This window comes from Anaerosalibacter bizertensis, from assembly GCF_009696605.1.
GTDB classification, from domain to species: Bacteria; Bacillota; Clostridia; order Tissierellales; family Sporanaerobacteraceae; genus Anaerosalibacter; species Anaerosalibacter bizertensis.
The window spans coordinates 57,672-173,014 of the sequence record NZ_VULR01000001.1; the positions used below are offsets into that span (position 1 = coordinate 57,672).

Annotated in this window: 108 protein-coding genes, 2 tRNA genes and 3 riboswitches; of the genes, 10 read left to right on the forward strand and 100 right to left on the reverse strand. The window is 29.9% G+C overall.

What is annotated here, in order from left to right; genetic code table 11:
- Positions 1 to 349 precede the first annotated feature (349 nt).
- The 34 genes from FYJ27_RS00255 to queG all read right to left on the reverse strand — a co-directional run bounded on the left by FYJ27_RS00255 (position 350) and on the right by queG (position 37,657).
- Positions 350 to 1,117: an alpha/beta fold hydrolase gene (locus FYJ27_RS00255; RefSeq protein WP_154481350.1), complete on the reverse strand. Its 768-nt coding sequence runs from the start codon at positions 1,115 to 1,117 to the stop codon at positions 350 to 352.
- Between the two features lie 183 nt (positions 1,118 to 1,300).
- A complete protein-coding gene (locus FYJ27_RS00260) occupies positions 1,301 to 3,301 on the reverse strand; it encodes a sodium-translocating pyrophosphatase (protein WP_154481353.1) in 2,001 nt (666 codons plus the stop codon).
- 19 nt (positions 3,302 to 3,320) lie between these two features.
- Positions 3,321 to 3,548 (reverse strand): preprotein translocase subunit SecG, encoded by a 228-nt coding sequence (gene secG, locus FYJ27_RS00265; RefSeq protein ID WP_216385497.1) that lies wholly within the window; start codon positions 3,546 to 3,548, stop codon positions 3,321 to 3,323.
- Between the two features lie 168 nt (positions 3,549 to 3,716).
- Entirely contained in the window at positions 3,717 to 5,009 is a 1,293-nt protein-coding gene (eno, locus tag FYJ27_RS00270) for a phosphopyruvate hydratase (protein WP_154481359.1), read from the reverse strand.
- Between the two features lie 4 nt (positions 5,010 to 5,013).
- Entirely contained in the window at positions 5,014 to 6,555 is a 1,542-nt protein-coding gene (gene gpmI, locus FYJ27_RS00275) for a 2,3-bisphosphoglycerate-independent phosphoglycerate mutase (RefSeq protein WP_154481362.1), read from the reverse strand.
- Positions 6,556 to 6,569: 14 nt separating this feature from the next.
- Complete coding sequence (tpiA, locus tag FYJ27_RS00280) at positions 6,570 to 7,316, reverse strand: triose-phosphate isomerase (protein ID WP_154481365.1); 747 nt, start codon at positions 7,314 to 7,316, stop codon at positions 6,570 to 6,572.
- Positions 7,317 to 7,330: 14 nt separating this feature from the next.
- The gene (locus tag FYJ27_RS00285) at positions 7,331 to 8,524 is read right to left on the reverse strand and encodes a phosphoglycerate kinase (protein WP_154481368.1); all 1,194 of its coding nucleotides are present in this window, start codon (positions 8,522 to 8,524) and stop codon (positions 7,331 to 7,333) included.
- A 67-nt stretch (positions 8,525 to 8,591) separates the two neighbouring features.
- Positions 8,592 to 9,596, reverse strand: coding sequence for a type I glyceraldehyde-3-phosphate dehydrogenase (gap, locus tag FYJ27_RS00290; protein ID WP_154481371.1), 1,005 nt, complete (start codon positions 9,594 to 9,596; stop codon positions 8,592 to 8,594).
- Between the two features lie 48 nt (positions 9,597 to 9,644).
- Positions 9,645 to 10,670 (reverse strand): sugar-binding transcriptional regulator, encoded by a 1,026-nt coding sequence (locus FYJ27_RS00295; protein WP_154481374.1) that lies wholly within the window; start codon positions 10,668 to 10,670, stop codon positions 9,645 to 9,647.
- 243 nt (positions 10,671 to 10,913) lie between these two features.
- On the reverse strand, positions 10,914 to 12,299 hold the full coding sequence (gene rpoN / locus FYJ27_RS00300) for an RNA polymerase factor sigma-54 (RefSeq protein WP_154481377.1): 1,386 nt from the start codon (positions 12,297 to 12,299) through the stop codon (positions 10,914 to 10,916).
- A gap of 158 nt (positions 12,300 to 12,457) precedes the next feature.
- The gene (locus FYJ27_RS00305; RefSeq protein WP_154482111.1) at positions 12,458 to 13,351 is read right to left on the reverse strand and encodes an ABC transporter permease; all 894 of its coding nucleotides are present in this window, start codon (positions 13,349 to 13,351) and stop codon (positions 12,458 to 12,460) included.
- A 28-nt stretch (positions 13,352 to 13,379) separates the two neighbouring features.
- Positions 13,380 to 14,456 (reverse strand): ABC transporter permease, encoded by a 1,077-nt coding sequence (locus FYJ27_RS00310; protein ID WP_229775430.1) that lies wholly within the window; start codon positions 14,454 to 14,456, stop codon positions 13,380 to 13,382.
- Positions 14,440 to 15,963: an ABC transporter ATP-binding protein gene (locus FYJ27_RS00315; RefSeq protein ID WP_154482114.1), complete on the reverse strand. Its 1,524-nt coding sequence runs from the start codon at positions 15,961 to 15,963 to the stop codon at positions 14,440 to 14,442. The genes FYJ27_RS00310 and FYJ27_RS00315 overlap by 17 nt, the downstream gene beginning before the upstream one ends.
- 96 nt (positions 15,964 to 16,059) lie before the next feature.
- Positions 16,060 to 17,145 carry a BMP family ABC transporter substrate-binding protein gene (locus FYJ27_RS00320; RefSeq protein ID WP_154482120.1) on the reverse strand — a complete coding sequence of 362 codons (1,086 nt, stop codon included), beginning with the start codon at positions 17,143 to 17,145 and terminating at the stop codon, positions 16,060 to 16,062.
- 172 nt (positions 17,146 to 17,317) lie between these two features.
- The gene (gene grdD, locus FYJ27_RS00325; protein WP_154481380.1) at positions 17,318 to 18,499 is read right to left on the reverse strand and encodes a glycine/sarcosine/betaine reductase complex component C subunit alpha; all 1,182 of its coding nucleotides are present in this window, start codon (positions 18,497 to 18,499) and stop codon (positions 17,318 to 17,320) included.
- Positions 18,500 to 18,509: 10 nt separating this feature from the next.
- The gene (grdC, locus tag FYJ27_RS00330; RefSeq protein ID WP_154481383.1) at positions 18,510 to 20,048 is read right to left on the reverse strand and encodes a glycine/sarcosine/betaine reductase complex component C subunit beta; all 1,539 of its coding nucleotides are present in this window, start codon (positions 20,046 to 20,048) and stop codon (positions 18,510 to 18,512) included.
- 94 nt (positions 20,049 to 20,142) lie between these two features.
- The gene (grdB, locus tag FYJ27_RS00335; RefSeq protein ID WP_154481386.1) at positions 20,143 to 21,453 is read right to left on the reverse strand and encodes a glycine reductase complex selenoprotein B; all 1,311 of its coding nucleotides are present in this window, start codon (positions 21,451 to 21,453) and stop codon (positions 20,143 to 20,145) included.
- Between the two features lie 33 nt (positions 21,454 to 21,486).
- Positions 21,487 to 21,963, reverse strand: a complete 477-nt coding sequence (gene grdA / locus FYJ27_RS00340; RefSeq protein ID WP_154481389.1) for a glycine/sarcosine/betaine reductase complex selenoprotein A — start codon at positions 21,961 to 21,963, stop codon at positions 21,487 to 21,489.
- 33 nt (positions 21,964 to 21,996) lie between these two features.
- Complete coding sequence (locus FYJ27_RS00345; protein WP_154481392.1) at positions 21,997 to 23,283, reverse strand: glycine/sarcosine/betaine reductase component B subunit; 1,287 nt, start codon at positions 23,281 to 23,283, stop codon at positions 21,997 to 21,999.
- Positions 23,284 to 23,349: 66 nt separating this feature from the next.
- Entirely contained in the window at positions 23,350 to 23,667 is a 318-nt protein-coding gene (trxA, locus tag FYJ27_RS00350) for a thioredoxin TrxA (protein ID WP_154481395.1), read from the reverse strand.
- 23 nt (positions 23,668 to 23,690) lie between these two features.
- Entirely contained in the window at positions 23,691 to 24,626 is a 936-nt protein-coding gene (gene trxB, locus FYJ27_RS00355) for a thioredoxin-disulfide reductase (RefSeq protein ID WP_216385557.1), read from the reverse strand.
- Positions 24,627 to 24,713: 87 nt separating this feature from the next.
- Positions 24,714 to 25,088, reverse strand: coding sequence for a GrdX family protein (locus FYJ27_RS00360; protein ID WP_154481401.1), 375 nt, complete (start codon positions 25,086 to 25,088; stop codon positions 24,714 to 24,716).
- A gap of 142 nt (positions 25,089 to 25,230) precedes the next feature.
- A riboswitch (glycine riboswitch) is annotated at positions 25,231 to 25,312 on the reverse strand.
- Position 25,313: 1 nt separating this feature from the next.
- Positions 25,314 to 25,415: riboswitch (glycine riboswitch) on the reverse strand.
- 139 nt (positions 25,416 to 25,554) lie between these two features.
- Positions 25,555 to 27,162 (reverse strand): Na/Pi cotransporter family protein, encoded by a 1,608-nt coding sequence (locus FYJ27_RS00365; protein WP_154481404.1) that lies wholly within the window; start codon positions 27,160 to 27,162, stop codon positions 25,555 to 25,557.
- A 108-nt stretch (positions 27,163 to 27,270) separates the two neighbouring features.
- Complete coding sequence (trmL, locus tag FYJ27_RS00370; RefSeq protein ID WP_154481407.1) at positions 27,271 to 27,738, reverse strand: tRNA (uridine(34)/cytosine(34)/5-carboxymethylaminomethyluridine(34)-2'-O)-methyltransferase TrmL; 468 nt, start codon at positions 27,736 to 27,738, stop codon at positions 27,271 to 27,273.
- A 75-nt stretch (positions 27,739 to 27,813) separates the two neighbouring features.
- Positions 27,814 to 28,635, reverse strand: coding sequence for a Cof-type HAD-IIB family hydrolase (locus FYJ27_RS00375; RefSeq protein ID WP_154481410.1), 822 nt, complete (start codon positions 28,633 to 28,635; stop codon positions 27,814 to 27,816).
- 100 nt (positions 28,636 to 28,735) lie between these two features.
- A complete protein-coding gene (locus FYJ27_RS00380) occupies positions 28,736 to 29,992 on the reverse strand; it encodes a heme ABC transporter ATP-binding protein (protein ID WP_154481413.1) in 1,257 nt (418 codons plus the stop codon).
- A 15-nt stretch (positions 29,993 to 30,007) separates the two neighbouring features.
- Positions 30,008 to 31,057 carry a FecCD family ABC transporter permease gene (locus FYJ27_RS00385; RefSeq protein ID WP_154481416.1) on the reverse strand — a complete coding sequence of 350 codons (1,050 nt, stop codon included), beginning with the start codon at positions 31,055 to 31,057 and terminating at the stop codon, positions 30,008 to 30,010.
- 14 nt (positions 31,058 to 31,071) lie between these two features.
- Complete coding sequence (locus tag FYJ27_RS00390; RefSeq protein WP_154481419.1) at positions 31,072 to 32,031, reverse strand: ABC transporter substrate-binding protein; 960 nt, start codon at positions 32,029 to 32,031, stop codon at positions 31,072 to 31,074.
- Positions 32,032 to 32,239: 208 nt separating this feature from the next.
- Positions 32,240 to 32,911 (reverse strand): DUF2225 domain-containing protein, encoded by a 672-nt coding sequence (locus FYJ27_RS00395; protein WP_154481422.1) that lies wholly within the window; start codon positions 32,909 to 32,911, stop codon positions 32,240 to 32,242.
- A gap of 80 nt (positions 32,912 to 32,991) precedes the next feature.
- Positions 32,992 to 34,110, reverse strand: a complete 1,119-nt coding sequence (locus FYJ27_RS00400) for a VanW family protein (RefSeq protein WP_195839046.1) — start codon at positions 34,108 to 34,110, stop codon at positions 32,992 to 32,994.
- Positions 34,111 to 34,237: 127 nt separating this feature from the next.
- The gene (gene nth, locus FYJ27_RS00405) at positions 34,238 to 34,885 is read right to left on the reverse strand and encodes an endonuclease III (RefSeq protein WP_154481428.1); all 648 of its coding nucleotides are present in this window, start codon (positions 34,883 to 34,885) and stop codon (positions 34,238 to 34,240) included.
- Between the two features lie 9 nt (positions 34,886 to 34,894).
- Positions 34,895 to 35,176: a DUF503 domain-containing protein gene (locus tag FYJ27_RS00410; protein ID WP_154481431.1), complete on the reverse strand. Its 282-nt coding sequence runs from the start codon at positions 35,174 to 35,176 to the stop codon at positions 34,895 to 34,897.
- Between the two features lie 92 nt (positions 35,177 to 35,268).
- Positions 35,269 to 36,459, reverse strand: a complete 1,191-nt coding sequence (locus tag FYJ27_RS00415) for a glycine C-acetyltransferase (RefSeq protein WP_154481434.1) — start codon at positions 36,457 to 36,459, stop codon at positions 35,269 to 35,271.
- A gap of 79 nt (positions 36,460 to 36,538) precedes the next feature.
- The gene (gene queG / locus FYJ27_RS00420; protein ID WP_154481437.1) at positions 36,539 to 37,657 is read right to left on the reverse strand and encodes a tRNA epoxyqueuosine(34) reductase QueG; all 1,119 of its coding nucleotides are present in this window, start codon (positions 37,655 to 37,657) and stop codon (positions 36,539 to 36,541) included.
- Between the two features lie 275 nt (positions 37,658 to 37,932).
- On the opposite strand from queG, the gene ald reads away from it, so the two are divergent.
- Entirely contained in the window at positions 37,933 to 39,048 is a 1,116-nt protein-coding gene (ald, locus tag FYJ27_RS00425) for an alanine dehydrogenase (RefSeq protein WP_154481440.1), read from the forward strand.
- A gap of 96 nt (positions 39,049 to 39,144) precedes the next feature.
- On the opposite strand, the gene FYJ27_RS00430 is transcribed toward ald, so the two are convergent.
- From FYJ27_RS00430 to FYJ27_RS00440, 3 genes are all read right to left on the reverse strand, one after another.
- A complete protein-coding gene (locus FYJ27_RS00430; RefSeq protein ID WP_154481443.1) occupies positions 39,145 to 41,814 on the reverse strand; it encodes an ABC transporter permease in 2,670 nt (889 codons plus the stop codon).
- Complete coding sequence (locus FYJ27_RS00435; RefSeq protein WP_154481446.1) at positions 41,808 to 42,494, reverse strand: ABC transporter ATP-binding protein; 687 nt, start codon at positions 42,492 to 42,494, stop codon at positions 41,808 to 41,810. Before FYJ27_RS00435 ends, FYJ27_RS00430 begins: the two co-directional genes overlap by 7 nt.
- A gap of 245 nt (positions 42,495 to 42,739) precedes the next feature.
- A complete protein-coding gene (locus tag FYJ27_RS00440; protein WP_154481449.1) occupies positions 42,740 to 43,213 on the reverse strand; it encodes a VanZ family protein in 474 nt (157 codons plus the stop codon).
- A 129-nt stretch (positions 43,214 to 43,342) separates the two neighbouring features.
- Here FYJ27_RS00440 and FYJ27_RS00445 point away from each other — a divergent pair, with 129 nt between their 5' ends.
- Positions 43,343 to 43,855 carry a hypothetical protein gene (locus FYJ27_RS00445; RefSeq protein ID WP_154481452.1) on the forward strand — a complete coding sequence of 171 codons (513 nt, stop codon included), beginning with the start codon at positions 43,343 to 43,345 and terminating at the stop codon, positions 43,853 to 43,855.
- Positions 43,856 to 44,340: 485 nt separating this feature from the next.
- Here FYJ27_RS00445 and FYJ27_RS00455 read toward each other — a convergent pair whose 3' ends face one another.
- Both FYJ27_RS00455 and FYJ27_RS00460 read right to left on the reverse strand, forming a co-directional pair.
- Positions 44,341 to 45,426 carry a sensor histidine kinase gene (locus FYJ27_RS00455; protein WP_154481458.1) on the reverse strand — a complete coding sequence of 362 codons (1,086 nt, stop codon included), beginning with the start codon at positions 45,424 to 45,426 and terminating at the stop codon, positions 44,341 to 44,343.
- 39 nt (positions 45,427 to 45,465) lie between these two features.
- Complete coding sequence (locus tag FYJ27_RS00460) at positions 45,466 to 46,125, reverse strand: response regulator transcription factor (RefSeq protein WP_229775431.1); 660 nt, start codon at positions 46,123 to 46,125, stop codon at positions 45,466 to 45,468.
- A gap of 133 nt (positions 46,126 to 46,258) precedes the next feature.
- On the opposite strand from FYJ27_RS00460, the gene FYJ27_RS00465 reads away from it, so the two are divergent.
- Complete coding sequence (locus FYJ27_RS00465; protein WP_154481461.1) at positions 46,259 to 46,972, forward strand: tRNA lysidine(34) synthetase; 714 nt, start codon at positions 46,259 to 46,261, stop codon at positions 46,970 to 46,972.
- A gap of 31 nt (positions 46,973 to 47,003) precedes the next feature.
- Here FYJ27_RS00465 and FYJ27_RS00470 read toward each other — a convergent pair whose 3' ends face one another.
- Positions 47,004 to 47,831 carry a deoxyribonuclease IV gene (locus FYJ27_RS00470; protein WP_154481464.1) on the reverse strand — a complete coding sequence of 276 codons (828 nt, stop codon included), beginning with the start codon at positions 47,829 to 47,831 and terminating at the stop codon, positions 47,004 to 47,006.
- A gap of 135 nt (positions 47,832 to 47,966) precedes the next feature.
- Here FYJ27_RS00470 and rodA point away from each other — a divergent pair, with 135 nt between their 5' ends.
- A complete protein-coding gene (gene rodA, locus FYJ27_RS00475; RefSeq protein WP_154481467.1) occupies positions 47,967 to 49,073 on the forward strand; it encodes a rod shape-determining protein RodA in 1,107 nt (368 codons plus the stop codon).
- Between the two features lie 65 nt (positions 49,074 to 49,138).
- Here rodA and nudC read toward each other — a convergent pair whose 3' ends face one another.
- From nudC to FYJ27_RS00490, 3 genes are all read right to left on the reverse strand, one after another.
- On the reverse strand, positions 49,139 to 49,969 hold the full coding sequence (gene nudC / locus FYJ27_RS00480) for an NAD(+) diphosphatase (RefSeq protein ID WP_216385537.1): 831 nt from the start codon (positions 49,967 to 49,969) through the stop codon (positions 49,139 to 49,141).
- 26 nt (positions 49,970 to 49,995) lie between these two features.
- Entirely contained in the window at positions 49,996 to 50,574 is a 579-nt protein-coding gene (locus tag FYJ27_RS00485; RefSeq protein ID WP_154481470.1) for a thymidine kinase, read from the reverse strand.
- Positions 50,575 to 50,638: 64 nt separating this feature from the next.
- Entirely contained in the window at positions 50,639 to 51,223 is a 585-nt protein-coding gene (locus tag FYJ27_RS00490) for a metal-dependent hydrolase (RefSeq protein WP_154481473.1), read from the reverse strand.
- A 313-nt stretch (positions 51,224 to 51,536) separates the two neighbouring features.
- On the opposite strand from FYJ27_RS00490, the gene FYJ27_RS00495 reads away from it, so the two are divergent.
- On the forward strand, positions 51,537 to 52,316 hold the full coding sequence (locus FYJ27_RS00495; protein ID WP_154481476.1) for an ABC transporter ATP-binding protein: 780 nt from the start codon (positions 51,537 to 51,539) through the stop codon (positions 52,314 to 52,316).
- Positions 52,309 to 53,112 carry an ABC transporter permease gene (locus FYJ27_RS00500; RefSeq protein ID WP_154481479.1) on the forward strand — a complete coding sequence of 268 codons (804 nt, stop codon included), beginning with the start codon at positions 52,309 to 52,311 and terminating at the stop codon, positions 53,110 to 53,112. The genes FYJ27_RS00495 and FYJ27_RS00500 overlap by 8 nt, the downstream gene beginning before the upstream one ends.
- A 30-nt stretch (positions 53,113 to 53,142) precedes the next feature.
- On the opposite strand, the gene map is transcribed toward FYJ27_RS00500, so the two are convergent.
- The 10 genes from map to FYJ27_RS00550 form a co-directional block, all read right to left on the reverse strand.
- Positions 53,143 to 53,889: a type I methionyl aminopeptidase gene (map, locus tag FYJ27_RS00505; protein ID WP_154481482.1), complete on the reverse strand. Its 747-nt coding sequence runs from the start codon at positions 53,887 to 53,889 to the stop codon at positions 53,143 to 53,145.
- 47 nt (positions 53,890 to 53,936) lie between these two features.
- The gene (locus FYJ27_RS00510) at positions 53,937 to 54,896 is read right to left on the reverse strand and encodes a tetratricopeptide repeat protein (RefSeq protein WP_154481485.1); all 960 of its coding nucleotides are present in this window, start codon (positions 54,894 to 54,896) and stop codon (positions 53,937 to 53,939) included.
- 211 nt (positions 54,897 to 55,107) lie between these two features.
- On the reverse strand, positions 55,108 to 55,581 hold the full coding sequence (ribH, locus tag FYJ27_RS00515) for a 6,7-dimethyl-8-ribityllumazine synthase (protein ID WP_154481488.1): 474 nt from the start codon (positions 55,579 to 55,581) through the stop codon (positions 55,108 to 55,110).
- A 13-nt stretch (positions 55,582 to 55,594) separates the two neighbouring features.
- A complete protein-coding gene (locus FYJ27_RS00520) occupies positions 55,595 to 56,797 on the reverse strand; it encodes a bifunctional 3,4-dihydroxy-2-butanone-4-phosphate synthase/GTP cyclohydrolase II (RefSeq protein WP_154481491.1) in 1,203 nt (400 codons plus the stop codon).
- 12 nt (positions 56,798 to 56,809) lie between these two features.
- Entirely contained in the window at positions 56,810 to 57,460 is a 651-nt protein-coding gene (locus FYJ27_RS00525; RefSeq protein WP_154481494.1) for a riboflavin synthase, read from the reverse strand.
- A 14-nt stretch (positions 57,461 to 57,474) separates the two neighbouring features.
- Positions 57,475 to 58,572: a bifunctional diaminohydroxyphosphoribosylaminopyrimidine deaminase/5-amino-6-(5-phosphoribosylamino)uracil reductase RibD gene (gene ribD, locus FYJ27_RS00530; RefSeq protein WP_226808138.1), complete on the reverse strand. Its 1,098-nt coding sequence runs from the start codon at positions 58,570 to 58,572 to the stop codon at positions 57,475 to 57,477.
- Positions 58,573 to 58,659: 87 nt separating this feature from the next.
- Positions 58,660 to 58,773: riboswitch (FMN riboswitch) on the reverse strand.
- 140 nt (positions 58,774 to 58,913) lie between these two features.
- On the reverse strand, positions 58,914 to 61,025 hold the full coding sequence (locus tag FYJ27_RS00535) for a heavy metal translocating P-type ATPase (RefSeq protein ID WP_326831015.1): 2,112 nt from the start codon (positions 61,023 to 61,025) through the stop codon (positions 58,914 to 58,916).
- Positions 61,026 to 61,169: 144 nt separating this feature from the next.
- Positions 61,170 to 61,982, reverse strand: a complete 813-nt coding sequence (locus tag FYJ27_RS00540) for a nitroreductase family protein (RefSeq protein WP_154481500.1) — start codon at positions 61,980 to 61,982, stop codon at positions 61,170 to 61,172.
- A 65-nt stretch (positions 61,983 to 62,047) separates the two neighbouring features.
- Positions 62,048 to 62,611 carry a phosphatase PAP2 family protein gene (locus FYJ27_RS00545; protein ID WP_154481503.1) on the reverse strand — a complete coding sequence of 188 codons (564 nt, stop codon included), beginning with the start codon at positions 62,609 to 62,611 and terminating at the stop codon, positions 62,048 to 62,050.
- A gap of 166 nt (positions 62,612 to 62,777) precedes the next feature.
- Positions 62,778 to 63,251: a DUF134 domain-containing protein gene (locus FYJ27_RS00550; RefSeq protein WP_154481506.1), complete on the reverse strand. Its 474-nt coding sequence runs from the start codon at positions 63,249 to 63,251 to the stop codon at positions 62,778 to 62,780.
- Between the two features lie 152 nt (positions 63,252 to 63,403).
- Between FYJ27_RS00550 and FYJ27_RS00555 the strand changes: the two genes are divergently transcribed.
- A complete protein-coding gene (locus tag FYJ27_RS00555) occupies positions 63,404 to 65,305 on the forward strand; it encodes an ATP-dependent helicase (protein ID WP_154481509.1) in 1,902 nt (633 codons plus the stop codon).
- 38 nt (positions 65,306 to 65,343) lie between these two features.
- Here FYJ27_RS00555 and FYJ27_RS00560 read toward each other — a convergent pair whose 3' ends face one another.
- The 16 genes from FYJ27_RS00560 to FYJ27_RS00635 form a co-directional block, all read right to left on the reverse strand.
- Positions 65,344 to 66,357 carry a proline racemase family protein gene (locus FYJ27_RS00560; protein WP_154481512.1) on the reverse strand — a complete coding sequence of 338 codons (1,014 nt, stop codon included), beginning with the start codon at positions 66,355 to 66,357 and terminating at the stop codon, positions 65,344 to 65,346.
- A gap of 16 nt (positions 66,358 to 66,373) precedes the next feature.
- Positions 66,374 to 67,105, reverse strand: a complete 732-nt coding sequence (gene prdB / locus FYJ27_RS12850) for a D-proline reductase (dithiol) protein PrdB (protein ID WP_369880989.1) — start codon at positions 67,103 to 67,105, stop codon at positions 66,374 to 66,376.
- A 7-nt stretch (positions 67,106 to 67,112) separates the two neighbouring features.
- Entirely contained in the window at positions 67,113 to 67,385 is a 273-nt protein-coding gene (locus FYJ27_RS00570; protein WP_154481518.1) for a CBO2463/CBO2479 domain-containing protein, read from the reverse strand.
- Positions 67,385 to 69,241 (reverse strand): D-proline reductase (dithiol) proprotein PrdA, encoded by a 1,857-nt coding sequence (gene prdA, locus FYJ27_RS00575; RefSeq protein WP_154481521.1) that lies wholly within the window; start codon positions 69,239 to 69,241, stop codon positions 67,385 to 67,387. Before prdA ends, FYJ27_RS00570 begins: the two co-directional genes overlap by 1 nt.
- Before the next feature lie 11 nt (positions 69,242 to 69,252).
- On the reverse strand, positions 69,253 to 70,533 hold the full coding sequence (prdC, locus tag FYJ27_RS00580) for a proline reductase-associated electron transfer protein PrdC (RefSeq protein WP_195839047.1): 1,281 nt from the start codon (positions 70,531 to 70,533) through the stop codon (positions 69,253 to 69,255).
- A 236-nt stretch (positions 70,534 to 70,769) separates the two neighbouring features.
- Positions 70,770 to 71,720, reverse strand: a complete 951-nt coding sequence (locus tag FYJ27_RS00585; protein WP_154481527.1) for an alpha/beta hydrolase — start codon at positions 71,718 to 71,720, stop codon at positions 70,770 to 70,772.
- 20 nt (positions 71,721 to 71,740) lie between these two features.
- Positions 71,741 to 73,483 carry a sigma-54 dependent transcriptional regulator PrdR gene (gene prdR / locus FYJ27_RS00590; protein ID WP_154481530.1) on the reverse strand — a complete coding sequence of 581 codons (1,743 nt, stop codon included), beginning with the start codon at positions 73,481 to 73,483 and terminating at the stop codon, positions 71,741 to 71,743.
- A 345-nt stretch (positions 73,484 to 73,828) separates the two neighbouring features.
- Positions 73,829 to 73,904 (reverse strand) — tRNA-Lys (locus FYJ27_RS00595).
- Between the two features lie 84 nt (positions 73,905 to 73,988).
- Positions 73,989 to 74,864, reverse strand: a complete 876-nt coding sequence (locus FYJ27_RS00600; protein ID WP_154481533.1) for a DegV family protein — start codon at positions 74,862 to 74,864, stop codon at positions 73,989 to 73,991.
- A gap of 320 nt (positions 74,865 to 75,184) precedes the next feature.
- Positions 75,185 to 75,370 carry an aspartyl-phosphate phosphatase Spo0E family protein gene (locus FYJ27_RS00605; protein ID WP_216384708.1) on the reverse strand — a complete coding sequence of 62 codons (186 nt, stop codon included), beginning with the start codon at positions 75,368 to 75,370 and terminating at the stop codon, positions 75,185 to 75,187.
- A gap of 384 nt (positions 75,371 to 75,754) precedes the next feature.
- Positions 75,755 to 76,777, reverse strand: a complete 1,023-nt coding sequence (locus FYJ27_RS00610) for a lysylphosphatidylglycerol synthase transmembrane domain-containing protein (RefSeq protein ID WP_154481536.1) — start codon at positions 76,775 to 76,777, stop codon at positions 75,755 to 75,757.
- A 120-nt stretch (positions 76,778 to 76,897) separates the two neighbouring features.
- Positions 76,898 to 77,740: an aminotransferase class IV gene (locus FYJ27_RS00615; RefSeq protein WP_154481538.1), complete on the reverse strand. Its 843-nt coding sequence runs from the start codon at positions 77,738 to 77,740 to the stop codon at positions 76,898 to 76,900.
- Positions 77,741 to 77,769: 29 nt separating this feature from the next.
- On the reverse strand, positions 77,770 to 78,564 hold the full coding sequence (locus FYJ27_RS00620; protein WP_154481541.1) for a hypothetical protein: 795 nt from the start codon (positions 78,562 to 78,564) through the stop codon (positions 77,770 to 77,772).
- Between the two features lie 46 nt (positions 78,565 to 78,610).
- The gene (cls, locus tag FYJ27_RS00625) at positions 78,611 to 80,068 is read right to left on the reverse strand and encodes a cardiolipin synthase (protein WP_154481543.1); all 1,458 of its coding nucleotides are present in this window, start codon (positions 80,066 to 80,068) and stop codon (positions 78,611 to 78,613) included.
- An 84-nt stretch (positions 80,069 to 80,152) separates the two neighbouring features.
- On the reverse strand, positions 80,153 to 81,979 hold the full coding sequence (gene typA, locus FYJ27_RS00630) for a translational GTPase TypA (RefSeq protein WP_154481545.1): 1,827 nt from the start codon (positions 81,977 to 81,979) through the stop codon (positions 80,153 to 80,155).
- 347 nt (positions 81,980 to 82,326) lie between these two features.
- Positions 82,327 to 82,713 carry an ATP-binding protein gene (locus FYJ27_RS00635; RefSeq protein WP_154481548.1) on the reverse strand — a complete coding sequence of 129 codons (387 nt, stop codon included), beginning with the start codon at positions 82,711 to 82,713 and terminating at the stop codon, positions 82,327 to 82,329.
- A gap of 199 nt (positions 82,714 to 82,912) precedes the next feature.
- On the opposite strand from FYJ27_RS00635, the gene rd (FYJ27_RS00640) reads away from it, so the two are divergent.
- Both rd (FYJ27_RS00640) and rd (FYJ27_RS00645) read left to right on the forward strand, forming a co-directional pair.
- Positions 82,913 to 83,074: a rubredoxin gene (rd, locus tag FYJ27_RS00640; RefSeq protein ID WP_154481551.1), complete on the forward strand. Its 162-nt coding sequence runs from the start codon at positions 82,913 to 82,915 to the stop codon at positions 83,072 to 83,074.
- 129 nt (positions 83,075 to 83,203) lie between these two features.
- Positions 83,204 to 83,365: a rubredoxin gene (gene rd, locus FYJ27_RS00645; RefSeq protein WP_075052110.1), complete on the forward strand. Its 162-nt coding sequence runs from the start codon at positions 83,204 to 83,206 to the stop codon at positions 83,363 to 83,365.
- 25 nt (positions 83,366 to 83,390) lie between these two features.
- Here rd (FYJ27_RS00645) and yihA read toward each other — a convergent pair whose 3' ends face one another.
- The 24 genes from yihA to FYJ27_RS00760 all read right to left on the reverse strand — a co-directional run bounded on the left by yihA (position 83,391) and on the right by FYJ27_RS00760 (position 107,370).
- The gene (gene yihA, locus FYJ27_RS00650) at positions 83,391 to 83,996 is read right to left on the reverse strand and encodes a ribosome biogenesis GTP-binding protein YihA/YsxC (protein ID WP_154481554.1); all 606 of its coding nucleotides are present in this window, start codon (positions 83,994 to 83,996) and stop codon (positions 83,391 to 83,393) included.
- Positions 83,983 to 86,343, reverse strand: coding sequence for an endopeptidase La (gene lon / locus FYJ27_RS00655; RefSeq protein ID WP_154481557.1), 2,361 nt, complete (start codon positions 86,341 to 86,343; stop codon positions 83,983 to 83,985). The genes yihA and lon overlap by 14 nt, the downstream gene beginning before the upstream one ends.
- Positions 86,344 to 86,485: 142 nt before the next feature.
- Entirely contained in the window at positions 86,486 to 87,766 is a 1,281-nt protein-coding gene (clpX, locus tag FYJ27_RS00660) for an ATP-dependent Clp protease ATP-binding subunit ClpX (RefSeq protein WP_154481560.1), read from the reverse strand.
- A gap of 19 nt (positions 87,767 to 87,785) precedes the next feature.
- Entirely contained in the window at positions 87,786 to 88,370 is a 585-nt protein-coding gene (gene clpP, locus FYJ27_RS00665) for an ATP-dependent Clp endopeptidase proteolytic subunit ClpP (RefSeq protein ID WP_154481563.1), read from the reverse strand.
- 24 nt (positions 88,371 to 88,394) lie between these two features.
- Positions 88,395 to 89,684 carry a trigger factor gene (gene tig, locus FYJ27_RS00670; RefSeq protein ID WP_154481566.1) on the reverse strand — a complete coding sequence of 430 codons (1,290 nt, stop codon included), beginning with the start codon at positions 89,682 to 89,684 and terminating at the stop codon, positions 88,395 to 88,397.
- A gap of 172 nt (positions 89,685 to 89,856) precedes the next feature.
- A tRNA-Leu gene (locus FYJ27_RS00675) sits at positions 89,857 to 89,940 on the reverse strand.
- A 74-nt stretch (positions 89,941 to 90,014) separates the two neighbouring features.
- Entirely contained in the window at positions 90,015 to 91,361 is a 1,347-nt protein-coding gene (locus FYJ27_RS00680) for an MATE family efflux transporter (protein WP_154481569.1), read from the reverse strand.
- Positions 91,362 to 91,458: 97 nt separating this feature from the next.
- Positions 91,459 to 91,683: a hypothetical protein gene (locus FYJ27_RS00685; RefSeq protein ID WP_154481572.1), complete on the reverse strand. Its 225-nt coding sequence runs from the start codon at positions 91,681 to 91,683 to the stop codon at positions 91,459 to 91,461.
- Positions 91,658 to 92,629: an ABC transporter ATP-binding protein gene (locus FYJ27_RS00690; RefSeq protein ID WP_154481575.1), complete on the reverse strand. Its 972-nt coding sequence runs from the start codon at positions 92,627 to 92,629 to the stop codon at positions 91,658 to 91,660. Before FYJ27_RS00690 ends, FYJ27_RS00685 begins: the two co-directional genes overlap by 26 nt.
- Positions 92,629 to 93,606, reverse strand: a complete 978-nt coding sequence (locus tag FYJ27_RS00695) for an ABC transporter ATP-binding protein (protein ID WP_154481578.1) — start codon at positions 93,604 to 93,606, stop codon at positions 92,629 to 92,631. Before FYJ27_RS00695 ends, FYJ27_RS00690 begins: the two co-directional genes overlap by 1 nt.
- Positions 93,607 to 93,621: 15 nt before the next feature.
- Positions 93,622 to 94,554, reverse strand: a complete 933-nt coding sequence (gene opp4C / locus FYJ27_RS00700) for an oligopeptide ABC transporter permease (RefSeq protein WP_326831016.1) — start codon at positions 94,552 to 94,554, stop codon at positions 93,622 to 93,624.
- A gap of 17 nt (positions 94,555 to 94,571) precedes the next feature.
- Positions 94,572 to 95,534 carry an ABC transporter permease gene (locus FYJ27_RS00705; RefSeq protein WP_154481581.1) on the reverse strand — a complete coding sequence of 321 codons (963 nt, stop codon included), beginning with the start codon at positions 95,532 to 95,534 and terminating at the stop codon, positions 94,572 to 94,574.
- Between the two features lie 113 nt (positions 95,535 to 95,647).
- Positions 95,648 to 97,351 carry a peptide-binding protein gene (locus FYJ27_RS00710; RefSeq protein WP_154481584.1) on the reverse strand — a complete coding sequence of 568 codons (1,704 nt, stop codon included), beginning with the start codon at positions 97,349 to 97,351 and terminating at the stop codon, positions 95,648 to 95,650.
- A 902-nt stretch (positions 97,352 to 98,253) separates the two neighbouring features.
- A complete protein-coding gene (gene mnmA / locus FYJ27_RS00715; RefSeq protein WP_154481587.1) occupies positions 98,254 to 99,333 on the reverse strand; it encodes a tRNA 2-thiouridine(34) synthase MnmA in 1,080 nt (359 codons plus the stop codon).
- Positions 99,334 to 99,449: 116 nt separating this feature from the next.
- Entirely contained in the window at positions 99,450 to 99,791 is a 342-nt protein-coding gene (locus FYJ27_RS00720; RefSeq protein WP_154481590.1) for a cupin domain-containing protein, read from the reverse strand.
- Between the two features lie 144 nt (positions 99,792 to 99,935).
- A complete protein-coding gene (locus tag FYJ27_RS12610; protein ID WP_195839048.1) occupies positions 99,936 to 100,073 on the reverse strand; it encodes a hypothetical protein in 138 nt (45 codons plus the stop codon).
- Between the two features lie 69 nt (positions 100,074 to 100,142).
- The gene (gene asrC, locus FYJ27_RS00725; RefSeq protein WP_216384673.1) at positions 100,143 to 101,093 is read right to left on the reverse strand and encodes a sulfite reductase subunit C; all 951 of its coding nucleotides are present in this window, start codon (positions 101,091 to 101,093) and stop codon (positions 100,143 to 100,145) included.
- A gap of 11 nt (positions 101,094 to 101,104) precedes the next feature.
- The gene (asrB, locus tag FYJ27_RS00730; protein ID WP_154481593.1) at positions 101,105 to 101,899 is read right to left on the reverse strand and encodes an anaerobic sulfite reductase subunit AsrB; all 795 of its coding nucleotides are present in this window, start codon (positions 101,897 to 101,899) and stop codon (positions 101,105 to 101,107) included.
- Positions 101,900 to 102,901 carry an anaerobic sulfite reductase subunit AsrA gene (asrA, locus tag FYJ27_RS00735; RefSeq protein WP_154481596.1) on the reverse strand — a complete coding sequence of 334 codons (1,002 nt, stop codon included), beginning with the start codon at positions 102,899 to 102,901 and terminating at the stop codon, positions 101,900 to 101,902.
- On the reverse strand, positions 102,882 to 103,691 hold the full coding sequence (locus FYJ27_RS00740; protein ID WP_154481599.1) for a formate/nitrite transporter family protein: 810 nt from the start codon (positions 103,689 to 103,691) through the stop codon (positions 102,882 to 102,884). The genes asrA and FYJ27_RS00740 overlap by 20 nt, the downstream gene beginning before the upstream one ends.
- 69 nt (positions 103,692 to 103,760) lie before the next feature.
- Entirely contained in the window at positions 103,761 to 104,450 is a 690-nt protein-coding gene (locus FYJ27_RS00745; protein ID WP_154481602.1) for a Crp/Fnr family transcriptional regulator, read from the reverse strand.
- A 73-nt stretch (positions 104,451 to 104,523) separates the two neighbouring features.
- On the reverse strand, positions 104,524 to 105,375 hold the full coding sequence (locus FYJ27_RS00750) for an HDOD domain-containing protein (RefSeq protein ID WP_154481605.1): 852 nt from the start codon (positions 105,373 to 105,375) through the stop codon (positions 104,524 to 104,526).
- Positions 105,376 to 105,525: 150 nt separating this feature from the next.
- Positions 105,526 to 106,452: a DMT family transporter gene (locus FYJ27_RS00755; RefSeq protein ID WP_154481608.1), complete on the reverse strand. Its 927-nt coding sequence runs from the start codon at positions 106,450 to 106,452 to the stop codon at positions 105,526 to 105,528.
- Between the two features lie 111 nt (positions 106,453 to 106,563).
- A complete protein-coding gene (locus FYJ27_RS00760) occupies positions 106,564 to 107,370 on the reverse strand; it encodes an EFR1 family ferrodoxin (protein ID WP_195839049.1) in 807 nt (268 codons plus the stop codon).
- Positions 107,371 to 107,909: 539 nt separating this feature from the next.
- Here FYJ27_RS00760 and FYJ27_RS00765 point away from each other — a divergent pair.
- Complete coding sequence (locus FYJ27_RS00765; protein ID WP_154481614.1) at positions 107,910 to 108,593, forward strand: RluA family pseudouridine synthase; 684 nt, start codon at positions 107,910 to 107,912, stop codon at positions 108,591 to 108,593.
- Positions 108,594 to 108,645: 52 nt separating this feature from the next.
- Here the strand turns inward: FYJ27_RS00765 and FYJ27_RS00770 are convergent, their stop codons facing one another.
- The 7 genes from FYJ27_RS00770 to FYJ27_RS00800 form a co-directional block, all read right to left on the reverse strand.
- Entirely contained in the window at positions 108,646 to 109,002 is a 357-nt protein-coding gene (locus FYJ27_RS00770) for a NifB/NifX family molybdenum-iron cluster-binding protein (protein ID WP_154481617.1), read from the reverse strand.
- 11 nt (positions 109,003 to 109,013) lie between these two features.
- Entirely contained in the window at positions 109,014 to 109,862 is an 849-nt protein-coding gene (locus tag FYJ27_RS00775) for an ATP-binding protein (RefSeq protein ID WP_154481620.1), read from the reverse strand.
- Positions 109,853 to 110,683 (reverse strand): P-loop NTPase, encoded by an 831-nt coding sequence (locus FYJ27_RS00780; RefSeq protein ID WP_154481623.1) that lies wholly within the window; start codon positions 110,681 to 110,683, stop codon positions 109,853 to 109,855. Before FYJ27_RS00780 ends, FYJ27_RS00775 begins: the two co-directional genes overlap by 10 nt.
- Before the next feature lie 18 nt (positions 110,684 to 110,701).
- Entirely contained in the window at positions 110,702 to 111,061 is a 360-nt protein-coding gene (locus FYJ27_RS00785) for a NifB/NifX family molybdenum-iron cluster-binding protein (protein WP_154481626.1), read from the reverse strand.
- A gap of 149 nt (positions 111,062 to 111,210) precedes the next feature.
- Positions 111,211 to 112,338, reverse strand: coding sequence for a YibE/F family protein (locus tag FYJ27_RS00790; RefSeq protein ID WP_154481629.1), 1,128 nt, complete (start codon positions 112,336 to 112,338; stop codon positions 111,211 to 111,213).
- A gap of 190 nt (positions 112,339 to 112,528) precedes the next feature.
- The gene (glmM, locus tag FYJ27_RS00795; RefSeq protein ID WP_154481632.1) at positions 112,529 to 113,893 is read right to left on the reverse strand and encodes a phosphoglucosamine mutase; all 1,365 of its coding nucleotides are present in this window, start codon (positions 113,891 to 113,893) and stop codon (positions 112,529 to 112,531) included.
- 82 nt (positions 113,894 to 113,975) lie between these two features.
- Complete coding sequence (locus FYJ27_RS00800; RefSeq protein WP_195839050.1) at positions 113,976 to 115,319, reverse strand: CCA tRNA nucleotidyltransferase; 1,344 nt, start codon at positions 115,317 to 115,319, stop codon at positions 113,976 to 113,978.
- Positions 115,320 to 115,343: the final 24 nt, after the last annotated feature.

Here is a 115,343-nt window from a genome sequence, read left to right on the forward strand (position 1 = left end):
TGAAATATATAGCCTTTTCGCCCTAGGTGTAAATTCTAATTTCTTTTTAGGTTCCTCTTTTTTAAAATCTAATGTACCTAGAGTTAAAAGCACCCATAATCCAATATATATATATAATAGAATATTACTTTTAATAAATATAATGTATAATAATAAAACGGCAGTTAATATTATGAAGGAAATTTTTATTTTTTTTGGATAAGCTTTTGTCGAGGTTTTGATCCATCTTTTATATTCCTCATTTTTATACCCTTCTAATTGAATCATGTGTAAAAAAAACTTCGACCTAAATATAATTATTAGCATCCAGAGCAAGACAAAAATATAAAGCATTTTATCCAATACCATTTCATTTACCTCCTAATAAAAAGGTTTTTAATATAACGGAAAACCTTCTAAAATCATCTAAATACGAATAATGACCTGCTCCCTGAAGAACTACAAGACCACTATCCTTTATTTTCTTTTCCATTATTTCACCCATATATACAGGGGTTGCTGTATCATTCCCCCCCCAAATAAGTAATGTAGAAGCTTTGATATCTTTTAAATGTGGTTCCAAATCTTCGTTTACCACCTTCACTAAAATTCTCCTCATAATACCTGAGGCTTCTTGATAATCTGTGGAACCAAATTTTTTATAAAATTTTTCCATTCTTTCTTTATTATCCTTCCAGAAAAAAAGAATATTGTATAGGAATTTTAAAGTTTTAAAACTATAGACCTTGATATAATATTTTAAACTTCTTTTTGGAATAAGCCCTGCACTATCGATTAAAACCATTTTCTTTACTAGATTATTATATTGACTACTAAGTACTATAGAAACTCTTCCACCAAAAGAATGTCCTATTAGTATAACTTCCTCCATTCCCATTTTATCTATAAACTTTTTGGTAATCCTTGCATAATCATATACTCCATAAATTTCTTTCGGTTCTTGACTTTCCCCAAATCCTGGGAAATCCAATGCATAGACTTTGAAATCCTTCTTTAATAAATTAAATATGGGCATCATAGTATCAATATTTGCTCCCCAACCATGTAAAAGCAAAACATTTGAACCTTTACCTTCCACACTATAATGTATATCTAATCCTTCTATTTGGACTCTCATATTTATCTTCCTCACTAATCTTTTTAATTCATATTATTATCCTACTATATATGATTATAACAAATACCAATTTTTTATTTCAATAAAATCAAATTAATTAGAAAATCATGCCAATTAATATATATATTATACCATATAATACATATTAAAAGGTCCCTCAAATTGAGGGACCTTTTATCTATCTTATTTAAATAATATTCCACCATATTTAACAAATAACTGTGCAAAAACTAATGATACTACAGTCATAAGTTTAATTAATATATTTATTGATGGACCAGAAGTATCTTTAAATGGATCCCCTACTGTGTCACCAACTACAGCTGCTTTATGAGCTTCACTTCCCTTTCCACCATTATTTCCATCTTCTATATGTTTCTTAGCATTATCCCATGCTCCACCAGCATTTGCCATAAATATGGCCATTAACACACCAGTTACTAAAGCTCCTGCTAGTAATCCGCCTAGAGCTTCTGTTCCTAATACAATTCCTACAACTACAGGAACAACTACTGCTAGTAATCCTGGAATAATCATTTCCCTTAGTGCTGCTTGAGTACTTATATCTACACAAGTACTATACTCTGGTGTTGCCTTTCCTTCCATAATTCCTGGAATTTCTTTAAATTGTCTTCTAACTTCTTCTATCATACTAAATGCTGCTTTTCCAACAGCCTCCATAGTAATAGCTGAGAATAAGAATGGAAGCATTCCTCCAATAAATAATCCTGCTATAACAGCTGGACTAGTTAAATCTATTCCTTCTAAGTTAACTGCTTGAGTATAAGAAGCGAATAATGCTAAAGCTGTTAGTGCAGCTGAACCTATTGCAAATCCTTTACCTACAGCTGCAGTAGTGTTTCCTACTGAATCCAATGTATCTGTAATTTCACGTACATCTTCAGGTAGATCACACATTTCTGCAATTCCACCAGCATTATCTGCTATAGGTCCATAAGCATCAACTGCTATTGTCATACCTGCTGTTGAAAGCATACCTACAGCTGCTAATGCTATACCATATAATCCTTCTGCAGCATCAGCCGCACCATTTGAAGCATAAAAAGCTACTAATATTCCTATAGCTATAACAATTATTGGTCCTGCTGTTGAAGCCATACCTACAGAAAGACCGCCAATAATATTTGTTGAAGCACCTGTTTCAGATTCATCTGCTATTCTTTTTACTGGAGCATGATCGGCAGATGTATAATATTCAGTAATTCTTGCAATTATAAGACCTACAATAAGACCTGCAACTATAGAAATAAAAGGTCTATTAGAACCTAATATTGGCTTACTAAATACAAATGCAAATATTATAGTTATTACTGAACTTACTACTGTTCCTGTATTTAAAGCTTTTTGTGGATCTTTATCTCCTTTTACAAAGAATACTCCTATTATTGAAGCAATAACACCTACAGCCGCAAGTGCTAATGCATAACTAACACCACTTTCTCCATAGGATGCTAATCCAAGGGTTATAGCTGATATAATAGCTCCTACATAGGATTCAAATAAATCAGCACCCATTCCTGCTACGTCTCCTACATTATCTCCTACGTTGTCTGCAATTACAGCTGGGTTTCTTGGATCATCTTCAGGAATTCCTGCTTCTACTTTTCCAACCAAGTCTGCTCCAACGTCAGCTGCTTTTGTATATATTCCTCCACCAACACGAGCGAAAAGTGCTATTGAAGAAGCTCCTAGTGCAAATCCTGTGATTATATCTGGATCACCAAATAGTATGTATAATAGTCCTACACCAAATATTCCAAGTCCTACTACACACATTCCCATAACAGCTCCACCAGAAAATGCTACTTCTAGTGCACTGTTCATTCCACCTTCTTTAGCTGCATTTGCAGTTCTTACATTAGCTTTTGTAGCCACTCTCATACCAAAGTAACCTGCAAGTATTGAAAAAATTGCTCCTAATAAGAAAGAAATTGCAGTTTTAATATTTATTATTGCTAAAATAACAAATAATACAATTACGAATATTGTTAGAGAACGATATTCTCTTTTTAAAAATGCCATCGCACCTTCTTGAATATATGATGCAATTTCTTGCATCCTATCATTTCCTGGGTTTACTTTATTAACTGCACTTGCCTTATATATAGCAAATAAAAGAGCTAGTACCCCTACAATAGGTGCAATTATAATAGCCTTATCCATATTTACTTTTACCTCCTTTTTATTGTATAGACGCCAGTACTAATGCAGATATTATAAATAAAGCAGCTGATATAGTAGTCAGCCTACTTAACGTATCTTCAAAGCTTTGGCCTTTATTCTTACCCCATATACTCTCAGCACCGCCACCTATTGTTCCAAGACCTTGAGACTTTCCAGGTTGTAACAATATAGTAGCTATTAAAAACAAACTAGAAATAATAATAATAATAGAAAACAAAGTTTTCACTATTCCACCTCCTGTTTCCCATATGAAAAACAACTTAGAGCCTTTGCAAACAACAATATTTTACCATAGGGATTATATAAAATCAATAGTAAATGAAGACAGATCAATTTCCAAAAATAAATAGTAAGGTTAACCTTACTATTTATTTTTGGAATATTTTATGCAATATTATTTTTTTAAATTATAGAATGCATTGATTCCTCTGTATTCGCTAATATCGCCTAGCATATCTTCAATTCTTAATAGTTGATTATATTTAGCTACCCTATCTGTTCTAGATGGAGCCCCAGTCTTTATTTGTCCTGCATTAGTACCAACAACTAAATCTGCTATAGTTGTATCTTCTGTTTCTCCAGATCTATGAGATACTACTGCAGTATACCCATGAACTTTCGCCATTTCTATAGTATTTAACGTTTCAGTTAAAGTACCTATTTGATTTAGTTTTACAAGTACAGAGTTTGACACGCCTAGTTCAATACCTTTTTCTAATCTTTCAGTATTAGTTACAAATAAATCATCACCAACTATTTGAATCTTATCTCCTAATCTTTCAGTCATTAGCTTCCAGCCTTCCCAATCTTCTTCAGCTAGACCATCTTCTATGGATATGATTGGATACTTATTTACCATTTCTTCATAATAGTTTACTAATTCTTCTACTGTATATTCTTTTCCTTCTCCTGCTAAAATATACATCTTTTTCTCTTCATCGTATATTTCTGTTGCAGCTACGTCTAGTGCTAAGCGAACATCTTCTCCTGGCTTATATCCTGCTTTTTCTATAGCTTCTACTATTGTTTTAAGTGCTTCTTCATTACTAGTCAAGTTTGGAGCAAATCCACCTTCATCACCAACTGCCGTATTTAATCCTTTATCTTTAAGTACAGCTTTTAGACTATGGAATACTTCAGCACCCATTTGAAGTGCCTCTCTAAAACTATTGGCTCCTACTGGCATTATCATAAATTCTTGAATATCTACATTATTATCTGCATGTTCTCCCCCATTTAAAATATTCATCATTGGTACAGGAAGAACTTTTCCATTTACTCCACCAATATATTGATAAAGAGGAAGTCCTAATTCATTAGCTGCTGCTCTAGCCACTGCTAATGATGCTCCAAGTATAGCGTTGGCTCCTAATTTTCCTTTGTTATCTGTTCCATCTAATTCAATAAGTACTTGATCTATTCCTACTTGATCCAATACATTCATTCCAATAATTTCTGGAGCTATTATACTGTTTACATTGTCTACAGCCTTCATTACTCCTTTTCCTAAATATCTGTCTTTATCTCCGTCTCTGAGTTCAACAGCCTCAAAAGCTCCTGTAGAAGCTCCTGAAGGTACTAGTGCTCTTCCAAAGGCATCTGTTTCTGTCCAAACTTCTACTTCTACTGTTGGATTACCTCTTGAATCTAATACTTCTCTTGCGTATACATCGGTTATCATTGTCATAAAACTAATCCTCCTTTAAAATAAGTGATTTACCTGTCATTTCTTTTGGAGCTTCAAGCCCCATCATATCAAGTAATGTAGGGGAAATATCTGCAAGTATTCCTTCTCTTAATTTTATGTTTTTTTCTCCCACTATTATACAAGGTACTTTGTTAGTTGTATGAGAAGTTATAACGCTATTGTCCCTTTCATCTATCATTTCTTCTGCATTCCCATGATCTGCAGTAATCAATAGTTTTCCATCTCTTTTTTCTATTTCTTCTACTATTTCTCCTAAACAACTATCAACAGTCTCTATAGCTTTTATAGCCGCCTGTAAGTCTCCTGTATGTCCTACCATATCTGGATTTGCAAAGTTTAAAACTATAAGATCATACTCATCCACCTTAATCCTCTTTATTACTTCATCTTTTAATTTAACAGCACTCATTTCTGGTTGCATATCATAAGTAGCAACTTTAGGTGAAGGTATCAATACTCTATCTTCTCTAATATTGGGTTTTTCTACACCACCATTAAAAAAGAAGGTTACATGAGCATACTTTTCAGTTTCAGCTGTCCTTAGTTGCTTCAATCCTAATTTACTTATATATTCTCCTAAAGTATTTTTGTGTTTTTCAGGCTTATAAACTACATGAACATTTTCAATGGTCTTATCATATTGGGTCATTGTTACAAAAAATGTATCTACTTTCTTTTCTCTATTGAAGCCATCAAAATCCTCATCTACTATAGCTCTAGTTATTTGTCTAGCTCTATCTGGTCTAAAGTTAAAAAATACAATAGAATCTCCATCATTTATTAAACCAACTGGTTCATTATTTTCATTTATAACTGTAGGAACAACAAATTCATCTAGTATTTCTTCTTTATAAGATTTTTCTACAGCTTCTACAGCTGAAGTTGATTGTTTCCCTTTTCCTAAAACCATAGCATCATATGCTAGTTTAGTCCTTTCCCATCTCTTATCCCTATCCATAGCATAGTATCTTCCTGAAACTGTAGCGATTTTTCCTATACCAATTTCCTTGATCTTTTCTTCTAATTCCTCTACATAGCCTTTTCCACTAGTAGGTGGTACATCTCTACCATCTAAAAAAGCATGTATATATACATTATCTATATCATGTTTTTTCATTAATTTTAAAAGAGCATAGAGATGAGTATTGTGGCTATGCACTCCTCCATCAGATACTAAACCCATTATATGAATACTACTTTTATTCTTTTTTGCATTATTTATTGCTTGCAAAAATTCTTCTTTTTCAAAAAAATCTCCATCTTCAATAGATTTTGTAATCCTAGTTAATTCTTGATATACTATTCTTCCAGCTCCAATATTCAAATGGCCAACTTCTGAGTTGCCCATTTGGCCATCTGGAAGGCCTACTGATAATCCACTTGCACCTAGTTTAGTACTAGGCCACTCTTTTTTAAGTCTATTGAAATTAGGGGTATTAGCAAGCTCTACTGCATTTCCTTCATATTTTTTACCTATACCCCAACCATCTAATATTGTAAGCATTACTGGTTTTTTCTTATACATAATTAAAGCCTCCATTAAAAGTTAATAAGTTTTAAAAAGTCTTTAGCCTTTAAACTAGCACCGCCAACCAATGCTCCATCTATATCAGATTCATTCATTATCTCATTTATATTAGCTGGCTTGACACTTCCTCCATACTGTATTCTTATCTTTTCAGAAATGTCTTTACCATATTTATTCCCAATAATCTCTCTAATAAAACTTATTATATCATTTGCATCTTTACTTGAGGCTGTTTTACCAGTTCCTATTGCCCAAATGGGCTCATAGGCAATTACAATGTTTTTTAATAATTTTTCTTCTATTCCTTCTATAGCTTTTAAAACTTGTCTTTCAACTATTTCTTTTTCTTTACCGCTTTCCCTTTCTTCCAGGGTTTCTCCTACACATATTATTGGATTTATGCCATATTTTAATGCAGCTTTTGCTTTTTTATTTACAGTTTCATCAGTTTCATTGAAATACTGCCTTCTTTCAGAATGACCTATTATTACATAGTCAATATCTATTTCTTTAAGCATTAATGGAGATATTTCGCCTGTATAAGCTCCGCTATCTTCCCAATGCATATTTTGTGCTCCAAGTTTTATATCTGTTCCATCTATTTCTTTCTTAACTTCCATTAAATCTGTAAAAGGAACACATAGAACTGCTTCTACATTGGAATTTCTTTCTTGATTTTTTATGTCCTTTACTAGTTCTAATGCTTCTTTTACAGTTTTATTCATCTTCCAATTTCCTGCAATAATTGGTGTACGCATGAAAATACCTCCTCTTATTTTTCACTTATAGCAGCAATACCTGGTAATTCTTTTCCTTCCAAGAATTCTAAAGAAGCTCCTCCACCTGTTGAAATATGGGTCATCTTATCTTTAAATCCAGCCTTTTCAACTGCTGAAGCACTATCTCCTCCACCGATTATAGTTATAGCTTTAGTTTCTGCCATAGCTTTTGCAACAGCTTCTGTTCCAATTTTGAAGTTTTCCATTTCAAATACGCCCATTGGTCCATTCCATACAACTGTTTTAGCATCTTTTATTGCTTCGCTAAATAGCTTTACTGTTCCTGTTCCTATATCTAAACCCATCATATCTTCTGGAATACTGTCTATCTTTACAGTCTTAAATTCAGTATCATTTTTAAATTCTTTTGCTACTACTACATCTACTGGAAGTAAAATTTTTACATCTTTTTCATCCGCTTTTTTAAGTAAATCACCAGCTAAGTCTAGTTTATCTTCTTCAAGTAAAGAAGTCCCTATACCATATCCTTTTGCTTTTAAGAATGTATAAGCCATTCCTCCACCTATAAGTATAGTATCAACTTTTTCAAGTAAATTTTCAATAACTCCTATTTTATCTGAAACCTTTGCTCCTCCAAGTATAGCAACAAAAGGTCTTTCTGGATTTTCTAAAGCCTTACCCATTACTTCTATTTCTTTTTTAACTAAAAAACCTACAGCTGAAGGTAAAAAGCTTGAAACTCCAACATTTGAAGCATGAGATCTATGAGAAGTCCCAAAAGCATCGTTTACAAACAAATCACCAAGGGAGGCTAATTCTTTAGCAAATGCTTCATCATTTTTCTTCTCTTCATTTCTAAATCTAGTATTTTCTAATAAAACTACATCCCCATTATTCATATTATTTACTATTTCTTTTACATCTTCACTAATAACTTTATCATCTTTAGCAAATGTCACTTCTTTATTTAAAAGCTCTGACAATCTATTGGCTACTGGTTCTAAACTATATTTAGGATCTGCCTCTCCTTTTGGTCTACCTAAATGGGACATAAGCACTACCTTTCCACCATTTTCAATTAAATAATTTATAGTAGGAAGAGCACTTACAATTCTTGTATCATCAGTTATTTTGCCATTATCATCCATAGGAACATTAAAGTCACATCTAACTAATACCCTTTTGCCTTCTACTTTTAAATCTTCTACAGTCTTCTTATTTAACATATTTTATCACCTCTTAATAATATAGTTGGTAAAAGCCGGTCTTGAAATTCAAGACCGGTTTAATATGTTACTTATTTGCAATATAGCTTACTAAGTCTACTACTCTATAAGAATATCCCCATTCATTATCGTACCAAGAAACTACTTTTACCATATTATCAATAACCATTGTAGACAATCCATCTACTATTGAAGAACGTGGGTCTCCTTTGTAGTCAATTGAAACTAATGGCTCTTCTGAGAATCCAAGAACCCCTTTCATATCTCCTTCACTAGCTTCTTTCAATGCTTTATTCACTTCTTCTGCAGTTGTTGGTTTTTCAACTTCAAATACAACATCTACGATGGATACTGTTGGAGTTGGAACTCTCATTGCAAAGCCATTTAACTTTCCTTTAAGTTCTGGTATTACTAATGCAACTGCTTTAGCAGCTCCTGTTGTTGTAGGTACAATTGATTCTGCTGCTGCCCTAGCTCTTCTTAAATCTTTGTGTCTCTTATCCAATAATCTTTGATCTCCTGTATATGAGTGAACTGTAGTCATAAGACCTTTCTTCACTCCAAATTTATCTACTATTACCTTTGCAACTGGTGCAAGACAGTTTGTTGTACAAGAAGCATTTGAAATTATGTGATGTTTTTCTGGATCATAATCTTTTTCATTAACTCCCATAACTATGGTAACATCTTCATTTTTAGCTGGTGCAGTAATTACTACTTTCTTTGCTCCTGCTTTAATATGTTTGGAAGCTCCTTCTCTGTCCTTAAATACTCCTGTTGAATCAATTACTAAATCTACTCCCAATTCTTTCCAAGGTATTTCTTCTGGGTTTCTGTGATCTGTTCTTTTAACTTCTTTGCCGTTTATAATAAATGAATCTTCTGTTGTTTCAATAGTCCCATTAAATTTACCATATAGTGAATCATATTTAAATAAATGTGCTAAAGTATCAATATCACCTGATGCATTAACTGCTACTACATCAAAATCTTTTATGCCTTCCTCCATATAAATTCTTAAAACATCTCTTCCTATTCTACCAAATCCATTTATACCTACTTTTAAACTCATATATACTCCTCCTTAAAATTAATATTTATTTTTAGCTACAAATGTAGCTTAATTAACTAATTTTAAAATCTTTCTAGCTGCTCCTTCATCCGTTACTAATATCATATCTTCCCTAATGCTAGATATAGAAATTATTGCTTCTGCTTTTTTTTCTCCTCCTGCAACTCCAATTACATTATTTACTTTTTTAAAGTCTACAAGAGATAATCCTACTGTTATAGATTCCCATACCCTATTGCCATTTGTATCAAAATAATGTCCAAAAGCTTCAGCTACTGCACCTCTATCTATTAATTCTTCAATAGTTTCTTCAGATACCTTTCTTCTTTCTGCCATTACATCTGCCCTTCCTATTCCAAAGACAAGTATGTCTAGTTTTTTTATTATATCTACAAACTCTTTGACTTCAGAAACCTTTAAAAGAGCATTTATAGCTTCTTGTTCAATATTATCTGGCACATGCAAAAGTCTGTAATTTCCATCTAATTTTTTAGCTAAATTAGCAGCTATACTATTAGCTTGAGTTTCTACATCTTTACCTAGTCCTCCTCTAGCAGGAAGTACTAAAATATCATTAGCTACTTTTCCTTTTGGCATCTCTTCAGCTACTTGAGCCATTGTAGTTCCTCCAGTTATTCCTATAATACTATTTTTTTTAATCATCTTCTTTAAAAATCTTGCAGCAGTTCTACCCATATCTTTCAAAACTAATTTACTTTCATCAGAATTTCCAGGAACAACTAGAACTTTTCTAATATTCAATTTGTTTTCTAATGCACTTTCTAATTCAGTCAATCCTTTTATTATATGAATTAAGTCTTTTATATCTTCTAAAAGAACTTTCCCTTCATTAGTTACATACATACCCATAGATTCAATATTTAATAAACCTTGATTTTTTAAAATATTCACTTCTGTCCTAATAGTTCTTTCTCCCATGCCTAACTGATTAGCTAAAGATCTTCTTCCAATAGGTTGATTATAATATATATTTCTTAAAATATCATACCTATTTTCTAAGATATCAATTAATTCTGGTGCTATTTTTTTTTCTAATTCAATAATTTTTTTCAATAAAAACACCTCTTAAAATTAGAAAGCCAAATATTTCTATCATATGATATTATGTACATAAATACTTTATATAATTCTACATGGGCAGATAATGTCCCCCTATGTCTTTTTTGTCCCACTAGATTCAAAAAAATATTTTCTTTAAAATCATATATTTTCCTAATACAATTCTATTATAGAATAAAATTTGTTTTTTTTCAAGTCAAACATAAAAAGCTTCTATTCATTTTTTGAATAGAAGCTTCAATATCTTCTCCTTATTGAAGATGAAGGTATATCCATTTCATCTCTATATTTAGCTACAGTTCTTCTTGAAATTGATATACTTTTTCCTTTTAAAATATTTGATATCTTTTGATCACTTAAAGGTTTTTTAGGATCTTCTTTCTCTATTAAATCTCTAATCATAGCTTTAATACTAGTAGCCGATACATCACCTTTTCCACTAGTTACTCCGCTTGTAAAAAAGTACTTAAGCTCAAAAAGTCCCCTAGGAGTCTGTATATACTTTCCATTAGTTGCTCTACTTACAGTAGATTCATGAACCCCTATATCATCTGCTACATCTTTTAACGTTAATGGTTTTAAAGCTTTCTCTCCTCTTTCAAAAAAATCTTTTTGAAATTTTAATATGGACTCAACTACATTATATATAGTCATTCTTCGCTGTTCTATACTTTTTATAACCCACATAGCTGAATTTAATTTATCAGTTAGAAATTCAATTATATTTGGATCATCTGATTTAGACATAAGTTCCCTATAAAATCTATTAATATTTAGCCTTGGAGCTGTAATATCATTTAGTATAATAATATATTCCCCATCTAAATATCTTAATGTAATATCTGGAGTAATATACTTTACCTCTTCAACATCACCTGAAAAACATCTTCCAGGTTTGGGTTCTAACGTTTTAATATAGTCACAAATATCTTGAACCTTTTTTAGTTCTATACCTAATTCTTTAGACATTTTAAGAAGTCTATTGTGTGCCACATCTTCTAAATAATCTTCAACAATCCTATATACATTTTCATCATCAATATTTCTATCTTTAAGTTGAATTATTAAACATTCTTTTAAATCTCTTGCGCCTACGCCAACGGGATCGAAAGTTTGTATCTGTAGTAAAACCTTTTCCACTCTTTCTAAAGAGACATGTAAATCTTCAGCTAAACTATCAATAGGTGTAACTAAATAACCATTTTCATCAATACTCTCAATAATGATTTTTCCAATTAACCTATCGATTTTATCACAAATATTTAAATTTAATTGAAGTAATAAATGTTCTTTTAAAGATGATGAATGGGTGACAAAGTTATCATAAGTAACTTCTTTTTCATTTTTATCTCTTGGTGATGAAATGGTATAGCTTATATCATCATAGTTTCCTAAAAACTCCTCCCAATCAATCTCTTCATTTTTAGATTCTATTTCATCTATGTTTTCATGTTCTTTAGAATTATTTTTTACTTCTAGCAATGGATTTATTTCCATTTCGTTTTCTAAATATTGATTTAGTTCTTGACTAGTAAATTGAAGTAACTGAATCGCTTGTCTCAATTCAGGTGTCATTACCAACTTTTGAGCTTGCTCAAGGGTTAAGTCATAACCTAATCTCATAAAAGCTCACTCCATCCTTACTTCTAAATTATTTAGCTACAGTTCATATTATACCAGATACTTATATAAAGTACAAAACTATTTATTTTTCGACAAATTAATTTTATACTTTTATATAAATAAAAATCTCTTAATCTAGATTAAGAGATTTTTATTTATTATGCTTCATTTTTTTCATAAGGAACCCCATTTGCCGCTGGTCCTGTTGCTTTACCAACAAAGCTCATAAGGATTATTAGTGTAAGAATATATGGAATCATTTCTAATATCTGAGATGAAACTTTTATATCTGTTCCACCTAAATAAACTACTATCCCTTGGGCCGCTCCAAACAATAAACATGCCCACATAGAACCCTGAGGAGTCCATTTACCAAATATCATAGCCGCTAAAGCTATAAATCCTTGACCAGATATGAGGGTTGCTCTAAAATTAGATACTACAGCTATACTCATTGAAGCTCCGCCAAGTCCTGCAAATATTCCTGAAAGTATTACTGCCAAATATTTAACTTTGAACACATTAATCCCCAATGTATCTGCAGCTTTTGGATGTTCTCCTACAGCCCTTATTCTAAGTCCAATTTTAGTTTTATATAATAAGAACCATACTATAAATACTAATAAAAATGCAATATAAACTGTTGCATATTGATTAAAAGCTAAGTCTAAAAAAGAACCTTTTGTAAATAAATTGTTCATTGGTCTAGGTATTTTGTTTTGTAGTGGAATTGGAGCAGTCATAGTTGCTCCATTAAAAAATACTCTGCTTAAAAACAATGCTAGCCCTGGTCCTAAAAAATTTATTGCAATACCTGAAACTACTTGATCTGCTGCAAAAGAAACACAAGCTATGGCATGTAAAAGGGCCAATACTCCACCAGCTAGTCCTCCCATTAGGAATCCTAGCCAAGGACTGCCTGAAAAATAAGCTACAGTAGTTCCTACAAAAGCACCTATGGTCATCATACCTTCAAGACCTATATTTACTACCCCAGAGTTTTCAGACATTACTCCTCCCAAGGCCGTATACATAAGAGGTGCAGCATACATCAAACTTATTCCTATGATTAGTCCTAAATCACTTAGACTCAATCTCTCCACCTCTCTTTCTTCTAACTCTTAAAGTTGTTAACATCTCTATAAGTTTAGGCATAGATATAAAGAACACAATTATACCTATTACTATATTTATAATTTCAGATGGTGCTCCCATAGCAGGCTGTATTTTATAACCTCCATATTTTAAACCTCCAAATAAAAGACCTGCAAAAATACAACCTATTGAGCTATTTGCAGCTATTAAAGAAACTGCTATACCATCAAAACCATTGCCTTCCATAGCCGCTAAAACAGATACTTCCTCAGTAACACCTAGTACGTGAACAGCACCTGCAAGACCAGACAATGCACCTGCAATAGCCATAGATATAACTATATTCTTTTTAACATCTATTCCTCCGTATTCCGCTGCATCACTATTAAAGCCTACCGCTCTTAGTTGATATCCTAGGGTAGTATTTTTCAATATATGTCTAATCAATATAGCTGCAATAATTGCAATTATAAATCCCCAATTAACTGGTGCACGGAAAAAGTCTCCTAGGAAATTTATTCCCTTTGGAAATCTTATACTGGCAGTTTCCAATATCTTTTGAGAAGCTTCGCTATTAGGTCTTTTGAACTTATCCCAAAATACAATAGCATTGCTTAAATACAAAGCTATCCAATTAAGCATTATAGTTGTAATAACTTCATTTACACCAAATCTAGCTTTCAAAAATCCAGCTAAGCCTGCCCATATAGCTGCTGCCAAACAAGCCATTAATATTGCTACAATTGCATGAATAACAGGTGGTAGATTCCAAAAATAACCTACTAAAGTTGCTACTAATGCACCTATTATAAATTGCCCTTCTGCTCCAATGTTAAATAGTCCAGTCCTAAAGGCAAATGCTACAGATATACCCGTTAATATTAAAGGTGTAGATTTTATTATTGTCCAGGAAATATATTTAGGTTTTCCAAAAATTCCTCTAATCATTATTGCATAGGCTTCTAGTGGATTAAACCCTACTGCCAATAATATAAAAGCTCCTACTAAAAGACCTACAAATATAGATATAATAGTAATTTTAAGCCTATTTCTTTTCATCATCTACACCTCCTCCAGCCATTAAATATCCTAATTTTTTCTCATCTGCATCTTTTCTATCTAAAACATCTACAATTTTACCGTTATATATTACAGCTATTCTATCTGAAAGATTCAATATTTCATCTAATTCAAAAGAAACTAGCAAAACTGCTTTTTCATTATCTCTTTGTTCAACTAAATATTTATGAACGAATTCAATTGCTCCAACGTCTAATCCTCTTGTTGGTTGAGCAGCTATAAGCACATCTGGATCATTAGTTATCTCTCTTGCTATTATAACTTTTTGTTGGTTACCTCCAGATAGAGAACCTGCAGTTTGTTTTTCGTTTTGAGGTCTTATATCGAATTTTTCAATTAATTTTTTAGCATGTTCATCTATATTTTTATGGTTTAGCCTTCTATTTTTGGAAAAAGGCTCCTTATCATAGTTTTCCAATATCATGTTTTCAGCTACACTAAAATCTAATATTAGTCCTCTTTTCTGTCTGTCTTCAGGTATGTTGCACATACCCTTTTCCATAATATTTCTAGGAGTAGTATTAGCTATATCTTCTCCATTTAAGATTACTTTTCCTGATTCAATAGGTCTAAGGCCGGTTATCCCTTCTAAAAATTCGCTTTGTCCATTTCCATCTACTCCTGCTATTCCTAATATCTCTCCTTTATGAAGTTGAAGAGATAAATCATTGACTGCATTTAATTTTCTATTATCTTTAATTACAATATTATTAATATCAAGAACTACTTCTCCTCTGGCCATTTCTTTTTTATCTACTGCAAAACTAACTTGTCTACCTACCATCATTTCAGCCAAATCTTCTTCTGTTACATCACTTACTTTAACTGTATCTATTTTTTTACCTCTTCTTATAATAGTACAGTAATCTGCCGCTTGTCTTATTTCCTTTAGTTTATGAGTAATAATTATAATCGTTTTCCCTTGTTCAGTTAGGCTTTCCATTATCTGTATTAGCTCTTCTACTTCTTGAGGTGTTAAAACAGCCGTTGGCTCGTCCAATATTAAAATATCCGCTCCTCTATAAAGAGCCTTTAGTATTTCTACCCTTTGTTGCATACCTACTGATATATCATGTATCTTAGCATTTGGATCTACATGAAGACCATACTTTTTAGATAATTCTTCAACTTCTTTAGTAGCACTTTCAATATCAATACATTTTGTATCAAATGAACCTTTTTTAATAGTAGTTTCCATGCCAAGTATTATATTTTCAACTACTGTAAATTTATCGATCAACATAAAGTGTTGATGCACCATTCCAATGCCTTTTTCTATAGCTATATTAGGATTTTTAATTTCTACTCTTTCTCCATTAATAAAGACATCTCCTTCAGTAGGCAAATATAATCCATATAGTACATTCATTAAAGTGGTCTTTCCTGCTCCATTTTCTCCCAGTAGGGCATGAATTTCCCCCTTATGAACTGTTAAATCAATACTATCATTTGCTACAAAATCTCCAAATTTCTTAGTTATCCCCTTCATTTCAATTGCTTTAGTTTGAAAATCTACATTTTTCAACGGGGTACCTCCTATCTAATATCTAAGCAGCCCAGACAAAAGCCTGAGCTGCTTTTTTAACTATTCTAATGTCTTTAAATATTCCTCATAAGAATCTTCATCAACAGGTACTTTTATTTCACCATCAATTATAAGCTTTTTAATTTCTTCTACTTTATCAAGAATTTCTTTTGGAACATGCTTATCTGATGTTGGAGCTATGTCTACAGCACCTTCTTCAAGACCGTAAACAACTGTAGTTCCTCCTGGGAATTTTCCTTCTTTTAAATCTTTAACTACATTGTAAACTCCAACGTCTACACGTTTCATAGCTGATGTGATAACATTGTCAGGAGCCAAGTCATTTTGATCTCTATCAACACCTATAGCATACTTGTCTTGCTCTTTAGCTGCTTCTATAACCCCATCTCCTGTACCTCCAGCAGCATGGAATACTATATCTGCACCTTGTTGATACATGCTATTTGCTATAGCTTTTCCCTTTGCAGGGTCATCAAATGCTTCTGCATATTGTCTAAGAACTTTTACATCTTTATCTGCAACTTTGTTTGCATATGCAACACCTGCATGATATCCATAATCAAAAGCAGTTATAACTTCACTTTCCATACCGCCTACAAAACCAACTTTGCCAGTTTCACTCATCATAGCAGCTATATATCCTACTAAAAATGATGGTTGTTCTTGTTTAAATACAACGCCTACTACATTATCTGGTGTCTTATCGCCATATGAAAAGTCAACTATTGCATATTTTGCGTCTGGATTTTCTTCTGCAGCAGCTTTTACTGCATCTGCTAATTTAAATCCAATTCCCCATATAAGATCATTTTCTGCATCAAGTGCTGTTTCTAAGTTAGGAACAAAGTCTGCATCTTGATGAGATTCTTGATAATCTGATTTTGTACCTAAATCCTTGTCAGCCTTTTGAAGTCCTTCCCAAGCTGATTGGTTAAAAGACTGGTCATTTACCCCACCAACATCTGTAACCATAGTAATTTTAAGTTGTTCATCTGTTGCTTCATTGTCTTCTCCTTCTGTTTGCTCAGCTGGTTTCTCAGCATCATCTGCTTTATCTCCACCTGAACATCCAACTACAGTAAATGCTAATACTGCAATCATAAGTAGGGCTAATATTTTTTTCATTTTAGACAATTTTAAACTCTCCTTTCAAATTTTATTTTGAAAATATTTTATTGCTATTAATATAATTTTAACACATTTTATATTATTCTACAAAATTTAATAAAATCCTTCTAACTTTTTTTATAATATCTCACAAAAACACTCCAAGTTTACCTTGGAGACTTGGAGTGTTTTAACAAATATTAGATTCATTTGAAATATAGCCTTCTTTGGCTAATATGCTTATAGCATTTTCAACTTTACCTTCATTAACCATTAAAACTGGTCCTGTGCATCCCATTCCACTTTCTGCATATATTCCATTTTTCCAGAGAACCTTCACTGCATCTTCTAATTCCATAATATCTATACCAGAAATAGTTCCTGTTACCGTTTCCTTTTCTGGAGGAATAATTTCTTCATCAACAGTCCCTTTCTTACTATCCTTTGTTATCCCTTCAAGCATTTCTTTAAAACCTGCACTATTTACCTTTTTAAATTCTTCTTTAGCCACTTCATTTATATTTCCTTTAGATAGACTAGCACCATAACTAATAGCATTAGCTACAACTGGTACTCCTGAAGCTCTTGAAAGAATAAGTATTGTTCTTTCATAACCTTCTCCAATTCCTGGACCATATCCATAACCTAATGATTCATAGTTTCCACCTGTAGTGTAAGATGAAAACATCTTTATTAATATATTTCCCGTTAAAGTATCTGTTATCATTACATCAGGTACTCCACTAAGTAAATCATTTCCTCTCATTACACATCCACCATCTGCTCTTAAAGATTCAGTAAAGTTGATTTTATATCCATTTTTATCAAGCTCTTTCAATGCTCTTTCCACTTGTATAGCACCATCTACATTTAATATTCCAACAGTAGGGTTATCAATACCCATAGATTTAGCAGTAATGATTCCGTATATCCCATTCATGACCATTGCTTCTACTCTATGTGGTGAAGAAGTACCTGTAGTTGTAGCTATGAACATCTCCTTGCCTTTCCCTGGTGTTATAACTCTTCCCACAGTAGAAACTCCAATTGGAAAACTATAATGCATAGTTACAGCAGAATCTATTTCATTATTATCTAACAATTCCTCCATTTTCTTATAACCTTCATCTTCAGTTTTCACTACTACTTGAGTCAGTGAACTATCTACTTTTGGGCCTATTAAAACAACCTCAATATTTGAATCTCTTTCTTGAGCTATTTCCGCACCTTTAACTACATTTTCTACACCATGTTCACTTCCGAGAGTAGTTATACCTACTCTTATTTTCCTTCCAAACTGTCCTGTTTCTAAAGCATCTGCTATATCATTAAAAACTTTACCTACCATACTTTTCACATTATTATCTGTCATTTTATCACCTCTACTCCTTTAGTAGATGAGAGGCAAAATCTCTCATAGCTTCTGCTACAAGGCTTCTTATTTCTTCTTCCGATACTCCTTTTTCTTCATCTACTTTTCCAGGATTCTTTTCCATAACTATGGATACCCCATCAAATAAATTAGTCATTCTACCTAAAAATAAACTACCTTTTCCTATAATCATTGCATTTTTTATTTTGTTATTTAATATATCTTCTCTAGCAAACCCTACATAAGGTACTCCTGATGGAATATGTCCTTGAGTTGGTGCCCAACCTTCCATACCATGTGTTTCTATAAAATCATTTAACTGGGTCCTTTCCAATTCCTTTCTCATTACACCTAATGCACCAATCATTTTATAATTAGCCTTTGGTACATCCCCTGCTCCTGCAGGTTTTGTTATATCTGGATTTTGCATTTCTACTGAGTATTTATCTATATCTGTTATTTTTAAGTCACCTTTATCAAGAGGTTCAGTTACAAGAGAACTTATAACTGCTTGAGGTGAAGAACCTGTTCCTACTGTATGTCTTCCCACTAGATCGGTTCTAAGTATTGGATTAACTCCATCATTTTCTCCTATAATAATTGCAAATCCTCCAACTACATCCTCTAATACTGGTAATCCTTTTTTAACATGATCTTTACCATTCATACCTAACTTAGCTGTTGAACCACCTGCTACTACTACTACATTCTTAAATATTTTAGCGTCAACTAATGCAGCAGCTTCTATCATGGCATGTGTAGGAGCGGCACAGAATCCTCTTGTATCTGAACCTGTAGCATTTGTAAAACCTGCCATTTCGCCAACTGCTTTTGCAAAATTCCCTCCACCTCTTTGATTCATATCTCCACAAGCTTCTTCTGAACATTCAATTATATATTCAACTTCCTCTGGATTAATATTATTTTTCTCTATAAGATTTAAAGCTGCTAATACTCCTGAAGCTTTTGCTACTAAATTTTCAAATAGCACATGGGCGCTAAGGTTAACATCAATGTCATGAGCTCTCTTAACGCAACCTACAAGCTCTCCATTATTATATAATCCTTCAGCACCTTGTTCTTCTACAGATTTTTTTATGCTTTCTATTTCTTCTCCTTCTTTAAGTCTTAATATTAAATCTTCTTTCATAAAATGGTGTGTTCCCAGTTTTTGTTTAACATCTTCTGTAAATTTTTTTTCTAACTTAACTAAATCAAAAGTATCTACAATTTTCATAAGACCTATAAATTCATCTTGAGGCATTATTTCCCCAAATTTGCCTACTTTATCTGCCCCTTCAACTTTCTTATCATGCCAAGGCATTTTATATTCTTTTAATTCTTCTGGTGTTATATTCCCAATATATGTTTGATTCGGCGGATAACTAACTACTTCTTCAAAACTTCTAATATGTTCGGGCAAGTTTTTTAAATAATCTGAATTTGGATTGATTGTTTTTTCTGTAGTTTGTGTAGTTCCATTATGCAAGATCATATCTGGCGTATGTATCAAAACATATCCTGAGCCTTTAACTACAGCATGAGCCATAAATTACACCTCCAATAATATAAGCTTATAAATAATTCTTATATCTTTTAGATAAGGGTCTGACCCTTATCTAAAAGATATTATGATTTTATTACTACTCTTCAAATATTGTTTGCTCTTCTACTTCAGTGATTAAAGCTTTTAAAGCTCTTTCCACTAATTTTCTTCTAAGACTTTTTTCTTCTTCAAAATCTAAATTAGGGTTACCTAATGGGTGAGGAATTGCTATTGTTGGTACTATCCTATTAGCTCCTACAGTCATAGAAATAGGAGTTACAGTACACATATGAACTACAGGAATTCCTGCCCTTTCAATTTCTTTAACCATCGTTGCTCCGCAACGTGTACAGGTACCTCAAGTGGAAGTTAAGATAACTGCATTAACTCCATCAGATAATAGCTCTTTTGCAATTTTTTCCGCAAAAGCCTTTGCACTAGCAACAGCTGTTCCGTTTCCCACTGTTGTATAAAAGTACCTATGAAGGCTTCCTATTTTGCCTTCTTTCTCCAAATCCCTTAAAACATCTACTGGTAACACTCTATCTGGATCTTCATTTGCATATACCGGATCATATCCCCCATGAGCTGTTTCATGAGTTTCCTTAGTTAGATTATCGATGCCTTCAATATCGTACTTTCCATATTTAGAAGCACTAGAAGATTCTATATGGTCTGGATTTCCTTTAGGAACAATTCCACCAGATGTAACCAACGCAATTTTTGCCTTTGACAAATCTTTAATAGCTGCTTCTGGCTTTACCCTGTCAAAGTCGGGCATTGGAAACTCTGTTACAAACTCTTCTCCTTTTAATTTCTTAAGGAGCATATCCACAGCTCTTTCAGAACCTCTTTTTTCTTCAAAATAATTCTTTCTTACACCTCTTGCAATATATCCCTCTTCTTCTGGAGATCCTATATCTTCTCCCTTAGCAAGTTTTAATGCTAATGGTACCATTTGCTTCACTGCACTTCTCATACCTGCTGCACTATTCTTAGTTGAAACTATATGAACACTTTTCTTAAACATATCTGCACCAGGATTTTCTACATACATACCTGTTAAAACAGGTATGCCCAATTCTTTATGAACTGCATCTGTTATAGTTCCACAAGCTACACCATATCTTCCTGCATTAAAAGCTGGACCTGCTATGAAAATATCAGGATCATATTTTTTTACCATTTCAACTATTTCGCTTTTAGCTTCTTCAATATTTTCATTAAAATAACTGTCACCGCATATAATTGTTGCAACTATTTCAGCTTCTCCTTTAAATCCAGCATTTATAGCCATTCCCGGTCCAACAATTCCTTCTCGAACCTCTGGTTTATAATCTGCTTTTTCTTCTCCACCTATTCCTGCAAAAAACTGATTTATATAGTGAACAGCTTTGATTTTTGCCATTTACTCCCCCCCTCTCTCGTATTTAAGTGGGTATTAATCATTAAATTTACAAAACTCGTCCCTTATGCCTTTAACTTCTTCAATTATTTCATCAACATCTAAAACCATTTCCATCATACCAATTTGTTCGTCATAAACATCTGGATCTACTGCTTCTTTAAATTCTGGCTCTACAACATGATATACTCTAAGTCCTAACTGGACTCCTGCTAATGGACCTGCAAAAGTTGGGTCTCCTGCTGTTACAGTTTCAGCTGCTAAACCTGCAGCTTCCGCTTCAGCTCCACCTATTAATACGATTACATTTTCTTCACCGTATTTTTCAGCAGCTTCTTTAACCCTCTTTTGATTCTCTAAGTCCATAGCTCCTGCAGCAGTTCAGACAAAACATTCAGTTGATGAGAAAACTACTTCGCCACCAGTTGTCTTTATACACTCTTCAATAGCTGGTCCTGGTATACCATCCCTGTCACCTATAATTATTATCTTTTTACCATCAAATAGTGACATATTCTCACATCCTTTCTTATTTTTTAATATCTCTTAATAACCTTTAGCAGTTAATTTGTTAAAACCAAGTTCATTAGTTGCTCCAGTTATAGCTTGTAATTCTACAACTATACTACCATCTTCTTTCAAACTTCCATCAAATCCTCCTGCAATTGTATCTACATAACTTGTATCTCCAATAATTTTATCCATTGGAGGAAGAGTTATTACTTCATTTGCATTTCCACCTGTTACTACAGCATTAGCTAGTGGATCAGCGTCTGCAAGAGATTGACTTGCTCCATCCCTTCCTGCATATTCATCTGTAATTATTACTGTTTTTATACCTTTTTGCTCTATTTTCTTGCAGTTCATAATAAGATCTGTATCTGGATTACCAAAGCCTTCTTGAGAGATTAGCACTCCATCTAATCCTAAGAACTCAGCTAGTTTTGCTGTCCAATTTGATGATCTTTCCTTGTCTGCCAAATAAACATTTTCATTAGTGATTATTACTCCAATAAAATTCAATTCCTTACCATGTTTTGCAAACAAATCTTTGACTACCGGATTGTTTAAGTGATGATAAGTTGTATTCTTATCACATGCTGAAACACAGTTTCCACTAACAATTGCACCATCCATTATTTCTGTTGGATAAATAATAGTTGGTAAAGACTCTTTTGCGTCTACGCCATAAACATAGGTATCATGAAGTAAACCTTGACTTTGAAGCATTTGAACATAAGCTACTTTTGGAAGTTCTGGATACTTATTGATACTTTCAAGCATAGGCTCTGTTTCAAAAATTTCTACTTCATCAGGAGTCAAATCTTTTGCTACTTCTCCTAAATAAGTAGCAGCCTTAAATCCAGCCATTCTTAATGCTCTTTCATGTTCATGTTGCTTAAGTCCCTCTTTAGGTTCACAAACTAAAACTATATTGTTCAATTTAGAAAATGGAGTATAATCAGCTCCTGGACCAGTCATATCAATGATACCCTCTTGAAACCCTACTATCTTTCCTGCAGTAACTACTGCACAGCCTTTTAACACATTGGTTTTACCACTTCCAACAGTATCTACCTTGGAAATCATTCCGGGGAATATTCCTCCTGGCCCCTCTACTTTAACCCTTGGTTCAATAACGTCTTTTACAGGTGTTATTCTAATGCTTTCACCTGGCCTTGCCAATTCTAAATCTACTTTTTCAAAATGTTCATCTTCTTTAATAAGATTTACTAGCTCATTTTTGTTTACATATAATGTCTTGTTTTCTAGTTTTGTCTCTTCGGCAAATTGAACATCTTCAATAAATAAATAGCCTAATTCCAGACGCATACAGTCACCTCCTCTTGTTTTAAAAAATATCTATTTTAATTCTAGGCATATGCCTAGAATTAAAATCTAAACATACTTTTTAATCATTTCTTCTACACTTTTTTCTGTTGCTTCTTCTTTAACTCTTTCATCAATTTTTTCTCCATCTTTATATATAGCAATAACAGGTAAACCCAATACCTTTTGTGAAATAGCAAGTCTTCTTGCCTTCATTGTATCAAGTTTGCAAAATTTCATTTTATCTCCATATTGTTTTTCTAATTCTTCAATATGTGGCATAAGTGCTTTACATGGCTCACAACCTTGACTCCAAAAGTCTACCAATACATAGCCATCAGCCTTTAACACTTCTTCTTCAAAAGTTTTTTTGTCAACCTCTAACATAATTATCCCTCCTAATTATATTTTTAATCATCAAAAACTTCACTAATATATTTTTCTGCTTGAATAGCAGCAATAGCCCCATCACCAGTAGCTGTAACTACCTGTCTTACCGTTTTAACTCTACAATCACCAGCAGCAAATACACCATCAACATTTGTTCTCATCTCAGCATCAGTTGGAATATAGCCATTTTCCATATTAACCTTACCTTCAAATATTTCAGTTGCAGGTAAATATCCTATGAACACAAATATACCAAACATGCCATCATCTTCGTCAGCTACTACTTCCGTTTGTTCCCCAGTTTTTGTGTTTTCTACTACCATAGAACTTACTAAGCCATCACCTTTTATTTCTTTAACAACAGAATCCCACATGAAATCTATTTTTTCATTTTTGAAAGCTTTCTCTTGAATAGATTTAACTGCTCTTAGTTCATCTCTTCTATGAATTATAGTTACTTTCCTTGCAAATTTAGTTAAGAATATAGCTTCTTCTACAGCTGCATCTCCTCCACCAACTACATAAACTTCTAAATCAGTAAAGAATGCCCCATCACAAGTAGCACAATAAGAAACTCCTTTACCAGTTAATTCTTTTTCTCCTGGAATACCTATTGGTCTAGGTACTGCTCCTGTAGCTATTATAACCGCCTTTGCCTTATATTCGTTTTTTTCACCTTTTATTGTTTTAATCTTATCGTCTAAATTAACTTCAAGAACAGTATCAATGATTCTTTCAGCGCCAAATTCATCAGCCTGTTGAACCATTCTTGCTGTTAAAGATGGTCCACTAGAGTTCTCAATAGAACCTGGATAGTTTTCAACCTCATTTGTAGTTACTATTTGTCCTCCAGATTTTTCTTTTTCAATTATTAGAGTCTTAAGTCTTGATCTTGATGCATATAATCCTGCTGAAAGCCCTGCAGGACCTGCTCCTATTATTATAACGTCATAAATTTCTGTCAAATTCATCTCCTCCTTAATTATAGTATGGATATAATTTACTGCTCGGTATTAAACTTACCGAAAATATTTTTATTTATACTACAATCTATATAATACCCCTTCAATCAAAGATAAATCTATTACCTGAAAATCCTCTAGTATCTCTTTATTCCAAGGAGGTGTATTATTGATATCTAACATTTTTTTTGTAGTCGCTATACTGTTTTCAATAATCATAAGGGATTCTGTATCAAGATTACTATTTTCTGATACAATAACTGTTTTATATGGGGTTTCGTTAGGCTTAACACTGCCTGATAATGGATGAGTCAATAATTTATATCCTAAGTGAACTTTATCTCTCACTATTTCTAACAATTTTAAATAGTCAACATCATAATATTCTAAGAAAACTTTTTCTTTCAATCTATTTTTAACTAAAGGATTATTTGTTACTATAATAGACTCAGTCATAGACTTCTCTCCTTAATTTTTATAAAGACTCATGTTTTTTTAAAATTAATGTGTCTATTGACAGTTTTAATAAAGATTGTTAATTTTTTCTCTATCTAGTTTAGGTATAAAAAAAGAATAGAAAAGACACATTATGCCTATCTACTCTGTTTTATAACCTGAGAGTTTCTCCTCCTCTATACGAGGAGGATTGCTCCTTCGGTGTGCTTTCGCTTTCCAGAGAACTGTCCAAATGCGATTCTTTTGCCTGAGAGTTTCATTATAGAGTGGCAAAACCTATAACTTACTCCTTCGGCGCCAAATTTTGGTCTCTCCCGCATTTTTCATACAGTTGGTGAAAAGATATTATTATTATGTATGTACTAGATTATTGAATTTTATTGTTTCCACTTTTATTATAATATATAATTCCATAAAATACAATATAATTATCAATCAATACAAAAATTTAACATTTAATATATTATTAGCTATTTTGTTTATCTAATACATATTGAGCAATATTTGATGAATGGTCAGAAATTCTCTCTAAATTACTTATTAAATCTAAAAATATTACTCCTGCACTTGGTTGACAAGCTAAATTATTTAGTCTGTCAATATGATTAGCTCTGTATTGTTTTTCCATAAAATCTACTTCTTCTTCCATCTTAAGAACTTCTTCTGCTTTTTTAAAATCAGTATTTTTAAATGCTTCTACTGCTGATATATATACATTTTCTACTTTATCAAACATTACTTTTAACTCATCCATTGCATCATCTGTAAACCATAGTCTATGATCCATTCTATATTGAGCTAATTCTGCTAAGTTATCTGCATGATCCCCTACTCTCTCAATATCATTTACTGCATTGAAAAGAGTGTTCACTGCATTATGCTGTTCCTTAGTTAGAGGTGCATTTGAAAGCTCTACTAAATATTCAGTAATATCTGTTTCAAGTCTATTAATTACTTTTTCTTGTTGAAAAACCTCTTGAATTAATTTTGAATCTTTGCTAAAAAATGCTTTTGCTGAAGTTTCTAAGTTTTTTTCTACAACTTTTCCCATTCTGCTTACTTCTTTTGAAACTTGACCTACAGCAATGGAAGGTGTTTCAATTATTCTTGAATCTAAAAATTTAAGTCCTACCCCTTCTTCTTCTATATCACCAGGCACCAATTTATTAGCTGCTTTAACTAATAATCCTGCAAAAGGAAATTGAATAATTACATTTAAAATATTAAAAATAGTATGAGCATTTGCAATTTGTTTTTGTATATTACCTGGTGTTAACGCTAAAACTACTTTTTGTATAGGTGTTCTTAATAAGGTCATGAAAATAATTGTTCCTATAAGATTGAATAAAAAGTGGATTATTGCAGCCCTTTTTGCAGTTTTATTAGTTCCTATACTTGATAAAAGTGCTGTAGTAGTTGTCCCTATATTGTCACCAAATAATATAGGAAATGCAATGTTAAGACTTATTAATCCTTCCCTTGCTAAAGCTTGTAAAAGTCCAATAGAGGCACTACTACTTTGGAGAATAGTTGTAAGACCAAGGCCCACCAAAACTCCTAAAAACGGATCATTTAAACTTATCATTATGCTTTTAAAAGCAGGATTTTCACTTAATGGTGCCAAGCTATTGCTCATTAAATCCATACCCATAAAAAGAAGACCAAATCCTATTAATATTTCAGCAAAATCTTTGGCACTTTTTCTTGAAGTAAACAACCATATACCTACACCTACGCCTAATGCTATTGGAGCAAAGTCCGTCAAATTAAAAGCTATAAGCTGGGCTGTTATAGTTGTACCTACGTTGGCTCCCATTATTACACCAACAGCTTGATTAAGAGTCATAAGTCCAGCATTTACAAATCCAATTACCATTACAGTAGTTGCACTACTACTTTGAATAATCATTGTAACAAGTGCACCTACTAAAACTCCCATAAGCCTATTATTGGTTAAAACTTCAATAAGTTTTTTTAATCTTTCTCCAGCAGCTTTTTGAAGTCCCATGCCCATTAGGTTCATGCCATATAAAAAAAGGCCTAATCCACCAAAGACACCAAAAGCAATTTCCATTTAATAATCCCCCTAACTTTTTCATATAAAGTATTTTAATAAGCCTTATATATAGTACATTATTTTTTTAAAAGATTTGTTAAATCTATGTTAATTTTATTAATTTTCTTACTCTAAGTTTGGAAAATCAAGTTGTCTTAAACATTCAAATAAAATTATATTTACAGAATTAGCAAGATTTAAGGATCTTGGAATATCTTTTTTCATGGGGATTCTAATAGTTCTATCCCAATTTTCAGAAATTAAATTCATTGGTAAACCTTTTGTTTCTTTACCAAAAACCAAAAAGCATTCATCAAAATATTCCATTTCAGTATACTTTTTCTTTCCTTTTGTTGTTGCATAAAAAAAATTTTCTTTTTTATGCTTTTCTATCAATTCCTCAAAGCTATCATAATAAAATATATCTACTAAGTTCCAATAATCAAGTCCTGCTCTTTTTAAATATTTGTCTTCTACAGAAAAACCTAAAGGTTTTACTAAATGTAGTTTAGTTTCTGTAAGGGCACAAGTTCTAGCTATATTTCCCGTATTTTGCGGTATTTCTGGTTCTACTAATACGATATTTAATGACATTTAAATCTCCTCTTTTCTTAGTTTTTGCTTATCTAAAAAAAGTATACCATAATTACTGTAGTAATGTAATATTCTTTATAATACAAACTTTTCTATTGCTTCTCCTACTCCGCTTTCATCATTTGTCTTTGTAACTACATTAGCAATTTTTTTTACTTCTTCTTCTCCATTTCCCATAGCTATAGAAAGACCTGCTATTTTAAGCATAGGTATGTCATTTTCATTATCTCCAATAGCTACTACTTCACTTCTATCTATATTTAATACATTGCATAACTCTATCAATGCTCTTCCTTTAGATACTCCCTTATTCATAATTTCTACATTATTCCACCAGGAACTTGCCACTTCAATTCCATCTATTTTAGCAGCTTCTTTCCTAAACTCTAAAAGTTTTTCTCTATCGTCTTCTACAAATACGAATTTATAAACTAAAGGTTTCTCATCATCTAGTATTTCAATAGGATTATCTATTATTCTAATATCTATTCTTTCCTTTTCATCTATTTTTTCATTTAATTTATAATAATTATTAACTGTTTCTGAAAATCTCCTTGCAAAAAAGGTAGTATCATCATAAAAGTGATAATAAATCCCTTTTTTTTCAGCTAAGTTTATAACTTCTTTAGAAGCTTCAACCGAAATAGGCTTTTCATATATTATATTTAATTTACCATGTTCCGCTACATAGGCACCATTACAGCTTATTATAGGAGTTTCTATTTCCAAAGATTTAGCATAATGTAATGCAGAAGGAAAGATTCTGCCAGTAGAAAGTACTACTTTAACCCCTTTATCTGTAACTTTTTTTATAGCTTCTTTGTTTTTTTTACTTATTTCATTTTTACTATTCAATAGGGTTCCATCCATATCTATTGCAATTAATTTATACTTCATTTACATCCTCCTATCTTTTTTATAAACCACATAAAAGTATACCATAAATATATGAAAATATTAATACAAATAAAAAGCAATTTACAAAAGAAGGCTAGTTCTAGCCTTCTTTTGTAAATTGATCTATAGAGTTAATAATTATAAGTCCATCTTTTTTCATCGACTCCAATATCTTTAATCCTTCCCCTTCTGTATAATCAAATTTATCATATTTAGTATATTTATTTACTAGATACACTTTTTTTCCCATTTTCAATCCATTATAAGCTGCTTCTAAGTTTTTTAAATTTCCTTCTCCATAAGGTATGCTACTTAATATTACTACATCTGATTTTCCTATTGCCTCCATATTTTCTTTGAAAGATTTTTCACTTATTGCTGAAAATGGCCTTTCATCTACTACATCCAAAGATAATTTTTTTGCTAATTGCCAATCACTGTCTCCTACATTTACTACTCCTACAGATACATCATAGCCCTTTTCTTCTAACTTACTTAATATTTCTCCTGATGTACCCCCACCTGCTATTACATGAATTTTTTTATTACTTTTTTTATTTTGATCTATGCTATTATTTAAAGATAATGGCACTATATAAAGACTATCGGTATAAGGATTTTCTTCAACTATAACATTTAGTCCATAAGCCTTCTCAATATTTTTTCTTGTTATAACTTCTATTGGAGTTCCTTTGCTCACAATTTTTCCTCTATCCATGAGTATTATTTTATCACTATATCTACAAGCTAAATTAATATCATGTATTACTAATATAATGGTAGTACCTTTTTCTTCATTTAATTGTTTTAGTAAATTTAATAAATCAATTTGATGGTTTATATCTAGATGGCTAGTAGGTTCATCTAAAAAAATTATTTCAGACTCTTGAGCCAAAGCTCTAGCAATTATAACTCTTTGCCTTTCTCCTCCACTTATTTCATTTATATTTCTATTCCTTAAATGAAATGTATTTGTTTTTTTAAGGGCTTCAGCCACAATTTTGAAATCTTTTTCATTTTCTTTTTTAAATCTATCTAAATAGGGAAACCTTCCCATCATTACTATATCGAATACAGTAAAATCATAAGATATGGTTGTATCCTGAGGAACAAGAGAAATATTTTTTGCCAATTCCTTTGTCCTGTACTTTTTTATGTCCTTACCATATACCTTTATAAAACCACTTTCCGGATCATATAAATTGCTTAAATTTTTCAATAATGTGGATTTGCCTGAGCCGTTTGGTCCAATAATACTTATAAACTGTCCCTTCTCTATAAAAAAAGATATATCTTTTAAAACTAATTGTTTCCTATAAGCAAAATTTAAATTTTCAACTTCTAGTGCATAATTCATAATGTTCACCCCTAGTTAAATCTCTCTTTTTTTCTTTCGCAATAAATATATGAAGAAGGGTCCTCCAAATAAGGCTGTTATAATTCCTACAGGTATTTCTGTGGGAGATATAATAGTTCTTGCAATTGTATCAGTAAAGATCATAAATATACCTCCAACTAATGCAGAAGCTGGCATAAGTATTCTATGGTCTGGTCCTACCATAAGTCTAACTATATGAGGAATTATTAAACCTACAAATCCAATTATTCCACTTACAGATACCACCATAGATGTCATAAATGATGATAATATAAGTATATATATTTTAACCTTTTCTACTTCTACTCCTAAACTTCTAGCCGATTCTTCACCTGTAAGAATTATATTTAAATCCCTAGCAAAAAAATTCAGGAATATAATAGATATTATAGTAGGTATTGTAATACGTATTAAAGGTTCCCATCCTTTTCCAGAAAAACTACCTAATGTCCAAAAAATTATTTTTTCCATATCTTTAGTATACAATACCATCAAAAAAGACATTATGGCAGTAAAAAATTGGCCTAAAGCTATACCTGACAATAAAAGGGTGGTAGCAGGCACTTTACCTTTTACTTTAGATATAAAGTAGACTGTGAAAACTGTAATAATAGAACCTAAAAATGCAAAAAGGGATGTAGAAGAAATTCCCAGGAAATTTATTTCTATTCCTGATATTATGGCAATAGAAGCCCCTAGGGCTGCCCCTGATGATATACCTATTACATAGGGGTCAGCCATAGGGTTTTTAAACATTCCTTGAAAGGCAGTTCCTGCACTAGCAAGACTAGCTCCAACCAACACACCAAGCAATACCCTTGGCAATCTAATATTTAAGATTATAGTCTTATAGGAATCAGATATTCCACTTACATCTATCATATCCCTAATATAAGGAAGTCTTGAAAATATTATCTTAAATGTATCGCCTACTTTGATATTAGCCGTTCCAATCGTAGCAAATAAGCCAATAAAAAATATTAATAAGATAGATAATATTATAATTATAGTGGCATATTTATTCTTTAACTTTTTAAATATCATATAAATCCCTGCTTTTATTCAAATAAATCTGGATGCAATGTTTTAGCTACTAGTTCTAAAGCTTCTACAATTCTTGGTCCAGGTCTTGAAACTATATTAGGTTCTAATAGATATACCTTGTCATTTTTAACAGCATTTATAGTTTCATATCCAGGTCTAGATTTTATTGATTCTACCGTTTTATCTTCTGTATCTTCAGCTGCTAAATATATATCAGGATTTCTTTCAATCAATTGTTCCTGGTCAAATTCTGTATATTCCTCTTTTGCATCTTTAGCTATATTTTCTCCACCAGCTAAATTTATTAATTCATCCATAAAAGATCCAGGACCAGCAGCCATAAGTGGGTCATGCCATATTTCATAAAACACTTTTGCCCTCTCTTCATCCTTTACTTTATCTACAATTTCATCTTTTTTGGCTTTCATATCCTCTGTTATTTTTTTAGCTTCTTCTTCTTTACCAGTGATTTTGCCTATTTCATTTATAGTATTTATTACTTCATCTATAGACTCTGGTTCATAAGATACTATAGGTATACCTGCTTCTTTTATTTTACTATTTATTCCTTCATCACCTTTTCCATATTGAACTACTAAATCTGGTTCTAACTCAATAACCTTTTCAATATTTATTCCTTCATAATCTCCTATTTTATCTTTTTCTTTTGCTTCTTCCGGATAATCACAGAAACTTGTTACTCCTACAATCTTATCTTCTAATCCTAAACTAAAAAGTATTTCTGTATGGCTTGGTGCTAACGAAACTATCCTTTCAGGTTCCTTTTCTATAGTGACTTTATTCTTAAACTGGTCTTCTACCTCTAGAGGGTATGCTGAATTTTCGCCTTCAGTTTCAACCTTCTCATTATTATCTTCTGCTTTATTAGAATTTCCGCAACCTGTAAAAGCAACCAATGTTAATGCTAGTACTAATACTAACATTAGTATTTTTTTGTTTTTAAATCTTTTCATATGTATTCCTCCATCCTTTAGTTAATTAAATACTATGTTTCAAGGAAATGATATCAAATAATCTTAACAGATTCAAGACTAGAATATTAGCTAAATATTTCTCTAAAATCTTATACCAGCTTCTTCATTCTCATTATGCAATAATAACTTTAATATTCTTCACCTTGTAGATGCTGTATTTATTTTCCTATTGTGCTTTCATTTATCACTAACTTTCTTTAGCTAATTGCCATTGCTCTCTTGTCATTCTTTCAATAACCCTATTATCTTTTATTTCAGGATTTCTTAAAACATTGTTAAACCAATTTAAAGCTTCTTCCTTCTTTCCTAATCTTCTCGAAAATTCCCCTATTAAATACGTTAAGGTCAATTCGTCCATAGTGCTATCAGCTAAATATTCATTATAATAGGCTTCCCTGTAAAGATCTAAAGTAAAATGTAAAAATCTTTTTTCTTCATTGCTGTCTTTTTTTATTCTATACAACCAAGCTGTTCTTAAACAAATATTAGCTAAATTATATTTTTCAAAGTTTAATAGTTGTCCACAATATAGTGATAATTTATATGCTTCGATGGATTTTTCAATACTTCTTCGGCCTGAAAAGCTTCTTTTATTCCATTTTGAAGATACTTTATCTAATATAATTTTCTTTTCCTTAGAATTTATATTATGAAACTTGTCCTCCATAGATGCGTAACCACAATGTTGGCATACAAATACATTATATTTTATAGGATTCTCCCCTTCATAATAAGTTAAAAAATCCGAATCCCTTTTAATTAATCTAAGTTTAGAGGTTCTAACCTTATTTGTTATGAATTCTTGATTACATACGGGACATTGAACTTTTTTATCATACAATTCTTCTACTTTTTCCAATTTAATTCCTCCATTTTTTATTTATTATTCTGTATTTAAGCTATATCTTCAACTTCTTTGTTAGAGGAAATAATAGTTTATTATCTTTTTCTGTTTTTATCTCCATATATATATATTTTTACATTATTATCTGTTGACTTGGTATGAATATATACAGGAAAATCAAAATTATTTTTGAATTTTAAATCTAATGCGCCATAAGCTACTGCTGCATCTTTACCATGGGGTACATACTTTACTGGTAAAGAATGTGGGTGTCTTTCTATAACCTCTAAATTTGATAATAAAATAGCATTATAAAGAGTAGTAGATACTTGGCATACCCCTCCTCCTAATCCTGGCGTAAACTCCCCATTTACAATAACAGTTGCTTCTTTATATCCATTTTGTTTACTTCTTGGACCTGTTGTTTCATTAAATGAAAAAGTTGCTCCTGGCATTAATAATTTTCCATCTAAAGCTTTTGCAGCAATACGAATATTTTCTTTTCTCTCCTTACTACTGGTTTTAAAAGAAGTTGAATATTGGCCTATTATTCCATTAATTTTGCTCAATTCTGCTTTGGTAACTTTAGGATTTACCTTTTCTACTGGAATTTCTAGATCCTCTAACTTATATATATTATTTTTAATTTTCTCTTTTAAAAGTTCTTCATTTACTTTTCTACCTATTTGCTCTTCTGTTATAGATATATTTCCTTGATTAAAGTAAAATACTGCATCTTTACTTTCTATCTTAATATCTTCAGATATTTTATCGACTACTTTATCTATGGACTTTAAATCATAACCACTTTTTAACTTCACTTCTTTTCCATGTTTTTTAGTATTTGAAATAATTTTAAGTCTACTAAAAATATTGCCTTCCCTTCCTACTTTATAAGATTCATCTACTGCTTTTTCATAATCATAGTAAAAACCTAGTTCTTTAAGCTCTATTCTATAATTTTCATCTTTAAATTTTAATATCATCTTTTTATCATTTAAATCTTTATCCATTTCTTTTTTTATATGCTTTAAAGCTTCTTCTTTAGTCTTATTACTTATGTCAATTTTTTCTACTCTTACTCCAGTATATATTGTATCTTTATTTAATACTGAGAAAAAACCATAAAATCCAATTAGAAATAGCATTATTGCTAAAGATATATATATTATTATCCATCTATTTTTCTCATTCTCTTTTCTTGTTTTCTCCATAATTCTCCTCCACATTTAAAATATAATTCTCTTAACTTATATGAGATTGCTCTTCCTCAGTTTTTTGTTTATAATATTCCATCTTATGGTTTTTTATACATGATTATGCCCTTTTTATCTATATTATTTACCTAAAATTCTCCTTATAATAATTGCAATAGTCAGTTAGAGGACATTTAGTACATAAAGGCTTTCTAGCTTTACAAATCCTCCTTCCATGGAAAATTAGAAGATGATGAGCCTTTGACCATCTCTCTTTTTTTATATTATTCATTAAGTCCTTTTCTGTGTCTAATACATTTTTACTATTTGCTAAACCGATCCTATTTGATACTCTAAAAACATGAGTATCAACAGCAATTGCATCTACTGAAAAAGCATTACTTAATACTACATTTGCAGTTTTTCTACCTACGCCTGGAAGTTTCATAAGATCCTCTCTAGTATCTGGAACCTTTCCATCAAACTCTTCAATGATCATTTTACAAGTTCCTAAAATATTCTTACTCTTATTTTTATAAAAACCACAAGTTCTAATTTTTTCTCCTAACTCCTCTTTAGTAAGCTTTAAATAATCCTCAGGTGTTTTACATTCTTTGAAAAGCTCTTCAGTAACTATATTCACTCTCTTATCTGTACACTGTGCTGATAATATGGTTGCTATTAAAAGCTCAAAACTATTTGAATGATTCAATTCAGCCCTTGCATCTGGATAAAGCTGTTCTAGTATATCCAGAATTTTATCCACTTCTTTTTTATCAATATCTTTCTTCATACTAATCACCTACAATATTTCTATATTATAATCAATTATTTCTACCCTACTATCCCTATCTACAAATTTCAACACATTTGAAACAATTTTATTGGCATGAGATGTGTTGTTAGTTACACAAGCAAATCCTATTAAAGAAGTTTGCCAGCTATCGTTTAAGTCTAACTCTGCAATAGATACATTAAATCGTGATTGTATTTTTCCTATTATACTTTTTACCACATGTCTTTTATCTTTTAAAGAATTTGATTCGTATATAATAATTTTAAGTGTACAGGAACCAATTATCATGAAAATCACCTCAGTATAGTTTAAGTTTAAGTAGGGTATTTTAGAATAATTAAAAGATAAATAAAAGGAGGTAAACACCCCCTTTTATTTATCTACCCCAATATATTCATTTCCTTACCCACTTTTTCAAATACTTCTACAGCTCTATCAAGTTGTTCTTTTGTATGACCTGCTGTTACCATACATCTTACTCTTCCTGTTCCCTTTGGAACTGTTGGGAATACTATGCCTGATACAAATACTCCATTTTCGAGTAACTTTCTACTAAACTCCATAGTCTTTGCTTCGTCACCTATTATTACTGGAGTTATAGGTGTTTCACTATGGCCTGTATCAAATCCTAATGTGCCAAGTTTTGATTTGAAATATTTAGCATTGTCCCAAAGCCTATCTGTATACTCTGTTGATTCCATAAGCATTCTTAGTGCTTCCATTATTGCTCCTACTGCTGCTGGTGGAAGAGATGTACTAAATAATACTGGTCTAGCTCTATGGTTTAACCACTCATACATAGTTTCACTACCTGCTACATATCCTCCTACTACCCCTATAGCTTTTGACAATGTACCTATTGAAAAGTCTACTCTTCCATGTAGATTAAAGTGGTCTACAGTACCTCTACCACTTTCTCCCAATACTCCAGAACCATGAGCATCATCCACATAAGTCATAGCTTCATACTTTTCAGCTAGCTCTACTATTTCAGGAAGTTTAGCAATATCTCCATCCATACTAAATACTCCATCAGTTATAATTAGTATATTATTATATTTATCCCTATTTTCTTTAAGTACTTTTTCTAGATGATCAATATCTGAATGTTTGTATATAGTTTTGTCAGCTTTGCTAAGTCTAGAACCATCTATAATAGAAGCGTGGTTCAATTCATCAGAAATAATTAAATCTCCTTTTTCAGTTATAGCTTGAATTGTTCCTGCATTGCAATTAAATCCTGATTGGTAGATAAATGCTGCTTCTTCACGTTTAAATTCAGCTAATAACTTTTCAAGTTCTTCATGAATATCCATATTCCCTACTATAGTTCTAACTGCACCTGCTCCTGCACCATATTTCTCAACTGCTTCTATTGCAGCCTTTTTTAGCCTTGGATGATTGGCAAATCCTAAATAGTTGTTTGAAGATAGATTTATAACTCTTTTTCCATCTAAAATAACTTCTGAATCATTTGCTCCTCCTAATACTGGAAGTTTTCTGTAAACCCCATCATCTTTTAACCCCTGAATTTTTTCTTTCAAGAAATTTAACTCATGAACATTTGCCATAGTTTCCCTCCTTAAAATAATTTTAGAGAAAGATTCATAATTATCCAAATATAGTATATCACAAATATTTGATTAATTATTAACAGTTTTTGTTTTGAAAATATTTTAATAAACTTTCCATCTCTTTCTTAACATCTTCGTTTTTTTCAACTTTAATTGCCTCTTTTATAATGGAACTACCTATATTTATATCAATATTTAATATAGACCAAGTAGCATATTTTCGAATCATAGGATTTTCATCATTTAATAAATCTTTCAAAAAATAAATATTTTTCTTTTCCTTCATATTTCCTAAGGCTATTAAAGAATTCCTCCTTAAAATATTTCTTCCTCTCCAACTTCCTGCCATATGACCGTACTTTTCTTTAAACTGTCTATTAGACAAAGTAAACAATTCCTCTATATCTATATAACCTTTAGTAATTTTAGGTATAAACTCATTTTTATCGCTTTTTACAGCCCTTTTATTTATAGGACATATTAATTGACAAGTATCGCAACCATAGATTTTTATTCCCATTTTTTCTCTTAATTCATAAGGAATCTCATTTTTAGTCTGAGTTAAATATGAAATACATTTTTTAGGATTTAATCTGTATGGTTCTTCCAATGCACCAGTAGGACAGGCTTTTATGCAAAGATTGCAATCATTACATCCTTCCTCTACCTCTATATCTGGTTCAATATCTAAATCTGTTAAAATATATCCTATAAAAATAAATGAACCATAAAAATTATTTATAATTGAACAATTCTTACCATACCATCCAATACCAGATTTTTTAGCAAGTTCTCTATCTATTAAAGGACCAGTATCTACAAAATATTCATACTTAAAATCCTTTTCCTTTTTTATTTCATTTATAAGCTTTCCCATTTTTTCCTTAATTACTCTATGATAATCTTCTCCCCAAGATGATTTTGATATTTTCCCTTTAAACTTATACTCTACCTTATCATTAAATTCTACATTATAAGAAACCCCTATGGTAATAATAGTTTTACAACTTGGAAAAACTTTTTTAGGATCTATTCTTTTTTCAATATCTCTTTCCTCAAACTCTGTTTCTTTATTATTTTCTCTTCTTTCAATTAAATAACCTTTTAAATTGTTTAACTTATTACAATCTGCAAAACCTATTACATCTATTCCTACTTCCTTAGATTTCCCTATAATATATTTTTTAAAATCCATACAAATCTTCCCTTTATGTTTTTCCTTTATTATAACCTATTTATTGAGTTTTTTAAAATTGTAAATACCAAAAAATCCCATTGATATAGAATTAACATATAATAAATATTTTTCTGATGTTTTAGATATATTGTAGTATTTTTCTGAATTATTTTGATACTTTTGCTGGAATTTTAGTTATTTATGTAACTAAGTTGATTTTAATGATGCAAACCTTTTCATAATATGATAAGATATATTTAATAACATAATTATATCTTAAGGAGGAATGTTACATGATTATTGGAGTACCTAAGGAAATTAAAGAGCAAGAAGACAGAGTAGCCCTAACACCTGCTGGTGCAGATGCTTTAGTTAGAGCAGGCCATAAGGTTTTAGTAGAAAAAAATGCAGGTATGGGAGTAGGCTTTACTGATGAAGAATATTCGGAGCTAGGAGCAGAAATACTACCAGAAGCTTCTATGGTATGGAACCAAGCTGATATGATTATGAAAGTTAAAGAACCACTTAAGTCTGAATATACATATTTTAGAGAAGGACTTATTATATTCACTTATTTACACTTAGCAGCAGCAGAAGAATTAACAAAAGCTTTAATGGAAGCTGGAACAGTTGCTATAGCTTATGAAACTGTTGAAAATCCAGATAGATCTTTACCTCTTCTTTCACCTATGAGTGAAGTAGCTGGACGTATGGCAGTACAAGAAGGTTCAATTTATTTAGAAAAAACTCGTGGAGGAAAAGGTCTTTTAGTAGATGGAGTACCAGGTGTTCCTCCTGCACATATAGTAGTTGTAGGTGCTGGTAATGTAGGTACAGGAGCTATTAGAAGAGCTATTGGTTTAGGTGCTAGAGTTACTGTACTTGACATAAATACGGACAGGCTTCGTTATTTAAATGAAGTATTTATGGGTAGAATAGAAACTCTTTATTCAAATAACTACAACCTAACTAATGCTGTAAAATCAGCTGACTTAGTAGTAGGTGCTGTTTTAATTCCAGGAGCTAAAGCACCAAAATTGGTTACAGAAGAAATGGTAAAACTTATGGAACCAGGTAGTGTTCTAGTTGACGTTGCTATTGACCAAGGTGGATGTATAGAAACTACACATCCTACAACTCACGCTGATCCAATATTCATGAAACATGATGTAGTACATTATGCAGTAGCTAACATTCCAGGAGCAGTTCCAAAGACTTCAACATTAGCCCTTACAAATGCTACTTTACCATATGCAATTAGAATTGCTAATAAAGGTTGGAAGCAAGCATTAAAAGACGAAATGCCATTGAGAAAAGGTGCTAATATATTAGAAGGTAAATTAGTTTACAAAGCAGTAGCAGACGCTTTTGATTTACCATATACACCAGTAGAAGAAATATTAGGTTAATATAGATATAAAAATCTCCAATTTCAATATTGAAATTGGAGATTTTTGTTTATAATTATCATATATCATATTAGGCACTTTTAAAATACAGTTCAATTAGTCTATAGATCTTATGGCATCTGTTATTTCAATTTTATCTACTTGTCTTCTAGGGCCTATCGTAGCTATATATCCAATACTCAAATTTATAGCTATCACTATTAAAAAGGACTTCCAATCTATAAAAAAACCTTTTGTATATGTCGGTATTGGAAATACATATAACGGAAACAAATATACCTGATAAACAAATATACCCATCTCAGCTATAAGGGCTACTATACAAGAGAAAATAGCCGATATACTTCCATACATTATTCCCTCGAATTCTATCATCTTTCTAAACTGTTTTTTAGTAAGGCCAATAGCCTTCATAATACCATGTTCCCTAGTCCTAGATATTAGATTATAATTTATGTTGTTATATATACTTAGTCCGCTTATTAAGATTAAAATAACAGCTATAGCATTTTGGAACAAGTTATCAGTTATAGATGACTTCTCCTGTTCTTTATTAAACTCGTAGATATCAACAAACAGAGTCCTTTCAAAAATCTCCGATAATTCTTGGGATTTTTCCTTAACCGATTTATAATTTTCTTTACTAATATTTTCTTCTAAATTTATTCTAACTGCCCTATAGGAATTATCTATTCCAGATAATTCTTTAAACATATTTTCTGATATTAATACATAGGGTATTGTTGGCATTGCCACTACATTTTGATCCCTATACTGTGTTGGCAATTCATCAACTATACCTATTACAGTAAATTCTTTATCCACATACTGGGAACTATATTTTTTATGTTCCGATAGAAGCTCCATATTATCTATACCCTTGGCATATCCTTCTTTTGGGATAGTTACTTTAATCTTATCCCCATTTTTAATATCTAGTACAGGTTCATATCTACCTTTCGCTTTTTCATCATAGGGAGCCCCATTTTCCTTTGTTTTAGGAATATAAACTACTGCTACAGGCTCTTTTTTCATTCTATTTATATCTATTTTTTCATTTTGCAATATGCTAAATATTTTGCCTAAGTATTCTAGATCCTTATCCCTAAGCCCTGTTACAACATTTCTAATCATTACACTATCCTTAGTATCTCCTTCTATATAGAAGTCTCCTAAATTCGCTTCTGGATAAAAACCTTTTTCATTCATAAATTTTATATAATTTTCACCATTTGTTTCATTCAATTGCTCTTTATCTAATTTAAGTTTAGAATATAAGGCTTGTATATAAAATACATTTTCAACCTGAGGTATTTTTTTAATTTCATCTAGCTGTTCTTTTGTATAACCATTTTTCATAGGCTCATTCATGTCTAAATTTAATAAGATTTCAGACCATGGTGATTTATCACCAATACTCTCCAATTTTTCTCTACTTCTTCCATGCAACTCTTCTTTAAAAGACCTCGCCATAAAAAAGGTTGAGCCTACTGCCATAGCTATTATAGTAAATATAAGAACTTTTTTATTTCTTTTTAGATTTTTATAAGATACCTTATTTTGTACATTCATAAACCTTTCAATAAAGCTTTCTTTCTCTTTAATTTCCACGTTTTTATCTTGGGTAGCTTTATTCATAGCTTCTATTGGAGATACTTTATTTGCTAATATTCCCCCTCTTAATCCTGCTAATAGTATAGAGCCTAAGGCTGATAACATAGCTAACCCAATAGAAAACTTAGAAATAACTACAGTGTCTAATTTATATTGGGCTTCCGTGATAAAAATTGCCATTTTGCTTCCCTTAAGAACATATGTGAATAACATTCCTGTCAACGAACCTAATGATGCACCTACAATATATAAGATAAATATTTCCGATAATATTATATATACTATCTGCTTTTTGGTGCTACAAATAGCCCTCATCATACCATACTCTTGGACTCTTTTTAGCACTGAAATACTATATAAACTGTAAATTACTATTCCACCTACTAACATAAGTAATAGGGAAATCCTTACCAAATTCCAATCTACAGCTTCAAATTCTCCCATAGCATCAAGTAACATCTTATTTAACTGTATTTGACTTTCATCCTTTATTCCTATAGCCTTTCCTAGCTTCTTAGCCTCATTCTTATATGTTACTCCTTCTTTAAATTCTACTAAAGTTTCTATAGACTCCTTATCCTGTGCTAGTTTTCCTTTATCAAATGCTATAAAAGCATTTCTAAAATCATGACTCTGGCTATGCAACCTATTTTTAATTATCCCAACTAACTTAAATTCTTTTTCTCCATTTTCTTTTGAAGATAATTTTATATTTTTATTTAGTTCATGGGGCAATCTAAGCCTATCCAATACCCATCCTTCTATTGCAATCTCATTTGATTCTGTTGGATATTTTCCCTCTATTATTTCTGTATCCAACATATATAATAACTTTTTCTCTCCTGCCAAGATATCTACATTTACACCATTGTTACTCTTCCAAGTACCATAATTAAAACTATTTGCTACTTCCTTTACATTTTTTTCTTTACTTATTTTATCTATTTGAGCTTTACCTAACCCATTATAAAAAACATGATTTCTTCCTGTGTTTTGTATAATATCATCAACTTGGAGCACCCTTGCACTTTCAGATAAAGAACCTATGGTCACTACTAAAAACACACTTAACATAATACTTAGAACTATCGCTATAGATCTTTTCTTATATTCCTTTATATGTTTCCATGCTACTTTCATGTATTTTAGCAAGATTCTCCCTCCCTATTAACAAGGAGATTACCATCTTCAATTCTTACTATTCTATCAGCCATTTGAGCTAGTTTTTCATCATGGGTTATCATAACTAATGTTTGATGATATTTTCTTACAGATTGTTTTAAAAGATTTATTACTTCTAAACTGGTTTTAGAGTCAAGATTTCCTGTTGGCTCATCTGCAAGAACTATAGCTGGTCTAGTAGCTAATGCTCTAGCTATGGCTACCCTTTGTTGTTGTCCTCCTGATAATTGATTTGGAAGAGCATTTTTCTTGTCATAAATATTTAACGTCTTCATCAATTCTTCTATGAATTCATTGTCTACAGTTTTTAAATCAAACTCTATAGGTAAAGTTATATTTTCCCATACATTTAATACTGGAATTAAGTTATATGTTTGAAAAACAAATCCCACTTTTCTCCTTCTAAATATGGCCAAACTTTCATCATCCATTGAATGGATATCTTTATTATCTATAAATACTTTTCCTTCAGTTGGTCTATCTAGTCCCCCCATCATATGAAGCAATGTAGTCTTCCCTGAACCAGAAGAGCCTACTATTGCTACAAATTTACCTTCTTCTATAGATAAATCTACTCCATCTACGGCTTTTACTAAATTATCACCTTTTCCATAATACTTTTTCAGTGATTTAGTTTCCAATATTTTCATGACTAATCCTCCCTTGTATATGAGTCTAGTGGCAAATATAGCAATATATTTAACACTACAATAATAGGATACCACCTCTAAATTACAAAACAATTTAATCTTGTTGACAGTTTTGTAATTTTATTAATTGTATTAATTAAATTTTCCATTATTATAAATAAAAAAATAAGACAAAGAATAGTTCTCTGTCTTGAGTTTTACTAATATCTGCTTTATTTAAATTCATTATTATACTAAAGATATATTTAATAAATTTCTTTACGAATACAATGTTGATAACAACAAAATATTCCATATCCTATCATACATCCGATTAGATTTAAAATAATATCATCAATATCACAATAACCTAACATAGTTATTAGCTGAAATATTTCTATAAATATTATACCTATAAAAGAAATGAGCAATACTTGAAAAAAATTTTTATTATATGCAATCGGCAAGAGAAAACCAAATGGAATAAATGGTAATATATTTCCTAAAATATTTTTAAAAGCAAACATACTGAAAAAATTTGTTAAATATGGTTTCATTGTCCTGAATGGAACCATATTTATATTCCATATTCCTTCTTCTCTATTAGATTTTATAGAATTTATCCTATCTACTAATTCATAAAATGAGCCTTTAAATTTAACAGCTATAAAAACAAACAAAATTATAATATAAATCCAAAATAGCTTTTTCTTATTAAATGAATTTTTCTTATTAAACATACGTATTCCCCCTTTATTATAAAATAACAAACTATTACTTAAATTACAATATTTAAAAAATGTTTTTTGCAATACTTATTTTCGTATGATATTATAAAATTACCAGAATTATAAAAAGGAGGGATATATGTGAGGAAATGTAATAAAATTATTAGCATTATTTTTGCAATATTTTGTATTATTTCTATAAGTTCATCAGCTTTTGCAGATTCAATCCATGTATTGAAAGAAAATCCACCAAATAATACATTCACGGGAGACTTTGAAATTTCTGGAGCAAATCCACCAGGACGTAATGCAGATATACACAACTTATCATTATCATCATATAACTATCAAGCAAAAAATATGGGATATAGACTTTATACTAGTAAATGGTTGAAAGGTGCTTCTTCAATAAAAATAACAGTTAGAAATTGGAAATTACTTGAATTCCATGGTGGAAAAAGTAATCAACTAGACTTAATAGTGTATAACTCTTCTAAAAAACCAATTAAAAGTAAAACAATAACAATTAATGGAACAAGCGCTTCTACAACTATTAGTGGTCTACCTAGTTCTTCAAAGTATTATATTTGTTTTCAAGTTCCTACTAACGGTAATAGATATTCTTATAATGGAACTATTTCTAAGAACAATTAATAAAATATTAGTGTCTGATCTAAAAAATCATTAGATTAAGTAAAATACAATACTAAATACAAAAACTATATATTTTAAAAAGCAAGTATATTACTTTATTTTTATATACTTGCTTTTTTTACTTTTAATCTCTCTTTAGCTAGGGTTTTTTCTTTCTTTTATTTTACTTCTATTAAAATACCAATATAGATAAATCTATTCCATCTACTGCCTTCACTAAATTAGCATCTTTTCCATAGTATTTTTTCAATGATTTTGTTTCCAATATTTTCACAATTAATCCTCCCTTGTATATGAGTCTAGTGGCAAACATAGCAATATATTTAACACTACAATAACAGAATACCACCTCTAAATTACAAAACAATTTAATCTTGTTGACAGTTTTGTAATTTTGTTAATTGTATTAATTAAATTTTCCATTATTATAAATAAAAAAATAAGACAAAGAATAGTTCTCTGTCTTGAGTTTTACATTTTATTTATTAATAATTTTGTAATGTTATCAATATGGTAAATTTACTTCCTTGTCCTTCTTCAGAGGATACTATCAATCCTCCACCTTGTTCTTCTAATATATTTCTAGCAAGGTATAATCCTATTCCTGAGCCCTCAGCTTTTTTTGCTTTTTCTGAATCTCCTCTATAAAATCTATCAAAAATTTTCCCTATATCCTTTGATGGAATTCCTATACCATTATCTTCTATATCTATTTTTATATAAGTTTCTAACTTTTCCATAGAAATATTTATCTGTCCATTTTCATCTGTATATTTGACAGCATTGTCAAGAATATTAAATATTGCTTCTTTAGTCCATCTAAAGTCATGATATACATAAATGCTTTCTAAATTGCTCATATTTATATCTATATTTTTTTCCAATGCTTCTAAATATACTCCATTAACTGCTTCCAATATAGTTTGTTTAACATCTTCTTTCTCTTTTTTTATCTGTATCATACCCGATTCTGTCGTAGAGATTTTGACTAGAGAATTAGCCAACCATTCAAGTTTTTCTACTTCATCTTTTACTCTTTCTAAAAATTCTTCCTTTTCTCCTTTAGTCAGTCCTCCTTCAATCAATAAAGAATTAAACATTTTTATAGAAGCAAGCGGTGTCCTAATCTGATGTGAAATATCAGTTACTAAAGATTTTACTTCCTCTTTCTCAATATTTATACTATCTATACTTAACTGCAATCTTCTAGACATTTGACAAAATTGAGATTCTAGTCGTGATAATATTCCTTCTTCATCAATATTTGATATAGTAGAATAATCTCCATCCATAATCCTATCTATGTCAAAGGATACTTTCTCTAATTTTTTCATTATATATTTTAATACACGGATAAATAAAATAATATTTAATATAATAACTAGAGCTATAACAACTGTACTCTTAAATATAAATTTAGAAATTAAACCCTCATTTATTTTTATATTGTAACTTTGCAACTGTTTTATAAAAAAATAATTATTTAAAATAGTTAATGAAAATATAAAAATTAGACTTATTAATAAAATAATAAAAGCTTGTTTAACTATGGTATCTTTTTTAAGTATCATTCTTTAAAACGCCCCTTAGTCCAAATATATCCTATTCCCCTAATATTTTTTTATATATTTAGGTTCTGAAGGATTATCTTCAATTTTTTCTCTAAGTCTTCTAATATTTACTGGGAGCGTACTTTCATCTAAAAAGTCTCCCTCCATATCCCATAACTTACTAAAAAACTGTTCTTTGGTAATTACTTGTTGAGGATTGTCTATAAAATATTTAAATAATTTAAATTCTGTTTTAGATAAAGATATTTCTTTTCCCTTTACATATACTTTCATAGTTTTAGGATAATAAACTATGTCTTCACATTGAATTTTTTTAGCTTCTTGATCATTAAATTTTCTTCTCAAAACTGCGTTAACTTTAGATACAAGTACCATTAAACTAAAAGGTTTGGTAATATAATCATCAGCTCCTAAATCATAACCTGTAACTATATCTACTTCCCCTACACAAGCCGTTAAGAATATAATAAAAACATCTGATATTTTCCTTATTTCTCTACAAAACTGAAAACCATTCCCATCAGGTAGACCTACATCTAGCACCATTAAATCTATTTCTTGTTCATTAAATATTTCTTTACCTTCTTTAAGACAATCTGCCGAAAATACATTAAATCCTTCTTTTTCTAGTTTAAAACTAATACCTCTATTCAGCGATTCATCATCTTCTATTAATAAAATATTTATTTGGTTGTTCATATCCATCCTCCATAATAATATTTTTATCTAATTATATTATACAACATTTAAAACCCTTCTAAATTGAAGTTTACACTATTAAAGTATATAATTTAAATAATATCTATATTTTAATATTTTTGGAGGTATTCTTATGAAAAAATGGTACAATAAACTTTTTTTAAATAATATAAGAATGGCAGTAGAAAACTATAATATGATAGAAAGTGGAGATAAAATATTAGTTGGACTTTCTGGAGGAAAAGATAGTATATTTCTCTTATATTCCCTAATACTTTTAAGGGAAAACTCATATTTAAATTTTGATATTATAGGACTACATATAGATATAGGTCTTGGAATAGATATGGAAAGTACAAAAAAATTCTTAGTTGAAAACAACATTCCATATATTTATGAAAATATAGATATTATAGATAAGATATTTGAAGATAAGAAGAGTCCTTGTTATCTTTGTTCCAAGATGAAAAGAGGGGCTATAGCTAGAATTGCCAAAGAAGTTGGTGCTAATAAGATTGCCTTAGGTCATCATAAAACAGATTTAGTTATAACCTTTTTATTAAATCTTATATATACTGGAAAATTAGATACCTTTAAACCTATATCCTATAATGAAAAACATGATTTACATCTTATAAGACCCCTTATATATGTAGAAGAAAATATAATAGAAAAGATTGTTAATGGTGAAAACCTTCCTTTAGGAAAAGGGGAATGTCCTCAAGATGTTAAAAATAAACGAAGTGAAATAAATAATCTACTAAAATATATAGAAAATAAATACCCAGATTTCGAGCAAAAAACTATTACAGCCATTGAAAATTTCTCAGATGATAATTTATGGTAAACTAAAAAAGAACCCTTTAAAGAGTTCTTTTTTAGTTTGCCAATTTCCTTAATACTCTTATTTCCTTTCTATGTCCTTCTAAGTCATTAGGTGTTTCTAGATAAAAAGGTAATTCCTTTAATTGAGGATGGGTTATGATTTTTTTTATAGTATTTAATCCTATAGTTCCTTCCCCTATTTTAGCATGTCTATCCTTTCTACTATTAAATTCCATCATACTATCATTTAAATGAATACATTTTAGTTTATCTATTCCTACAATATTATCAAATTCTTCTAATACTCCATCTAAATCATTTACTATGTCATAACCAGCTGAATAAATATGGCAAGTATCTAAACAAACTCCAACTAACTCGCTATATTTAACCCCATTTATAATATCTCTAATCTCTTCAAAGGTATGTCCTAACTCAGTCCCTTTCCCAGACATAGTTTCAAGTAAAAGCATTGTATTTTCATTTCCAGTTATTATTTCATTTAATGCATCTGCTATTCTTTTAACTCCATATTCTGGTCCCTTACCTAAATGATTTCCTGGATGAAATGTAAAATATGGAATAGACATAGAATCCATTTTTTCATAATCCTCTTTTAATATTCCTTTAGCCATTCCATAAGTTCTATCTTTATGAGAACCTAAATTCAAAATATATGGAGCATGGGCAAGTAATGGACCGAAGCTATTTTCATCTAGTATTTTTTTCATCCTTGATATATCTTCCATATCCATTTTTTTAGAAGAATAACCTCTTGGATTCCTAGAAAAAAACTGATATACATTTGCATCTATACTTAAAGCTGATTTAGCCATTTTTTCATATCCTTCTGCAATAGATAAGTGGCAACCTATATACATTGAATCACTCCTTTATTTACTATCATTATATATGATATCATAAAGTAAGTATAATTTAACTGTTTGTTCTATATTCAAATATAATGCAAATATGATATAATTGTCTTTGTAAATCTTAAAAAAGGAGCTATTTATATGATAGATTTAAAGAAAAAATTTTCTAAAAGATTCGATTTTGTACTCTTCACAACTGTTGCACTACTTTGTTTGTATGGAATAATAATGGTTATGAGTGCTACTGCAAGTTTGAATAGACCTCGGCTTATAAAAGTTCAAATTATTGCTACAATACTTGGATTAATAACTATAATAATTCTATCATTAGTTGACTATAAAATACTTGGAAATTTTTATATTCCCATATATATTTTTTGCAACCTTCTTCTTTTAGCAGTGCTCATATTTGGTACTGGTGATAAGGATTGGGGTGCTAGAAGTTGGCTTAGTATAGGAGGATTTGCTTTTCAACCTGCTGAATTAGCAAAAATTGCTGTTATAATTTCTGTTGCAAAGATGATAGATAAAAATAAAAAAACTATAAATCAACCTTTTGTTCTTTTAAAAGTACTATTATTTGCTGGAGTACCTATTGGACTTATAGCTATACAACCTGATTTTGGAACAGCTGTAGTATTTGTGTTTTTTGTATTTGTAATGTTATTTGCAGCAGGCTTAAAACTACGTTATTTTGGATATGCTATAATAATTGGAATTATAAGCTTGCCTATTCTTTGGTTTTCATTCGACGGCTATCAAAGAAAAAGGATACTAAATTTTCTAGATCCAGAACATGATACCAGTGATTCTGGTTATCAAGCTATGCAAGCAAAAATTGCTGTAGGTTCAGGTAAACTTCATGGCCGTGGATTATTTAAGGGAGTTCAAACCCAGTTTGGGTATATACCTGAAAAACATACAGATCTTATATTTGCTGTTATTGGAGAAGAATTAGGACTCATAGGTGGACTTATTTTATTTGCATTATACTTTTTAATGCTATATAGACTAATTAAAATCGCTAAGGAAACAAAAGACACCTTTGGTTCTCTCATGGTCGTTGGGATAGCTGCTATGTTAGGAATTCATATATGGGAAAATATAGGTATGACTATTGGACTTATGCCTATTACAGGTATTCCTCTTCCTTTTATAAGTTATGGAGGAACATTCCTTTTAGTAAATATGATTTGTATAGGTATCGCTTTAAGTGTTGGTATGAAAAAAGAAGGATTAAAATTTTAAGAGCTAGAGATATAAAAATAAATATGTAAAGATCTATTTTTTTAAAGAACCCACTAAATATATATTTAGTGGGTTCTTTTAAACCATTCAATAAGTTCTGCTCCTATACTTTTAGATTTTTTATATTTAGGAATTTCATCTTTGCTAAACCAATCAGCATGTACTATTTCTTCTCCATCTACATTTATCTCACCATCTAAGTATTCAGCAGTAAAACCAATCATCATTGAATTTGGAAATGGCCATGGTTGACTTCCAAAATATTTTATGTTTTTAATCCTTATACCTACTTCCTCATATACTTCTCTTCTTACACATTGTTCAAAAGTTTCACCAAGTTCTACAAAGCCAGCTATTACACTGTACATTCCTTTAGGAAAATTTTTATTATGAGCTAATAAAATCTGATCTCCTTTTGTTATAGCTACTATAATTGCAGGAGATGTTTTAGGCCAAGTAGTATATCCACATTTAGGACAAAAAAGGGCTCTTTCACTTTCATTGTTTTTTCTTTCCATATAATATCCACATACACCACAATATCTATGGCATTTTTCCCAGTTCAATAAAAGTAAAGATTTAGCAGCTAATAAAAAAAGTTCTTCTTCAAGTAAAAATGTAAGAGGTTTCAAATCATATATCTCTATTCCACTTGGTGTTTTAAAATTATCTTTTATTTCGCTACTAAAACAATTATATCCATCAAGTGCTCCCATACATTGAGTATGTGCTAATTTAAAATCAAATTCTTCTAAATCTTTTCTTCTTAATATACTTATCTCATCACCTTTAGATTTAACTGCTAATTTTCCATTATTATATGGAAACCACAAATCCTCAGCGCTTTTAGAATATAATGGTACAACTGAAGCCTCAAATCTCATATAGTCTTTCAATTTATCCCCTCCATGTATATTAGATATTATTCATCTTGTTTTTTCTTTTCTTCTAAAAAACATTTTCTACACAATGGTTCATATTCATCAGAAGCTCCTAGTTTTATTCTTTCCATATCATCAGACTTCCTATGGCTAACCCAAGCATCTACACCACATTTTGCACAAACAGCATGGTGTTTATGTAGATAATCTGATATAGGCATAAGTTCTTTAATTACTTCAAAAGGTTTACCCCTATAATCCATATCCAATCCTGCTACTATTATTGTACAACCTCTTTTTAAAAATTCATTTATACCATTTACTATATTTTTCAGTTCTCCACCTAAAAACTGTACTTCATCTATAGCAATAACATCTGGTTTAAGCTCATCACAATATTCTATAATTTCATCTATATCTTCAACTAAAATTGCATTCATATAAGTTAAATCATGAGTTACAATCTCATTCTTTGAATACCTACTATCTACTACAGGTTTAAAAGCAATAGTATTATATCCTGCAATTTTAAAGCGCTTTATATCTTTTTCTAAACTAGAAGTTTTTCCTGAAAACATAGAACCTGTGTGTATTATCAGCCTACCTTTATATTGATGCAATTCCATTTCCCCCTTATTTTTGTTTACAAATGATATTATAGCATATATCAGCTTTAAGAAATATTTATCTTATGAATTGAATTAAAAAATATAATGAATAAAAACTTGAGCCTATAAATAATAAATTTTCTCCTTCTCCATTGGTTTTAATTGTAATAGGAGAAGATATGTTTTTAGTTATAGGAAAAAATAGCTGTATTCCCTTAGGAGTAAAAAAATCCATAACTAAATGTAAAACATACCCTATATTAAATCCTAGATATATTTCATTTATTCCAAACTTTATAGAATAAGTATACGCTATTGATGAAAATAATAAAAAACCAAGTAAACTATGAGTAAAGCCTCTATGACTAGACATTCCAGTAAGTATCATTATTATACCTAATATTTTAAATTCTTGATTTTCAACAATAGAATCTAAGTATATAAATCCAATACCTATAAGTACATAAAATAATACCTTAAAAAATTTATTATTGAATATTAATATCTTTTGATTTAATTTGCTTTTTGGATGATCTAAATCAGGAATTACTGCTCCAATTGCTGAGGTTATTATTAAAAAAAATTGTTCCTTAACAGGTTTACCAGTTGATAGTGCTAATCCCGTTGCTACTCCCACTGCTACATGAGTTTTTCCTGTCAATACATCTCACTCCTGTCATTTCTTTAATGTCATAAAGTCATTCTATATTATACTTCATATTATTTCTTAAAAGATAGTTTCACTATAATTCTATCTCTCTGAACATAAGTTCTTAATGTTTGTATTATTATTATACAGCATAGTTAGGTGTTTGTCATCTACACAATTCATTTATAAATAAGTTTTAAATTATTAACATCTTTCTCCATTCAATTAGTTCATAGACAAAGCTTTTTAGGATAAAACTCGTAACATAAAACTTAGCCTTTGAATATGATGAAGTATAACATGGTTCGTTAAAGGGGGTACATCTATGGAAAGAAAAAGTATTGTAGAAATTAAAGACATTAGTATGACCTATCATACCCTTGATGGAGAGACAGAAGCAATAAAAGATATAAACCTTAATATAGATAAAGGTGAAATAGTATCTCTTGTAGGCCCTAGTGGATGTGGAAAATCCACTCTATTGTCAATTATTGCTGGGCTTATTGAACCTTCAAAGGGGAAAGTATTAATCAAAGGCAAAGAAGTTAAAGGTCCTACAAAAGAAATAGGATATATGTTTCAAAGAGATCATCTCTTTGAATGGAGAACAATAATAGAAAATGTTCTGATAGGTTTAGAAATTCAAGGAAAAGTAAATGAAGAAAACTATAAATATGCAGAAAAACTACTCGACATATATGGTCTTAGTGATTTCAAGGAAAAATTTCCCAGACAATTATCTGGAGGTATGAGACAAAGAGCTGCTTTAATTAGAACTTTAGTTGTAAAACCAGATTTACTTTTATTAGACGAGCCTTTTTCTGCATTAGATTATCAAACAAGGCTGGCTATTGCAGATGAAATAGGAATCATCTTGAAAAAAGAGGAAAAAACTGCCCTTATGGTTACTCATGATATAGCAGAAGCAATTTCCATGGCAGATAGGGTGGTAGTCCTGTCAAAAAGACCTGCCACAATAAAAGATATAATACCTATAAACTTAAGTTGTCCAGGCGAAGTTCGAACCCCTATGAAATGTAGAGAAGCTCCAGAATTTAGACATTATTTTAATCAAATATGGAAGGAGCTAGATATTCATGTATAATAAAGTTTCGGAAGAACAAGAAAAATATATAAGAAAGATAAAAAGAAGAAAGAAAAATATTACCATTACACAAATATTAATCTTAGTAGTATGGTTATTTTTATGGGAGGTAGCTGCTAAGTTAGGATGGATAGACACATTTTTGACTAGCTCCCCATCTGAAGTATGGAAACTATTTATTGAATATACTAAAAACGGAAACCTATTTTATCATGTAGGTATATCTGTAACGGAAACTATAATAGGTTTCTTAATTGGAACAATTTTAGGGGTTTTAGTTGCTATAATGCTTTGGTGGTCAGACTTTATAGCAAAAGTGTTGGATCCTTATCTTGTAGTTTTAAATAGTTTACCTAAAACTGCCCTTGCTCCTATAATTATTATATGGGTAGGTGCAGGATATTCAGGTATAATTGTTACAGCTATTACAGTATCTATAGTAGTTACCATAATGAATGTATATAGTGGATTTAGAAATGTAGATGAAGACAAAATAAAACTTTTAGAAACTTTTGGAGCTACAAAATTCCAAGTTTTAAAAAAGGTAGTGCTTCCATCAAGTTTTCCTACAATAATAAGTACTTTAAAAGTAAATATAGGATTATCATGGGTTGGAGTTATTGTAGGAGAATTTTTAGTTTCTAAAGCTGGTATTGGTTATTTAATAGTTTATGGCGGCCAAGTATTTAAACTGGATTTAGTAATGATGAGTGTATTTATATTAGCAATAATATCTGCTGTAATGTACCAACTTATAGCTTTTGTGGAAAAAAAGCTAACTAAATGGCAACAATAAAGGTAGTGGAAATAATCCACTACCTTTATTTTATTGCTCTGTAATTATTATTGGACCATCTTTTGTTATAGCCAGTGTGTGCTCATATTGAGCTGATAATTTTCCATCTAATGTTCTTGCTGTCCATTGATTATCATCTATTTTACAACCATAAGTTCCTATATTAACCATAGGCTCAATAGTTAAAACCATTCCTTCCATAAGTCTTAATCCTCTTCCTGGACGTCCAAAATGGGGTACCTGTGGATCTTCGTGCATATCTTTACCTATTCCGTGTCCAACAAAATCTCTTACAACAGAAAAGCCTTCAGATTCTACATAAGTTTGAATAGCATGAGATATATCACCTATTCTATTACCTACTACAGCTTTTTCTATTCCTATATAAAGAGCTTTTTTAGTTACATCTAATAGTTTTTTTGCTTCATCTGAAATATTTCCTACTGCGTAAGACCAAGCTGAATCTGCAAGCCACCCATCTAAATTTACTACCATATCTACAGTTACAATATCTCCATCTTTTAATAACTCTTTTCTTGGAAAACCATGACATATTTCATCATTTACAGATGCACAAATAGCATAAGGATATCCTTGATATCCCTTTTGTTCTGGTATAGCATTACGTTTTTTTAGAAACGCTTCTACAAATTGGTCTATTTCTAAAGTCGAGATTCCTGGTTTAATAATTTTTGCAATTTCTTTATGACAATCTGATAATATTTTACCTGCTTGTTGCATTTTTTCAATTTCTTCCCTAGTCTTTATTATCACCATATTATTCATACTCCTTTTCATATTATTACTTTATATATAACAAAAAACTATTTTTCTTTCAAATTATTCTTTTTATACCTACTTATAATTTCAATAAATCTTTCATCATTATATAAATTCTTTAAATCTTCATCTACTTTCATTGTTTCTATAAACTCTGGAGAAAGAACTATAACCTTTCTCAAGTCCATTATAGCTTTATCATTTTCATTAAGTTTTGCATGACAACACGCTCTATTATAATACAGGTATTCTGCATAAGGATTATATTCTATTCCTTCCGTCAAAACTTGTATAGCTTTCTTTATTTTCCCTTGTTCTATATATATAACAGATTTATTAAGAAATGAATATGGATAATTTTTATTTAATGCTATTGACTTATTATAATATTCTATAGCACTTTTCAATTTATTTAATTTTTTATAAATAACTCCCATATTAAACAAAGCTTTATAATAGCTAGAATTTATTTCAATACTCTTTTTAACCATTTCATAGGCTTTATTATAATCCTTCATTTCTTCGTAAATAGAACCTAAATTATTATAAGCAATATGATCATTTGGTTTTAATTCAATGACCTCTTTATAATATTTTATAGCTTCTTCTTTTTTTCCTATTTCATCATATATATTAGCTATATAAAAAAAAGCTCTATCATATTTAGGATTTATCTCTATAGCCTTAAAATAATATTCTAAAGCTTTTTCACTATTACCTAATCTTTCATAAATTGTAGCTATTCCATAAAATGCTCCAGATTCTTCTGGATTTAATTTTACAATTTCTTTATAAGCCTTAAGTGCTTCTGTAAGTTTATCCATTTCATCATATATAAAAGCTATATTATATAATATTTCTAAATCTTCTTCTGCTTCTCCAGGAAAATTTAGTGCTTTGAAATAAAATTTTACTGCTTTCTCTTTATAATCATCTAAATAAAAATTTTCTGCTAGTATTATGTAATTATATCTTCGGTCAAAATTGGTTAAATGACTCTTCATTAATTTGCACCTCTTAATATTTATTGTCTATTTATAGTTTATCATATTTTTTAGGTTTATTATTAATAATTATATTTTGTGAAAATTGGGATAAGTACTTTTTTGAAAAAAATTAAACAGCTTCAGCCCGATGAAATATCGAGCCTTAGCTGTTTAAGGTTATTTTCATTATTTCCACTGTCTAATTGACAGGATGCAGTTCACATCACTATTATCTTTTTAGTTCAATAGTTTTTATAAGATTAGCCATTTCTATAGCTGAAACCGCTGCTTCAAATCCTTTATTTCCTGCTTTTGTGCCTGCCCTTTCTATAGCTTGTTCAATATTATCAGTTGTAAGTATTCCAAATATTACTGGTATTTCTGTATCTAATGACGCTTTTGCTACACCTTTAGAAACTTCATTTGCTACACATTCAAAGTGATAAGTAGCTCCCCTTATTACAGCTCCAAGACAAATAATGGCATCATATTTTTTTGATGCGGCTAATTTTTTTGCTATTAGTGGTATTTCAAAAGAACCTGGAACCCAAAATATTGATATGTCTTCTGATTCCACCCCATGCCTTTTTAACCCATCTATAGCACCATCTAATAGTTTTGATCCAATAAATTCATTAAATCGTCCTATAACTATACCTATTTTTAATTCTTCTCCAATTAAATTTCCTTCATATATATTCATTAATTTACCCTCCTTAATTCACACTAATAATATGGCCAAGTTTTTCTTTTTTTGTCTTTAAATATTTATAGTCTTCTTCTGTAGCTTCAATTTCAATTGGTACTCTTTCTACAATTTCAAGATCATATCCTGAAAGACCAGATATTTTCCTAGGATTATTTGTCATAAGCCTTATCTTCTTAAGTCCAATATGTGATAATATCTGTGCTCCGATCCCATAATCCCTCATATCATCTTCATATCCTAAAGCCAGATTTGCTTCTACAGTATCCATCCCATTGTCTTGAAGGGAATAAGCTTTAATTTTATTTAAAAGACCAATCCCTCTACCTTCTTGCCTCATATATAAAATTACACCTTTTCCCTCTTTATTTATTTTGTCCATTGCTAAATGGAGTTGTTCACCACAATCACATCTACTAGAACAAAACACATCACCAGTTAAACATTCAGAATGAACCCTTACTAACGTAGGCTCTCCGTCAGTAACATCACCTTTAATCAAAGCCACATGTTGCTTGCCATTTAATAAATCTTCATATCCTACTATTTTAAAATCTCCATATTTTGTTGGTAAATTAGCTATTCCTTCTCTAGAAATTAATATTTCAGTTCTTCTTCTATAAGCTATGAGATCTGCTATAGTTATTATTTTAAAACCAAATTTACTAGCATATTTTATTAAATCATTGGTTCTAGCCATAGTTCCATCTTCGTTCATAATTTCACATATAACGCCAGCTGGGAAAAGTCCTGCAAGTTTTGCTAAATCTACAGCTGCTTCAGTATGACCTGCTCTTTTTAGTACTCCTCCTTTTCTTGACTTTAAGGGAAAAATATGTCCTGGCCTTCTAAAGTCTTCTGCTTTAGAGTCTTTATCTAATATTTTTCTTATAGTTAGTGCTCTATCTCCTGCTGAAATACCTGTTGAGGTATCTTTGTAATCTACAGAAACAGTAAAAGCAGTTTCATGATTATCTGTATTATTAGCTACCATTTGATTAATATTAAGTTCTTCTAGCCTTTCTCCTTCAACAGGCATACAAACCAATCCTCTTGCATATTTAGTCATGAAATTTATTTTTTCTGTAGTCACTTTCTCTGCTGCAATAATTAAATCCCCTTCATTTTCCCTATCTTCATCATCTAAAACTACTACAAAATTGCCCTTTTTCATCTCTTCTATAGCTTCTTCAATAGTACTAAACTCACCCATTTTTTAGCCTCCTTATGCATATCCATATTTTTTAAGTGTATCTAAGCTTATACTTGAATTTATTTTAGATTTTTCATCTTTATTTAATAGCTTTTCAATATATTTTCCTATCTGATCACATTCAATATTTACAATATCTCCTGGTTTCTTTTTTAGAAGAATAGTTTCTAATTGAGTGTGAGGAACTATGGAAACTTTAAAATTATTATCATCCACATATGCTACTGTTAAGCTTACTCCATCTAATGCTATGGAGCCTTTATATATTATATATTTCATAATATCCTCGCTAGCCTCTACAGTTATCCATATTGAATCTCCATCATTTTCTAATCCTTTTATAGTACCTGTAACATCTATATGACCACTAACTATATGGCCTCCCAGTCTATCTCCTACCTTCAACGCTCTCTCTAAATTCACATTATTGCCAATTTTCAAAGTATTGAGATTGGTTTTAGAGATTGTTTCATTCATAATATCTGCTTCAAAGTAATCTGAATTATAACTTTTTACAGTTAAACATACTCCATTGACAGCTATACTATCCCCTAGTGAAATATCTTCTAAAATTTTGTTACAACTTATTCTTAAAACAGTTATTTTTTTAGATTTAGTTATATTTAAAACCATTCCTACTTCTTCAATAATTCCTGTAAACAATAACTCACCTCCAATTATAAATATCCTTCTATTACTACATCTTCTCCCAATTTAAATGTGTTAATATTTTTTAATTGTGGTGTATTCTTTAACAGTCCTACCCCCTTCCCTTCAACTGGAGTCTTTGAGCTAACTCCTCCAATTAGCTTTGGTGCAATAAAAAATATTACTTTATCTACTAACCCTTCCTTTAAAAAAGAAAAATTTACTTCTCCTCCACCTTCTATTAAAAGACTATCTATTTTTCTTTTTCCTAGTTCATTCATTAAAAAGTTTAGATCTACTTTTCCTTGCTTTAATGGTGAAATAATAACTTCTGCTCCTATACTTCTAATTTTCTTTATATTTTCTTTCCTTGCATCCTCTGTTACAACTACTATAGTCTCCGCAATATCCAAAGTATTTAACACATTTGATTCAATTGGTATTCTTCCATGACTATCTAAGATAATTCTTATAGGACTTTTACATTTTTCATTTTTAATTCTTGTATTTAAAGTTGGATTATCTTTTAACACTGTGTTTATACCAACTGTTATACCAGATACCCTATGTCTCAATTTATGAGAATACATTCTTGAATCAATATTGGTTATCCATTTAGAGTCTCCAGTATAAGTAGCTATTTTTCCATCTAGACTCATACCAGCCTTTAAAATACAAAAAGGTCTATTGTTTTTTATATATTTTATAAAAATCTCATTAATTTTTTCTGCTTTTTCTTTCTTAACCCCTACCTTTACATCTATACCATTTTCTAAAAGCAGATTTATTCCCCTTCCTGATACTAATGGATTTGGATCTTCCATAGCTATAACTACTCTTTTAATTCCTCTTTTAATAATTTCATTTACACAGGGAGGAGTTTTTCCATGGTGAGAACAAGGTTCCAATGTAATGTACATAGTAGAACCTTCTACGTTTTCCTTTGCACTATTAAATGCATTTATCTCAGCATGCTCCTTTCCATATTGCTTATGATAACCAGCACCAATTATATCTCCATTCTTTACAATTAAAGCTCCTACAAGGGGATTAGGATTTGTAAAACCTATTCCATTTTTTGAAAGCTCCAATGCTTTTTCCATAAAATATTCATCATTAAACTTCACCAAATCACCTCCAAAAAATTAAACTGCCCTGAAAAAATTCAGGGCAGTTTAATAGTATATAAATACATAAATATATACAAAAAATCAGATAACCTTCTTTCATCCAGACTATACTGTCGGCTTCGGAATCTAACCGAATCAGCCTTTCGGCTCGTGGGCTATACCACCGGTAGGGAATTTCACCCTGCCCTGAAGGTTTAAATTTCATATGTAATTTTAATTTATTATAACATTATCTAAAATTAAAAGCAAACATTTTCATTGTTTTTTATATAACTATTTACTATTCAACTAATAATTAAACAGCCATCCCCTAGTCAAAATAAAGGATGGCTGTTTAATTATTCTTCAACATTAAGAGCTCTCATAGAGTTTAAAATAGCAATTATAGAAACTCCAACATCGGCAAATACTGCTTCCCACATTGTAGCTACTCCAAATGCTCCTAATATTAGTACTATTAATTTAACTCCTAAAGCAAATATTATATTCTGTGTAACTATTTTTTTTGTTCTTTTAGATATTTTAATTCCTGTAGATATCTTCTTAGGCTCGTCTGTCATTATAACTATGTCTGCTGCTTCTATAGCTGCATCTGAACCTAAACCTCCCATAGCAATTCCTACATCTGCTCTAGCCAAAACTGGTGCGTCATTTACTCCATCTCCAACAAAAGCAACTTTACCTTCTTTACCTTTTTCATTCATTATTTTTTCCAATATACTTACCTTGTCTTGAGGAAGAAGTTCTCCATATACTCCATCAATTCCTAAAGATTTTCCAACCTCATTTGCCACCAATTTATTATCTCCTGAAAGCATAATAGTTTCTTTAATTCCTAATTCTTTAAACTGACTTATAGTTTCCTTTGCATCTTCTTTTATTTCATCAGATATTATTATATTTCCTATATACTTATTATTTTTGCTTACATAAACAATAGTTCCAAAACTTTTTTTATCTTCAACAAAGATACCTTCATCCTCAAATAATCTTCTATTCCCTACTATTATTTCATCTCCATTTATTTCTGCTTTTATCCCTTTGCCAGATATTTCTCTATAACTCTCTATGATTTTATTATCAATATCTTTTCCATAAGCCTCAATTATAGACTTTCCTATTGGATGGTTTGAAAAAGCTTCTCCAAAAGCTGCATATTCTAAAACCTCATCTTCTGTAAAATCTTCTACTGCTTCTATTTCTGTAACTTTAAATACTCCCTTTGTTAATGTGCCAGTTTTATCCATAACTATGGTATCTACCTGATTTAACGCGTCTAAATAATTTCCACCTTTTATGAGTATTCCAGTTTTTGAAGCTCCACCAATTCCTCCAAAAAAACCTAGTGGTATTGATATAACTAATGCACATGGACAAGATATTACTAAAAATATTAGTGCTCTATATATCCAATCACTTAAGTTTAAGTTAAATAAAAGTGGTGGAATAAATGCTATAACCAATGCACTTATCACTACTACTGGAGTATAATATCTTGCAAATACAGTAATAAAATTCTCAGTTGGGGCCTTTTTACTAGAAGCATTTTCAACTAAATCTAATATTTTAGATACTGTTGATTCCCCAAACTCTTTTGAAACCTCTATAGTTAATAGGCCTTGATTGTTTACAAATCCGCTTAATACGCTTTCTCCACTCCCTACACTTCTAGGAACATTTTCTCCAGTTATATTAGAAGTATCTACAGTAGAATTTCCTTCTATAACTATACCGTCTAAAGGTATTTTTTCTCCTGGTTTTACAACTATATAATCTCCTACTTTTACTTCAGCAGGTTCTACTTTTCTTATATTTTTTCCTTCTTTAAGATTTGCATAATCAGGTCTTATATCTAATAAAGCTTTTATAGATTTTCTAGAATGACCAACTGCCATATCCTGAAATAATTCTCCTATTTGATAAAAAAGCATTACAGCAACACCTTCTGGATATTCTCCAATTGCAAAAGCACCTATAGTAGCTAATGCCATTAGAAAATTTTCATCAAAAATCTGACCTTTAGATATATTCCTTGCAGCTCTTAATAGTATTTCTCCTCCAACAACTATATAACTTACAAAGAAGAAAGCAAATCTAGAACTTCCTTCTAATTTTAATATTATAGGTATTAAGTATAAAATTACAGCTATTATTATTTTAGCTACTTGGCTTTTTTCAATATTGCCATGGCTGTGGTCATGTTCATGACTATGACTTAAGGATTCTTTTTCAATAACCCTTACATGTGGTTCAAGTTCATTTACAATAGTTTTTATCTCATTAGAGATTTTATCTGAATCATTATCTGCTTCTATCTGGACTTTTAATTTTTTTGATACAAAGTCCAGAGTGGCATTGTCTACACCATTTATATCATTCGCCTTTTTTTCAATTTTATTAGCACAATTTGCACAATTTAATCCTTCTAATATAAATTCTTTTTTAGCCACTAGAGATATCCCCCTTTGCCAACTATTAAACATATGAACAATTGCTCATATGTTTAAATATATTATACTTCTAATATAAAAAATTGTCAACATATCTAAAAAAAATAATCTCTAGTCTTTCGACTAGAGATTATTTAAATTATATTATATATTAAATTCACCTATGTAATTGTAGGTTATCCCGTTTACTTCTACATCTTTATCATTTAATAACTGCCACTTACCAGTTATTCCAATAGCACTAGCCATATTTTCAAAATAATACATAATAATACCTGCGTCTATAAAACTAAATTTATCTTCATCTTTCATTAAAATTAAAACTATCTTATTATCTTTTAATATGAATCTCCAAGGTTGGTTATTATAACTTGATGGAGCAAATCTAGTATAATAAAATAAATCACTTAAACCTCTGCTCTCTAATTCATCAGCAGCTATATTCTTTCCAATTTCACCTTTAAAAACAATATCTTCTATAGATAGTCTACAACTATCTGGCTCTTGAATGAAAGGATTTTTAGGTACTGGATTTCCTATAGCTAAGATATAGTCTATATTTCCTTCCAAATTGTCATATAATTCTTTCTTGGTTTCTTCATCCACACTTTCTATACTTATCCAGCAAGTTCCTAGACCATATTCTGTTACCTTAGTTATAAGTTTTTCCATAGCATAAGATCCTTTAATTATAGCATCTCTAGAATCATTTAAAATTTCTAATCCAATATAATGAGGGCTTTTTATCATCACTCCTGCATATCCACCTTTTCCTTTAAGAAGCTCATATACTTTATCCCCATTTTTAAGTAATAAAAACTTAAAGCTTTTATCTCCTATCTCCTTTTCTATATCTTCTCCATACTCCATAATTTTTTCTAATGTTTCTTTACTTACATCTTTGTCTTTGTATTCTCTTGTAGATTTTCTGTCTCTTAAAAAATTACTCATAAGCATTTAACATCATCCTTTCCCTATTGTCTCTCTATTATATATACCACTTTAAAATGTGTCTAATCTATTTATATTAATTGAAAATAAATTAATATTTCTTTAATATACATTGATAATTTAAAATGAACAAATAATGCTGGAATTGTACCAATTATTATTCCTGCTACTACATCCGTAGGATAATGCACTCCTAAATACATTCTAGAAATCCCAACAGTAGCCGCTAATAATAGTGCTGGAACGACCAAATAAGGATAGTTTAAATATAATATAGTAGCAATTGAAAATCCAGCCGTTGTATGTCCAGATGGAAAGGAATAATCTTTAAGAATTATTCCAAAAGTATTTATATTATCAAGAACATTATAAGGTCTCTGTCTACCTAAAGATCTTTTCAATATCTGAACAATTATCTGGCTTATAGAAATAGCCACTGCCCCTTCTACGCCTACAACCCTTAACTTGTCCTTACCAAACAAAATTAGTAAAGCAAATAAAGTTGTACTAAACCAACCACTGCCTAAGTTTGTAATTATATACATAAATCTATCTAAAAAATTAGATTTAATAGTACTATTAAACCAGCTCAGTATTTTTCTATCAAATTTATTTGGTATTTTATTTTTCTTCATGAAATCACCTAGATATATATTTTACTTATTGTAATATTCTATCTTATAGAATATCTCCCATTATATTATTACCCATGTTTTTTTAAAAAACTTTATATTTTAAAATTTTCCATAGAATTATCTAAATGTATATATGGTTATTTACATTTGCTGTATAATAATTGTTTTACTTTTTCCTTGAACACATAGCTTTTCTTTCACTACAATTTTTTTTACATCTTTTTACTTTATTCTTTTCATTACAATAATTTTTCGATGACCCACATTTAGGACATGTATCATCTTCATACTCTATATCTTCCATTCTTTCTTGCCAGCTATTTCCACAGTTTTTACATACAAGTTTGCAAATATGCTGAGTATAATTTCCACCAGATATTTTTATAGCTTTCCCATTTATTAAACTATCTGCAACTTTTCTTTTAGCTTCATTGTAAATTCTTTGAAAAGTTTGCCTGGATATTTCCATATTTTTTGCACATTCTTCTTGTTCAAGATTTTCCAAATCCCTAAGCCTTATAGCTTCTAATTCTTCTATTTTTAAAACATTTTCTCTTATATCCCCTTCTGCTTCAGAAGGAACAAAATATCTAAAATCAGGTAACTTCTCAACTCTTCTCCATTTTACAGGTCTAGCCATAGTATTCCTCCTCAATAAAGACTTCTAGACCTATTATATTTCATTATAGTTTTTTTTCAAATTTTTTGTTCTACATTTTCAAATATTCTTAATATAATAGTTCTTTTCAATCAACATATGATATTATATTATTAAAAACTATAGGTGATATAATGAGTTTTAAATTTAACAAACAACAATTAGAGGCAATTAAACATAAAGATGGTCCTGCCTTAGTGTTAGCTGTACCTGGTGCAGGAAAAACTACAGTTTTAATTTACAGAACCCATAATTTAATAAAAAAACATAATATAAATCCTCTAAAAATACTTTCTATAACTTTCAGTAAAGCTTCTGCAAAAGATATGAAAAATAGATTTAACAATACATTTCCTAATTTTTATAATATACCTGTAAACTTTTCTACTATTCATAGTTTTTCCTATACTATTTTAAAAGAATATGCTTATAGGAATAATTTAAAATATAGTTTAATAGAAAATTTTAAACATCCTCAGCATAAAAATAAATTATTAAGGAAAATTTATCTTGACATAAATGGTGAATATATTACTGAAGAAAAACTAGAAACAGTTATAAATACTATTGGATATATCAAAAATATGATGTTTACTATAGATGACTTTCTTCAAAAATATAAAGTCGATATAAAAAACTTCAAAAAAATTTACACTAAATATGAAAATTATAAGTATAATAATTTTCTTATAGATTTTGATGATATGCTTACATATACATTGAACATTTTAAATAAAGATAAATATTTACTGAACAAATATAGAAATAAATTTGATTATATTCAAGTTGATGAAGGACAAGATACTTCTAAAATACAGATGGAAATAATTAAAACTATTTCTCAACCTAAAAATAATTTATTTATCGTAGCTGATGATGATCAATCTATCTATCGATTTAGAGGAGCTTCTCCTGAAAATATATTGAATTTCAAAGAAATATATCCTCAAGCAAATATATTCTATATGGAACAAAATTTTCGTTCTTCTAATAATATAGTAAATGTCTGTAATAAATTTATAAAGCAAAATACTTTAAGATATAATAAAGAGTTATTTACTGAAAATAAAAATATAAGACCTGTTAAAATTATAAGAAGCGAAACCATAATAGATGAATATGAATATTTAATAGAAATGTTTAAAAAACATGGGGACTTATCAAATTCTGCTATATTATATAGAAATAACATCTCATCTTTAGGACTTATAGAATATTTAGACAGAAATAATATACCCTTTTATATTAGGGATGCTAAAATAAGTTTTGCTAATCATTGGGTAGTAAAAGATATACTAGCATTTTTAAATGTGGCATATGATAATAAAAATATATTTGAATTTGAAAAAATATATTATAAAACTAAAGGATACATATATAAAAAACATATAAATTGGGCAAAAACCCTTAGCTATAATATTCCTATATTCGATAGACTACTGCAATATCCAGATTTAAAAAAAGATTATAAAAAACAAATTAAAGAATTAAAAGTTGATTTTAAAAGGTTATCTAATTTAAAACCCTACGATGCTATTTCTTTTATTGAAAAAGATTTAAAATATGAAAAATATCTTAAAGAAAATTCCATTAAGTTTGGATATACTTATGATTCTTTAAAAACTATTTTGTTTAATCTAAAATTAATAGCTAAAAATACAAATAATATAAAAGAATTTTTAGGACGATTAAAATATTTAGATTATATAACGTATAGATCTAGAAAAGAAAAAAATGGGGTTAGATTGTCTACAATTCATTCAGCAAAAGGTCTTGAGTTTAAAAAAGTCTATATAATAGATCTTATAGAAGGAGATTTTCCTACTTTTAATAGCATTGAAGCCTTTGAAAAAGGCCAGATAAATTTGTTAGAAGAGGAAAGAAGGCTATTTTATGTAGGTATGACTAGAGCTAAAGAAGTTTTAGATTTAATCACCATAGACTATAAAAACGAAAGTAAAGTAAAAGATTCTAGATTTTTAATAGAACTAGAGGACATATTTAAAGATGAATTATATAAGAAATCCAAAAACTAATAGGAAACATTTTAACATTTCCTATTAGCTTTTTATTCTTACCTAGGCAACACAAATCCATATTTAAATGGATCATCTGAATCTATGATTAGTTGGTTAAAACCTGTGATAAAAGCTTTTCCTGTTACCTCAGGAACTACTCCATTAAATTCACCTACTTTTGTCTCTTTTAAAACTTTTCCTGTAAAGGTAGTCCCTGATATACTTTCATATACAAAGGGTTCATTAAGATTAATCTTTCCCTTGGAATAAAGAGCCGCTAATTTAGCACTAGTCCCTGTGCCACAAGGAGAACGGTCAAATTGCCCTCTTCCAAATATAACTACATTTTTTAAATCAGCTTTAGAGTGTGAGGGTCTATCATATATTTCAATTAAATCCACAGTTTTTATATATGGTTTTTCCGGATGATAAATCTCTATACTGTTGTTTATAGCTTTCCTAATTTCTAGACTTAATTTTACAAGCCTATCAATATTTTTCACTTCTAAATCTATACCTAAATCTTTAGCATCTACTAGTACAAAAAAACTTCCTCCAAAAGATATATCAACTTTGATTTTCCCTAAACTAGGTATTTCTACTTCTAAATCTTCTTTAAATAAAAAAGAAGGTACATTAGTTATAGATACAGACTTGGCTTTCTTATTTTCTACATTAACCCTTGCTTTTATAAGACCAGCTGGTGCATCTAAAACAATATCTGTATAGGGTTCTTTTGCTTCTATCATTCCTGTATCAATCAATACAGTTGCTACTCCCATAGAACCATGACAACACATATTTAAATATCCGCCACCATCCATAAATATTACCCCTAGATCTGCTTCTCCTTTTCTTGTAGGTGGAGTAATAATAGCTCCAAACATATCATTATGTCCTCTAGGTTCATGCATCAACATTCTTCTTATATGGTCTAATTTTTTTTCTAAATACTCTTTTTTTTCAGCCATATTTTTCCCTGGTATAGTAGGGATTCCTCCTACTACTACTCTAGTTGGTTCTCCTACTGTATGAGAATCTACAACATTTATACTCTTTATTAACTCCATACTATCACCTCTTATATTAAACTTTTGCTATATATTCATATGGAAGAGGTACTATTTTCCCTGGAGTATCTATTTCTACTAATTGTTTTAAAGTATCTTTAAGAATGTTCTTCTGCATATCTATATTGTTTGGTTCCCCCACATTCGCACCCATAGGTACTATTGGAGCAGTACATCTTGGAGTTCCATTCTGCCTTACTACTGGTGGCAAGGCAGCAATTATAATAGTTGGAATTCCTGCCTCTTCAATCGCTCTCTGCACAATCACGGCAGAGCGGTGACAAGTTCCTCATCCTCCTGTCATTACTACAGCATCTACATCTTCTTCTTTCAATATATAGGCTATTTTAGGACCTGTGATTTCTTTAAATGCCTTTACATTTCCTCCACCACCCATAAATCCTATATGTTTTGGTGCAACTTTCTTTATAAATTCTTCTTCTTCTAGTTCTCTAAGTCTATCTATAGGAAACATACAGTTAATATCTTTATTTACATCAGAATTATCATACCCTCCATGAGAAACCATTAAATCACTATCAGTTGAATCACCTGGAACTATTCTAAAAGAAGTATCCCCAGCAAGATTAAATCTTTCATCTGATTTTAAATGAACTCCTGCTGCTGTAACTAATGCTATAACCATTTCATTCAAAGGTTTATCTACAGGTGTCCAAACTGGTTGGGGAGTTATGGGAACATATATTTCTGATTTCAATCCTTTAATCACAGTAAGAGTCAAATCCATCCCTCCTTTATAATTTGCTTCCTCTATTCATCCTCTTATTTAATTGTCTTTTTCCATAAATATAATTTTCATTTATATTTTCATCTATTACTTCTGGATAGGTCAGTAAAAAGCCTACCTCTTGTCCTTCTTTTAATTCATTTTCACTTATTACCATCCTTTTAGGTAATCTTATCTGCCCCATCCTACCTTTAAAGTCTATAACAACTCCACCATCGCTAACTTCTATAATTATACCTTCATAATATCTTTCAGAAGAAATATATCTTAATTTCCCCATTACTTTTCCTCCAGTTTTAAAGAACCTTCATTTTCCACTAGTTCTATTTTATTTCCTGTGCCTTTTTCAATTAAATCTATATTGTTTAGCTTAACTTCAGAACTATACTTTCTATCAGGAGAAAGTATTTTTTCTCCTGCCATCTCTGCTTTAAGCATATATATAGCTCTTATTGCATCTTCTTTACAGAGACAATTGTTACTCAATATTTCATTTTCAATTCCGTCCTCTGATTTATTATTATCTACCATAGCATTCATATATTTGTTCCCTACTACTAATTGACCTTGAACTGCAGCAAAAGTCATACCCACTACCGATATTCCTCTTCTTCCTATCTCTTCAATATGGCTAGCAAAATCTACATGATTATTTCCAAATCCTTCGGTAGTCACTATAGCTCCATCTATATCCATAGCTTCTACTGTCATTCCTAAAAGTTTAGATACGTAAAATTTTTCTGAATTTGCTTGAGGAGAACCTACAAATATAACTGCAGCTAAATCTAACTCCTCATCCATCATAGCTTCCAATACTAATGGCTCTCTAAAATAATGTCTTGAAGTTTCTTTTGAAGCTGGTCCTATACAGGTTAAGGCATGAATACATCCATCTAGTACTTGAAGTGGTGAAACCACTATTGGAACATTTCCTAAATCTACATTGGCTTTAGCTCCAAGTACTCCTACAGGCTCTTGAGGTAATATATAATTATCATGCATTGCGCCTTGACCCATTATCTCTTTAACTATAACTATTTTTTTCTTATTTGGCCTTCTTTTTTGAACATACTCTTCTGTTTTAATAACTAAATCTTCATTAACTTTCTTTAAGGCCTCCCTTATTTCCTGAGTAATATAATCGGTAACCTTATGAGCTGCCATAGGTCCTGGTCTTTCCATATTTTTGCCTTCTTTAATCATTACATCAGTTTTAATAAATATTTCTCCTTTTTCTGGCGAGCCTGGTCTATTCCACATTATATTTTCTTCCATTATCCCTTCTGAAGAACCAAACTCTCCAATTTGAACACCATTTTCATCAGTACCAGTAACCATCATTACTACTCCATCTATTACCCTTGTTATTCCCTCTCCTAATTCTCCTTCTTCTTTTGTAGCAATAGGTTGGACATCCATAATAGTATTGGAAAATTCATTATATCTATCTGGAGTTATAATATCTAATTTCATATCTACAACAAGTTCTTCCTTAGACATTGCATCTTTACAAATACCTTTCCTAATATATAAAGTTTTACCTTCTATTTTTGTCTCACTGTCAAATTTTACTTCTTCAATTTTAAAATATTTTCTTTTAAGTTTCCTTATTTCTTTATCTTCATATATCTTCGTTGTTTTCTCTTCTTCTCTTTCATTTTCTATTTTATTTACATCTTGTGCTACATCATTATCTTGCATCATATGATTATTTGTTATTGGATAGGGAATCTCTATATTTATGTCTTTTCCTTCTCCTATATGAATCTTAATATTTCCACTATTGTTTACTACCTGTGGTTTATATTGTTTTTTTATTTCCTTAGTCTCTTCTTTAACTTCTTCTATTTCTCCACCTTCTAGTTTTTTATTTTTCTCCATTTTATTTATACCTTCTACTAAATCTTCTGTTAGTGGTGTTAAAGCATCTACTGTTTTTTTTAGCTTAGCTCCTAATACCTCTCCAATTTTTAAACAATTTTCTGGTATATCTAAAAGTCCTGAATCTTCTAAATCTGGTATAATATTAGGGTCTTCTATATTTGAGGGTCCAATTATTGTTCCCTCTTCAAATCTACAACAAGTAATAGCAAAAGAATCTTTATGTTCCATTGCAGTTTCCTCAGTTATAGCCAAAATTATCCCTCCTATCCACGTTTTCTTCTATAGAGTCTATGGCCTGTAGCTCTAAGCACATGGTCTGTACTATGATATAAAGGCACTCCTAACCTAGGGGCCACATTCATCACAGTATCAGTTCAGGTTTCACAAGTCCCAGCTAAAATTACATCAGCTCCATTTTTCTTTAAACCTATTACCTTTTCAGCTTGCCCAGGACAAACCCCTGGTTCTTCACATCTAAATCTTCCACCAATATCTATCATTCTTTTACAATTAGTGGTAGCTGCCACTTCTCCTCCCATTCCTTCCACAATCTCTTTTAACCTATCTATCTGTGCTCCACATTCACATCCAATTAATCCAAATTTTCTCTTATCAGAAGGGAAAGGCATACTCACAAGTATTCCTCCTGTCATTTTTGTGATAGGTGAGTATTCATCTCCAGATTTACCTGTGAAAGGACCTCCTAGTAATATTTCACCGTAGGGCTCTGTATATCCTCCACATTTGTCTATATAATATTTAACTGGCATTCCTATTGGCACATCTAAAAAAACTTTCCCTGCTTCTTCTACTCTACCAGTCACAGTAATATCTTTAGTTATAACTGGCCTTCTATCTTCAATAGCAAGGGCAATATTTTTTAGTGTCTCTACATTTAAAACTACTGTTCTTGCTTCAATAGGTAATTGTCCTGGTTTTAATTTTATACCTAGTATTTCCCTTATAATAACTCTCTCATCCCCTGCTGGATACATATCTGGCAAAAATTTAATCTCAATATTTTTCTCACCCTTTATTGCTTTTCCTAATTCAATTAGAGGTTTTTTATTTTTAGGTTTTATGGCAATATAACCTTTATTAGCATTAGTGATTTCCATTGCGTATTTAAGTCCTCTTATTAAAAGATTTGGATCCTTCACAATTCTTTCCATATTATGATTTAACTCTGGTTCACATTCAGCTGCATTCATAATTACATAACCATCTTCTAATTTTGTATTTAATTTTATATGGGTTGGAAAACCTGCCCCACCTGCTCCTACTATTCCTGCTTCTTCTATAAGCTCTAATAAAGTATTCTTAGGTTCAATTTTTATATAGTTATCTGGCTGATTTTCATAAACTTCTATCCTTACTTCTACATTATTTATTTCAACTACTTTTCCATAAACACTAGAATGTATATTTGCTCCCAATCCATTTGATATTGCAATAAGTTGACCTTTCATTATTTCATCTCCTGTTTTAACTATAGGAGTAGAAATCCCACCAATATGTTGCTTTAAAGGTATTTTTATTTCCAATGTTTCACCCCTTTCTACTAATCTAATATCAATAATTTACATTTTATATAGTAGCAAAATTTATGCCAATAAAAAAACCCTTTAAAACTGCATAAACTTGACGTCTTTAAAGGGTAAATATATATTGTTATGACTAATTATAGTCTATTTAATTTTTCACACTTCAGCTATGCTCATTAACTATATTTGGTTTATGACTATATTCAGTCACTTGTCTATTTTAAGTCGTTTTAAGATTAACTATATGATTTTGAATACTTTATATGTTTCTCAACCCAAGAAATAATATCCTTATATACTTCTTTTTTATTTAATTCATTTAAAATTTCATGCCTAGCATTTGTATAAAATTTATAATTTACATCTACTATTTCTGCATTTTTATAGCTATTATAAGCTTGCAAAACACCTTTAGTATTATTGCCAACTGGATCCTTATCTCCAGATACCAAGAAAATAGGTAAACCTTTAGGTATTTTCTCTATATTCTCTTTTTTATTTAATTCTTTTAATCCAGACAACATATCATAGAAAAAACCACAAGTAAATATACCACCACAATAAGGGTCTTCAATATATTTATCAACTTCTTTTTCATCTCTAGTCAACCAATCAAATTCAGTCCTAACAGGCTCAAATTGTTTATTAAAATTCCCAAAAGATAATTTATTAAGTTTTGGACTTTGAGCCCTACTGCCATTTTTTCTTATTTCCCTTTTCGCAATTCTAATTCCAATACTTCCGGCAATTCCTGGGTCTCCACCAGTGCCGCTTAGTATAACCCCTTCAATTTTATCTCCATAAAGTTGAATATATCTTCTTGTTAAAAAAGAACCCATACTATGGCCAAATATAAAAATAGGAATATCTGCATACTCATCTTTAATTATTTCTGTAAGAGAATACATATCATTAACTACTTTTTCCCATCCATTTTCATCAGCAAAATATCCTAAATTTTCAATATTTCCTGCAGTTTTCCCATGCCCTCTATGATCATTTCCATAAACTACAACTCCATTATTAACTAAGTACTTAGCAAATGCATTATATCTTTCTATATGTTCTGCCATACCATGAGAAATCTGTACACAAGCTCTAATATCTTTTTCATCATCAGGAATCCATTTTTTATAAAATACCTCTATATTATCTAAAGATTTAAATGTAAATTTTTCACTTTTCATCTCTTCTCCCCCTTTATTTTTTAGTCTATACCATACTTATTTAGTTTAGAATGAAGTGTAGTTCTAGGAATATTTAACAACTTTGAAGCTTTTGCCTTATTTCCATTAGAAATTTCTAAAGCTTTGTTGATAAGATTTATTTCTAATTTACTCACCGATTCATTTAAATCTAAAAAGTCACCTCCATATTCTATGAAGTCGTCAAAGTTTTCAGCATAAATATATTTAGGTATAAACTCTTTTGTAATAGTTTCTTCATTAGACATAATTACCATATAATCTATTACATTTTTTAATTCCCTGATATTTCCCTTCCACTCGTATTGTAACAATATATCCATTACTTCTCTATCTAATGAAGGTACAAACTTATTATTTTCAGCACAAATTTTCTTTATAAAATAATCTGCAAGAAGTACTATATCTTCTTTTCTTTCTCTTAATGGCGGTAATTCTATCTCCACTACATTTATTCTATAATAAAGTTCTTCTCTAAATTTGTCTTTTTTAATTAATTGTGAAAGATCTTTATTGGTGGCAGAAATAACTCTTACATTTAATGGTATATGCTTTTCTCCACCTACTTTTCTGATCTTTTTATCCTGTAATACTCTTAGAAGTTTGGCTTGCATAGGTAAAGGTAGATCCCCTATTTCATCTAAAAATAATGTTCCATTTTTAGCCTGCTCAAAAAAGCCTATCTTTCCTTCATTTCTAGCTCCAGTAAAAGCTCCTTTTTCATATCCAAAAAACTCTGATTCAAAAAGTTCAGAAGGAATAGCACTACAATTTACAGGTACAAATTCTCCTGGAACTTCACTATAATAGTGAATTGCTTTTGCAAATTCTTCCTTTCCTGTACCACTTTCTCCTGTTATCAATATAGATACATTAGAAGATGCTATTTGTTTGGATATAGCTATTTTTTCTTGTATCTTCTTGCTATTTCCAATTATTTTTTCAAAAGGATCTTTTGATTTTCTTTTAATTTGTCTTTCTAATACTTCTAATCGTTCTTCTGCCTTTTTCAACTCATTTTGCAATTCTTCAACTTCAGATATATCTTTTTCCGTACTTACAACCCCATATAACTTTTCATTTATAATAATAGGAGAAGCACTTATTATTACATGGTACCCTTCTTTAGGAGAATGGTATACATTTTTTACACTTTTTTTAGTATCAAATATCTCTAAATCAATAGCATTTGGAAAATATTCTTTTAAATATTTTCCTTTTATACTTCTTTCTTTTACTCCATATAATTTTTCAGCATTCCTGTTCCATATGATTACTCTACCTCTGCTATCTAAAACACACAGTCCCTCATGAATATTATTGAAAATATGTTTAAGGGCTAATTCTGACTCCTCTACTCCTTTATAAAAATAATCTCTAATATGTTCTTCCCTAATTATTCCAATAACTTTTCCTTCTTTAATTACAGGAAGCCTTCCTACTTTATTTTTTAACATAAGATTTCTACAATTTGATAAGCTTTCGCTAGGATTAACATATATTATATCTTTTATCATTGCTTTTCTTAAAGAACTTTCTACAATATTCTTATCCATAAGCTTATGTACATCTGCCATAGTTATTATGCCTTTTATATGGAATGAACTATCACAAACTATTACTTCCTTTTTTACATTATGGAAAAGGTAGTTTATTGCATTATCTATAGATTCTACTTCCTCTAATATAAAAATGTCCTCACTCATTATATCTTTTACTGGAATACTATAGGATTGAAGAAACATACAAACACCTCTTTTTTATATACTACTAACATTTTACTATATTTAAAGTTTTAGCTCAATTTTTACATTATTTTTGTAAATAGTGAAATACTATATTTAGAATAAAATACACTTTCAAGGAGGTAGAGTATAAAGTGGCAAAAAATAAAGGTAAAAAAGGTGGTTCCAAAAAGAATAAAAGTAGCAAAAGCAAAAAAGATAATAAGGAAGAAGGATAGCAAAAAATCAACTAGAACTTCCATGGAAGTTCTAGTTGATTTTTATATATAAAACCTATAGCATTATGTAAGCCTATTTCAAAACATAAAAAAATCTTGTAACCACTACGATTACAAGATTTACTATTGGTGCACCTTCAGGGACTCGAACCCTGGGCCCACTGATTAAGAGTCAGTTGCTCTACCAACTGAGCTAAAGGTGCAGAACCAAACAACAATATTTATTATACTACTATATTTATATTTTGTCTAGTATATTTTAATATTTTTATGAAAAAGTCAGGAAATTAATCCTGACTTGGTTTTTCATTTAAAAAGAATACTGATAGTGTTCCTGGACCTGAATGTGCTCCTATGGCACAACCTATAATATTTATAACAAAATCTGTACAACCATATTTCTCTTCAATCATTTTCTTTAACCTCATTGCTCCTTCTATATCGTCTCCATGATTTATTCCTATAGTTTGATTTTTAAGATCTGCCTCTCCACCACGTTCTTCCATTATTTTTATCATTCTTTTAAGAACTTTATTTCTTCCTCTTACTTTTTCAATAGGACGTAATGTACCGTCCTCTGGAATATCTAAAATAGGTTTTATATTCAAAAGACCCCCTACAATAGCTTGGGCTCTTGAAACCCTTCCACCTCTAAATAAATACTCTAAATCATCTACTGTAAAAATATGCTCAATATGATCTACATAAAAATCTAATGTTTTAAGTATATCTTCTTTGGATTTTCCTGCCTTAGCCATCTGAGCAGCTTTGTATACTAATAAACCAAATCCAACAGAAGCAGATTTTGAATCTACTATTTCTAAATCTAAATCTGGATATTTTTCTTTTATTGCTTCTTTAGCTATTACTGCACTTTGATATGTGCCAGACAATCCTGATGAAAAACAAATATAAATAGTGCTTTCTCCACTCTTGGCTATTTCTTCAAACTTTTTTTCAAATACACTAGGTGGTATTTGAGCAGTTTTATAAACCTCTCCATTTCTCATATCTTCATAAAGTTTCATCGGATCCAAAGTCTCTCCATCCAAGTACTCTTTATCGTCTTTAATGACTAATATTGGTAAAATGTCAATATTATATTCATCTAAAATTTCCTTTGGCAGATCACAGGCACTATCAGATAAAATTTTTACTGCCATTATAAATCCCCCCATTTCTCATACTCAATTATAATATATTAATTTCCTTATGTAAATCATATAACTAAAAATATTAGTAATATATAATGGTTCTAAAGAATAGATTATACTGTGACTAGTTAGTTTTAAGGGGTGAACCTATGAAGTTTTTCTTTGTTAAGAAAAAGATTTTTTATGCTATCATTGCTACTGTTGTTGCACTGATTTTATTTTTAATAATCTATTCTGGAGGATAATATATAATATAATTATATGCTATAATAAAAAATTAATCTCAATATACTTAAAATATCTCTCCAGATTAGTAAAAAAGAGCAGATCTAACATTCTGCCCTTTTTTTATTTTTCTTTTCAAGATTACAATACTGATATATCAACTTGTCCAACTCCATGCTAAACTTAAGAATCTTATTTTTGTCAATGCTTCCTATAATAAGTCTATTAAGTTCTTGTCTTTTAACTTCAATTTCACTTTTCAAATCATTTAAATACATTCTTTCATTCATAATCCCCATTCCCTCACTTTTTTATTAATAAAAATATTATCTTTCATTTTTATTTAAAATAAAAATAAATTGAAAGTGTGTAACAGTATTATTATACCACGTATTACATAATTTGGGAATATCTTTTTTCCCGATTATTGCTATATTTAATTTACATTTCTTATATCTTTTTACATTATAACAATATAAAATAAAAAATCCACATCTGAATTAAACGTTTATCTCCACTAAACTTATTTTTCCAATATAATTACTTCTATTTCCTTCTATTTTTTTCATTTTTAATCTTTTATAAAAATTGAAATAAATATATTAAAATTAAATTCCATAGAAAATAGGACCTATTTTTTAAAAAACTGGTACAAAAATTTTTGTACCAGTTTTTTATACTGCAATCTTTTTCTTTTTTCTAATTATATAATCTATTAAAGTTACAATGCCAGTAACTAAAATTCTAAAATAATAAGATATAGTTCTCCAAAGCAATAATGCATATATTATTAGATTAGATGTAAATAGAGGTTTAAATAATAGGTAATATCCGCCTTCTGATGCTCCTGCTGTACCTGGAGTTGGAATATAAGAAGCTGACATATAAACTAATGATTGTATAGCTATAATATCTATAAAATCGGCTTCTGTCAAACCTAGAGCTAAATAAATAAAATAGGTTATACTAAAATAAAATGTTAATTGTATGAAAGTTAGTATAAGCAATTCCATAGTAGTTTTTTTATCTTCTTTGATTTTTTCTACACTTTGCATATATTCTGCCATAGATTTATCTAGTCTGTCTATATACTTTTGTGTATCTTTCATAATTCCTATCTTATTTAAAAACTTATAAATGTATAAAACTATAGGCTTTATACATTCAGGTTTATAAAATAATAAAATAATTCCAGTTAATACTAAAAGATTTAATATAAAACCTATAATAACAAAAGGCACTGCAGTTTTTGCATTATTGAAAATAAAATTTAACTTTAACATAAACATAGTTAATGAATAAAAAGTAACAGCCATTTGATATATTATAAATTTATTAAATAGAATCAATGAGCCTTTAGGTACAGATATATCTTCTTTAGACATAAGATATACTTGGACTGGTTGTCCTCCTGTAGAAAAAGGAGTTATGGCACTATAATATTGACCTATAATGGCTATCTTTAATGATTTTAAGAATTTAACATCACCATGGACCCTTCTAGTTATAATATTTAAGATCATACCATCAAATATCCAATCTCCTAACATCATGAATAAAGCTATAATTAAATACGTTGTATTAGTATTAATTAAAAGTTCAGGTAAATCCTTTAACCCTTCACTAGTTAATATAATGATTAAAGTTATTCCTATAATTATTGCTATAAACGTATAATTTATTTTCCTATCTTCCATATATTTCACAACCTTCTAAATATCAGTTATTATAAGATGTTTAAAATTTCTATACTCAGATGATATTAAATATTTATCACTACTATAGTATAATACATTTGGAAAAATAGTAAAGTTTTTTTATATCCATTCTAGTTTATTAATATCAATATACCCTTTTATTTCCTTTAAATACATATCCTTTATTTTATTAATTATTGGATCTGATACAGACTCATAGGTAAATTCATCAACTGATTTAATTGGTATAACGTTTATTGAAGTCCCTATTATAAATCCTCCATCTATCTTATATAAATCTTCCACATGAATAGTTTCCTCTATTAATTCCAAGTTTATTTTTTCACATATATTAATTATATGACTTCTTGTAACATTTAATAATATTTTTTCATAAGGTACTGTGTAAACCTTTTGACCTCTCACAAAAAACATATCAAATCTACTACCTTTAGTAATATTACCATCTTTATTCACAAGAAAGGCTTCAAAGGCATTTTTGTTTTTTATTTTTTTATCTACCCTTTCTCTAAAAGAAACATCAGATATTTTAGTATTTTGGTCTTCTATTCCAAAGTTATATAATGTAGTATGTACTCCTTCATTATAAATTTTATCATTTGAATGATAGCTTTCAATAAAATAAGTTAAAAACACTTGACCTTTCCCCTCTAAATCTAAACATAATAATTTAATATTTGAATTTCTAACTCGATTTTCTTGTATAAGCTTTTTTATATCTTTTCTTATTTCAGTTTCTGTTTTATCTATATTATAATCCATGATCTTTGCTGTTTTTTTCATCCTATCTAAATGTTCTTCTAGAAATAATGGCACACCTTCAATAACTCTAATAACTTCATAAATATAAGGTTTATTTATATTCTCAAATATCTCCATATTCTTTGTAGATATCAATTCTTCGTTAAGTATAAAATAATCTTTAACTGCTTCTTTTTTCAAATTACATTCCCCCTAAATATATAGTTGTATTATTCTTCTAGTTTTTTTAAATTATTTAATACTATATCTCTTTTTATTTTAAAAAGATTAGAACTTTCCTTCTCAATAGATTTTTTCATATCATTAAGAGATAGGGTTAGTTTTTCTAAGGTTTTTAATTTATTTTTATCATTTTCTATTTTTTGTCTAATACTATTTAAATTTGCTTCACCTTGAGAAATAAAGTTTATAGCCTTTTCCTTTTCCCCTTTATCCCCTAAAATATGTCCTTGATAAACATAATATTTTATTCTACTTATGTCGCCTTTTATTTCATCTTTATATATATCAAAAAATGGGGATATATGAAAAAGTACTTTGCTACCATTGTTTATAATATTTAAATAATCCCTATTTTCAATAGATACTGTAACATCATTTAAGCTTTCCTCAAATTTATCAATACTATTTGTATTTCCTATCTTTTTCATTCCTTCTATTTCATAATTGTTCCAATCCTTATGTATATTTTCAATATTTTTGTCTATACCTTTCCACAACTTTTTTAATTTTTCTTCCTTAGATTCTTTATTGCTTTTTTCTTTTGATTTAGAATTTTCTTCATTTAATTTCACTTCTTCCTGTTCCGTTTCAACAGAAACTTTGCTTATCTCTTCTATATCTTTTAAAATAAGATTTGTATTTTCATAAATTTTATTTAAATTTTGTGGAGCATTTTCTTTTTTTTCATAAGCTGTAGATTTTTTCTCTGGTTTTTTTGAACAAGAAGATAAAATGAGAGATAATGTTAAAAAAAACAATAAAATCTTAATATTTTTATTCAACTTTTACCACCTCAAATTTAGTATATCCAGAGGTGTTAATTTTATGTTATAGAATTGGAGAAAGTAACCTTGAAATAGATTCCTTAACTTTTATAATATAAGAACGTTTCTCATATTCCTCTATTGTAATTTCTCTACATATATCCAAATCTCTAATAAACTGATCTACTATTTCATTATTTACTTTTTCGTCATATATAAATGCATTAACTTCAAAATTAAGCTTAAAACTTCTAATATCTAGATTAGCCGTTCCTACTGAAGAAACTACATCATCCATTAAAACTACTTTGCTATGGATAAAACCATTCTCATAAGTATAGAACTTAACTCCCGCTTGCAACAACTCACCTATATAAGATAAACTAGCCCAATATACAAATGGATGATCTGGTTTAGAAGGTATTATTATTCTTACATCTACTCCAGAAAGTCCTGCTACTCTCAATGCTTCTAATATACTGTCATCAGGTATAAAATAAGGAGTTTGAATATATACTTTATCTCTAGCATTTATTATCATTTTAAAATAACCATCTTTTATGCTAGTCCATTTCGAGTCAGGACCTGATGATACTATCTGAACTCCAGTTTCCCCAATTGTATCTTTTGGTAAAAAATATTTTTCCATATTGGATATTTCTTCATTAGCTGCAAATCTCCAATCCAATAAAAACCTCCATTCAAGACCATGTATAGCACTTCCTTTAATTTTGCAATGAGTATCGCGCCAATACCCAAATTTCTTAGATTTCCCTAAATACTCATCTCCAATATTAAAACCACCAACATAAGCTTCTTTACCATCTACAATACATATTTTCCTATGATTTCTATAGTTAACTCTAATACTCAAGTTAGCTGAAAAAGGCGGAAAAAAACAAGCTACTTCTCCTCCAGCTTCAATTAATTCTTTGAAAAAGTTCCTAGGTAGACTTCTTCCTCCCATTCCATCATATAGAAGTTTTACCTCTACCCCTTCTTTAGCTTTTTTAATTAAAGCATTTATTATTTCATTACCTAAATTATCATTTCTAATAATATAATATTCTATATGTATATATTTTTTGCTTCTATTTATACTATTCAACAATGCATTAAACTTATCTTTTCCAGAAAAATAGAGTTCTACTTCATTATCTTGAGTGAAAACAGCATCTGTACTCATTAAATGAAATTGAATAATGTCTTTATACTCTTTAACTTTGGGATCATTAAATTTTAACTCTTCTCTCTCAATATTTTTTTCTTGAATAGCCGCTAAATTTTTAAAAAATCTATCTTCTTCCTCTTTTACTTTAAAAATTTTTTTCTTTCTTAAATCTTGACCTATAAACAAATAAAGTAAAAAACCAATACCTGGTAGAAAAAATAAAATCATAAGCCAAAGCCAGGTTGTGGTAGGATTTCTCCTTTCAAAAAATACTAAAAGTACAGCAAATAAAATATTGAGCAGAAGTATATTTTGCAAAATCCACTTAAAGCTCCCAATTACATAAGTCATAAAATCACCTACAAATAATTTTTTACTACATTACCCCTCTATATTCCTTACTTTTAAAAAGGAGCATTTTAAATGCTCCTTTTTTTACTTTCTTTTCTTTGATTTGTACCTTTTTGTATTATCTAATATCTTTTTTCTAATTCTAAGATTTTCTGGTGTGATTTCTATAAGCTCATCATCTTCAATAAATTCAAGAGCTTCTTCTAAAGACATTATCTTAGGTGGAGACAACCTCAAAGCTTCATCTGAACCTGATGCTCTTACATTACTTTGTTGTTTCTTTTTGCATATATTAACTTCAATATCGTTCCCTTTTGGATTTGAGCCTACTACCATTCCTTCATATACTCTAGTGCCAGGGGCAACAAACAGTATTCCTCTATCTTGGGCTGAATGAAGTCCATAGGCAACTGCTTCTCCTTTTTCAAAGGATATCAAAGAACCTTGAGTTCTCGTAGGTATATCACCTTTATAAGGTGCATAGCCATTAAATTCTGTATTTAAAATACCATTTCCCTTTGTATCAGTCATAAATTCAGATCTATAACCTATAAGCCCTCTAGCTGGAATAGAAAATACTAGTCTAGAATATCCTCCATTGGCTTCAGCCATATAAGTTAATTCACCTTTTCTTTTTCCTAACTTTTCAATAACTATTCCTACAAACTCTTCTGGTACATCTATAGTTACAGACTCCATCGGTTCATTTTTCTTCCCATTAATATATTTATACAAAACTTCTGGTTTTGACACTTGAAATTCATATCCTTCTCTTCTCATAGTCTCAATTAAAACTGAAAGATGGAGTTCACCTCTACCAGACACCTTAAACGCATCTGTAGAGTCTGTATCTTCTACCCTCAAGCTAACATCTGTTTGTAATTCTTTATATAGTCTGTTTCTTAAATGTCTTGAAGTAAGATATTCCCCTTCCTCTCCTGCAAAAGGACTGTTGTTTACAGAAAATGTCATGGATAAAGTAGGTTCTGAAATCTTTACGAATGGTAATGCTTCAGGACATTCTAAATCACATATAGTATCTCCTATATGGATTCCTTCCACCCCTGTTACAGCAATAATACTTCCTACCTTAGCTTCTTCTACATTTACCCTATCTAATCCTTCAAATTCATATATCTTAGTTATTTTAATTTTTTTAGGTGATTCTCCATTTTCACTATTAACTATAACCGCCTCTTGATTTAGATTAATAGTTCCTCTTTCTATCTTTCCAATACCAATTCTTCCTACATATTCACTATAATCAATAGTTGAAATTAAAACTTGTAATGGACCTTCCTCATCTCCTACTGGAGCTGGAATATAATTAACAATTGTTTCAAATAAATCTTTCATATCCTGTTTAGGTTCATTTAAATCAGATGTTGCAATACCATCCTTAGCGGAAGCAAATATAAAAGGACATTCTAATTGTTCTTCATTTGCACCTAAGTCTATAAATAGATCTAACACTTCATCTATAACCTCATTAGGTCTAGCCCCTTCTCTATCTATTTTGTTTATACACACTATAACAGGCAATTCTAACTCTAAAGCTTTCTTCAGCACGAACTTTGTTTGAGGCATAGGGCCTTCATAGGCATCTACAAGTAATACTACACCATTTACCATCTTTAAAACTCTTTCAACTTCTCCTCCAAAATCTGCATGGCCTGGAGTATCTACTATATTTATCTTTGTATCACCATAATGTATAGCTGTATTTTTAGAAAGTATAGTAATGCCTCTTTCTCTCTCAATATCTCTAGAATCCATTATTCTATCTTTAACTAATTGATTTTCTCTAAAGATACCACTTTGTCTTAAAAGTGCATCTACTAATGTAGTTTTTCCATGGTCTACGTGTGCGACAATGGCAACATTTCTTACAGTATCTATTTTCTTATCCATATTTTATCCCACTTCCTATTTTCAAAAATAATATTTAGTCATTATTTGACAAAATAATTGTATCACAAAAACAACAAAAATCAATTAAATAACGGAGATATTTTCTCCGCTATTGTATATAAATATTTACTTCATTTTTTATTTTAATCTTTATCTTAACACACTTTAATATTATAACACAATTTATTACCTTTATTACTTGAAATCTAAATATAAAATATTAACAATTTATGATATCGATTTCCACTTAACTATACATTTTACATAAATACTATTTCAATACTTTAATTTATCATATTCTATACCTTTTATAGTTAAAACCTCATAGATAACTCATAGAAATTTTATTATAGATATTTAACTGATACTATCTTATTCTTCTTTACGTAAAATTCATCACTTAATCCATTCACAATAACAAGACCTCTTCCACTACATTTTAATGCTAAAGGATCATAGGATTTTAAATCACATTCAAACCCTTCGCCTTCATCTGTTACTTCAATCCTAATAAGATCTTCAAGCACCTCTACAGAAAGATTAACTAACTTTTCCCTATCATATGCATTTCCATGTATAGCTCCGTTAGCTACTAACTCATTAAGAATAAGTTTAATTTCAAACATAATTGTTTCATCTTCAATTATTCCATTTAATTTTTCTAAAACATTATCTATAAAATCTTTGATTACATGTAAGTCGCTACAAACTGAGCCATCAAATTTAAAGGACAATTAAATCACATCCATCTATTAAAATTTTTATATATTAATTTTATTTTAGTTAATAATATGATACCCATTAATAAAACCTTTAATCTAGTACTAAAAACTTGAATACTCAATATATTATATTATAATATATATATAAGAAATTCAAAGTATAACTATTTAATTAATAGTGATAATTCACAAAAATGGGAGGAGAATGAATATGAGTAAATACGTTTGCACAGCATGTGGTTATGTTTATGATCCAGAAGTTGGTGATCCAGATAACGGTATAAAGCCAGGCACAGCTTTTGAAGATCTACCAGAAGATTGGGTATGTCCTGTTTGTGGAGTAGGTAAAGATTTATTTGAAAAACAAAACTAATATTTACTGAAAACAAAGATTTTTTAGTTTAAAATTAAGTTTTTTGGATATTTATATTATATGTAGTTTAAAAGCAAAATTACTTGGGTAATATTGCTTATGAGTACATAAATGAAAGGAGAATACGTTATGGACAAATATGTATGCGTACCATGTGGCTATGTTTATGATCCAGAAGTTGGCGATCCAGATAACGGTATAGAACCAGGCACAGCTTTTGAAGATCTACCAGAAGATTGGGTATGTCCTGTTTGTGGAGCAACTAAAGACTTATTTGAAAAAGAAGAATAATATTTATTTAAAAGTCAGCAACCTTTTAAGGTTGCTGACTTTTATTTATCTCAATTATTTTCTCAATAACTTTCCATACTTCATCCACATTTATTTTTTTCTGTGATGAAAAAGGAATTATTAGCTGTTTGTTCTCTATACTTAACTTTTTTTGAATAATAGTTCTATGCTTCTCCCATTGTCCTCTAGATATTTTATCCGCTTTCGTAGCTACTACTATTCCGTTAAATCCATAATACTTTATCCATTCATGCATCAATTTATCATGTTCTCCTGGTTCATGGCGAATATCTATGACATGAATTACTTCTACTAAATTTTTTCTATAATGTAAATACTCTTCAATCATATCTGCCCATTTTTTTCGTTCTTTTTTAGATACTTTTGCATACCCATAGCCTGGTAAATCTACAAATCTAAATTCATTATTTATATTATAAAAATTAAGAGTTTGTGTTTTTCCAGGTTTTCCACTAGTTCTTGCTAAAGATTTTCTATTAACTAATGTATTTATTAATGATGATTTTCCTACATTAGATTTGCCAGCAAAAGCAATTTCAAATATATTATCATTAGGATATTTTTCTTTATCAACAGCTATAGTCTGTAACTCAGCACTAGTGATTTTCATTTTCATCATCCTCTTCAACTAAAGCGTGTTCTAGTACATCATCCATTTTTTTAACCAATACGAATTCAATTTTCTTTCTAACTTTAGACGGAATTTCTTCTAAATCTTTTTTGTTCTCATAAGGAAGAATTATCTTCTTTATTCCAGCCCTATGTGCTGCCAATACTTTTTCTTTAATACCACCCACTGGAAGAACTCTTCCTCTTAAAGTTATTTCTCCTGTCATAGCTACATCTTTATTTATAGGCTTATTCATTAAAGCTGAAATAACTGCTGTAGCCATAGTTATTCCTGCAGATGGTCCATCTTTTGGAATAGCTCCTTCAGGTACATGGATATGAATATCCATTTCTTTATAAAAATTTTCTTCAATATCTAATATTTCAGAAATAGATCTTATATAAGATAATCCTGCCATAGCTGATTCTTTCATTACATCACCAAGTTGACCTGTAAGTTGCACTTTACCTGTACCTTTCATACAATTAACTTCTATAGATAATGTATCGCCTCCAACAGTAGTCCAAGCAAGTCCTGTTGCCACTCCTACTTCATGAGTTTTACCTACCATTTCATATCTATATTTTGCTCCTCCTAAATATTTATCCAAATTACCCCTATTTACTCTTACTGTTTTTACATCTTCTTCTACTATCCTCTTTGCAGCTTTTCTACAAATATTAGCAATATTTCTTTCTAATTCCCTTACCCCTGCTTCTCTTGTATAATTATTTATTATATCTCTTATAGCTTCTTTTGAAAGCTCTAAGTTATTTTCTTTTAAGCCATGTTCTTTTAATTGTTTAGGTAATAGATAATTTAGTCCAATCTGTAGTTTTTCCTCTTCTGTATATCCTGAGATTCTTATTATTTCCATTCTATCTAATAATGGCCTAGGAATTGTAGCAGTTGTGTTGGCTGTAGTTATGAAAAAAACTTGAGATAAATCAAAAGGTGCTTCTAAGAAATGGTCTGTAAATGTATTATTTTGTTCTGGATCTAATACTTCTAATAAAGCGCTTGCTGGATCTCCTCTAAAATCACTATTCAATTTATCTATTTCATCAAATAGGAATACTGGATTTTTAGAACCTGCTTTTTTTATAGAACTTATTATTCTACCTGGCAATGCTCCTACATAAGTCCTTCTATGTCCTCTTATTTCCGCCTCATCTCTTACTCCTCCTAAAGACATCCTAACAAAATTTCTATTTAAAGATTTGGCAATAGATTTAGCTATTGAAGTTTTACCTACTCCTGGAGGTCCAACTAAACACAATATAGGTCCTTTCATATCTTTTGTTAGTTTTCTAATAGCTATATACTCTAATATTCTTTCTTTTACATCATAAAGTCCATAATGATCATTATTTAATATATCTCTCGATTTTTTTATATTTACTTTATCTTTTGTTTCCTTGTCCCAAGGCAATTCTACTATCCAATCTAAATATGTTCTTATTACCCCTGTTTCTGCTGAATTAGGGGATAGTTTATAAAGTCGATTAATTTCTTTTAATGCTTTTTGCTTTACTTCTTCAGGCATTTTTATTTTTTCTATTTTTGACTTATATTCTTCAATTTCTTCTATTAATTCATCTTCTTCTCCTAATTCACTTTGTATAGCTTTCATCTGTTCTCTTAAATAATATTCCTTTTGAACTTTAGTAATTTGTTTTTTCACTCTTTGATTTATCTGTTCTTCTATTTTTAATATTTCAATCTCTTTTTGTAATATGCCATGAAGTATTTCTAATCTTTCATAGAAATTAAAAGCTTCTAATATTTTTTGATTTTCATCTTCTTTAAGATATATATAGGAAGCTATAACATCTGCAAATCTACCTGGATCTTCTATTTCTGATACCGTCAAAATTAAATCTGGCGATACCTTATTGCTCAAAGTTATATACTCTTCAAAATCCTTTAATACTAATCGCATAGCCGCTTCTATTTTTTCATCTTTTTCTAATTCTTCTGGTTCATATACCATCTCTTCGATCTCTGCTTCTAAGTAAGATTCATCCTTATTTATTGCCAATATTTTTCCTCTATTTAATCCTTCTACCAATACTCTAATACTTCCTCCAGGAAGTTTTAGCATTTGTTTTATTTTGGATACAGTACCAATATGATAAAAATCTTCTGATGTTGGTTCATCTATTGTGGCATCCTTCTGAGAACAAAGAAAAATCAAAGAATCTTCTATCATTGCTTTTTCTAATGCATTTATAGACTTCTCTCTACCAACATCGAAATGTATTACCATATAAGGAAAAACAGACATCCCTCTAAGAGGAATCAAAGGGATATTCTTCTTAACTGATTTATATTGATCTATACTCATTCTGTCACTCCTTTTATATAAAATCATCTTCAAGTATTTTCAAATTTACTCTCTTAAATAAATATTGTATCATTTACTTATATTATCAGAAAACTAAAGAATAGTGAAGTAAAAAAAGACTCACTTTTGCGTGAGCCTTTTTTTAGGATGCTGTTTCCCTTTTATCAGATTTTTTAGTTTTGTTTTTTTTCTTCACATCTGAATATACTAGATTAGGCTTAGCTTTTTTTATAATAGTATCTTTTGTAATAATACATTTTTCTATATCATCTCTAGATGGAATTTCATACATTATATCAAGCATAGACTCTTCTAGTATACTTCTAAGCCCTCTAGCACCTGTTTTTCTATCTATAGCCTTTTGTGCAATTGCTTCTAATGCTTCTTCTTCAAATTCAAGCTCTACTCCGTCTATTGCAAATAATTCTTTATATTGTTTTACTAATGCATTTTTAGGTTCTGTTAAAATCTTTACAAAAGCTTCTTTATCTAGCTCTTCTAAAGTAACTATGACTGGTAATCTTCCTATAAATTCAGGGATTAAACCATATTTAAGTAAATCCTCTGGCTGGATTTCCTTTAGAAGTTCTCCAATATTTAACTCTTCTTTACTTTGAACATCTGCTCCAAATCCCATAGAACTTTTACCAGTTCTATTTTCAATTATTTTATCTAAACCATCAAAAGCTCCTCCAACAATGAACAATATATTAGTAGTATCCACTTGTATAAATTCTTGATGTGGATGTTTTCTTCCTCCTTGCGGTGGAACATTTGCAATAGTACCTTCTAGTATTTTTAATAACGCTTGTTGTACGCCTTCCCCGCTTACATCTCTAGTAATTGATGGATTTTCTGTCTTTCTTGCTATTTTATCTATTTCGTCTATATAAACTATACCTTTTTCAGCTCTTTCAATATCATAATCAGCTGCTTGAATAAGTTTCAATATAATATTTTCTACGTCTTCCCCTACATAACCTGCTTCAGTTAAAGATGTAGCATCAGCAATAGCAAAAGGTACATTCAATATTTTAGCTAAAGTTTGAGCAAGTAATGTTTTCCCTGAACCAGTAGGTCCAATCATAACTATATTACTCTTTTGCAACTCTATGTCGCTATTTTGAGTGCTTTTTCTATTTATTCTTTTGTAATGATTATAAACAGCTACAGCTAAAGATCTCTTTGCTCTTTCTTGTTTTATAACATAGTCATCAAGTGTATCATTTATATCAACAGGTTTTGGTAATTCATCTGCTTCATATTCAAAAGCATCTTCAAACTCTTCCTCTATTATTTCCTGACATAATTCTATACATTCATCACATATATAGACATTAGGACCTGCTATAAGCCTTTTTACTTGTTCTTGAGGTTTTCCGCAAAAAGAACATCTAAGCTGTTTTTCGTCAAATCTTGCCATTGTGACACCTCACTTAAAGTTATTTTCTAAATTCAAATACCTCATCTATTATACCATACTTTTTAGCTTCTTCGGCAGACATAAAGAAATCTCTATCTGTATCCTTAGCAACTTTTTCATATGGTTGCCCTGTTCTGTCACTTAATATAGTATTTATTTGTTCCCTAGTTTTTATTATTCTTTCAGCATGAATTCTAATATCTTCTGCTTGACCTTGTGTACCTCCTAATGGTTGATGTATCATTATTTCAGCATTTGGAAGAGCAAATCTCTTACCTTTTTTGCCTGCAGCAAGTAAAAATGCTCCCATACTAGCAGCCATTCCTATACATATTGTGGAAACATCAGGTTTTATATATTGTATTGTATCATATATAGCAAATCCCGATGTTACTGAACCACCCGGACTATTTATATATAGTTGAATGTCTTTATCTGGATCTTCTGCCTCTAAAAACAAAAGTTGTGCAACTACTAAATTTGCTGTAACACTATTAACTTCATCACCAAGAAATATAATTCTTTCCTTTAAAAGTCTTGAATAAATATCATAGGATCTTTCTCCTCTATTAGTTTGCTCAACTACCATTGGAACTAAAGCCATTTCCAATCCCCTCCTAAAATCTACTTATATAAATTTGGCATTTGCCATCAACAATTCAATTGTCTTATCTCTAATTATACCCGTCTTAATATATTCTAAATCGCCTTTTTTCATATCCTCTTTAAACTTCTCTACATCTTCAGTTTGATATTGTTCAGCCATTTTTTCTAATTCTTTATCAATATCTTCATTTTCTACTTCAATTTTTTCAACCTTTGCTATTTCTTCTAGTACTAATTCAGTTTTAACCCTTTTTTCTGCTTCTGGTTTTATTTGTTCTTTAAAATCTTCTATATCAGTATTTGTAAGTTCAAAATATTGATCTATTGAGAGTCCTTGCATTCTTAAACTATAATCAAGTTGACCCATTTCATTTTGAATTTGGTTATCTACCATTACTTCTGGAATATCTACTTCTGACATTTCTACTACTTTGTCAATAACTTTTCCTTCTTGTTCAACTTTTTCTTTATTTTTCATATCTTTTTCAAGTTTTTCTTTTATACTTTCTTTAAATTCATCTAAAGTATCAAATTCACTAACATCTTTTGCAAATTCATCATCTAACTCAGGTAATTCTTTTTCTTTTATCTCATTAATAGTTACTTTAAATATTGCTTCTTTTCCTTTTAAACTTTCTTCAAAATAATCTTCTGGGAAGTTTACTTTTACTTCTACTTCTTCGCCTTTTTTCTTACCTATAAGTTGTTCTTCAAATCCTGGTATAAATTTATTAGATCCTATTTCTAATTGTTGGTTTTCTGCAGTTCCACCTTCAAATTTTTCTTCATCTATATAACCTTCAAAATCAATATTTAGAATATCTCCATCTTTAATTTCTCTATCTGATGCATCTATAAGTCTTGCATTCATTTCTTGGATGCTATTTAATTCCTTCTCTACATCCTCATCTTTAACATTATACTCTACTTTCTCAACTTCTATACTTTTATATTCTCCCAATTTTACTTCAGGCTTTACAGTTACTTCAATTTTAAACACTACTGGTTTGCCTTTTTCAAGCTCTTCAATATCTACTTGTGGTTGTTCAACAGGTTCAAGTTCTAATTCATCAATAGCAGATTCATATGCTTCTGGTAAGATAATATTTAATGCTTCTTCATAAAAAATTTCTTCTCCATAGTTCATTTCTATTATCTTTCTTGGAGCTTTTCCTTTCCTAAATCCTGGAATATTGAATCTATTCCTATTTTTTAAGTAAGATTTTTGAATTGCCTTTTCAAATTTATCTTCACCTATCTCAATTGTAAAGGTAGCTTTGTTATTTTCTTTTTTTTCTAAAACAGCGTTCATTATGTTTTGCCTCCTTAAATTCTTTTTATTTATTTTCATTTTTTGCCACTGTATTATATATCATTAAAATTATATCATAAAAAATATGTATATCCAATGATTCTATTCTTTTCAATTATATATATTTTTTATAAAATATTAAAAAAACCAATGGCTTAACCACTGGTTTGTTTGGTGCGGGAAAGAGGACTTGAACCCCCACGTCAATGACACTAGATCCTAAGTCTAGCGCGTCTGCCAATTCCGCCATTCCCGCATATAAGTGTTTTTGAAAACTTACTTTATTATTATAACATTTTTTAATATCTTGTCAATATGTTTTTATGTTTTTTAATTAATTAAAATTTCTTTCCAAGATCCTTTTTTATATCTTATATACATTAAAATAGCCTCCACTAAGTATTGAATATTCGTAGCAATCCAAATATAAATAAGGGGCAGTTTAAATGCATATACTATTAAAAATATTAAAGGCAATCTAACTAAAAAATTAGTTATTAGAGATATTCTAAAAGGTCCCTTTGTGTCTCCCGCTCCTTTTAATGCTCCAGACAAAGTCATACCTATGGCAGTAGGAATTTGTTCAAAAGCTCCAATTCTCAAACATTTTGAAGCTAATAGTACTGTATCTTTATCAGAACTAAATAGTCTCATTATAGGATATGGAACTATAAAAAATAACATTCCCACTATCCCCATAAGAAGTATGGCATAATATGTGGAAGCTTTCACACTTTTTTCTGCCCTGTCCACATTTTTCGAACCTAAATTTTGTCCTACTAGTGTAGTTGCTGCTATAGCAAAACCATAACCTGGCATAAAAGAAATAGATTCTGCTGCTACAGTAATAGAGTGACTAGCATAAGCTATAGTTCCAAGTTGAGCAATCCAAAAAGAAGATACTAATCTACTACCTTCATTCATAAAAACTTCTAATATGGCTGGAAAACTTAAATTAACTAAGCTATTAAGGGTTTCTCCATTAAATTTAAACAAATTTTTAATTCTTACCTGAATATAAGGATTTTTCCTAAATAGATAATAAAAAGTAATAATTGCTCCTACTACTTGTCCAAAACCTGTAGCTATTGCAGCCCCTTTTGTCTCCATTCTTGGAAATCCAAACTTTCCAAATATAAGTACATAATCTCCTACTATATTAAAAATATTGGCAGTAGCTGCTGAAATCATAGGAATATAAGTATTTCCTGCTCCTCTTAAAATAGAATTTCCTATCATTGTTGGGATAAGAAAAAAAGCTCCAAGAAATACTATCCTTAAATATTCTGTTCCTAATTTTACAACCTCAATATCATCAACTAATCTATAAAATATATTCTTTGAAAAAATAATTCCTACACTTCCAACAATCATACTAATTATAATACCTAAACTAAGAGCTTGAACTGCTACCTTTTCTGCTCTTTCTGTATTCATAGCTCCAATATTTCTAGAAATCATTGCTGTTGTGCCTACACCTAACGCTCCAAATACATTGCTTACAGTAAACATTATTTGTGCTCCTAAAGTAACTGATGATATAGCTTCTGGAGTAAGTCTTCCTACCATACCTGTATCAAAAGTCCATACCAACGTATGAAGTAACATCTCAAATATTGCTGGTAATGCTAGTGTGAATATTTCTTTGCTCATTTTTTTATCTTCTAAAAGAGCCATGAACTCACCTCATTTATCATGCTAATTTAGAGTATTATATCAGATTCAAAAAAGAGCTGCAATAGATTTTGCAACTCCTTTTATAAACTTCAATATTTTATTTCATAAAGAAATTTGTAAATAAAAATGTAATCAATGCAAATAGGCCTATTCCCACAAACAGTATAGGAAGTAATATCTGAAATGCAGCAATAATCATAGCTACAATATCTGTATTAGTAAATTCAAAAGGTTCCTGTTCATGTTTTTTCTCTATAGATTTTTCTAGTTTCTTTCCTCTTTCTTTAATAGACTTCCTATTTCGCGAAGTGACACGCCACAAAATGTTCTCCTCCTAAATCTTTAAATTCTGGCACTTGTTCCTTACATATATCCTTAGCATACATGCAACGAGTATGGAATTTACAACCAGACGGTGGATTTGCAGGACTTGGAATGTCTCCTTTCAATAAAATTCTATTAATCTTCTTAGTTGGATCTGGTACAGGAATTGCGGAAAGAAGTGCTTGTGTATAAGGATGTTTAGGATTATCAAATAGCGCATTCTTTTCAGACAATTCCACTAAAGTACCTAAATACATAACTCCTACCCTATGACTTATATATTTAACTACTCCCAAATCATGAGATATAAATAAATAGGATATTCCACGTTCCCTTTGTAAATCTGTTAACAAGTTTATTACTTGAGATTGTATAGACACATCAAGAGCAGATACAGGTTCATCAGCAACTATAAAAGATGGATTCAAAGCAAGAGCTCTAGCAATACCTATACGTTGTCGTTGTCCTCCTGAAAATTCATGAGGATACCTATTGATATGATAATTTGCTAATCCACATTGAGTTATAACTTCTGTTATATAATCTTCTAATTCTTTTCCTTTCTTATATAGACCATGCTCTACTAAAGCTTCACCTACTATCCTAGAAACCGTCATTCTTGGATTTAAAGAACTATATGGATCTTGAAACACTATTTGCATTTCTCTTCTTAATTTTAACATTTCGTCCTTTGGTGCATTTAATACATCTCTACCTTTATATTTAACACTACCTTCCGTAGCCTCTAAAAGTCTTAATATAGTCCTACCAGTAGTAGATTTTCCACATCCAGATTCTCCTACAAGGCCTAGAGTTTCTCCAGCTTTTAATTTAAAAGAAATTCCATCTACCGCTTTTACATCCCCTACTTTTTTTCTAAAAGCACCTTTATATATAGGGAAATGTTTCTTCAAATTTTCAACCTCTAGTATTACTTCACTCATTACTTAGTCACCTCCTCTGCCCTAAAACAGCTTACTTTATGTCCAGGTGCAATTTCTCTTAATTCAGGTTGTCCGTTTCTACATTCATCTGTAGCAAATTTACATCTTGGATGGAAATAGCAACCTTTTGGTAGATACAATGGATTTGGAACTGCTCCTTTAATACTTTCAAGCCTTTCCCCTTCTTCAATTAAAGAAGGTATGGAATTCATAAGACCTATTGTATAAGGATGTCTTGGATTTTTAAATAATTCATCTACCGGTGCATCTTCTACAACCTTTCCTGAATACATAACTATTACGTGATCAGACATTTCTGCTACTACTCCTAAATCATGAGTTATAAGCATAATAGATGTATTCAATTTATTTTTAAGTTCGTTCATAAGCTCTAATATCTGAGCTTGAATAGTAACGTCTAAAGCTGTTGTAGGCTCATCCGCTATTAAAAGCTTCGGTTGACAAGATAATGCCATGGCTATCATAACTCTTTGTCTCATACCACCAGATAGTTGGTGAGGATACTCATCTACTATTTTCTCTGCTCTAGGGATTCCAACAAGTTTTATCATTTCAATAGCTTTTTTCTTAGCTTCTCCTTCACTTAACTTTTGGTGAAGCATTAACGCTTCCATTATTTGATATCCCACAGTAAATACAGGATTTAATGAAGTCATAGGTTCTTGGAAAATAACAGAAATATCATTTCCACGAATATGTCTTAATTCATCCTCAGAAACTTTAGTAAGATCCTTTCCATCAAAAAGTACTTCTCCATTTACAATTTTGCCAGGAGGATCAGGTATAAGACGCAGTATAGACATAGCTGTTACACTCTTGCCACAACCAGATTCTCCTACAATACCTATTGTTTTCCCAGATTCAACTGAAAAATTAACACCATCTACAGCTTTAACTATTCCATCATCAGTATAAAAATACGTCTTTAAATCTTTTATTTCTAACAGCTTATCCATATTTCTATCCTCCTATCATTTAGACTTAGGATCTATAGCATCCCTTAATCCATCACCAAACAAATTAATACTCATTACCGCTAAAAATATACATACTCCTGGAGGTAACCAAAGCCATACACGATTTCTTAATATATATGCTTCTCTAGCATTTTGTATTAAATTACCCCAAGTTGGCGTTGGAGGTGTAACCCCAAGACCAAGGAATGACAATCCTGATTCACTCATTATAGCTCCTGCCATTCCCAATGTAGCACTAACTATAATATATCCTACTGTATTAGGAATTAAATGTCTCCATATAATTTTACTGTCCCTTATACCTAACGCTCTAGCTGCTTGTATAAACTCTTGTTCTCTTAATGAAAGAATTTGTCCTCTTATCATTCTTGCTAAACCTGGCCAACTTAAAAGTCCTATAATCATCATTACAATATACATTCTCTGTTGAGGCTCTACCTTAGTACCTATGACAGCAGAAATAGTAATAGCTAGTGGTAAAAATGGGAAGGACATAAATATTTCAACAAGCCTCATAAGAAGATTGTCTACCCAACCACCATAATATCCTGCTAATCCTCCAACTAAGGCACCTATAATAATCTCTATAATAACAGCAAAAAGCCCTACCTTCATAGAAACTCTTCCACCGTATAATATTCTAGTCAAATAATCTCTTCCAACTTCATCAGTTCCTAGCAAATGTTCACTAGAAGGTGGTTGATTTATTTTTGAATAATCCATTTCATATGGATTATAAGGTGTTAAAATTGGAGCAAGTAATGCAGATAAAATCATAATTATAAATATAATAAGCCCTGCAACTGCAATTTTATTTTTCTTAAACTTTCTAACAAACATCTTCCAAGGTGATAATATTTCTTGTTCTTCCTCACTATCATTTATATTTATTGGTTTTTTTTCAACTTCTAAATTTTTTTCAGTCACTTATTGCCCTCCTTCCATTAATCTACTTTAATTCTTGGATCTACTAATGCATATCCTATATCAGCTAATAAGTTACCAAGTAATGTAAGCAATGCAAAGAACATATTAAGCGCCATCATCATATTATAATCTCTCGCAGTAATAGATTCCATCATTACATTTCCAATTCCAGGCCATACAAACACAGTTTCTAATATTACTGCTCCTGAGAAAAGTCCTGGAATAGTAAAGCCTATAATAGTTACTATTGGAATCAGTGCATTTCTAAAAGCATGTTTATAAATAACTACTTTTTCTTTTAATCCTTTAGATCTTGCTGTTCTAATGTAGTCTTGATTTATTACTTCAAGCATACTAGTTCTTGTATACCTAACCAAACTTGCCATACTACCAATAGTTAATACTATAGCAGGTAATACCATGTGATGTAGTATATCTGTAACTCTAGCCCAACCTACTGCATTTTTACCTGGAGTCACCATACCATTTATAGGAAACCAATTTTGCTTAACTGAAAAGAAGTAAATTAATAATAGTCCAAAGAAGAAACTAGGCATAGATATTCCTATGATAGAAAAAACTGTCCAAAAGTTATCTGTTTTAGAATATTGTTTAACTGCACATACTATTCCTATAGGAATTGAAATTAAAAATGCTATTATATATACCACTACATTTAAAAGGAATGTATTCCATATGAATTTTGGTACAACATCTTTAACAGGCCTTCTATACATAGTTGACTCTCCAAAATCCCCTCTTATCGATTTTGTAAGCCATTTCCAATATTGTAACGGAACTGGGTCATTAAGCCCTAACTTCTCACGTTCAGCAGCTCTTTGTTCTGCTGTAGATGTTGGATCAAGTCTAGTGCTAAGTGGATCACCAGGCGCCATTTTTATAATACCAAATATTAGTATAGATATAATAAGTAGTACTGGTATCAAATTTAGTATCCTTCTTACTATATACTTAAACATGATTTCCCTCCTTTAATGTTTTAAAGCTATCCTTTATACAATATAAACCCGGTAACACCTTGACCGGGTTTATATTGTTTTTATTAGATTTTTTAGACTTTAATATATAATTTTTATTCTAATTCTATATTTAATATTACATCTCTATCCTGAATATCTTGGAATGGAGAAGTTTCAAAGTTTTTAACACGTTTATTTGCTACATCCCAACGGTTGGCTTGAGTTAAGAACATATATGGAAGTTCTTCATTTATAACTTGGGACCATTTTTTATATATTTCAGCACGTTTTTCTTGATCAAACTCTTCTCTTCCTTGTTCTAATAATTTATCATTTTCTTCATTTTTAAATCCTACAGAGTTATATCCACCTTTTTGGTCTTGACTACTGTGGAATATTTCGTAAGCATCTGGATCAACAGATAAGCTCCATGCCATATTGTATAGATCAAATTCTTGTTTTTCATATACCTTTTCAGATAGTGCTGCAAATTCCATTATATCTGCTTCTACTTTTACACCTATTTTTTCCCAGTCAGATTTTAACATTGGTATCATAGTTTCTACATATTTACTATCTGTATGAGTTGACCATACAAATTCTAATTTCTTTCCATCTTTTTCTCTTATTCCATCTTTCCCAACTTTCCAACCAGCTTCATCTAAAAGTTTCATAGCTTTATCTGGATCATATTTGTATTCATTTATTTCATCTGTATATGCCCAGGATACTTGAGATATAGGTACATTACATGTTTGTGCAAATCCTTGATAGTATACTTCTGCAAATTGATCACGATTAAATCCATAAGTTAACGCTTGACGAACTCTCTTATCTGCAAGTCTAGGATCTCTCATATTGAAACCAATATATCCATAACTATTTTCTGGATATTCAACGATATTTACAAAATCCATACCGTCTAAGATTTCCTTATTTTCACCTTTTGCTGCAACTGAAAGTTGTATATCAACTGTTCCTTTTTCAAGTTCAGAGAATTGAGTCTCTACATTAGTAAACTTAAGTATTAATTTTGAGAATTTTGGTGAGCCAAGGAAATAATCTTCATTAGCTTTAAATTCTACGTATTGTTTTGGTTCATATTTCTCAAATATAAATGGACCTGAACCCATTGGCTCAGTCATTTTAGCTTTTATTGCATCGATATCTCCTTTTTCAAATTCATAAACATGTTTTGGCATAATTCCATGACCGAAGTTCCAAATATTAGTTGATAATGCTTTTGTAAATTTAAAAGCTATAGTATGGTCATCTATCACTTCAATACCTGAAACTTTTTCAGCATCTCCCTTGTTATACTCTTCATATCCTTCAAGATCTGCTACAGCTGAAGTTCTAGGACCATCATAATTTGGATCACAAATAAAAGTATAAGTAAATTCTACGTCTTCAGCAGTTAATGGTTCCCCATCTGAAAACTTAATATCATCTCTTAAATTAAATGTATAAGTAAGATGATCATCTGATACTTCCCAATCCTTTGCTGCAAGTGGAATTGGATTTCCTTCTTTGTCATTAGTTATAAGACCGTCAAAAACTAAGTCTACTACATAACCGTCATAAGTTTCTGAATAATAACCTGGTAAAAATTCTCCCTTAGTTTCATGAGTACCTATAACTAGTGTATCTTCGGCTCCATCTCTTCCTTTTGCTGGGTTATTTGCATCTCCAGCACTTTCTTCTGTCTTCTCATCTCCACCATTTGCTGGTTTTGGTTCTTCGCTCTTACCACAGCCTGTCATTACTAATGTAAGAACTAGAACTAGAGAAAGAATTAAGCTTAACTTTCTTTTCATTAAAATAAGCCCCCTTTTTGTTATTATACTTTATTATAATTTATTAATTTAATGTATTATACCACCCATTATTAATTAATGTCAATGGATAACTAAGGTATAACACATTATAGGCAAAATTACAAAAATTTTATTTATGCATATAGTTTTATACTTATACGATATAGGGTTGTTTGAATTCTTAACTTCATAGTAGATCCAATTAAGTTTGTTTATAAATAATATTCCATATAAGTTGCAATACTCCTTTGTTTGTTTTGGTCTAATTTTGTCGAACTATTTAACTTAATTGCAACTATCCATTATTAACTATTACTTATAAATTACAAATAGTATGATAATTTTAAATTCATTTAATATAACTAATATATTCCGAATATTTTCACATAGTAGTCTTAATAGTGAACTTTTCAACTTTTAATCATAAAATTATATATTGTATATGAATATTTTTTAAATAAGGTGTATATAATTCTACTATATAAGTTTGTCCTTATCTATACGGGAAATGTCTTGTATATTTATGTATAAATATATTAGTATGTATCAAATATTAATTTTTTGTAAAGTTAAATTAATTGAATATTAATAGGTATTTCACATTTAATATACTTATTAATCATTTTTTTCAAACTATTTATACTTTTAAAATATATAAGAGGTTAAACATTTTATATTTAAATATGTTTTTCATATAAATTTAAGATGATATCGAGGTGATACCATGTAGAGTATAGAAAATGATTTAAAAAATTTATGTTTAGATTTCATTGATGTTTTACATTCGCTGGAAAAATCTAGAGACATTGCAAAAGAAGAATACGAGCAATATTCAAAACCTAAAATTGCATTTTAAAAAAAATATATAAAATCTTTATATATATAAAGATTTTATATATTACTTAATATACTTCTTTTATAATTCCTCCACCAACTACTACGTCTCCATCATAAAACACTACTGACTGGCCTTTTGTTATAGCTCTTTGTGGGGATTTAAACTCTACAATTGCTCCGTCTTTATGTGGATTAACAAGAGCTTTTGTTTCTTTCATGCTATATCTTACTTTAGCTGTTACTTCCAAGTCTTTAGGAATATTATCATAAGGAATTATATTTATATCTTCTGCATAAAGTTTCGACTTGAATATTTTATCTTCATCCCCGATTACTATTAAATTCTTTTCTGGAATTATTTTCTGAACAAAAACCTTTCTACCTACAGCTATCCCTAAACCTTTTCTTTGACCTACAGTATAATAGACTATTCCTTTATGCTTGCCTAATGTATGGCCATTTTCATCAACAAAATATCCCGGTTTTACCTTATCAGGCTCTCTATTCTTAATAAATTTCCCATGATCATCATCTGGGATAAAACATATTTCTTCACTATCAGGCTTATTGTGTACATTTAAGTCTATCTTTTCGGCTATTTCTCTTACTCTATCCTTTGTAATATTATAAAGAGGCATAAGGGTATGTTCTAATTGATATTGAGTCATATTATATAGAAAATAAGTCTGATCTTTCTTTGAATCTGCGGCTCTTTTAAGAAGATATCTATCTGTAGATTCATCTTTTTCTATATTAGCATAATGGCCTGTAGCTACATAATAGGCTCCTAAACCTTCAGCTTTTCTCAAGAACTCATCAAACTTTATATATTTATTACATACTACACATGGATTTGGAGTTCTTCCTTGTAAATATTCATCAACAAAATAATTTATAACCTTTCTTTCAAATACATCTTTAAAATTCATGACATAGAAAGGAATATCTAACTTTTCAGCTACTTTTCTAGCATCGTTTACTGAAGAAATAGAACAGCAACCACCTTCTTTTTCATCAAACTCCTCATCTTTTGGAATCATAGTCATAGTTACCCCTATCACATCATATCCTGCTTCTTTTAGAATATAAGCTGCTACAGAGCTATCTACTCCACCACTCATTCCTAAAACCACTTTCTTCTTCAAAAATTTTCACCAACCTTACTATAATAAAATATCAAATACTAATTATACCATATATTATTTTATTTATTATTTCAATAAAAAAAGAAACAAGTCATTTGACCTGCTTCCTTTTCTAACTATAAACTGAATACTACAACCAAAAGCATTTTAAACCTTTCCTTTGCATATAGTGCATGAGGAATATCTTTTGGCATAACAATTGTTTCTCCTTCTTTTACTTCAAACTTTTCTTCTCCTATAGTTATTTCTGCAATACCATCTAAAATATATACTAATGCATCTCCTGGAGCTGTATGAGAGCTAATTTCTTCTCCACTATCAAAGGCAAATAGTGTCATACTTAGTGGATCACCCTGTGCAAGTGTTCTACTGACTACAGTTCCTTCTTGATAGTCTACCAATGATTTTATATTGTATACAGTTTTAAAATCTATATTTTTTATAAGATTTCTACTCATATAAAACCCTCCCATTGATTTTTTAAAATTATTTATATGTTTTATTTTACTATCAATTCCAATATAAATACGTAACAAATGTTACAAAACTAATAAAATCTAAAAGGATAGCTAAATTTAGCTATCCTTTTTAGATTTTACATGTTATTTTCTTTCAAAGGCTAATATATAATATTTATTTCCTAAATTTTCTTCAAATTTCTTAATTTCATTTAATTCTTCATTATTTACATTTGCTAATGGTAAATCTTGTTTAACACCATTTAATGTTCTATTGTCCATGGAATTCCTCCTAGTTTTGAATTATATTTAGCCTTATTTTATTTTTTCTACAATCTATAAAAATTATTCTTAATACCAATATATATTATTTTCCACTATTGCCTTTGGTCCTAGTTCTACATCTTTCAATACCCATTTTTTAAACTCTTGAAACCCTGTCCTATCAACAATATATCCTACATGTTCTTTTCCTCCTGGTGCCTCTTTATCTATATATTTATCTACATATTCATAAGTATTTAATATTATTTTTATAATACTTTCCTCATCTATCCAAGTAATAAACTCTCTTGCAAGCCTTGGATTTTTCTTTCCTGTTCTCCCCATTATAACTAGTTTATAATATTTTTCATCACTTCTCGTCCAGGCAGACATAGGACATTTTAATATACACTCTCCACATCCAATACATTTTTCTTCATTTCTAACTACTTTATTATTTTCAAAAGATAGTGCTCCAACTACCCTTTTTTTACAGTTATCTACACAAGCTTTACATCCTATACATCTATAAGGATCATACTGCGGTTCTGTCATACCTATTATACCAAAGTCATGCATCCTAGATTTTATACAGTCATTCGGACAACCTGTAAGGGCTATTTTGACATGATAATCATTAGGAAATATCACCTCTTCAATTTTCTTTGCAAAGTTTGTAGTGTTATAATTTGCAAAAGGACATACATTATTACCTACACATGCAGATATATTTCTTGTACCTGAAGCTGGATATCCCGTATCTGGATCTATTTGGTTTATATTTAATCCTTCTATTACTGGCTGAATCTCTTTATTTACCTCATCCATATATTCCATTGGTATACCTGGTATTTCAAAACCTTGTCTAGTAGTTATATGAAGAGTGCCATTCCCATATTTTTCAGCAATATTTTTTAAAACAAGCAAATGACTTGCCTCAATATGTCCTCCTGGAACTCTAATTCTAATAGCAGTTTTTCCCCTTTCCTTTGTTACTCTAAAAGCATTTTTTTTAAGTTTTTTAGTATTTATATCCACAATAACACCTCCTAATCTACAAGTTTCATAGCCTTTGTATAATTAAATACAGGACCATCTAAACAAACATATGTATCATCTATTTTACAATGTCCACATTTTCCTATTCCACAACACATTTTTCTTTCGTATGAAACCCAAATATTTTCTTCCTCTATACCTTTATTTAAAAATTCTTGAAGTGAAAACTTTAACATGATTGGAGGCCCTACTACTATTACATTTGCTTTTTCTACATTTTCTATTTCTATATCCTTTATATATTCAGTTATAAGACCTACATTTCCATTATAATTTTCATTTCCATTATCCACTGTTAAAATGGTATTTATTTTATCTTCCCAGAATTTAAAATCGTTCTTAAATAAAATATCATCTGGTGATTTAAATCCACAAACCAATGTAATATCTTTTATTTCATTTTTATGATCTGCAAAATAATCTACAACACCTTTAACTGGAGCAAGACCAGTACCTCCTGCTGCTACTATCAATTCTTTTCCTTTAAACATATTTACATCAAATCCATTTCCATAAGGTCCCCTCATGAAAAGGTGCTCTCCGGGAAAAAATGTATGCACTACATCAGTGACTTTCCCTACTTTTCTAATAGTTAAATCCACATAATTTTCTCCTATCTCACTTACGGATATAGGGGCTTCTCCATATTTCGGAATAGACACTTCAAAAAACTGCCCTGGCTTTACATCACCCTTGAATTCCATTCTAAAAGTATAATCTATACCAGTATGGGGTACTATTTTCAAAATTTTTGATTTAAAAGGTAGGTAAACATTGTTTTCCATTTACTTTTCCTCCTTTATTTCTTGATTTAGCCTATTAACACAACAGGAAAATGATATATATTCTGGACATGCATCATCACACCTTCCACATCCTACACACATCTGATAGCCAAATCTTTTATTAAAATCATATATTTTGTGCATTACTTTAAACCTCATCCTATCTCCTTGGTTACTTCTAAAATCAAAGCCTCCAGCTACCTCAGAATAACCATCTATTTGACAAGAAGCCCATACCCTTCTTCTTTCTCCTGTTTTTTCATTATCTTTATAGAAAATATCCTGCATAGAGAAACAAGAACAAGTGCCACATACTATATTACACCTACCACAACCTATACATCTTGAAGTATACTCACTCCATATAGGTAATTTAAATATATTTATATCTAAATTATCTGGTATATTTACTTTAACTTTATTTTCCTCTATAAATTTTGGATTTATTTCAATTTCTTCTCCTATGTCAAAATACGAAGTAAAATCTTCACCTTTCACTTTAACTAATATGCCATTTCCATCTTTCTTAACAAATAAAGAATAATCCTCAGTTTTATTAGTTCCCATATTTACACAGAAACAGTTTTCAAAACTATTTTCGCATTCCATGAGCACAAAATTTATTTTTTCTCTTCGTTTTTTGTAATAGGGATCTTCTACTCCATTTTTCAAATATATCTCATCTAATCTTTTTACTGCATGTATATCACAACTTCTCAAAAACACCAATATCTTTTTATCATCCATCTCTGGTTCTATAACTTTATCTTCTGTAAAATAAAATAATGTTTGAGTTATAGGCAGTAATATCTCTTTAGGTGAGTAATAAGATTTTTTATTGAATTCTATTTCTTCTACACTATATACTTCATCATATCTAACTAAATCTGTATCTGAAAATCTACCCTTGTTTTTAAATAATTTAGGAGCATATATTCTATATTCTTTGCCTAGTTCTTTTAATACATTATTAAATTCTTTATTACTTAGATAAATCCCCATAGTTCTTTGCCTCCTTTGCCTTTTCTCTGCCATTAGCTATAAACCAATAAGTCCAACCTATAAAAATTGCACCGCCAACAAAATTCCCTATAGTTACAGGTATAAGATTTTTAAAAAGTCCAGCAAAAGAAATTGCGCCGCCATTAGGTAACATCATTGCAGTAGTAATTAATGTCATATTTGCTATACTGTGCTCAAATCCTATAGTTATAAATGCAAATAAACACCAAAATATCATTATAAGTTTTGCTGTCTCTTCTTTTAACTTAAAAAAACACCAAACTGCTAAACACACTAACATATTACAAAGTATTCCTCTAATAAATAATTCTCCAAGCCCTGCGTTAATTTTAGCCTTAGATCCATTTATTATAAAATCTGCTATACTACCTGTAGCAAGTCCTGATTGAACATATAATATGGAAAGAAGTATGCTTCCTAAAAAATTCCCTATATAACTATATATCCAAACAGATATACTATCTTTCCAAGAAACTTGCCCCTTCAACGATCCAACCATCATTATTAAGTTATTTCCTGTAAAAAGCTCAGAACCAGCTATAAGAACAAGGCTAAGTGCTATACCAAAAGATACACCCATCAAAATTTTCACTCCTGGTACATTTGCAGGTTGCAACAATCCTCCAATAGTAAAAATAAGGAGTATTCCAATTCCTACATAGACTCCTGCTAGCATAGACGATAATAAATATCCAATTTTATTATCTTGAAATAACGTTTTCTTATTTGATGCTATTGAAGATAAGTTGTTAATTTCTTGACTAAACATAATCCAATCCCTCCTTTTTACATTTATTTATAATTTAACACTTTTTAAAAAAAAGGACTGTGATAAAAATCACACTCCTCTAAAATATATAGATAATTTTTTTCTATCTTTTACTAAAATTTTTCTATCCTTATATTCAATAAGATCTTCTTTTTTTAAGTCACTCATACATCTTGAAACAGTTTCCCTTGTACTTCCTAACATATCTGCTAAATAGGTAATACTTAAATCTAAATTTATTAAGACCCCGTCTTCCATCTCTATTCCATAATCTCTGCTAAGCTTCCAAAGCTTTGCCGCTAACTTTTTATCCATTCTTATTGGAACTGTATTTTTAAGTTGCCTATACTGTCTCCTTATCTTTTTGCCCATAGATTTTATTACCTTTTGGGTTAAATCAAAGTTTTTCTCCATTACATATAAGAATGTTCCTTTATCAAAACCTATTACTGTGCTATCTTCAAAGGCTTCACAATTTATTGAAGCAGGCATATTATCAAAAATTACTTCATTAATTATTTCTCCTGAATCCAAAATATATATAATCCTCTTTTGTCCCATTTCTGAAAGTCTAAAAAGGGTCATTTTTCCTTCCAAGATCACGTAGATATTTTTTACTTCGTCTCTTTCTGAAAATAAAGATTCCCCTTTCTTCAATTTAACTCTAAAAGAAGACTCAGCTAAATAATTTATATGTTCTCTGTCCAAATCAGTAAAAAAACTTAATTTTAAAATACTTTTTTTTATGGACTCTACCATTGAAACACCCCTTTTAAAAAAATACAAAAATAAAAGAAGATTTCTCAAATGCTTATTGGAAATCTCCTTTTATCTAAATTACATTAAAATTATCATCATCTATTATTAAATCCGATGCTTCTAAAATAATATATTGTATTTCTGTTTCATTTAATTTTAAATTCTCTATTGCAAACTGTGATAAATTATATTTCATACCATCTGCTCCAAGACCGACTCCCATCATCATAGTTATAGCATCTGCTACATGGACTATAGATACTAAATCTGGATTTTCCAAAGCTTTTTCGGGTGTATGATGATATTCTATAGCTTCTACTAAATCTTTAGGAAAATTCCACTTTTGTGCTACTTTACCTCCTATTTCAGCATGATCAAATCCAAGAACTAACTTTTCTGCTTCTAAAAATGGAACCCTTTCTTCTTCAACTATTTTCACTATTTCACAATATTCATCTTGCACATAATGATTTAATATAGTTTTTCCTATATCCCTTAACAGCCCTGCAATATAAGCTTTCTCAGGATTTTCAATACTTTTTTTCTTTCCAATATATCTTGAAATAATACCACAAGTTTGAGATTGCTTCCACAAATCATTTTTTCCAAGGGCATATCCTTCCAGCTCTCCTAGAAGATATTTACTTACTGTAGAGGCCAAAGCTATACTTTTAATGGTTTGAAATCCTAATAATATTGTAGCTCTTGAAACAGTACTTATTTTCCTCGGATATCCATAATGGGTGGTATTAGCGAGCTTAAGAACTTTTGAAGTTAAACTTTGATCCTTCAATATTTCATTTTCCAAATCTTTAACTGTAGAGTCTGAATTTTCAACAATTTCTATTATCTTATTTATTCTATTTGGTAAAACTGGCATCTCTTCAACTTTTTCAACTATTCTATCCAATGTTAATTTACCCATATGCAACTCCCCGTTAATTTTATAGTATTAATAACTCTTTGCCTAACTTCAAATAAAAACTTTTCAATTTCCTCTCAACAATAATATCGACAGAAATAAAAAATAGTTAACTTATATAGATAGTTTCTGATATTAAATAAAGCATTTATATTATTCAAATTCTTGCTTTCTATTTAAGTTCAATACTAAAATACCTAGTACTACCAGAATTAATCCTACAACTAAATTGAAAGTAAAATGTTCTCCTTTAATAAAAATAGCAGATAAAGTAGCTCCAAATATAGGTATAAACAATCTATATATACTTACTTCACCTGGTTTATTATATTTTAAAATCATATACCATAATAAAAAAGCAGTAGCTGAAAGAAAAGCTGAATATAATAATAATGTAAAACTTACTTTATCAAAGGTAAGTTTAGACCCGCCCATTCCAACTTTTCCTACAATTAATAATGGTAAGGAACCAAAGAACATTTGACCTCCTGTAAGAAATACTGGTTCTATGTCTTGAGAAACATTCTTTACATATATAGTAGCAAAAGTGCTTACTAATGCAGAAAATAATAAGAAACCTTCTCCTATTAATTTAAAACTTAAATCAAAATCTTTACCTATATTAACTATAAGAATTCCTCCAAACCCTAAAATTAAACTTAAAACTTTTTGTATATTTAACTTATCATTATTATAAATAAAATGTGCCAATATAACAGTAAAAAATGTACCGCTAGCTTGGATTATAGCACTTTTTATACCTGTAGTATTAGCTACTCCTATATAGAAAAAGAAATATTGCAAAGTTGTCTGCAAAAGTCCAAGTATAATAAAAGATTTTATATGATCTTTTTTAATATTTATATTCATTTTAAAAATTAGTTTAGCTGCTAAAAATACTAATATAGAAGCCATAAAAAATCTTAGTCCTGCAAAGTATATTTTTGAATATATATCTGGTCCTTCAATTGCAAGTTTCTCATAACTAACCTTTAAAACTGGAAAAGCACTTCCCCAAAGTGCCATAGCTATAAGAGAAACTATGAGTATATTTATCTTTTTAGTAAAAAATCTTTCCATAAATATCCCCTTTCATATGTCTATTTTTAAAGTCATTATAAGCATAATACCCATTTTATCATATCTTAAAGCAAAATAGAGCTTTCAATGTTGAAAACTCTATTTTGAACACTAATATTTATTTTTATATAATCTATAGTCCTTCATCGCTTCCAATTCTTCTACAGTTACATAAGGATTTTTGTACCTTCCCCTATTTTCAGTTTTTTCACCTATTTGAATAGCTTCATTAGGACAAAACTGAATACAGCCCATACATTGTTGACAATCCATCCTCCACTCAGGTTTGCCATGGACCAATTCAATATTATCTACAGGACATACTTTTTTACATATTCCACATCCAATACATGATTCATTTACATTAAAATCTTTATCACTTGTATGAACATTTTTTATAAAACTTCTATAGAAAGGTTTCATTATTAAACCATAGAAGCTAAAATTTCTTTTTATTTCTCTTCTTTTCGATACTGCCTTTGCCATTTTTAGAATATCACTGTTTGCATCTCTAATTATTTCTTTTCCCTCTTCTTCAGCTTTCATTTGAAACTTTTTTACATAATTATCGGGCATAGTAATATAAAAGTTTCCATTTAATCTTCTTCTTTTTTGCTTAAGTATCTTATCTATTTGAGCCATTGCTTGTCCATTGGATCCTCCTCTTGTACAAAGAGCAAATATATAAGCATCTTTTTTAATATTTATCTTCTTTAAAAATCTAATCACTATTTCAGGAAGCCCTCCATAGTAAAGAGGAAATGCAATTCCTACATTGTCATAAGGACAATTTATCTCTTCTTCTTTTATAAGGCTTGGAATAGGTATAAGATCTGCTCCATTTATGTACCTGGCCAATTTTTTTGCCGCAAAATAAGAATTTCCTGTTCCAGTAAAGTAGTAGATACAAGTTTTCACTTTAAATACCCCCATTTTTTTTATAAATCCATTTTTATCTCACTATTTTTAAACCGCTACTCTCATGGTTTTCTAGAACTTCCCTATATCTTTTCTCACCGTAACAGAATTTTCCCTATTTTCTCCTTTATCAAAATCCATATTTTAAAATATCGTTGTATAATTCCCCATCTAATCTATCATACAATTATTTCCACTACTTGTCTAATGTCTTTCGCTATATTTTTATATAGTTCTATAGTTTCACTTTCATATAAATAGTATAAAAAACTTTAATCTTAATGTTGAACATGAACTTTAACTTATTTATTAAAAGTTAGTGACAAGCTCATCTTTTAATACTTTAAGTTTACTTAATTCTGTTAATCTTCATCTTTAACTTTAAACACTTTTTAATATATACTAAAAAGTATTTCATTAAAATATCATTCTTTAAAAAAGAAAATTATTATCTAAAATATACAGTTGTCAATTACACAATAATTTATATATAATATACTTGTTTTGTTTTTATAAATTTAAAAACATAGGAGGAAAAAATGAACTTAAACATTATTTTTCAAGACAGAGATATATTAGTAGTAGAAAAGCCACCAAAAGTTCCTTGTCAAAGCGACAAAACAAATGATACTGACCTTATATCTATGTTAAAAAAGCCAAATCTTAGACTTGTTCATAGATTAGACCGTCCTGTTGGAGGAATTATGGTATATGCAAAAAATAAAAAATCTAATTCAAATTTATCTAGACAAGTCTCAGAACATAAACTTTATAAAGAATATCTTGCAATAGTTTGCGGAGAACCTGAAAATTCTAAAGAAGAGTTAAGAGATTATTTAAAAAAATTAAGAACTATTAATATGAGTAAAGTAGTAGAAAAAGATACAAGGGGTTCTAAAGAAGCAATACTTGAATACGAAGTTTTAGAAACTATTAAAACAGGACTAGATGGAACTATTAGTTTACTTAAAATAACTTTAAAAACAGGTCGCCATCACCAAATAAGGGTACAACTTTCTCATGCAAATCTACCTATATGGGGAGATAGGAAATATAACAAAATATTTATGAAGAAAAAGGGATGGACACAAATTGCCCTATGGTCACATAAAATTGGTTTCATCCATCCTGTTAGCAAACAATTTTTAACTTTTTCATCTCTTCCTTATGATGAATATCCTTGGAATATTTTTGATATGAATAACTTAGGAAAAGATAAATGATATTGAAAAAGCCACCACTTTCAAAATAGAGTGATGGCTTGATTATTCCTATTTATTCATTGCAATGACCTTCATGTTGATGTTCAGTACAAACGCTTCCTGTAGATTTAAGTTCTCCCTTTAGATATCTGTCTACTATATCATCAGATGCGCCTTGAGCTCCTACTACTACTTCGATACCATTTTCATTGAAAAGCTCTTGAGCATGAGCTCCCATACCTCCAGATATTATTACATCTGCCTTTTGCTCTTTTAAAAAAACTGGTAAAAATCCTGGCTTATGTCCTGGATTTGGTACAAATTTTTTGTCTAATATCTTATTATCATTAACATCGTATATTGTAAAACCTTCACAATGCCCAAAATGACCACTAACTAATTTACCTTCATTTGCAACTGCTATCTTCATTTTCATTCCTCCTAAAATATTATTTTTTTAATATTTGACCACATTTCTTCAATGGCTATTTTAGCTATACTATTTTCATAATAAGTTATTGGTTTTAATTCATTTATAGACTTCATAACCATGTCATCATATGGAATCTTTCCTATAAGTTTTAATCCTTTTTCTTCTATATATTTTTCAATTTCATTACTCATATCTTCATTTATATCATATTTATTTATAGATACTAAAACAAGTACTCCAAAATGTTCACATAAAGATACTACTCTTTTAAGATCTTCAAGTCCTGATTTGGTTGGTTCTGTAACAATTAAAACTACATCACTACCAGTAATTGAAGCAATAACTGAACAACCTATACCTGGTGATCCATCTATTATAGTTAGTTTTTCTTTTTCAGAAAACTCTTTACTATTTTTGCGTAGAAAAGTTATAAGCTTGCCAGAAGCATCACTTCCTATTTCCATTTCAGCTCTAGATATAATTCCTTCATCTGTTTTAGTTATAAATGTATCTGCAGCTTTTTCATCTTTTAATTTTATTGCATTTTTTGGACATATAAGAGTACAAGCTCCACAACCTTCACAAGCATAAGGGTCTATCTCTAGGTCATGGATAGCATCGAACTTACATACCTCTTCACATTTACCACATTTTATACATTTTGCTTTATTAATAGATGCTATCTTACCTCCAACGAACTCTCCTTTTTTTATATCAGCTCCATCATAAAATAAATAAAAATTAGAAGCTTCCACATCACAATCTACCCTTACTACATTTTTTGCAAGTTCTGAAAGGGCTGTAGCAATAGTAGTTTTACCAGTTCCACCTTTACCACTTAAAACTACTAACTCCATGCTATCACCTTCTTTATTCTCTCTGCTAATTCATCAAATATATATTTCTGATTTAAATCATCGTATAAAATTTCTCCTTTTGAATATATCTCTGCTATATCTTTACTATATGGTATAGCACCTATAATTTTTATATTATTTTCCTTACAGTATTTTCTTATTATATTTTCTTTTCCGTCATCCTTGTTTATAATTATTCCATAATCAATATTAAACATTTTCACAACTTCAACTGCCATATCTAAATCATGTAGTCCAAATTTTGTAGGTTCTGTAACCAATATTGCACCATTGGCATACTTCAATGCATTTACTACATTACAAGAAGTCCCTGGAGGACAATCTATAATATTTAAACCTTCTAATAAATTATCTAACAGTTTATTTATAATAGGTACGGCCATTGGTTCTCCTATATCTAAAACTCCTCTTGCACAATTTATATCTTTAGACTTGCCTTTTTCAATAGTACCTGTTTTTCGCTTTTTATATTTTAGTGCCCCATGATTGCAAGCAATTTCACAAGCGCCACAACTATGACATAGTTTTTCAAATAACATAATATCATTATTTACTTTAGCTAAAGCATTAAATTGGCATGCATTAACACAAGAACCACAAGATATGCATTTATTACTATCAATATATGGATAATCTACTAAAACCTTTTCAACTTCATCTATTTTAGGTTTTAAAAACAAAAATCCATTAGGCTCTTCTACATCACAATCTACGTAATTTGATTTTAAGGCCAAAGCAAGATTTGTAGATACAGTAGTTTTTCCAGTTCCTCCTTTTCCACTAAGTACTGCAATATTCATTGTTTTCCTCCTTCAATTTTACATACCATGATGGGCAGGTCCTGATTCTTTTAATTCTAAAAGTTCACCTTTCTTATATTTTTCTATTGCATCTTTTATTGATATAGCCTCACTTTTAAAAACTTTAATGTCAGCTTTATTTATTATATTGAAAGCATTAGGACCAAGTTTACCTGTAATAATCACATCTACATTTTCGTCAATCAGTTGTTGAGATGCTGCTATGCCAGCCCCTCCCTCAGACGTTAGCCCCTTATTTTCTATTGATTCAAAATCACTTTTTTCTATATCATAAATTATAAAATAACTACATCTTCCAAATCTTAAATCTAAAGTACTATCTAGATCTTTCCCATTAGATGATAATCCTATCTTCATATGTATACCTCCTATTTTCTATTCTGACCAATATATAATTGGCATATGCTAATTATATATTAATACTATACCTATTTATTGTCAAATATATTTTAATATAAAAAACTGTATCAAAATAATTTAAATTATTTTGATACAGTTTTTTTAGGCTATATAATATTATCAGTTTCTTTTTTTTCACGTCTTTTAATTAAAATACTTGATATGAAAGCAGTTAAAGGTATAGTTAATACTAAACCAATACTTCCTGATATAGAACGAATCACTTCTGTAGCAATAATATCTAAATTTAATACTTTCATTAGTGAAGTTTCATAAGCCATAAACAACAATAATAAAGGTATAGAGCTTCCTGTATATGCAAGAATTAAAGTATTAGTCATAGTTCCCATTACGTCTTTGCCCACATTCATTCCAGCGGAAAATAATTCTTTCCTCGTTAATTTTTTATTTGCGTTATAAACTTCTTCTATTGATGAAGAAATAGAAATACCTACATCCATTACAGCTCCAAGAGAACCTAAGATAATCCCTGAGAACAATAAACTATTAAAATTAAAATTTACTTCTTGAGGAATATATGTAAGCATCATGGCTTCTTCACTGCTAAGACCTGTTAGTTTTGCCTTAGTACCTATATAATAAGCTATAACACCTGCTATAAGAACACCCCCACTTGTTCCTAAAATAGCCGCAATACTTTTACTATTTATTCCACTAATAATAAACATTGTTATAACTGTAATGCCTATAGAAATTAGAATAGTTAAAGGAATTGGATTCCTTCCTTTCAGTAACATAGGTAATAATATTTTTAAAATAGCAAACATTGTAATACCAAGACTAAGTACAGCTTTTAACCCTTTCTTTCTGCCTATAACAATAATTAATAATATAAATATAATAGATAAATAGACAATATAATTTTGACGAAAATAATCTGTTATATTTATAGATAAATTTCCATCTTCAAATTCTTCAATGGAAATAACAACTTTATCCCCTTTTTTTGCTACAATATTATAAAAATCATTATCAGATTGATGATTTTCAATATCTACTATTTTGTTTTTATATTTTCCACTAATTATTTTTACTTTTACTTCCTGAAATTTTTCTACAAATCCTTCTGAATTAGTATTTTCTTTTATTTCACTAGCTTCAAGTACCAGACCAGTTTCCATATCCATTTTAGGTTCATTTAGTGATTCACTATGAACAAAATTTAAAGATAGAATAAATATTAATAATACCGTAACATATAATAATTTTTTCATATTCAACCTCCTAATAAACAAATATTTCCTATATTGTAACATTTATTGTTGTTCTTCTCAAAATAATAAAAGCTAGAGGTATAGATACAGATTAATCTATTTTCTCTAGCTTAATTAATTTTTCCCGGGAAATATTTCTTTTATTGCCTTATAGTTTGTCCAATTATTAGTTTTCAGGAGTTAAATTAGCTTAATTTGTAACAACAATTTCATTTCCTAATCTTTCTTCTATTAACTCTGCAAGTTCTTTAGCCACTTTGTATATTTTTTCTTCATCTTTTCCTTCTATCATAACCCTAACCAATGGCTCTGTTCCTGATGGTCGTATAACTACTCTGCCTTCACCATGGAACATCTCTTCTATCTTTTCTATTTCTGTTTTTATAATTTGATCTTCTAAATAAGAATTTTTAAGTTCATTTTTTACCTTTGCATTTATAAGAACTTGTGGAAAAGTTGTCATTAAACTATTCAGCTCCGACATTGTTTTACCTGTTTCTACCATTACTGAAGTTAATTGCAATGCTGTTAAAAGTCCATCTCCTGTAGTATTATGTTCTAAGAATATAATATGTCCTGACTGCTCTCCACCTAAGACATATTCACCTTTAAGCATTTCCTCTATTACATATCTATCTCCAACTTTAGTCTTTACAATATTCATTCCGTTTTCATTAAGATATACATCTAATCCCATATTGGTCATAACAGTTCCTACTACTACATTATTTTTTAATTTATTTTTTTTCTTAAGTTGATTTCCACATATAGCAAGTATATGATCACCATCTACTATATTTCCTTCATTGTCTACAGCTATAAGTCTGTCTGCATCTCCATCAAAGGAAAGACCTATATCTGCTTTTGTTTCTAAAACTAAGTTTTGAGCCATTTTAGGATTAGTTGAACCACAGTCAACATTAATATTTACTCCATTTGGTTCATCATTTATAACTACAACTTCCGCATTTAACCTTCTTAAAAGCTTTGGTGCAGCTTCTGATACAGCACCATTTCCACAGTCTACCGCTATTTTCAAACCATTAAAATCTACATTTATAGTTTGTCTCAAATAGTCTATGTATTCATCTACACCATTTTCGACTACTATTTTTGTTCCCACTTTTCCACCTATAGGTCTATAATCTATTTCTTTATTTCCCAAAACAATATTTTCTATTTCTTCTTCTATATCATCATTTAGTTTATATCCTTTTTCATTAAAAAACTTAATACCATTATATTCAACAGGATTATGGGATGCAGATATTACTACTCCACTTAGTGCACTATGTTTCCTAGTCAAATAGGCTACTGCTGGAGTGGGTATTACACCAACACTTATTACATCTAATCCTACAGAACATATACCTGCAACTAATGCTGCTTCTAACATATCACCGGATTTTCTTGTATCTCGGCCTACAACTATTGAACCATTTCTTCCCTTTGAAAGAACAAAGGCTCCTGCTCTTCCTATTTTAAAAGCTAATTCTGGTGTTAGATCTTTATTTGCTATACCCCTAACTCCATCAGTTCCAAATAATTTTCCCATTTTTTTACCTCCCACTAAAAAATGTAACAACAATTATAATACCACAAGATTTTTTTATGCACAAATATTTTTTATTCTTAATTTATGATTTTTTAGAATATTTTTTCTGCGCTAACTTAAGTAATTTTTCTTTTTTGTTTATAGATGGATTTTCCATAACCTTTTCCAAAAGATATTCTAATACTTCACCTATAATTTTTCCTTCTTTAAACCCTATTTTTAATAAATCATTTCCATTTATATCTAATTGATTTGTATCAAAAGCTTCCCTTTTATCTAAAATACTATCTACTCTTTTTTCCATATCTAGAATATGTTCTATAGAGGCATATTCATTGGAGCATTTCCTATCTGCTTTTTGTAGTTCAAATAGATCGTATATATTTTCTACTCCTACTCTTCTTATAAGTTTTTTTAATCCTTTATCTTTAAACCTAGCATGATGAGTCATATGCTCACTGACTAGTATGGTTACTTCCTCATTGAGTTTATGAGGAGCTTTCATCCTCTCTAAAGCCTGTTTTGCTATTTTAGCTCCAACTTTATCATGTCCATAGAAATGTCCAATTCCCTTTTCATCTATTGAAATAGTATGAGGTTTTCCCATGTCATGAAAAAGAGCTGCAAGTCTTACCTTTAATATAGGTGGTGAATTATCAATAGCACAGAGAATATGATTATAAACATCTTTATTATGATGAGGATTTTGTTGATTAAATCCTATACTAGGAATTATTTCAGGTACTATTATATCTAATAAACCTATTTCTCTCATAAGTTCTATTCCTTTAGAAGGTTTAGAACTCAAAAGTATTTTAAAAAATTCCTGATTAATCCTTTCCATACTTACATTAGAAATATTAGAGCCATATTCCTCTGCTGCTTTTAAGGTTTCTTTTTCTATCTCAAAATCTAATACTGTAGAAAATCTTACAGCCCTAAGTATCCTTAAATAATCTTCTTTAAATCTTTCTTTAGGATTTCCAACAGAACGAATAATCTTTTTTTCTAAATCTTTCACTCCATTAAATGGATCAACTATACCAGTTTTTTTATTATAAGCTATAGCATTTATAGTAAAATCTCTTCTAGAAAGATCATCTTCAATAGCTGGAACAAATTTAACCCACTCTGGTCTTCTTCCATCTAAATAATTTCCTTCTGTTCTAAAAGTTGTAACTTCTACTTCTTCTTTATCTAAAAGAATCTTAATTGTCCCAAACTCTTTACCAATATCAATGGTTTTATTATCTTGAAAAATATTCTCTATATCTTCAGGCTTAGCATTGGTAGCTATATCAAAATCATTAGGCTCTTTTCCAAGTAAAATATCTCTAACAGATCCTCCCACTATATAGGACTCAAATCCACTTGATTCTAATTTATCCAATATAAATATAATATAATTTGGTATATTAATTTCCATAAAATTCTTCAACATCCTTTCCCA

Bases quoted from the DNA above. Each gene is read 5' to 3' on its own strand.
- FYJ27_RS00255 (WP_154481350.1), bottom strand. From the start codon at position 1,117: ATGAGAGTCCAAATAGAAGGATTAGATATACATTATAGTGTGGAAGGT.
- FYJ27_RS00260 (WP_154481353.1), bottom strand. From the start codon at position 3,301: ATGGATAAGGCTATTATAATTGCACCTATTGTAGGGGTACTAGCTCTT.
- eno (WP_154481359.1), bottom strand. From the start codon at position 5,009: ATGACAATGATAACCGATGTATACGCAAGAGAAGTATTAGATTCAAGA.
- gpmI (WP_154481362.1), bottom strand. From the start codon at position 6,555: ATGTATAAGAAAAAACCAGTAATGCTTACAATATTAGATGGTTGGGGT.
- tpiA (WP_154481365.1), bottom strand. From the start codon at position 7,316: ATGCGTACACCAATTATTGCAGGAAATTGGAAGATGAATAAAACTGTA.
- FYJ27_RS00285 (WP_154481368.1), bottom strand. From the start codon at position 8,524: ATGTTAAATAAGAAGACTGTAGAAGATTTAAAAGTAGAAGGCAAAAGG.
- gap (WP_154481371.1), bottom strand. From the start codon at position 9,596: ATGAGTTTAAAAGTAGGTATAAATGGATTTGGTAGAATAGGAAGAGAT.
- rpoN (WP_154481377.1), bottom strand. From the start codon at position 12,299: ATGAGATTAGGTTATGACTTAACCCTTGAGCAAGCTCAAAAGTTGGTA.
- FYJ27_RS00305 (WP_154482111.1), bottom strand. From the start codon at position 13,351: ATGTATGCTGCACCTCTTATGTATACGGCCTTGGGAGGAGTAATGTCT.
- FYJ27_RS00310 (WP_229775430.1), bottom strand. From the start codon at position 14,456: ATGATGAAAAGAAATAGGCTTAAAATTACTATTATATCTATATTTGTA.
- FYJ27_RS00315 (WP_154482114.1), bottom strand. From the start codon at position 15,963: ATGAAGGGGATAACTAAGAAATTTGGAGATTTTGTAGCAAATGATAGT.
- FYJ27_RS00320 (WP_154482120.1), bottom strand. From the start codon at position 17,145: ATGAAAAAAATATTAGCCCTACTTATGATTGCAGTATTAGCATTTACT.
- grdD (WP_154481380.1), bottom strand. From the start codon at position 18,499: ATGACAGATAATAATGTGAAAAGTATGGTAGGTAAAGTTTTTAATGAT.
- grdC (WP_154481383.1), bottom strand. From the start codon at position 20,048: ATGGCTCATGCTGTAGTTAAAGGCTCAGGATATGTTTTGATACATACG.
- FYJ27_RS00345 (WP_154481392.1), bottom strand. From the start codon at position 23,283: ATGCGTCTGGAATTAGGCTATTTATTTATTGAAGATGTTCAATTTGCC.
- trxA (WP_154481395.1), bottom strand. From the start codon at position 23,667: ATGTTAGAGGTTGACAAAAAAACTTTTGAAGAAGAAGTGTTAAAGGCT.
- FYJ27_RS00360 (WP_154481401.1), bottom strand. From the start codon at position 25,088: ATGACTGAGTCTATTATAGTAACAAATAATCCTTTAGTTAAAAATAGA.
- FYJ27_RS00365 (WP_154481404.1), bottom strand. From the start codon at position 27,162: ATGGAAATTGCTTTTGGTGTCTTTGGTGGATTAGGCCTTTTTTTATAT.
- trmL (WP_154481407.1), bottom strand. From the start codon at position 27,738: ATGTCATTAAATATCGTATTAGTAGAACCAGAAATACCGCAAAATACG.
- FYJ27_RS00375 (WP_154481410.1), bottom strand. From the start codon at position 28,635: ATGAAGTATAAATTAATTGCAATAGATATGGATGGAACCCTATTGAAT.
- FYJ27_RS00380 (WP_154481413.1), bottom strand. From the start codon at position 29,992: ATGAATTATGCACTAGAAGTTGAAAATTTAAATTTTGCTTATAGGAAA.
- FYJ27_RS00385 (WP_154481416.1), bottom strand. From the start codon at position 31,057: ATGATATTTAAAAAGTTAAAGAATAAATATGCCACTATAATTATAATA.
- FYJ27_RS00390 (WP_154481419.1), bottom strand. From the start codon at position 32,031: ATGAAAAGATTTAAAAACAAAAAAATACTAATGTTAGTATTAGTACTA.
- FYJ27_RS00400 (WP_195839046.1), bottom strand. From the start codon at position 34,110: ATGGAGAAAACAAGAAAAGAGAATGAGAAAAATAGATGGATAATAATA.
- nth (WP_154481428.1), bottom strand. From the start codon at position 34,885: ATGAAGAAAGATATTGATAAAAAAGAAGTGGATAAAATTCTGGATATA.
- FYJ27_RS00410 (WP_154481431.1), bottom strand. From the start codon at position 35,176: ATGATAATTGGTTCCTGTACACTTAAAATTATTATATACGAATCAAAT.
- FYJ27_RS00415 (WP_154481434.1), bottom strand. From the start codon at position 36,459: ATGGCAAATGTTCATGAGTTAAATTTCTTGAAAGAAAAAATTCAGGGG.
- queG (WP_154481437.1), bottom strand. From the start codon at position 37,657: ATGGATTTTAAAAAATATATTATAGGGAAATCTAAGGAAGTAGGAATA.
- ald (WP_154481440.1), top strand. From the start codon at position 37,933: ATGATTATTGGAGTACCTAAGGAAATTAAAGAGCAAGAAGACAGAGTA.
- FYJ27_RS00435 (WP_154481446.1), bottom strand. From the start codon at position 42,494: ATGAAAATATTGGAAACTAAATCACTGAAAAAGTATTATGGAAAAGGT.
- FYJ27_RS00440 (WP_154481449.1), bottom strand. From the start codon at position 43,213: ATGTTTAATAAGAAAAATTCATTTAATAAGAAAAAGCTATTTTGGATT.
- FYJ27_RS00455 (WP_154481458.1), bottom strand. From the start codon at position 45,426: ATGATACTTAAAAAAGATACCATAGTTAAACAAGCTTTTATTATTTTA.
- FYJ27_RS00460 (WP_229775431.1), bottom strand. From the start codon at position 46,125: ATGAACAACCAAATAAATATTTTATTAATAGAAGATGATGAATCGCTG.
- FYJ27_RS00465 (WP_154481461.1), top strand. From the start codon at position 46,259: ATGAAAAAATGGTACAATAAACTTTTTTTAAATAATATAAGAATGGCA.
- FYJ27_RS00470 (WP_154481464.1), bottom strand. From the start codon at position 47,831: ATGTATATAGGTTGCCACTTATCTATTGCAGAAGGATATGAAAAAATG.
- rodA (WP_154481467.1), top strand. From the start codon at position 47,967: ATGATAGATTTAAAGAAAAAATTTTCTAAAAGATTCGATTTTGTACTC.
- FYJ27_RS00495 (WP_154481476.1), top strand. From the start codon at position 51,537: ATGGAAAGAAAAAGTATTGTAGAAATTAAAGACATTAGTATGACCTAT.
- FYJ27_RS00500 (WP_154481479.1), top strand. From the start codon at position 52,309: ATGTATAATAAAGTTTCGGAAGAACAAGAAAAATATATAAGAAAGATA.
- map (WP_154481482.1), bottom strand. From the start codon at position 53,889: ATGGTGATAATAAAGACTAGGGAAGAAATTGAAAAAATGCAACAAGCA.
- FYJ27_RS00510 (WP_154481485.1), bottom strand. From the start codon at position 54,896: ATGAAGAGTCATTTAACCAATTTTGACCGAAGATATAATTACATAATA.
- ribH (WP_154481488.1), bottom strand. From the start codon at position 55,581: ATGAATATATATGAAGGAAATTTAATTGGAGAAGAATTAAAAATAGGT.
- FYJ27_RS00520 (WP_154481491.1), bottom strand. From the start codon at position 56,797: ATGGGTGAGTTTAGTACTATTGAAGAAGCTATAGAAGAGATGAAAAAG.
- FYJ27_RS00540 (WP_154481500.1), bottom strand. From the start codon at position 61,982: ATGCTTATGAGTAATTTTTTAAGAGACAGAAAATCTACAAGAGAATAC.
- FYJ27_RS00545 (WP_154481503.1), bottom strand. From the start codon at position 62,611: ATGAAGAAAAATAAAATACCAAATAAATTTGATAGAAAAATACTGAGC.
- FYJ27_RS00550 (WP_154481506.1), bottom strand. From the start codon at position 63,251: ATGGCTAGACCTGTAAAATGGAGAAGAGTTGAGAAGTTACCTGATTTT.
- FYJ27_RS00555 (WP_154481509.1), top strand. From the start codon at position 63,404: ATGAGTTTTAAATTTAACAAACAACAATTAGAGGCAATTAAACATAAA.
- FYJ27_RS00560 (WP_154481512.1), bottom strand. From the start codon at position 66,357: ATGGAGTTAATAAAGAGTATAAATGTTGTAGATTCTCATACAGTAGGA.
- FYJ27_RS00570 (WP_154481518.1), bottom strand. From the start codon at position 67,385: ATGGGGAAATTAAGATATATTTCTTCTGAAAGATATTATGAAGGTATA.
- FYJ27_RS00585 (WP_154481527.1), bottom strand. From the start codon at position 71,720: ATGAAAAGTGAAAAATTTACATTTAAATCTTTAGATAATATAGAGGTA.
- prdR (WP_154481530.1), bottom strand. From the start codon at position 73,483: ATGTTTCTTCAATCCTATAGTATTCCAGTAAAAGATATAATGAGTGAG.
- FYJ27_RS00600 (WP_154481533.1), bottom strand. From the start codon at position 74,864: ATGGCAGTAAAAATTTTATCTGATAGTGCCTGTGATCTGCCAAAGGAA.
- FYJ27_RS00605 (WP_216384708.1), bottom strand. From the start codon at position 75,370: ATGAATGAAAGAATGTATTTAAATGATTTGAAAAGTGAAATTGAAGTT.
- FYJ27_RS00610 (WP_154481536.1), bottom strand. From the start codon at position 76,777: ATGGAAGATAGGAAAATAAATTATACGTTTATAGCAATAATTATAGGA.
- cls (WP_154481543.1), bottom strand. From the start codon at position 80,068: ATGACTTATGTAATTGGGAGCTTTAAGTGGATTTTGCAAAATATACTT.
- typA (WP_154481545.1), bottom strand. From the start codon at position 81,979: ATGGATAAGAAAATAGATACTGTAAGAAATGTTGCCATTGTCGCACAC.
- rd (WP_154481551.1), top strand. From the start codon at position 82,913: ATGAGTAAATACGTTTGCACAGCATGTGGTTATGTTTATGATCCAGAA.
- rd (WP_075052110.1), top strand. From the start codon at position 83,204: ATGGACAAATATGTATGCGTACCATGTGGCTATGTTTATGATCCAGAA.
- yihA (WP_154481554.1), bottom strand. From the start codon at position 83,996: ATGAAAATCACTAGTGCTGAGTTACAGACTATAGCTGTTGATAAAGAA.
- lon (WP_154481557.1), bottom strand. From the start codon at position 86,343: ATGAGTATAGATCAATATAAATCAGTTAAGAAGAATATCCCTTTGATT.
- clpX (WP_154481560.1), bottom strand. From the start codon at position 87,766: ATGGCAAGATTTGACGAAAAACAGCTTAGATGTTCTTTTTGCGGAAAA.
- clpP (WP_154481563.1), bottom strand. From the start codon at position 88,370: ATGGCTTTAGTTCCAATGGTAGTTGAGCAAACTAATAGAGGAGAAAGA.
- tig (WP_154481566.1), bottom strand. From the start codon at position 89,684: ATGAACGCTGTTTTAGAAAAAAAAGAAAATAACAAAGCTACCTTTACA.
- FYJ27_RS00680 (WP_154481569.1), bottom strand. From the start codon at position 91,361: ATGGCTCTTTTAGAAGATAAAAAAATGAGCAAAGAAATATTCACACTA.
- FYJ27_RS00690 (WP_154481575.1), bottom strand. From the start codon at position 92,629: ATGAGTGAAGTAATACTAGAGGTTGAAAATTTGAAGAAACATTTCCCT.
- FYJ27_RS00695 (WP_154481578.1), bottom strand. From the start codon at position 93,606: ATGGATAAGCTGTTAGAAATAAAAGATTTAAAGACGTATTTTTATACT.
- FYJ27_RS00705 (WP_154481581.1), bottom strand. From the start codon at position 95,534: ATGTTTAAGTATATAGTAAGAAGGATACTAAATTTGATACCAGTACTA.
- FYJ27_RS00710 (WP_154481584.1), bottom strand. From the start codon at position 97,351: ATGAAAAGAAAGTTAAGCTTAATTCTTTCTCTAGTTCTAGTTCTTACA.
- FYJ27_RS00720 (WP_154481590.1), bottom strand. From the start codon at position 99,791: ATGAGTAGAAATCTTATAAAAAATATAGATTTTAAAACTGTATACAAT.
- FYJ27_RS12610 (WP_195839048.1), bottom strand. From the start codon at position 100,073: ATGGACAATAGAACATTAAATGGTGTTAAACAAGATTTACCATTAGCA.
- asrB (WP_154481593.1), bottom strand. From the start codon at position 101,899: ATGGAAAACAATGTTTACCTACCTTTTAAATCAAAAATTTTGAAAATA.
- asrA (WP_154481596.1), bottom strand. From the start codon at position 102,901: ATGGGGATTTATCTAAGTAATAAAGAATTTAATAATGTATTAAAAGAA.
- FYJ27_RS00740 (WP_154481599.1), bottom strand. From the start codon at position 103,691: ATGTTTAGTCAAGAAATTAACAACTTATCTTCAATAGCATCAAATAAG.
- FYJ27_RS00745 (WP_154481602.1), bottom strand. From the start codon at position 104,450: ATGGTAGAGTCCATAAAAAAAAGTATTTTAAAATTAAGTTTTTTTACT.
- FYJ27_RS00750 (WP_154481605.1), bottom strand. From the start codon at position 105,375: ATGGGTAAATTAACATTGGATAGAATAGTTGAAAAAGTTGAAGAGATG.
- FYJ27_RS00755 (WP_154481608.1), bottom strand. From the start codon at position 106,452: ATGGAAAGATTTTTTACTAAAAAGATAAATATACTCATAGTTTCTCTT.
- FYJ27_RS00765 (WP_154481614.1), top strand. From the start codon at position 107,910: ATGAACTTAAACATTATTTTTCAAGACAGAGATATATTAGTAGTAGAA.
- FYJ27_RS00770 (WP_154481617.1), bottom strand. From the start codon at position 109,002: ATGAAGATAGCAGTTGCAAATGAAGGTAAATTAGTTAGTGGTCATTTT.
- FYJ27_RS00775 (WP_154481620.1), bottom strand. From the start codon at position 109,862: ATGGAGTTAGTAGTTTTAAGTGGTAAAGGTGGAACTGGTAAAACTACT.
- FYJ27_RS00780 (WP_154481623.1), bottom strand. From the start codon at position 110,683: ATGAATATTGCAGTACTTAGTGGAAAAGGAGGAACTGGAAAAACTACT.
- FYJ27_RS00785 (WP_154481626.1), bottom strand. From the start codon at position 111,061: ATGAAGATAGGATTATCATCTAATGGGAAAGATCTAGATAGTACTTTA.
- FYJ27_RS00790 (WP_154481629.1), bottom strand. From the start codon at position 112,338: ATGAAAAAATTATTATATGTTACGGTATTATTAATATTTATTCTATCT.
- glmM (WP_154481632.1), bottom strand. From the start codon at position 113,893: ATGGGAAAATTATTTGGAACTGATGGAGTTAGGGGTATAGCAAATAAA.
- FYJ27_RS00800 (WP_195839050.1), bottom strand. From the start codon at position 115,319: ATGGAAATTAATATACCAAATTATATTATATTTATATTGGATAAATTA.